Genomic DNA, 115,343 nt, shown 5'->3' with positions numbered 1-115,343 from the left:
AGTACGAATTGGCGGTCATTCTCAAGAAGACCGGCTGGACCGTGGATCGCCTGCGCGACGCCGTGGAGCATCTGGTGGTTACCGAGGGCGAAAAGGGGAGCACGATCCACTCGCGAGTGGGTGAAACGCGCATTCCAACGGCAAGGCCGGACACAATCGTCGAACCGACCGGAGCGGGCGATGCCTATCGCGGCGGTTTCCTCGCGGCGCTGAGCGCCGACCTGCCTCACGAGATTGCCGGCAGAGTGGGCGCGCTATGCAGCACCTACGTGCTGGAGCAGTTGGGAACGGCGAATCACCGGTTCGACATGGACCAGTTTTCCGAACGCTACGAAAGCAACTTCGGACACGAGCCGGGCCTGGATCGTCTGCGGGAGCGGGTGACGGCGACGGCCGCCAGCTGAGTCTGCGGATCGGGTGACTACTCCTGGTCCCGCGCGCGCAATTGCGCCGCGGCGGCGGGCATCCAGCGCTCCTTGATGACCTCCTCAGAGACGTCGAGCTCCCGAGCCAGACGGCGGACCTCGGACCGGCGCAGATTGGCCAGCTTCTCCGGAGCATCGTAGCCCAGACGCTGCAGACGGACTCTGCGGCCCATCGACAATTCGGACAACCAGTCCATCTTGCGGGCCTCGGAGGCATCGATGATGTCGGAAACCGGTGTGAATCCGGCGGTCGATGGGGTTGCTGCGCGGGCGGGATCGCCGGGCGGGTGTTCGCCGGCCTGGGCTGCCGGTTGAGCCTGCGGGGATGGCGCAGTCGTCTCCTGGGGCGGGGGGCCAGCGGGTTGGGGCATTGCCACCGGCTGCTCGGACTGCGGAGCCGCGGGCTGCGGCTGTGGAGCCACCGGCTGCGACGGCGTGACCACGTGTTGCTGCTGGGGAGCCAACGATTGCGACTGCGGAGTCGCGGGCTGCGACTGCGGAGCCACCGGCTGCTGCGCAGGCACCGCCGGCTGAGGCGGCGGCTGAGACGGCGACCCGGAATCACCGAAAAGCGGGGGCTCCGAGGCAAATCGTTCGTCGGGCGACATGTGGCGCTGCACCGGCATCTGCTGGGGAGCAGGTGGTGTTGCCTGGGTCGGCGGGCCCGAAGCGGATTGGTGGCCGAGCGGCGCTGCGGCGGGCTGCTGGGCAGCGACCTCGGGTGCCGCCCGCGGCACATAGGCCGGCGGCTGTCCAAAAGCAGGCCGGGGCTGAGGCATGGGAGCGTGACCTGCGCCCGAACGCGCCTGCCTCAACTCATCCTGGAGCTGACGGATGCGGGCTTCACCGTCGACACCCCGACGACGGGCGCGGCGCACGGCATAGAAGTAGCCGGCGACGGGACCCAGAAGGGTCACGACGACCAGAGCGATGACCATGATGACCATCCCGGTGTCCATAGCGTCGGGGTTCTTGATTGGTCGCCAGGGCGGGAACGGCCTCAGGGAGGTACCGTTCGGACCCGGCATTTTCTCCTGTCTCGGCAGAAAACCGGAAATCTTGAGTTGCCGCGTCTGTTAATCATCGTGTTGCTTGTGGCAGCGTCCGGGTGCTCGTCTGAGGCCGGCACCGTGCGGCTGGATCTGGAAACCACCGATCCGGCTGAGATGCTGGTGTTCCTGATGGGGCCGCTCGGCAATTCAGACTCCCTGAGGAGCGCAGTGGAGGGGGAGACCCTGAATCTGGAGGCGCTCGGCACGCGCCCGTCGGCGCTGCTGGCTGCGTCGGCTGAAGACGGCGTGATCACGCGCCAGGAACTGGTCGATGCGGTCACTGCCGACTACTACCGAGCGGCGGGCGTGCCCGAGACCCGTGCAGACCTGCTGGCCTTGCTTGACACCACATCGTCTCTGCAGCACGAGGTCTCGGGCTCCATGACACGGTTTCGGCGCCGCATGCACATCGCCCGTAACGCGGTTCGGGAAGCCCTCGAACGAAGACTCGTGGACGGGCAGCCGATGACATATTCACCCGGCACGGTGGTCATCGGAGAGCACCTGGATGAGGGGCAGATCCCGGAGACTACCGCCATGATTCGGCGCGACGACGGCTTCTGGACGTTCGTCGCCTACGATGCGGACGGCAACCTCACGCGTTCGATCGAGGGCGATCCGGACCCGCTTCACGTGCCCGCAGACTGCTTCGGCTGCCACTACGGCACGCGCCCGTACGAGCCCGAGCGCAGCTTCCCGGCAGAGGCGAGACCCGGGCCGTATGGACCGCGGGCCGTGCATGTCGGTCCGGAGCTGCGGCGGGCAGACGTCACCACGCTGCTGAACGAGCACGCCCGTCGGGATGACGGTCTGCTTGGACTCTACGGCACGCTTTACCTCTCAGCGCTGAAGTCTGGCACGCTGGCACCTGCCGATTCGCTCGACCGCACGTTCGTTCAGGCTCTGCCGGGGTCGTAAATTCGCTGTCCTCCCCAGTTATCTCTGATCCCATGTCCAAGGGCGTCGTCCGACTAAAAAATGCCGTCTTCTACGCCCATCACGGGGTGATGCAGGAAGAGCATCGCGTGGGTGGCCGCTACGAGGTGGATGTGGCCATGGAGCTCGACTTCTCGGAAGCCGCAGAGACCGACGCGCTCGACAAAACCGTTGACTACGAGTTGGTGTATTCGGTTGTGCGACAGGTGGTTACGGAAAACAAGTTTTATCTCATCGAACGCCTCGCGTATCTGATTGCGCATCAGGTGATGGCAGACTCGGCGCTGCTCTCGGCCGTCGAAGTGACGGTCAGGAAAGCGAACCCGCCGGTCGGCGGACCGTGCGATTGCGCGGAAGCGGTTTACCGATGTGATTCTCGGCCGATATAGAGAGGGCACCGCGACTGACCGGGTCCCCTGAACTCGGGGCAGTCCCCCCAATTCTACTGCCGAAAATCCGATGACCGAATCAGAAAACACTGCCAAAGACGTACGCCCTGGCCTGGAGCTAAGCGTCAAGAGGGCCGAGGAGCTGCTCAAGGGAGTCATGATCCCGCCGCAGCCGACCATCCTCGTCAACGTATTGAACGAGCGTTCCAAGCCCGATCCTGACCTGGAGCGCATCGGCGACATTATTTCCGCCGACGTGGCCCTGGCCGCCTCCATGCTGAAGGTTGTGAACTCACCCTTCTTCGGCCTGCGCCGCAAGATTGGATCCATCCACCACGCCGTTCGCCTGCTCGGCATCGGCAACGTGGTCAACATTGCGTCCGGACTGATGCTGAAAGCGGCATTTGCTGATCAGCGCGGTCCGTTCATGGACACCTTCTGGAAGCATTCCGCGCGCCACGGTGTCGTCGCAACGATGATCGCCCGCGAAACGCGCGTTTCGACTGCCGAAGATTCCTACGCCGCCGGCCTGTTCGCCGATTGTGGCGTGCCCGTGCTGCGTCGCCGCTTCGCCAACTACAGCGAACTGTACGCCCAGGCTCAGATCGTGGACGAGTTCACCTGGACCGAGTACGAGGAAGAAGAGCTCGGTACCAATCACGCCGTAGTCGGCTACATGATGGCCCATGGCTGGATGCTGCCAGATGTTCTGGCTCAGGGCATCCTCCAGCACCACGACCCGGTCGACCAGTTTCATGGCGCCGGATTCGACGCGGAGCCGGCCGTGCAGCTGCAGGCAGTCCTGCACACCACGCTCCACGTCTGCCGCGCAATCGACGGCCTGCCGGTGAGCAAGGAGTGGGAGGCGTTCGGAGACCGCATTCTTGCGTTCCTGGGCGTCGACGACACCTTCGTGACCCGCATGGTGGAAGAAGTTCAGGCCCTTCCGCCAGAGGCCATGTCGCACCTCTAGATCGGTCTCGGACCATCCGGAAAAGGCGTCTCTCTGCAGGGGGACGCCTTTTTCTGTCTCAGGATTTTCCGGGCGATGGGGTCCGTGCCCGCAACCGAACGGCCGACGCGGGTCCGGTCAGAAGGCGAAGCCCGATCCGATCACCACGTGGCGCTGCTCTTCGGAGAATCCGACCCGGGCTCGGAACGTCAGCGCGTCGAACAGCGACATCCAGGCACCCAGGCCGGCAGCCCGGTGCCACACCCTGGAAGATTCGCCGTCGGTCCAGACCCGTCCGTGATCCACGAATCCCAGCACCCCCCACTGTCCGTTCGCGAGGTATCCGGCAAAGCGCTTCACCCGCGCCCGGGCCTCCAGATTGTGGTACAGGGAGGTGCGACCCGCAAAGCGAGTGCTTGAGAATCCCCGCAGATTGTCCTCACCGCCCAGGGTTGCTGCGTCCCAGAAGGGGAACGTTCCGGTGACATGCTCGGCCCCCGCGCGCGTCGCGAAGGTGAACGGGGTGTCGTCTGAGCGGGAGAAATAGGTCGAGGCCTGGGTCCAAAGCCGCCCGTAGCTGCGAGACTCGTTGCTCAGTCCCTCGTGCCAGGTCGCCGAGGTGCGCCAGTGCAGCCCGCGGCGGGGGAGTACACGGCTGTCCCGGGAGTCGAACACGATCTGCGCCTCAAGGCCCGCGTGTAGTTGGTCGCGGAAGCTGGAAGGCGAAATCCCGGCTTGTGAAATAAATCGTCCCGGGTCGGAGCTGACGCGCAGGTTCTGTGCGAACGGCCTGATCCAGAGGTAGGACGTCGGTGAGAGGGCTCTGCGCAATCCAGGCTGGATGCGCCCCTCTGTGATGCGGGCCTGATAGAATTCGCGGTTGGGGCGATTGTTGACCGTTTCGTTGCCCAACCCGAAGAAGTTGCGGAAGCTTCCGGGTGAGTGGATCTCAACGTCCATCGTCAGATCCCAGGCACCCCAGAGCTTCAGCATCTCCGCGTCGTACAGAATCTGGAATGCCTCAAAACGTGCGGCTGAGGCGGCGCGGATCCGGTGGCGGGCCGCAAAGGGTTCCTTGCGGAATCGGTGCCGCATGATGAGTGGTCCGCCTCCGACAAAGAGCCCATCGTCCTCATTGGCGCCGATCATGGCCACCGCGAGGACGGAATTGAAGCGGAAATCTGTGCGATCGTATCGGTTGACGGTCGGGTTGGTGCTGAGCCGGTTCCTGCTCATGCCCGGCTCCTCGATGACCATGCCCCCGATCGTATCGTAGATGTAGACGCTGTATGGGGTATTCGGGGAGCCGCGGAATTCGTCATCTCCGGTCCCTCCGATGAGGTGGAATCGAATGCCGCGGCCGACATCGTGGGCCTGGAAGCGGTCGTTGCCTCCCATGCCGTACAGCCGCACTTCCTGGGTTCGTCCGGGGTCGAACGTGCGCTGATAGAGCACCTTTCGCCTGGTGCCTTCTTTCGTGGTTTTGTACACCGTCAGCTCGGTCCCGCCGTTTTCGGTCGGCGCCAGGACGAACTCTTCGTGCTTGTCGGACATCACCACGTCGACGGTGCGGTCCAGGAATCCCGTGTAGGTGCGAACCGCTCTGGTGAGTCGGGCGCGCCGTTCGCGCATGATGCGATGGAACTCCTCGCCGTGCAGCGTCTGAATACTCTCCGGCCACTGCGCAATGGCGGCGTCAAACACGGAGTCCGTCAACGCCGCGGTGACAGAGTCTGCGATTGCGGTCCAATCCTCCGGCGTGAGCTCAGAGGTCAGTCGACGATCCTGGGGAAGGCCCTGCCGATTCAGGCCCGCCATAAACCCGTACCTGGGGGCGAATTCCTGGAATTTGGGCTCTATCCATCGGGTTTGCACCAGATTCGGAAACAGGCCGTTCATGCGGTTGAACGCCCAGTCTCTGTCCCGCGGTATGGGTCGAAACCACTTGCCGTTGTCGTCCGGCGGATCGAATTCGGCCCACCTGAACTGGTCCTCATGGCGGTCCCAATCGGCCATGAACATGTCCAATACCCGGGTGCGGGCGAAGAACCGCGCATCGACCCGGTGGTCATTGTCCTCGAGCAGTTCGCTGTACATCTTAGCGGCGCCGACCACCTCTTCCGGAGCTCCGAAGTGGGGCGCATGGGACATGTCGTCGTCCGGGCGTTCCTCCAGCATCATCATGCGGCCGCCAACCACCTCGGTGTAGGGCGCCAGCGCCGGATCGTCGGGCACGAAATAGACCCGGGGCTTGGCGTGGTAGACTCCCGTGGCTTCGGCGAGGGGAGGCACCAGGAGTGCTCCGTAGGGGTGTAGAATCGCCACCTGATCCAGCACGATGTCGCGGGCCACGGTGTCCTGCAACTCAAGCGGCAGGGTCTTGGTGGGATCCTTGGCCAGCGATCGAAGCGCATACTCGTTGCCCGATGCGTCCTCCAATCGGATGGACAGCGTTTGCTGCCCGCCCCCTCGTTGGGTCGGCCGGAGGCCCAGTTCGCGCACGTTGAGTACGGGCACGGTCACGGGCGTGGTCCATGCGTCTCGGTGGGCCTGGCCGAGGAATGCCTTGCGCAGTGGCCCTGCTTCCAGTTCCGGGGCCGCAGCGCCGGAGTAGGATGTTTCAAACGGTGAGACCGGCTCTTCTTCAGTGCGCGGAAGCGCTGTGTCCGTTGGCCGGGGCGGATGGATTACAGCGTCGTAGATGGTGTCCTCGACCGTGTGCGCAATCAGCCTGGAGGAGCCGTCGTTGTAGTAGACCAGCTCGAAGAAGCCGGGGATGGAGCTGGTGAACTCGGCTCCTCGGCCTTTGCCGACATACTTCGGGCGGGTGGAAGACCCGGATACGATGTAGTCAATGGTGCCGACCGGGAAGTGCTGCAGGGAGTGGTCGTGGCCGGATGCGTAGACAAGGTGCTCCTCATGGCGCTCGAAAATGCGCATCAGAGCCTGCCGGTAGGATCGGTAGCGCGGATGCGAGAGGTCCTGTTTGCCACCCGATATGGAGACTGCCAGGGGATACGCACTGCCGATGAGAGGCAACGGCACCCAGGCGTTTTCCCACAGGTCGGTGAGGGGGAAGATGTGCTTTGTCAGCGGAAAGCGGCCCCCGTGCGGGCCGTTGCTGCGCATCGGGTGGTGTCCAACGATGATCAGCCGGTTGTCGTCGCGCCGCCGCAGCAGGTCCGAGAGATTGGCGAGGAAGTCCCCTTCCTCCCGCGTCTCATAGTGCTCGCCCTCGCCGAAGGCCTTCTGGCCCGTGCGCAGCCACCACTCCGTGTCGATGGCGATCAAATCAAGGCCTTCGGCCAGCTCAACCAGGGAAGGACCGGGCAGACCGCCATCGGGCAAAAACGTGTTTCCCTGGTCCAGATACGCCTCGGTGTAGCGCTCCTGGTTCAGCACATTGGCCAGCCCGTTCGGCCCGGAATGATCCCAGTCGTGGTTGCCCGGCACCAGGACTACGCGTCCACCCGTTCCTTTGACTGCATCGAGCTGCTGACGAAGTCGGGCCTCGGCGAGCTGAAATCCCGCGTCCGCTGAGTCCGGCAAGCCCCGCTGGTAGATGTTGTCGCCAAGGAAAACGACCGTGCCGAGTGAGTCCGCGTCAAGCAGCTTTTCCCGCAGCATGGTCAACAGCGGCTCATCAAGGTCGGGGTCGAACCCGCCGCTGTCCCCAATCAGGAAGACTCGCTGGACGATGGACGCCTGCTGTGCGGATGCCTGCAGAAGCGGCACCATCGCGAAAAAGAGAATTAGCAGACGGGCAGAAAAAGTCAAAACGGAAAGTCCGGAAATACTCCAATGACGGCGCGTCCTCCGCGAGCCTCTGTGGCTACGTAGAGCGTGCCGTCTGCCGCCTGCGCCAGAGCCTCAGGCTGCGGAAATACATCCGGGTCAAGTGCCCATGACGCAATCGGCTCGATTTCTGGCAAGGCGTACGCGTGTAGTGTTCGTGACGAAGCCGACAATACCAGCAGATGGTCACCGGCTGCGTTAAACAGCAGTCCCGAAGGTTTGAATAAACCGCGCCGCATCGGTTCATCCGAGCCGAAAACGGTCGGCGGAGGCATTCTCAGTGCGAGCCGAGGTTCTGCCTCGTCGGCGGCATAGAACGGGGAGGCCCAAATGGCGCGCACCCTGCCGACGCCGCGGCCGGGAGACTCCTTGCACGACAACCACAGCTCTCCCGTGGCGGGATGTACCGCCAGTCCCTCGGCGTCACAAGAACCATGCAGGTCGATCCGTTGCCGACGCGCATCGATGTCGCCGTCGGCGTTCGGAATGGCGGTAACCCAAACCCGGGGGTCGGATCGCAGCACGTAGACGCTGTCGCCCGAGACGTCCAGGCCTTCGAAGTCCCCATCGCCCGCAAACTCGGCCCGGAACAGCACCTCACCGTCTTCCGGGTTCACGCCGAAGAGGTCACCCTCCTCATCCTGAACCGCCAGGAGCAGATCCGGGCCCGCAACGGCCAGCCCCGATACCTCGTTGAGGATGCGGGGAAGCGTGATCGTGCGTGCGGGCTGCAGGTATTCGGGAGTCGGTGCTGGTTGCGGCAGCTGGCATGCCGGCGCAAGCAGGACCGGCAGAAGAAAGGCCCCGAACAGGGTGGGCGAGAGGGCGCGGCGCACTACCTTGTGATGCAATTCTGAATCCCGGCGAATGGCAAATCAGGAAACCGTGGCGGCGGCCAGCGAAGAAAAGGAGCGTCCCGCGTGGAAGGACGAAGCGGAGCGGCTGCCGAAGAAGTTGACACGGGGCGTGGAGACCATGTTCCGCACCTCGTACCGGGTGCACATGGATCTGAGTGCGCTGGCCGATACAAAGGCCAACATCATGATCTCGATCAACGGCATCATCATTTCCATCATAATCGCCTCGCTGTCACCCAAGATCGACAGTAATCCCTGGTTGTTGCTTCCGACGTCGATTCTGCTGGTAGCTTGCCTTATTTCGATTGTGTACGCGGTTCTGGCGGCGAGGCCCCGCGTGACGTCGAATCTCGTGTCGCTGGAGGACGTGCGCGCCAATCGCGCCAACATTCTGTTTTTTGGGCACTTTGTGCACATGCCGCAGCAGGATTACCTGACGGGCATGATGGAGCTGCTGAACCGCCCCGACGTGCTGTACAGCCAGATGATGCGGGACATCTACAATCTCGGTAAAGTGCTGACGCGAAAGTTTGAGCTGCTGCGGATCTCTTACACCGTGTTCATGGTGGGCCTCTCAGTGGGCATCGTCATGTTCATCGTTGTGTACATCTGGATTGTGTTTGCCCTGAATGCCGGACTGACATGAAAACCATTGTTCTTGTTCGACACGCCAAGTCTGACTGGAATGCGGACTACGGAGAAGACCATGACCGACCGCTGGCACCGCGAGGGATCAGAGCGGCGAAGCGACTCGGCAAGCTGCTGGCAGCGACCGGTGGTGTGCCCGATCTGATTCTCAGTTCAACCGCCGTGCGCGCCCGGACCACCATAGAGTTGGCGCGGGACGCGGGGGAGTGGGATGTCCAAATCCGGTTGCATCGCGAACTCTACGGTGCTGGTCCCGGCACTATCCTGAATCTGGCCGGTGGATTGCCCGATGCGGTTGACACCGTGATGTTTGCAGGGCACGAGCCCGGGTGGTCCCAGGCCGTGTCTGCGTTTATCGGCGGGGGCGACATCCGCATGCCGACCGCGTGCATGGCGCGTATCGAGTTCGCCGCCGAGCAGTGGGACCGCGTTCGCGTCGGGCACGGGCTCTTGACGGCGTTGATGCCTCCGAAGGCGCTGGACTGACGGGGGGCGCGGCGCGGCGCTTGGCGGATTTGGCCGCGGGCGCGGATTGCTGGGTTGTTCGCGCGGGTTGCCGAGCGCGGGGTCGCCGCTCGCCGGGCGTGTAGCCGGAGTCGTCTCGTGCGCGTGGCCGGAGTCGCCGTCTCGTGCGCGTGGCCGCCGCCGCCGTCCCGTGCGCGTGGCCGGAGTCGCCTCGTGCGCGTGGCCGCCGCCGTCCCGTGCGCGTAGCCGCCGCCGCCGTCCCGTGCGCGTGGCCGCCGCCGCCGTCCCGTGCGCGTGGTCCGGAGGCAAGTCAGCGCGGCCGCGACGTGGAATGAGGGGTGAGGATTCCGCTCAGGGCTGAGGCGCCTCAGCGCGGCCGCCACATGGAATGCGGGGTGAGGATTCCACTCAAGGCTGCTTCGAAGCAGTGGCCAAGTGGAATATGGCGCCCCATTCGACTTGGGGTCCCGTCGCGGTCTAACTAACGTGGAATCGGGGGCCGAAAGTCCACGTTTGCGGCAATTCGTGCCCTGCCGCGCCGTCGAAAGTTCGCCGCCGAACCCGCGCCGCCGCCACCCGCCGCCGCGCCGCCCACCGCCGAACCCGCGCCGCCGAACCCGCGCCGCCGCCACCCGCTGCCGCGCCGCGCGCCGCCGAGCCCGCGCCGCCGAACCTCAGCGCCGAATCCGCGCCGCATCGCCGCGCCGCCGAGCCGCACCGCCGAAACTTCGCCGCCGAACCCGCGCCGCTCGCCGCCGCCCCGCGCCGCAGCATCGCCGAACCGCATCGCCGAAACCACGCCACCGAACCACGCCGGCGGAATCGCCCCAACCAGCCTCAGTCCCGCGTCAGCGCCACAGTCGCAGGCAGCACCTCCACCAGGAAGTCGTCCGACGGCTGAGTCCGTGCTACCGTCACGCGCATGGCGCGCAGGCCGTGCACGCCCTGCAGCGGCTCCAGCTCCAGCATCTCAACGCCGGGCTCAAGGTAGCCTGCACCCTGGAGATACTCGAGGTAACGGAGATACTCGCGCTGCTCGCTGGCAAGCGAATATGCGATGGCAATTTTGCCCGCCTGGGTCAGGCGTTCGCCCGTGCCCCGAATTTCCGCTTTGTCGATGCGCTTTTTGACGATCTCGTAGCGAATGTTGTAGGCGCCGTCAACGTCGAACTTCTTCTCGTCGGGGCGAAAACGGATGGAAAGCGGGTTGGACTGCACCAGAATCAGGTGCGCGACCTCGAGTGCGAGCGGTAGATCCGGCTTCAGCTGCTCCATCTCCCACACACAACCGGCCATGGTCATGAGCTGCCAAAGTCGAAGGTTGCGCAGGTCCAGATCGTCGAACTGGCCGTCCTCTCGCAGGGCAGCGCCAGCGTAGATATTGTAGTCGATGCCGTCGGTGCGGTACTTCTCGAAGTAGTGCGTGGTCAGGCCCTGCGCCACCTCCTCGCGGGCATCCAGGAACCGTGACAGCCTGTCATTGATCAGCGTCAGTGCCACCTCAAAGTCGCGCCGCTTGCGATACACCATGCCCAGTTCGGGGTCGATGCTGTCGCGGTACTCCTCGACGCGTTTGGCTACGGTCGGTCCGAGCTGCGCCAGGGCATCGAAGAGCGGCTCCACCTCCTCACGAAGGAGTCGCATAGGCTCACTTTCCTCGCCCGCAAGCATCTCTCCTCGAAGCTCATCAATCTGACGCCCTAGACGGAAACCGAGCTCGTCCAGTGCAGGCTGCGCCTTGATGGAGGAGGCCTCGATGATTACCGCCAATGCCAGCCCCAACTGCTCGGTCAGGTCGTCCTGAATTGCGTCGGCGCGCAGCGTGGAAGAGTGCCGGATGTCGGACAGTCCGTACAGCGGATACACGTCTTCAAACACAATGGGGCCGATGGGCACCGGAGTGCGCGCGTCCATCTGCTCCAGCGCCGCCCGGCGGAAGCGCCACTCAACGATGGGGTGAATGGCGGTGTAATTCCGTTTGATAAAGGACTGAATGCGGTTCTCGCGTTCCTCGAGCGTGCGGTTCAGTGCAGTCGCGAGCAGTGGTGTCACATCCGCCAGCCGCATTGCGCTGCGCGGGGTGAGATTCTCCGCCTCCCGGGAGACCAGTTCCAGCAGTCCGACGACCCGGTTGCTTTCCCGCAGGGGAAACACAGCCAGGCTCCGGAAGCCCATCTGCTGCACATGCCACTCGAGGCCGGTCATGGCCTCGCTGTGATCGAGATCCTGCACAAAAACCGGCTCTCCGTACTCGATGGCTCGCGCGTAGGCCGAGACGTGAGTCTTGGAGCATTCCGGGAGCGCGTTCTCGGAAAGCACCAGGCTCCGGCCGACCACCCGGCTGTTGCCGAGGTCAGCAACACACTGGCTCTCGAGGGCCAGGATGCCAAGTTCCAGATCCGGCTTGCCGAGAAGTGAGCGGATATGGCCCTGAAGCACGTCTAGCCCCGCATCGGCCGTAAAATCCCGATGATCAAGCAAGTCGTTCTTGATCAGCGACAGAATCTGCTGGTTGGTCACCTCAATGGCGCGCACCAGGCCAAAGCCGGAGAACACAAACCGCTCCGGAGGCAGATGCTCGCGCCAGAGCTTGAGGTTGGTGGGATCATGCAGCAGCTCCCGGATGGTCTCCTCCTTGAGGCGCGGCTTGCCGCCCTTGACGCTGACCTGCACAAACCGGGGGTCAATTTCGATCTGGAAGAAGCGCTCCAGTCCGTTTTCGGGCTGTCGCCGGCCCACCACGAACGGCAAATTGAAGTCTGATCCGGCACCATACAGGCGCTCCAGGATGAGGTGGTACGCCTTCATCGTGCGTGCCTCCGTCATCTCCGTCTGCGTCATCGGGCAGGCGGGATTCGTCTCAGGGCTGAAAAACGCCAGGAGATCCAGCTCATCCCAGGCAGGCGTTGTGTAGAACGGCGCCAGCTCGAACGGCACGATCGCAGCAGCGATATGCCGGTCGATCGTGGCCCACGGAAACACGGCGCTCATGAGCTTGTGAACGAGGTCGGACGGCCCGTCCAGCTCTTCCACTGTCAGTTCCTTGCGCCCGACAACCGGGTGCGCCTTGACCTCCTTCATCAGCGTGCGGATGAAGGAGTCCGCAGACTTGTCGCCCTCTCCGGCCATCGACTTCCAGAAGTCGATGAGCGGCCCAAGGCTCAATTTCTGCGTGAATGGGAAGGTTGTATCCATTATTGTGGCGGCGCCGCGAATGCTAACGGTGCGTCGCAATCTCTTTGTGCGCGTTAACGTCCGGTCATTACAGGAGTTGCGCCAATTTCTCTCTTCCTCGCTCTCGCATGCACATTCTGCTGCTGAACGCCACTGATCAGGAGCGCCTTGAGATCGCGGATGCGGTAGATGCCGGATGCGTGGTTACGGGCCCCGAAACCGCATCGGAGGCGAGGTGGCCCATCGGCGTATTGTTCTTTCGCGATGGGCAGGATGCCCTGGATCAGGTCGCGAAGGCGCGTCAGCAGGTGGGTTCTCATACCATGCTTGTCGGCGTCGGGCGGTCTGAGGTGCCCGCACGTCGCCTCATCGACACGGGCCTGGATGACATTGCGACCTCCACGCAGGCTTTTGCCGGCCGATGCCCCTTCTTCGCGACCCGGCTGACCCAGCGGGTACAGCGGCACCTTCGCCTGGAGTCCATCCTGGACAACACCGTGGACGGCATTCTGGTGATCGACGAGCGCGGACAGGTGCAGTCAGTAAACAAAGCTGTCACTGGAATCTTCGGCTACGCGTCGGAGGAGATCGTCGGACGAAACGTGTCCATGCTGATGCCGGAGCCGGACCGCAGCCGCCACGACCAGTATCTCTCCAGGTATCTGTCAACGGGTGAGGCCCGGATTATCGGAATCGGCCGGGAGGTGGTCGGCCGGAGAAAAGACGGCAGTTTGTTTCCGCTGGATCTGGCGGTTTCCGAGGCGCGCATCGACGGCAAGAGCATCTTCACCGGCGTAGTGCGCGATATTTCGGAGCGACGCCGGCTGGAGAATGAGGTGCTCAAGGTCAGCGAGGAGGAGAGACGGCGCATCGGGCATGATCTGCACGATGGGCTGGGCCAGATGCTCACGGGCATCGGTCTGATCGCCAGAAACATCGCCCGGAATCTGGCTTCGGACGGGCACAACGCGTCCGTAGACGTTCAGGAAATAGCTGACCTGGTGCGCGAAGCAGACGAACAGGCCCGAGCTCTTGCGCAGGGCCTCGTTCCGGTTGAACTGGACCGCAACGGGCTCTCTGCCGCTCTGGATCGACTTGCGTCCCAGGCCCGCCTCCTGTTCGGAGGCACGTGCGAATACACTCGGGAAGGCGATGTGCCCGTGCCGGATGCAACGGACGCGGTCAACGTCTACCGCATCGCGCAGGAGGCCGTGTCGAATGCCTTCAAGCACGGTCTCGCGGAGCACGTCACCGTGCGCCTTTCGGCATCGCACGGCATGCTGCACCTGCGGGTGCAGGACGACGGCGTGGGATTCCAGGAATCGGCGGCAGACAAGGGAGGCATGGGTGTGCGCATCATGCACTACCGGGCCGGTGTGCTCGGCGGCCAGTTGTCGATCCGATCACTTGACGAAGGCGGCACACTGGTATCTTGTGACATTCCGTTTGCTGAATCCGTGCAGGCATGACCCGCATCCTCATCGTCGATGACCATCCGCTGATGCGCAAGGGCCTGGCCATGTCCCTGGAGGCCGAGGGTGACCTGCGCGTCGTGGCTCAGTGCGCAGACGCCCAGGCAGCCCTGGACGCGCTCGGGGAGCAGGAAGTAGATCTTTGTGTGGTGGACGTCTCTCTCCCCGGAATGTCGGGCCTTGAGCTGATCAAACACATCCAGGCTGCAAAACCCGGCCTGCCGATCCTCGTGGCCTCCCGGCACGACGAGGCGCTGTATGCCGAGCGCGCAATCCGTGCCGGGGCCCGCGGCTACGTGATGAAGCTGGAGGCGGCCGATGTCATCGTCAAAGCGGTGCGGCGTGTGCTGCGCGGCGGCATCTACGTGTCTGAGGAGATCAACGACCGCTTGCTGATGGGCATGGCGCAGGGTCACGACCCGCTCGCCAAGTCGCCCCTCGAGGTGCTCAGCGATCGTGAGCTGGAGGTTTTCGAGATGACCGGAAAAGGACACGCCACCCGGGACATCGCCGAAAAACTGCACCTCTCGGTCAAGACCGTCGAGTCCTATCGGGCCCGGATCAAGAACAAGCTGAATCTGCGCAACGCCGCCGAGTTCATGCAGCACGCCGTGAACTGGGTGGAGGGGGAAGGCGCCGGGTAGCCCCGTCCCGCCGCCGTTGGGCACAGGGCGCCGGGTAGCCCCGCTCCGCCTCCGCCGGGCACCGCAGCTGCCGGGTAGCCCCGCTCCGCCGCCTCCGGGCACCGCTGCCGGGTAGCCCCGCCCCGCCGCCGCCGGAAGCCCTGTAGGGGATTTCCCCGCACCATCCCGTTCGCCGCCCCCACATTCTACCGGGGCCCACCCCTCTCCGAGACCCTCGTCCGGGGTCGATACCATCATGTAGAACACCAGATCCGCCAGCAGGCGGGGAGTCGTTCACATGATCCGCATCAAAAACATTCTTGCTGCGCAGGATTTCTCGGATTGCTCCAGGCATGCCCTGGAGGCCGCCATTCGGATGGCAGCAGCGACCGGAGCCAAGCTCCACGTGGTTTACGTGCAATTGCTGCACGACGAGCCCTTCACGCCAACCCTGGCCAAGGAGCACCAGGATCGCATCCGGGATGCAGTCCGCAGCTCGGTTGCCGACCGCTTCAAGCAGGTAGGCGATATCGATCTCGAGTACGACACCTTGCGGGATGTGTCCGCCGCACCCGCCCTGGTGCGATACGCGGAGGCGAATGACATCGATTTGATGGTAGTCGGCACCCACGGCAGACGTGGCCTGCGTCGACTGATGTTGGGCTCGGTGGCCGAGGAAGCTGTACGCACGGCTCCATGCCCCGTACTGACCGTGCACCAGCGGGATACGGTCGATGTGCTCACGCCAGGCCCGAACGCCGAGATTCTGTTGCCGCTGGACTTCTCGTCCCGCTCGCTCGAGGTCATTCCGACGGCCCGGCAGCTGGCCGCAGCAACGGGAGCGCGGCTGCGCGTCATGCATGTGGTCGAGGAGGTCGTGCACCCGGCGTTTTACAACGCGGGCGCCTACTCCATCTACGACCTGCAGCCCGATGTGGAAGAGCGCGCGCTCGAGCACCTGCGCAAGGCCTACTCGAAAGCACACGGACCGGCGGTGCCCGTGGTATTCGAGGTGCGGGTCGGACATCCGGCCGCAGAAATCGTGGAGAGTGCCCACGAAAACGGCGACGGCATGATCGTGATGGCCACCCACGGCCTGACTGGCCTCGGTCACGTATTGATGGGCAGCGAGGCCGAACGCGTGGTGCGCACGGCGACGTGCCCGGTCCTGACAATCCGCACGATGCCGCTCCCGGAAATCGCCTCGTTAACCAGCCACGAACTCGCGGAGGTGTAAGGTGAACACCGCATCCTACAAGACGGAGCCGCCGCCGCGTCGCTCGATGGACCGGCGCGAACCTCGTGCACGGTCCGAGCGGACACCGTCTGAGCACACCCAACGTGGACCCGCGGCTCTGCCGCGGGTGCGCGGTCGGCGCAAGATTACCCGCAGCGACAAGGTCAACCTGAGCAAGAACTACCGCATCACGTTCCAACTGGCACTGATTGCGGCGATCCTGGTCACGATTGGCCTGATTCGGGCACCCATCGGCCAGGAGACGGAAGCGCTGGACTATACGCTCGCCCAGCAGGAAGTCGTGCAGATGGAAGAAATCCAGCAGACACAGCAGGTCGAGCGTCCTCCTCCACCGCCACGTCCGCCGGTACCGGTTGAAGTGCCGAACGATGTGATTCTGGATGATGAGGTCCTCGATATGGACGTCAGCCTGGATCTGGACGCGCCGGCCCTGGTCCTGCCTCCGCCTCCTGCGCCGCCAGCAGCGGAAGTCGCCGAAGAGGTCGAACCCGAGATCTTCGTCGTCGTGGAGGAGATGCCGCAGATCATCGGTGGCGCCGCCAAAGTCTACGAGCACCTTGAATACCCGGACATTGCCCGTCAGGCCAGCGTGGAGGGGCTTTCCATCATCCAGTTTGTCGTGGAGCCCGACGGCACGCCGAGCAACCTGACGGTGGCCCGCTCCGCCTCGGAAGTCCTGGACAAGGCTGCGATGGAAGCCGTGGCGCAACTGCGCTTTGTGCCCGGCAAACAACGAGGCAAGCCCGTGCGGGTCAGTATGGCAATTCCAATTCGATTCCGACTTGAGAGTCGGGGCACTGAACGGCCGGACTGATGAACAGACATGATCCGTGGAAGACGCGCGAGGAAGACTTCTGGACGCTGCACGATCCGGAGGCGCGTGGCCGCTTTCTGCTGAACTACGCCGTGATGGCGCCCTCGACCCTGAACACGCAGCCCTGGTTGTTTACGGTCAACGGGGACACCATCCAGATCTTTGCTGATCGACGCCGCGGGCTCTCCGTCGCTGATCCGGATGATCGGCAGCTCGTGATTTCCTGCGGCGCTGCGCTGTACCACCTCAAGCTGGCGATGCGGCGATTCGGTCGGCAGCCCGCCGTCCAGACATTTCCAGACCTGAGTCGGCCCGACCTTCTGGCGGTGGTCAGAGCGGGCCTGCCTGAAGACCCCGCCCAGGCCATCGTTCGGGAATTCGAAGCCATGAAACACCGGCATGCGCAGGGGTCGGCGCTCGCTGCGCACATTCCGGCGCAGGGTACACTGCTAAACACGCTGAGCCGCCTGGACAACCCGCATGTTCAGCCCATTCTGATTGACGACGGCATGCAGCGACAGCGGCTGGCTGAAGTGGTGTACGATGCGCGGCGCGCCAGGGAGAAGGACCGGAGGTATCAGCGGGAGCGCGCAGCATGGCAGCATCCAGACAGAAAACACAGTCGCGACGGCCTTCCGGTGGGTCGGCAGCACTACCTGCGCGAGACAGGACCGGAGCCTCAGTTTGTGCGGGAATTCGCCGACGGCGGCCCGGCTGTGTTCGTGCTCGCGTCGCGATCCGACTCCCACGCCTCATGGTTGGAGACGGGGCAGGTTCTTGCGCAGCTGCTCCTGGCAGCAGCGGGAGAGGGGTTGGCCGCGACCTTCCACAACGAACCCCTGGAGCTGGGGCGCTATCGCAAGCGCGTCAACGCTCTCATCAAGGATGGGCTCAAGGCTCAGGTAGTGCTTCGCGTCGGGCTGCCGGAATCGAGGGTGATCACCCTGCGCAGACCGGTGAACGAGGTCCTGTTGAACGTCTACTGAGCAGGCGAGGCCGCGAATCCGGCCACGTAGAGCTTGAGGAAGTCATACAGGAGGTGATCCACCTCGGTGGTTTCCCGAAGGCTGTCCACTGCTTCCTGAAAGGCCTCCTCGGACGGCAGGTCTTCCAGATAATGCTCGCGATACGCCAGCAGCCGTTCGCGCTCGCGTTTGGCGTCCAGTTCACTGTGGAACTGCGTGCCGTACACGGGGAGATGCGCCAGTCTGAACGCCTGATTCGGCTGTGAGGCGTTGTCGGCCAGTTCGATGGCGCCGGGCGGCAGCTTCGTGACACGGTCATGGTGACCCATGTTGGCCAGGAACGACTCCGGAAAGCCCCGAAACAGCGGGTCCTTTCTGCCGGCTTCGGTCAGCGTGATGTGGTGGCACCCCATCTCCGCCTTGCTGCCGTCGTGTTCGACTCGTCCGCCCATCGCCCGAGCAATCATCTGGTGACCCCAGCAGGATCCAAACGTGGGCATGCCGCGCTCGGCGGCCGCACGAATCAGGTTCAGGGCGTGCTCCATCCAGGGGTATTCGTTGCACGCAGAAAACGCGCCCGCCCCTCCGATCATGAAGGCCTGTACGTCATCAAGCAGGCCCGGGTGGAGGTTGTCGCGCACCACATTGACGGAAATGAGCTGCTCCGGGCGGATACGACAGCGCTCCACGAAGCATTCCTGCTCCTGGAGTTCCATCTCCGGCTCGGCACGGGCCTGAAGCAGGAGGATGCGTGAGTTGGACTGGGTGACGGACATGGACGCGCAAACCTGCTACGAAACAAGCAGATCCGAGAATTTGGATGCAAGAAGTCTGTACAGACTACGAAGCGGGAGGCCGACCACATTGTAGTAGTCGCCGTCGATGCGCTCAACGAAGAGGGAACCGGCGTCGTCCTGAATGCCGTAGGCACCGGCCTTGTCCATCGGAGACCCGCCGTCCACATAGCGGGCGATCTCGGCATCGCTCAGTTCGCCGAAGGTTACGGCCGTGCGCGTGTAGTCGGCCGACTCCCTGTCCTCAAACGACGCGGCGATGCCCGTATAGACGGCATGCGTGCAGCCCGACAGGCGCCGCAACATGGCCCGGGCCTCGGCAGGATCGCTTGGCTTGCCCAGGACCTCATCGCCCAGAACCACTACGGTGTCGGCACCGATCACCAGGCTTTCAGGGTGCGAAGAGGCCACTTCACGCACCTTGTCCAGCGCCAGCCGCGCCACCATGGAGGAAGGAGACTCCCCGGGCAGGATGTGCTCCGGAGCACCGCTGGGAATCACGGTCAACGGCACGCCTAGTCGCTCCAGCAGCGCCTTCCGGCGCGGGCTGCCGGAAGCCAGGATCACGGGGACGTGGAAGCGGAGAAACATGGGCGGTTGACTGAGGTCCGGGGGGCGGTCTAGATTCGTGTTTCGCTAACGGCCGGTGCCGATGATCCCGATCACGGTTTGTAATCACAAGGGCGGGACAGGAAAGACTACCTCAACCATGATGCTGGCGGCGGCGCTGGGCATGAGTGGGCACCGCGTCTTGGTGGTGGATCTGGATCCTCAGGGGTTTCTGACTCGCATGATGGGGGTGCCTGAGCCGCTTCCTGAGCGGTCTTCGTGCATCATGTTTCAGGAGAGTGCCGAGCTGGATGAGTCTTCAGTCGTCGAGACGGGCAGTTTCAGTCTGCTCCCGGCCTCTACGCGTCTTTCGACCGACCTGCGGCGGCTGACCCGTTCCATCGACGTGCTGTGGGCGCGGGAGTTTGTGCAGGGGCTGGATGACTGGGACTACGTCATCTTCGATACCGCGGCAGCCCTGACGGTGTTCACGCTCAACGCGTTGGCAGCCTCCCGGTACGTGTTGGTGCCGGTGCTGCCCGAGTATCAGCCCGTGGTGGGTGCCGAGCAGACGTACCAGACCGCTGTGACGGTAGGGCGCAAACTCAATCCCGACCTGGAAAGCACGCTGTTCTTGCTCACCATGGTCGACGCGCGAAAGCGAAATCACGCCGCCTACGAGGCCTATCTCCGTGAGAAGTACGGGGAGGCCGTGCTTCAGGCGCGCGTGCGCACCAGCGCCTCGCTGTCCACAACCCGCCACGACGGCCAGACGGCGTTCGACTTTGACCCGCGGGGCCGGGGGGCGATGGACTACGCGGCCGTCGTCGACGAACTGAGCGGTCGCATGGCACCAGCGACGCTCGAGGAAGCGGTAGCTCCTTGAAGCGGCCCTGGATGCATGCCGTAGCGGCGGCAATTCTGAGCGCAGGACTGGTGGTCGGTTTCACAACGCCGCTGAGCGGCGGGCTTGCCCTTGCAGATCTGGCTGATCCAGTTGACGGCATTTGGGCGCTTGCGCGCAGCGCGGAAAGTCTGCCGGACGGCACCCTGGATCTTCCGGACCTGGAGCGATCCGTGGAGGTAGCCTGGGACGAGCGCGGCGTACCCCACATCTTCGCGGAGTCAAATGCGGACGCGATCCGGGCGTTCGGTTACGTGGTCGCGCATGACCGGCTGTTCCAGATGGACTTCCTGCGGCGGGTAACGGCCGGTCGGCTGGCTGAGGTGCTGGGACCCGATCTGGTGGACACCGACCGCTTCCTGCGGGATACCGGTATGGCACGCGCCGTTGCCGAGAACGTGGACGCCATGCGCGCTGAAGACCGGATTGACCTGCAGGCGGCCACCTGGTTCTCGCAGGGCGTGAACACATACCTGGACCAGCTGGACGATGCGCTCCTGCCACTGGAATTCCGCCTCCTCGGGTATCGACCGGAGGCGTGGCGCCCTGAGGACGCGTTTCTCGTGGGCTGGAATCTGATGTTTGACCTCACCTATCAGCGGGAGGGAGCCCTGAATGCGGAGCGCCTGCGCGAGGCGCTGCCCCCGGGAGCGTTCGATCAGCTGTTTCGCGAGGACGAACCGCTTTCCGTGCCAATCATCCGTGATGAGGACCGGCACTGGACGCCGCGCTTCGCGGCGGCAGACATGCCCGGTAGCGGCTTGGCCGCGGTGCCCGGGCCGGCGCCTGCTGAGACTCAACGGGACGGGGTGTCGGGGATTCCCGCACTGGAGGGCTACCTGGACGGCAAAGGGTCCAACAACTGGGCGGTCTTTGGGGAGCGAAGTGCAACCGGAGCGCCGATCGTAGCCGGCGACATGCACCTCGGCCTGAACCTGCCGGCCATCTGGTACGAGGTCCACCTGGTCACTCCGGAGATGGATACGTACGGCGTGACCGTGCCGGGTGTGCCCATTCCCATCGAGGCCTTCAACAAGCACGTCGGATGGGCATTTACGAACACCGGCTCGGATCAGATTGACCATCTCCGGCTGGACCTCAATGAGGAGGGGACTCACTATCGGTATGAAGGGGACTGGCGTGCCCTGGAGATGGTCACCGACACCATCCGTGTGCATGGCGCAGAGCCCATCGCCCATACCACCAGGTGGAGTCATTGGGGACCGCTTTCCACGGCGGGCGATGCGGTCATTGCAACGAAATGGACGGGGCACTCGCGCATCCGCACGTTCGAAGCCATCTGGCGCATGAACCATGCGCGCACCTATCAGGAGTTCGAGGATGCGCTGCGGGTGTGGGACGTACCCATGCAGAACATCCTGGTCGGAACGCGGGATACGGTGGCAATCCGCAGCACGGGCTACCTGCCGATTCGCGCAGACTGGTCGGGATACGGGGTGCGCGATGGCGGCTCAGCCGCTTCGGAGTGGATTGGTCGCGTGCCGTTTGACGAGTTGCCTCATGCCATCAATCCGGATCGGGGTTTTCTGACGTCCACCAACCAGCGTCCGGCTCCGCTGGATTATCCGCATTACCTGGGGCGCAACTGGCAGCCGGTATTCCGGTCCCGACGGATCAATCAGCTACTGTCCTCGCGGGACACCCATGATGTGGGGGAGGTCGGCTCCTATCAGGCGGACGTCCATGCGGCCCAGATGGATCTCTACCGTCCACTGCTGGCCGATTTGGCCGGGTTGTCTCCCGAAGCGGCCGCGTTGCGGGACGTGCTGGTGGCCTGGGACGGCGACACGCATGTCGACCTGCGCGAGCCGGTGCTGTTCAGCGTATGGGATGGGCTGCTGCATCGACTGGCCTGGGACGAGGAGCCCTTCCGTATTCAGCGCCCACGCCGTGCACGGTTGTATGAGTTGCTGGCGCAGCAGCCGAACTCGCCCTGGCTGGATGTGGTGGAAACGGACGAAGTGGAGGACGCCGCCGGACTGTTGCGAGCGTCCCTGCAGGCCGCAGCTGATTCAATGGATCTGACCGGTCCGACATGGGGAGAGGTGCACGGCCTCCTGGTACGCCACATTACCGGCTCCGCGGCGCTGCGTCCGCTCTGGCGCGGCCCACTCCCGTATCCCGGTTTCTCCGAAACGCTCTCGCCCGGGGCTGGTCGGCGAGTTACCCATTCCGCCTCGTGGCGGGTCGTCCTGGATTTCCAGGGGCCGCGCATTGTCGCCACGGGCATTTACCCGGGCGGTCAAAGCGGAAACCCCTTCAGCGACCGCTATGATGGCTTCCTGCAGGATTTTGTAGAGTTTCGGCGGTATGATCTGCACACCCCTGAGGCGCCGGACGACCTCGACACCCCCCTCGCTCGTTTGACCATCAATCCCTGACCCATGGCCGATTCGCAGAATCAGCAGTTTTCCAGCCGGCTGGGCCTTCTGCTCAGTGTGCTCGGTATCGCCGTAGGAACCGGCAACATCTGGCGCTTCCCGCGAATCGCCGCCCAGAACGCCGGGGACGATGGGGCAGGGGCCTTCCTGCTGGTCTGGCTGCTGTTTCTGTTCGTCTGGAGTGTGCCGCTCATCATCGCAGAGTATGCGCTCGGCAAGAAAGGGCGCATGGGCGTGATCGGTGCGTTCACCCGCATGGCCGGGGAGAAGTACACCTGGATGGGTGGTTATGTAGGATTCGTAGCGACAGCCATCATGTTCTACTATAGCGTAGTAGCTGGGTGGTGCATCTATTACTTCATTCAGACGCTGACCGCGCCGCTGCCGCTGAGTGCGGAGTCGGCGTCCATGGTCTGGGACAACTTCCAGGGTGGACTTGGGCCCGTTGGCTTTCACGCCATTGCGATGGGCGTTGGCGCGATTGTCGTCCTCAAGGGCGTCAGCGCCATTGAGCGCGCCAACCGGTTTCTGATTCCCGCGCTGCTGGCCATCGTGCTGGTGGCCGTGGTGCGCACACTCACACTTGAGGGGGCCTGGGACGGCGTCAGATTCCTCTTCACGCCGTCATGGGATACGCTGTCCAACCCGCGCCTGTGGCTGGAGGCTCTGACGCAGAATGCCTGGGATACCGGGGCCGGCTGGGGACTGATTCTGAGCTACGCGGTGTACATGCAGGCGCGACACGGGGCGGTCAAGAACGCGTTCATCACGGGTGTGGGAAACAACATGGTCTCCCTGCTCTCGGCGATCGTGATCTTTGGCACCGTGTTCGCGATCCTCGGTCGCGAGATGCAGCAGGGGGAGATCCTGACGGTCATGCAGACCAGTGGCCCAGCCTCGACCGGCCTGACCTTTCAGTGGATGCCCCAGCTCTTCGCGCAGATGGGCTTCGGGCGGGTACTGGCCAGCCTGTTCTTCCTGGGCCTGTCGTTCGCGGCGTTTTCGAGCCTGATTTCGATGATCGAGCTCGCCACACGCATCGTGGTCGACGCTGGTGTGGCCCGCAAACAGGCGGTCGGCGGCATCTGCATCATCGGGTTCGTGATGGGCATTCCCAGCGCGATCAACCTCAACATCTTCGCGAATCAGGACTTTGTGTGGGGCGTTGGGCTGATGCTATGCGGCGCGTTTGTGGCGTTTGCCGTCATCCGCTACGGTCTGCCGCGCTTCCGCACGGAAATCGTGGACTCCGTCGAAGGAGACTGGAAAGCCGGCCCCATCTGGGACTTCATCATCGGCAAGGTGGTGCCGACGCTCGCCATCGTGCTGCTGGTGTGGTGGTTCTACCTTTCGGCCAGGGTTTATGCCCCGGATACCTGGTACGACCCGTTCGATCCGTTCTCCGTCATGACCATCGTGGTGCAGTGGGCGCTCGTCATCGGGGTATTCGTGGCGCTGAACAAGTGGCTGGCTCGGCGCACGCTGGCCAACGTGCCGCCTGACGCATGAGCGACCCGAAAATCGGCGTCCTGTTCGTCTGCCTGGGTAACATCTGTCGCTCGCCGCTCGCGGAGGGCGTATTCCAGCATCACGTGCGGGAAGCGGGGCTCGAGGAGCAGTTCCGGATCGACTCGGCGGGTACGGGAAGCTGGCATGTCGGCGAGCCTGCGGACCGGCGCATGCGTCAGACGGCCAAGGGCCACGGCGTACTCCTGACCAGCCGGGGCCGCCAGTTCGAGTATGACGATTTCCAGGAGTGGGACCACATTCTGGTGATGGATCGCAGCAATTTGCACGATGTGCTCTTTCTGGACCGCAAGGACCGATTCGGGGACAAGGTGCGCCTCTTCCGCGAATTCGACCCCGAGCCGGAAGACCATCAGGTGCCGGATCCCTACTACGGCGGCCCGGAAGGCTTTGAGCGCGTCTACCAGATTGTCGACCGGACCTGCGCTGCCCTCCTGAAGTCCCTGAGGGCGCACTACGACCTCTAGTGGGCTGGCGTGAGGCCGTTGAAGGCGCCCTGGGAGTGACCGTGCTTCGGGCGGAGCCGGTGGGCGGCGGCTGCATTGCGCACGCGTCCCGAGTCGAGACCTCTGGCGGGGCGGTATTCGTGAAGCGGGGCACGGGCGATGTGGCGCGGGCATTGATTGCGGAGGCTGCCGGGCTTCGCGAACTGAGCGCCGCCGGGACCTCCCTGGTCGTGCCGGAGCCGCTTGCGCTTATCGAGGCACCTGAAGCTGTGCTTGTCCTGCCGTGGATCGAGACTGGCCGGCCGGACGCGGCAGCCTGGAATCGTTTCGGTATCGGAATGGCCGAATTGCACAGCCACGCGGTGCAGCGGTTTGGCCTGAAGGAAGACAACTACATCGGGGCCTCGGAACAGGAAAACGGCTGGATGGCCGATTGGCCGGAGTTCTTTCTGAAGCGGCGCATACTGCCCCAGGTAGCATTGGCCCGATCAATCGGGCGATGGCCGGCGCGGCTTGACGGAGCGCTGGAGAGAGCTGTAGACCGCATCGCCCGCATACTGCCCGATCTGGCGCGCGGTCGCCTTCTGCATGGGGACCTCTGGTCCGGCAATGTCATGTTCAGTCAGCACGGAAGGCCGGTTCTGATCGATCCAGCGGTCTACTTCGGCGATCCCGAGGCGGATGTGGCGATGACCCGGCTTTTTGGCGGGTTCGACGCCAGGTGGCTTGCGGCCTACGACGACGCAGCGGGCGGACCGCCCCCGAATCGGGAAGAGCGGCACCTCGCATATAACCTGTACCACCTGCTGAATCACCTGAACCTGTTTGGCGGTGGGTATCAGGGGTCGGTGGAGGCCTCGCTTCGGGAGATAGGAGGGCGGTAACCTTTCGCGGCTTTTGCGGGCCGAATAGGTTCAAAAGGCCCCCGAAATGGAACCTTTTGCGGCTTTTGCGGGCCCAATAGGTTCAAAAGGCCCCGAAATGGAACCTTTTGCAGCATCTTCGGGCCCAATAGGTTGAACAAGGCCCCGGTATTCAACTTCCGACGATTCCTCGGGCGGTCTATTTCGTCGACGGCTCAATGTGGAGCGCAGTGGGCGTGAAGGACGTTTGCATGCTGGCAGATGCGCCCCCTAGTCGTCCGAACTCACTTCAGTCAGCCTGGCAGGCGTTCCGGCCAGGCTGATGGCGTTGAAGAGCAGCTTGAAAGTGCCGTGCGGCTGTCCGCGCCTAATCACCTCCGGGCCAAACAGATACAGCGTGCCGTCGCCGACCTGCGCCTGCGCCATCGTCACGCCGCCCATAAGGTAGTGCTGGCCCCAGGCCCAGCCACTGCGTAGCGGTTCCCGTGAGTCGAACCAGGCAAGCGGCGTGACCGCATCGCTCGGAGAAAAGACCGGGCTGTTGTTGAAGTGCACATCCAGCTCCGAGGGCAGGCCCCAGGCTACGGGCTGCGAATTGTCCAGCTGCACGCGCACAATCGAGCCGGGCACGAAGTAGGACTCGCGCTCCAGCGCCACGCCCTCGTGGTCCACGAGGTAGTTTTCCAGGCCGAGTTCGAGGTGGCCCTGCAGCCCCGTGGAATGGCCGATGGTGACGATGCTGCCGCCGGCTTCGAGGAAGGCCCGCAGCGCGGGCACGGTATTGTCCGGCGTAATCATGCCCAGACGGTCGTGGTATTCCTCCGGAATGCCGGTGCCGTCCGTGTAGCCGAATGATCGGCCGCCCGGAGCCGGGATGGCCCCGTTGACGAACACCAGGACGTCGAAATCCTCAGCCAGATTGCCGGCGTCGAGCTGTTTCGGGAAGACGACCTCGAAATCGAACTCGAACTGCTCCAGAATCCACCGGGCCCACCCACTGGGCATGGAGCCGCCATAGCGGTCCCAGAGGCCTACTCGTGCCCGGCGCATCGCCACGGCATCAGCCGGTCGACGCGCGGCCGCGCTGAACGCTATACCAAGCTCGGCGGCCAACTCCTGCAGTTCCGCGCGGGAAGCGCCCGTCACATGGAAGTCGCCACCTGACGACGGCAGACGGAAGACGTCATGCCCGGCATCCAGTAGCCGGTTCATGGCCACAAACGAGTCGTTGTTCTCGGCGGGGAACGTGTAACCTCGTGCACGTCCGGAGGCGACCGACCCGGTTCCGGCTTCGGCGAAACCCTCGACGCGGGCAAAGGGCCCATCGAATCCGTCCAGGACCCGATCCACATGTACGCCCATCTGGTACGCCACCGTCCAACCGGTATTGTCGTACGGGGAGATCGGTGGCCCCCCCGGATAGGCGAAATCGTTCGGGTGACGCTGGGGCTCGAACATGTCCAGCACGAACGGCCGGAATGCCTGCCCGGTCATCACGACAAAAGAGCCGGCATCGTAGGCCTTGCCGTCCACCTCGAAGTCCATGGTGGCGCGGTGCACGGCCACGCCATTCTTGATCAGCGTGTTGACAAACTTGGTCGCGGTCGGGAAGTCCGGCTGGTCCAGGGGAATGATGTAGCCCCGAGGGTCGCGCGACTCCGGATCGCGGAAAGCAGACTCAAAAATGTCGTCTGAAAGGCGCCCCGAGGGGTTTGAGCCCGCATCGCGCGCTGCCTGGCTAGCCGCGGCAATGATGCTCGGGTCGGTGCGCCACGTATCGGTCTGCCCCTTGGCGATGTTGTCCCGCCCCATGACATAGATGTTGTACAGCAGGTCGACGCGGTTGCGCGACGCGTAGTTCAGCACGGCGTAGTTGGCCGTCACCGAGTAGTCCACCGATTGCCGGAAGTGCCACACCTGCGGCTCAATCGGCATCGGGATGTCGTTCTTGGGCAGCTGCCGGCGCAGGATGAGCGGAATGCGCATCGGTGTCGGGTGGCCGATGGTCTCCGTCAGCAGCCCGATCTGGTTGTGGAAGTAGGGGGTCGTGCGCAGTCCACCGTTCCACCACGTCGAATAGCTGGCGCCCGAGCGCATGGTGGTGCCGCCCATGCCCTCGCGCACGAACCGGCTGTGCATGGCCGTGCCCACCGCCTCGATGCTCAGCGGGATGAGCGGGTGGTAGTTGTAGTTGAAGGGGTCCCGGAACGGCGGCGCGAACATCACCGTGCCGGCCGGGCCGGTCTGGTGGTGGTTGTACACGATCTGCGGAAACCACTCCCGGTACAGGATCCGGTTCATGTTGATGGATTCCGCCTGCGTCGACATGTAGAAGTCGCGGTTGTTGTCGTGTCCCACATACTTCTGATACAGGCGAGGCACCCGGCTGGAGGACCGCCGCTCCGGGTCCTCTTCGCGCATGTACCAATCGGCCAGCAGATCATGGCCGTCCGGGTTGGCGTGCACGGCCAGAATCACGACATCATTCAGAATGCGCAGTGTTTCATCATCATTGCGCGTGATGAGCTGGTAGACCGTTTCCATGAGCTGCTGGGCACCCAGGAGTTCGCTTGCATGAAGTCCGCCGTCGATCCAGACGACGGCTTTGCCCGCTTCGGCCATGAAGCGCGCCGACTCGTCCGTCAGCTCCTCGGCCAGCGCGAGTTGTCGGGCGATGTCCTGGTAGCCATCCAGATTGCGGTGATTCTCCGGACTTGTCACGATCGCCATGACCTGGGGCCGGCCCTCCTCCGTGGTGCCGATATCCTGCACGGTCATGCGATCCGAGGCCGCCGCCAGTTTCTGCCACCAGGCATACATCTGCTGGTAGTTCGCCAGACTGTAGTCGGCGCCCAATCGGAAGCCGAACTCGTCTTCGGGGCTGGTGATCTCCTGGGCCTGTGCAGGAGCGAGGAAGAGGAGCAGTGCGAGCAGACAGAGGAGGCGAGTCATCAGCGTCGATTTACCGGCTACGGGAGCCCGGTATATACGCAGGTGCTCAGGCCCCCACCAAGTCCAGCAGGGTGTCCGGACGGGTGAAGTCTTCCAGGAGCAGGTCGGGGCCTGCTTCGACCAGGGACTGCCGCGATACGTAGCCGGTACACACGCCTACCGTCACGGCTCCAACGGCTTTTCCGCAGGCGACGTCGTGTGCCGTGTCGCCAATGACGACGAGTTCCCCGAACGTCACGTCCCGTCCGAGGCTTCGCGCAGCTCGATCCCGGGCAAAGCGGGGAAGCTCGTTACGGTCCTCGTGGTCGCTGCCGAATGCGCCGAAGCCGAAACGGCCGTGCAGATCCGCCGCACGCAGCTTGGCCCAGCCAGTACGCTCCACGTTGCCGGTCAGAAGGCCGAGACTCAGGTGGTCATGGCCGCCCAGACGATCCAGCAGGGCGCGTACCCCAGGCAACACCTCGACATCCTGCGGTCGGATGGCAGCCTCAAACCGGGCCGCATAGTCCTCCAGCACACGATCCATGACATGGTCAGGCTCCGCGATACCCGCCATCCCAAGTAGTTCGCGCGCCAGCGAGCGATCGGTGCGCCCGGCAAACCGCACTCCTTCGGTAGAGAGTTCCGCGCCGCATTGTGCCTGCATCGCGCTCTCGAAGTGCACGCGACCCAGCTTGGGCGCCATGAGCAGCGTGCCGTCGATGTCGAACAGCAGGACCATCAATCCATGGTGTAGGGCGAATCGGCCATGTCTTCGTACCGGATCTCGTCCACCGGGTGATTCTTGCCATCCCCGGCATACAGTCGATCCGGGCAATTCAGGATCAAGGCAGGCTGGTCCGACAGGCACCGGTACGCGTGCACCACACCCGGAGGGATGCGGACCGTACACATGAACTCCCGCCCGGCCTCAAACACCTGGCGCACACCGTACGAGTCGGAGCCCTCCCGGCTGTCCCAGAGGTAGACACGAAAGCGACCGTCAAAGAAGGCAAAGAGGTCCGCCTGGTGCTCGTGGGCATGTGGTCCACGCGCTACTCCAGGCAGGGTCTCCGAGATGTACGCCATGACCGGAACGTGCCCGTCCACGGCCTCATCCGTGCGGAAAATTTCACTCAGCCACCCGCGATCGTCGGAAAACGGGCGCAGTGGTGCGACCGGACAGTCCGCAATGATGCCGTCGGTCCAGGTCATGCGTCGAGCTCGGGGTAGGTCAGACCGTCCGCCAGACGGTTGGCCTCATGCCATCCCTCGAGGGTACCCGCATCCCCCCACCAGCCCCGTAGCACGCCGTGGGTCAGGGTGCCCGCGGAGGCGTAGTGGTTCGTCACATCCGACACCTCATATTCGCCGCGGCGGCTGGGATGCAGTCCCCGAATGACGTCGAAGACCTCCGAATCGTACATGTAAATGCCGGTGACGGAGTAGTGGGAAGGTGGATCGCTCGGTTTTTCGATCACCTCGACAATGCGTCCGCTCTCAATGCGCGGCACGCCATACCGCTCGGGGTCATGCACCTCCTTCAGGAGCACGCGCGCGCCGCCGCCCTGGGCCTCGAAGGCAGCCACATCGTCCGTGATGTCGTCTTCGAGCACGTTGTCGCCGAGGAAGACCACCAGCGGCCCTCCTCCGACAAAATTCTCGCACAGCGCCATGGCCTGGGCAATGCCGCCTGGCTCGTCCTGAACCCGAAACGTGAGGTCCAGGCCGAGCTCCCTGCCGGACCCGAGCAGGTTCACCACATCGCCCATGTGCTCCGGGCTGGTCACCACGGCAATCTGCGTGACCCCCGCCCGCCGAAGTCGCATCAGCGGGTGGTAGATCATGGGGTACAGGCCCACCGGCAGAAGGTGCTTGTTGGTCACCTTGGTGAGCGGAAACAGGCGGCTTCCCGTGCCGCCAGCCAGAACCACACCTTTCATGCGTTCGAGGAAGTCTTGAGCCGCTCGCCGTACTGCTCGCGGTAATAGGCGTCGTAGTCGCGGTTGCGCACGCTGTCCATCCAGTCCTGGTTCTCGAGATACCAGCGCACGGTCTCGCGCAGCCCGGTCTTGAGATCTCTTGACGGCCTCCAGCCGAGGTCCCGCGCCAGGCGTGATCCGTCCAGCGCATACCGGAAATCGTGGCCCGGACGGTCGGTGACGAAGGTGATCAGTTCGCGTCCCGTGCCCTCGGGGCGGTCGAGTTCAGCATCCACCAGGTCCAGGAGGAGCGTCACGAGCTCCAGGTTGCTGCGCTCCTCATCGCCCCCGACCAGGTAGGTGCTCCCGGGCGCTGCACAGCGCAGGATCCGGTCGATGGCGTCACAGTGGTCCAGCACGTGCAGCCAGTCGCGCACGTTGTCGCCCTTGCCATAGATCGGCACGGGCTTCAGATCCACAGCGTTCTGAATCACCACCGGGATCAGCTTCTCCGGATACTGGAACGGCCCGTAGTTGTTTGACGCGTTCGAAATGACGATGGGCAGGTCGTAGGTCTCAAACCACGCGCGCACAAGGTGATCCGCGCCCGCCTTGGACGCTGAGTAGGGGGAGCGAGGCGCGTAGTTGGTGTCCTCGGTGAAAAGCCCCTCGGGGCCCAACGAGCCGAAGACCTCATCGGTCGAAATGTGGTGGAAGCGCACGTCTGAGCGCCCTTCCCACGCCCGGCGGGCCGTGTCGAGCAGCGTGGCTGTGCCCGTGACGTTGGTGCGCACAAATGCCAGCGGGTCCAGAATCGAGCGGTCCACATGGCTTTCGGCGGCGAAGTGGAGCACGGTATCAAACTCGTGCTCCCGGAACAGGGCCCGAACGAGTTCCAGATCGGCGATATCGCCGTGCACAAAGCGGTAGTTGTCACCCAGGTCTGCGAGGTTCTCGGGCCGTCCGGCATAGGTGACGGCATCCAGGTTGACCCAGCGCACATCGGGGTGCCTGGCACAGGCCTGCCTCAGATAGTTGCTGCCAATGAATCCCGCGCCGCCGGTGACGAGCACGGTGTTCGGGCGATGGACTTCCGGTCGGTTCAAGCGGCTGGAGGTTGCTTCGGGGCGCGTTGTAGGAGCCGAAAGCGGGGCGGTTCCGGCGGCCGCCTCAAGAATGCAGGTCCGTCCGGTGTTCAAGAAATCGCGTGGTACGGCCGATACCCAAACTCTGGCAACCCCCTTATTCCATGCGTGCGTTTCTCATGACCCTGCTCGTCGGAGCACTGAGCTGGGTCGCATCCGATTCCGAAAACTCGGCCACACTGGTAGCATCCGCGGCAGAAGTGGCCAGCCCCGTGGTGGAAGAGGTCGAGGGCTACCTCCTGGCCCAGCAGGTCCTGGAGGGCATTGACAAGGGCGACGGGAGGTCCCTGACGATTGCCGGCTGGTACCACACGAATCCGTCTGCCATCTATCCGGAGTCTTTTCTGGAGCATCTGGCGCGCGGCCTCGGCGAGCCCGATCCCTTCAGCGCTCGCGAGTTCTACCGTCTGGCGGAGAAAGCCGGGGATTTTGTAGGCAGTATTCGCTACTGGGAGCTCACCGGCGCTCCGGAGCAGGCCGAACTCGTTCGGCGTGCCAACGGTGGCAGTCGTGCCGCGGCCTGGAAACTGATGCAGCAGGCCGGTCCCGAGCCCTGCGCCCAGGCGCCCGTCATCGAGCAGCTGCTGGTCACGGCCAAGTCTGACTCCCAGATCCACGCATTCCTGCTGGATCAGGGCGGAGACCTCGAGACCTTCCAGCGCTGGCAGTCCGAAAACTGTTCGAACTGAGTCGTGTGACAGGGTGACGGCGGAGGGGAGTCGCTACTTTGCGGCCCCACCCACTGCCCATCGCCCGAATTGGCTACCCGCACGCTTTATCTGCTCGATGCGCTGGCGCTGGCGTACCGCGCGCATTTTGCCTTCATCAATCGGCCGTTGATCAACTCGAAGGGGCGCAATACGTCCGCCACGTACGGGTTCGTCAACACCATGCTGAAGCTCATCGAAGATCATGGGCTGGATCATGTAGCCGTGGTGTTTGACCTGGTGGGTGAGGGTGGCACGTTCCGCGACGAGATCTATGCGGATTACAAGGCGCACCGAGACCCGATCCCGGACGAGATTGTGGGCAATCTGGCTTCCATCAAGGAGGTCATGCGGGCGATGGACATTCCGGTGGTCGAGGAGGAGGGCGTCGAGGCGGACGATGTCATAGGCACGCTGGCGCGCAAGGCCGAGGCCGATGGGGAGAAAGTGGTCATCGTATCGGCCGACAAGGACTTCCAGCAGCTGCTGTCGGACCGCATTTCGATGTTCAGGCCCGCCTATCGGGGGGACGCGTTCGATCCCATCACGGAGACGAGCTTTCGGGAGAAGTTTGAGCTGGAGCCGATTCAGTTCATCGATGTGCTGGCGCTCATGGGAGACGCCAGCGACAATGTGCCCGGGGTGCCCGGAATCGGAGAGAAGACCGCCGTCAAGCTGGTCAAGGAGTACGGCACGGTAGAGTCGCTGCTCGAGCACGCGGACGACGTGTCGGGAAAGCGTGCCCGGGAGGGCCTGCAGCAGCATCGCGATGATGCTCTGCTGTCGAAGAAGCTGGTCACGATCCTCACCGATGTGCCGGTCACGGTCGACTGGAAAGATTTCAAGCGCGCGGATGCGGACCTGCAGCGCATCAAGCAGCTGTTCGCCGACCTTGAGTTCACCACGCTGACGGACCGCACGCTGCGCATGCTCGGACGCGGAAGTCATGTAGTGGCGCCGGCGGGACCAGGCATGCAGAGTGACCTGTTCTCGGCGGAGTCGGGGGGAGGCGAGGAGAGCTTTGACGCGGACGCGGTGTCCTACCGTCTCGTCAGGAATCTGAATCAGCTGGACGAGCTGGTTTCGGAGTTGCAGGGCGTGGCGCGATTGGCTGTGGATACGGAGACCACATCGCGCGATCCCATGCTTGCTTCGCTTGTGGGCATCTCCCTGTCCTGGGGAGAGGGGCAGGCCGCCTATGTGCCGACCCCGCTGCCGGACGACACCGCCACTTCTGTGGTGTTGGATCGCATGCGGCCGCTGCTGGAGAGCGATACGCCCATGGTGGGCCACAACCTGAAGTATGACGAGATCGTGTTTGCCAGGCATGGAGTCACGCTTGGTGGCGACCTCTTCGATACGATGGTGGCACATTACCTCGTGGCCCCCGAGGAATCGCATGGGCTGGATGCACTTGCCCTTCGATACTTCTCGTATCGCATGATGCCTATTTCCACCCTGATCGGGTCGGGAAAGACGCAGATCAGCATGCGGGATGTGCCCTCGGAGAAGGTGGCGCCCTATGCCTGCGAGGATGCGGACTTCGCGCTGCGGCTGGCCGATCATCTGGACGGGCTGCTTGGCGAGGACGGCCTCAACGACATCGCCCAGAAGATCGAATTTCCCCTCATGCGGGTGCTGGCTCGCATGGAGCGCACGGGCATTCGGCTGGATACCTCGGTCCTGGATCAGATCTCGGAGGGCCTGGGCGAGGACATCGCTGCGCTGGAGACCGCCATCTATGAGGCGGCGGGCCAGTCTTTCAACATCGGCTCCACGCAGCAGCTTGGCGAGATACTATTCGAGAAGCTGAATCTGCCGGTAGTCGGAAAGACCTCGACCGGCAAGCCGTCCACCCGGGAAAACGTGTTGCAGACCCTGGCGCTCGAGCATGAGTTGCCGGCTCTGATCCTGGACTGGCGCGAGCTGTCCAAGCTGAAGTCGACCTACGTTGACACCCTGGGTGCGCTGGTGCACCCCGAGACCGGACGCATACATACCAGTTTCAATCAGACGGTGGCGGCCACCGGGCGGCTTTCGAGCGCGGACCCCAACCTGCAAAACATTCCGGTGCGTACCGCGCGCGGGCGCGAGATCCGGAAGGCGTTTGTGCCCGAGGAGGGATGGACACTGCTGAGTGCCGACTACGCACAGATCGAGCTCCGCATTCTTGCGTCGCTGTCGGGCGATGAGGCCCTGCAGCAGGCATTCCGGGACGGGGAGGACATTCACACTGCCACGGCGGCGCGGGTATTCGGGTGCGATCCCGGAGACATTGACCCCGACCAGCGGCGCAAGGCGAAGGAGGTCAACTACGGCATCCCGTACGGGGTGTCGGCCTTCGGGCTGGCCCAGCGATTGCGTTGTTCACGCACGGAGGCGCAGGAACTGATCGACGGCTACTTCAAGAGCTTTCCGGGCGTGAGCCGGTTCCTGACCGAGCAGGTGGAGCGCGCCCGCGAGACCGGGTATTCGGAGACCATGCTGGGACGGCGCCGCTACGTGCCCAACGTGCACGCCCGCAACCGCGTGGTGCGATCGGCCGCAGAACGTGTCGCAGTGAATATGCCCATTCAGGGCTCTCAGGCGGACATGATCAAGATTGCCATGATCGCCGTGGACCGGCGCCTGCGGGAGGAAGGGCTGAAGACCCGCATGCTACTGCAGGTCCACGACGAACTGGTGCTTGAGGTACCGCCGGCCGAGGTGGGCACGGTGAAAGCGCTGGTTCGCAATGAGATGGAGCAGGCCTTGCCGCTCAAGGTGCCCGTGGAAGTGGGCATGGACACGGGAGACAACTGGCTGGACGCCCACTGACATGCACGAGATGTTCGACAAGACCGGCGAAAAGGCCGGCATAACTGCGTGGAAGCACCGGGGCAACGGCCTTGAAGTTCTGGTGCTTCCCGACCACACCGCACCCGTCGCGGCGTTCATGGTGACCTACCGCGTGGGCTCCCGGAACGAGTCTGCTGGACTGACTGGCGCTACCCACTACCTGGAGCACCTGATGTTCAAGGGCAGCAGCCGGTTCAACAAGGAGCTCGGCACGACGATTTTTCAGACCCTGCAGCGCGTCGGAGCGCAGGTCAACGCCACGACCTGGAACGACCGCACAAACTACTACGAGGTGCTGCCGAGCGACCGGCTGGATCTTGCCATGCAGGTGGAGGCGGATCGCATGCGCGGTGCGCTTCTGGACGAAGCGGACATCGAGAGCGAGCGAACGGTGATCCTCAACGAACTGGATCGAGGCGAGAACGAGCCGATCCGCAAGCTCTACCAGACCGTCTGGAGTGTCGCCTATGTGGCGCATCCGTACCACCATCCTACCATCGGCTGGCGGCACGACGTGGAAACCGTTTCGCCGGATGGACTGCGGGGGTTCTACAACACGTACTACTGGCCAGACAACGCGACAGTGTCCGTCATCGGCGACACTTCAGTGGAGGCCGCGCTGGAGGGCGTGCATCGGCATTTTGGAGGGATCAACAAGGCCCCCGAGCCGATGAGTCAGATCGCCACCCGGGAGCCGGAGCAGGTAGGCGAGCGCTCGGTGGAGGTGCGCATGCGCGGAGAGTTGGGGGCGACGATGCTTGCCTTCAAGAGCCCGCCCGGCACGACGACGGACGCGGATGCGCTCTCAATGCTGGGGGCGATTCTCTCCCGGGGCAAGGGCAGCCGGCTATACCGGAGTCTCGTCGATACGGGCACGGTGACCAGCATTTCCGCCGGTTCCAGCCGCTTCAGGGACCCCGGCCTGTTTTACGTGCTCGGCATGCTTGCTCCCGGCAAGACCCACGAGGAGGTGGAGGATACCATTCTCGACGTGCTGGCGAGCGTCGCCGAGTCCGGTGTCGAGGAATCGGAGATTTCTCGGGCGATGAGCAACGTGCGCGCTCAGGAGGCCTACCTGCGGGACGGGCCCTTCGCGGTCGCAGCCCAACTCAACGAAGCAATCGCGGCTGGGGACTGGACGCTGTATCCGGACCATCTGGCCCGCATGGAGGCGGTGACGGCGGCCGATGTGCAGCGGGTGGCGGCGCAGTACCTGGTGCGCATGCGCATGACCCGCGGTCGATTCGTGCCCTTGGCGGGGTAGGGCGCGGCGGCTGGGGGCGCGCTGGGGCGTTTGCGCCGCCGCCGGGGCGTTTTGCGGCCGTCGCGGGCCGCTGGACCGGCGTCAAACGTGGACTCAGGGTGCGGTTTTACACCTTGGGGCGGTTCGAGCGGCCGCAGACGTGGAGTCAGGGTGCGGTTTTACACCTTGGGGCGCCTCGGATGGGCGCAGTCGTGGACTCAGGGTGGGGTTTTACACTTCCGGCCGCTGGGCCTACCGGCAGGGCGCACTCCGGGCGATATCGTTCGGCCGACCACAAACGTGGACTCAGGGCGTGGTTTTACACCTTCCGGCCGGCACGTCGGCGCCCAACGTGGACTCAAGGCGCGTATTACACCTTCCGCCGGTTCAGCGGCCCCCGAACGTGTAATCCGACGGCAGCTTTACATGTGCGCCGCGCTCAGCGCCCCGCGCCGGCGACCCTGGTGCGGCTCCGGCGTCTCCGGTGCGCCGCGCCCAGCGCCCAGCGCGACTGCTCGCGCGCCGGCGCCCAGCGCCGAGCAAGCCCGCGCTCGAGCCGTGCCCGAGGCCAGCACCTCCCCACAAAAAGCAGCCCTCACGCGTCCAGGAGCGCCTCCAGCTCGTCGCGCATTTCCTCGAACGGAAACTCCCCGACCACGCGGTGCACGATCCGGCCTTCTTTGTTCAGGATGAACGAGGACGGCATCGCATAGACGCCGCCGAATTCGTCGGCGAGGGCCCCATCGTCCAGGACCATGGGGTAGGGCACCTCATAGCGTTCCACAAAGGGGCGAATCACTTCGAATCCCTCATCGTCCAGGGACACACCGACAATCTCAAAGGGCCGATCCTGCCATTCATTCGCGAGGTCCACGAAGGCAGGCGTCTCCCGGATGCAGGGGCCACACCAGGTGGCCCAGAAGTTGACGATCACCACCTGTCCCTTGCGGTCGGCCAGCCGGTACGTGGTGCCGTCCAGCGCGGGCCGCTCAAATTCCGGTGCGGGGCGCAGCTGCTCGGAAGCCACCACTGGTGCCTCCTCTTCGTAGGGCAGTTCGGTCGCCTCGCCTGGGGGCACATCGCCCCGGCCGCACGCCGTCAGGAGAATCAAAAGGACCGGGAGCAGTCTCATGCCGGGTTGAGGGCTTCTCGAATGGATTCGGCGAGCACACGGCCATGGGACGCATCCCAAATCGCCGCGTGATCGCGCACCAAGATAACCTGCGGACTCTCGTGGCGGATCCCCAGATCCCGGGCGATGCGGTTGCTGACCGGACGGGCCCGTTGCACCACGACCTCAAAGACGGAAACGTCCCCCGCCTCGGCCACTTCTTCAATCTCGCGACGGGCAAAGAAGGACACGCCGCAGTAGGCGCTGTGCTTGAAGAGCAGAACGGGCTGCGTCTCGGATTGCCGAAAGGCCTGGTCCAGGCTGTGGTCGCTATCGATGTTGGTGATCATCCAGACTAGAAAAGTGCGTAAATCGGCGCTCCGAGGCCACTGAAGCTGGACCCGGGCTCCAGCTCTATGGTTGCAGCCGCCTACAAACAGTTACAGCCGCTGATGAGCCAGGACCTGACGACCGGAGCCGAAGACATCACCTGGGATCTCACGGATCTCTATGCCGACTCGGATGCATTGACGGCATCGGTGAAGGAGGCCGCGACGCTCGCCGGTGATTTCGAGGAGCAGTACCGTGGCACGGTCGCAGAACTCGACGCTGCGGCACTGGCGGCTGCCATGTCGGACCTGGGGGCCATCCAGGACATGGTCGGCCGGGCCTACACTTACGCGTACCTTGCCTGGTCCACGGACACGGCCGACGAGAAGACGGGCGCCCAGCTCCAGGCGGTCCGCGAGGCGTACACGGGTATCGCCAAGCGCATCCTATTCTTTGACCTGGAATGGGCGGAGGTGGACGATGAGAAAGCCGGCTACCTGTTGGGCGATGACCAGCTCGGTGCCTATCGCCACTATCTGGAGGTGCTCCGGCTGACCAAGCCCTACCAGCTGTCGGAGCCGGAGGAGAAGATTCTGGTCGAGAAGTCCGTCACCGGCCGCAGTGCCTGGAACCGGTTCTTCGACGAGACGATGGGCGCAGTGCGGTTCGACTTCGATGGGGATAGCCTGACCCAGCAGGAGTTGATGGCAAAGCTCTACGCATCCGAACGAGACACCCGGCGGGCGGCGGCGCTCTCCTTCACCGAAGGTCTGAAGACGAATGCGCGCCCCCTGGCGTTCATTTTCAACACCATCCTGGCCGACAAGGCCTCCGACGACCGGCTTCGCGGCTACCCGCACTGGCTCAAGAGCAGGAATATCTCGAACGAGGTGCAGGATGAGGTTGTGGACAGTCTGATTGAGTCCGTGACGTCCCGATTTGACATCGTCGGCCGGTTTTATCGGCTCAAGGCCCGCCTGCTCGGCCTGGATGAGATGATGGACTATGACCGATACGCGCCGGTGGGCGAGGCGGACACGCGCTACGCGTGGGACGAGGCCCGATCCCTCGTGCTGGACGCCTATGGCGAATTCCACCCCGACATGGGGGCCATTGCGTCCGAGTTTTTCGACAAGCGCTGGATCGATGCGCGGCTCGCCCCGAACAAACGAAGCGGCGCCTTCAGTCACGGCGCGGTGCCGAGTGCGCATCCCTACGTGCTGGTCAACTACACCGGAAAAATCCGCGACGTGCAGACGCTGGCCCATGAACTGGGCCACGGCGTGCACCAATACCTGAGCCGAAAACAGGGGGTCTTCCACGCTGACACCCCCCTGACGACAGCCGAGACCGCATCAGTCTTCGGGGAGATGCTGGTCTTCCAGCGGCTCATGGCGGCCGAATCGGATCCGAAGAACCGGCTTGCCATGCTGGTCTCCAAGATCGACGATTCCATCGCCACCGTCTTCCGGCAAGTGGCGATGAACCGGTTCGAGGATGCCATACACACAGCGCGCCGTGAGCAGGGAGAACTCTCGGTCGATGGGCTCTCGGAGGCGTGGATCGGTACGCAAACGGCCATGTTCGACGGAGCCGTGACGCTGGGAGACCACTACCGCTACTGGTGGTCCTACATCCCGCATTTCCTGCACACGCCCGGGTATGTGTACGCCTATGCGTTCGGCGAACTGCTGGTCCTCGCGCTGTATGCGCGGTACCAGGAGGAGGGCGCCGGATTTCCGGAGAAGTACCTCACGCTGCTTTCGGACGGAGGCTCGGACTGGCCGCACGTCCTCGTGGGCAAGCTGGGCATCGACCTCACCGACCTCAGTTTCTGGAGTCGTGGTCTGGATGCAATCGATGCGCTGGTGAGTCAGGCCGAGGAGCTGGCTGCATAGAGCGGCCCCCGCGGCCCCGGCGCCGATCCAGCCGCCGCGGCCCCCGCAACCAACCTCCCTATCCTCCAGCCAGGACCCGCAACATCTCCGCGGCCCCGTACGCCGCGTAAATCCCCAGGATGTATCCGGCCGTGGCCATGAGCAACCCGACGGGTGCCATCGCCGGCAGGTACACACTGGCCACAACCGGCGCACTGGCCGCGCCGCCGATATTGGCCATGCTTCCCGTGGCGACGAAGAACAGCGGCGCACGGATGGCGCGTGCCATGATGATCAGGATGCCGATGTGGATCGAGATCCAGACCACCCCTGCCAGCAGGTAATACGGGGCATCCAACACCGCCATCAGGTCCGCCCGCGCCCCAATGGAGGTCAGAAGCAGGTAAAGCGCCAAAAACCCGAGCCGGGACGCGCCGACCTGCTCGAGGTCCCGCATTTTTGTGAACGACAGCACGAGGCCGAGGGTCACAATGATCAGGATGGCCCAGGTGGACGTGCCGATGTACTGGGTTTCCGGCATGACGTTTTCCGCCACCCAGATGCTGGCCACCACCAGGATGAAGCCGAGGCCGACGATTTTGGCCAGATCCGCCAGGTCGGACGGCCGGCGCGTCGTGTCGATCTCCGCCAGGCGCTTGTTCACGTCCTCGATCATGGTCATGTCGGCGTTGACCCACTTGTCGAACTTGTGCTGCATGGTGCTCAGGAAAATGAGCACCCCCATCCAACCGTAGCCTACGACCGTGTCGACCACAATGATGGGACCCAGCAGAGAGTCCGGAGCCCCGACATGGTTCTGGATGAAAAGCAGGTTGGCCGTGCCCCCAATCCAGCTGCCCGAAAGAGCTGCGAAGCCTTGCCAGGCATCTTCCGGGAGCAGGGATGCGAAGATGAGATAGGCCACCAGGGCCCCGAGCACGATTCCGAACGTGCCGGTTACCATCATCAGGAGCGCTTTCGGCCCCAGTTTCAGGATGGCCTTCACATCCACCGCAATCATCAGCAGGAAGAGCGCCAGCGGCAGCAAATAGCGCGACATCCAGGAGTACGTCTCGCTCGAGTCCGGCGTCACGCCTGCGGTGGTCAGAAACATGGGCACGAAATACGCCCAGATGACCGGCGGCAGATACTCAAAAAGCTTCTTCAGCCCCGGAAAGGTGCTGAGCCAGAAAATCAGCCCCAAAACGCCCGCAAGGACGGCAAACAGTGTCGTGGGTTCGGTGATCATGGGTGTCTAGGCGTCTTCTGGGTCTTCTTCCGCGTGCGGCAGCGTGACAGTAAATGTGGAGCCCACACCCTTCTCGCTGTCGACGTCAATCCGGCCTCCGATCAACCGGCACAACCGTTTGGTGATGGCCAGGCCGAGGCCGGACCCCTCATGGGAGCGGTCAAATCCGCTCGATTCCTGCGTGAACTCATCGAAGAGCTCCGGAAGGAACTCCTGGTTGATGCCCCGACCCGTATCAATCACATGGATCTGCACGAGCTCATCGTCAGACTCCACGCGCACCGTCACCGAGCCGCTGTCCGTGAACTTGATGGCGTTTCCGATGAGGTTGTTCAGGATGCGGCGCAGGATGGTCGGATCGGCGAAGACCGTATCGTCCGTACCCACGTGCTCCACGTGCACCGGGAGGTTCTTCTTCTGCGCCAGCGCCGCCAGCATGCCGACGGCTTCCCGTCCCACAGCCGAAGCCTCCACCAGCCTCGAGTGCGCCTGCACCGCATCGGCATCCAGACGGGTCAGGTCCAGCACGGAATTGATGGTGTCCAGCAGCCGGTTTCCGCCGGAAATGATGCTCTCGGCAAACTCTCGGAATTCGTGGTCGTCCAGGCCGTCGCGAATCAGCTGCGCGAACCCGATGATGCTGGCCAGCGGCATGCGCAGTTCGTGACTCATGTTCGCCAGGAAGGCCGTCTTCAGGTTCGCAACACGGAGCGCTTCCTCCTTGGACCGACGAAGGTTGTCCTCAAGCGCCATCTGCGCGGTGACGTCGCGGAAGGTGACGAGCGTCGCATCGCGCCCTTCCCAGGTAGACGCCTGAACCTGCACCTCCAGCTGAAGTGGTTCATGGTCATGCGAAAGAATTTCCACCATTCCGCTCCCGCGCGGCAGCTTGAAGCCCAATGGGGCACCGAGCATTTCGTAAAGCGGGCGGTGCAGAATGGCCTCGGCGGCCGGGTTCGCAAACAGCACTGTCTGACTGTCGTCCACGATGACGATGCCGTCCGAAATCCCCTCGACGATCGAGCGTAGCTGACCTTCCGCCTCCTGGAGCGATCGCAAGCTCGCGTATCGGCGTGAGGCGTAGTACAGAATGCGCTGGAGCGCGTGCGCGGTGTCGCCCTCGCGGTCCACGTAGTCCATGACGCCCTCGGGCAGGGCGCCGGCCAGTTCGCTGTCCTCCTCAGGATCCAGGGCGACCACAATGGGAAGCGCCAGAAGAAGCGGGGACAGGGCCAGAAGGCCGTGTTTGAGCCCCTGCGCAAGGCGGGCATCCAGCACCAGCACATCGAACGACTGGTCGCCGGCTAGCTGGGCGGCATCTCGAAGGCTGGTCGCCTGGCTAACGGCCAGCGGGGGTCGCTGGCATGCCGCGAGGCGCCCCATAAATCGCTCTGTGTCCTGAGCTTCCGGGGCTGCCAGGAGAATATGCAGGGTGTCCGAGCCCACTCAGTCCTGGGGGATCGGCACCACGGCGCGCGGCATATCACTCAGACTCTCGGCGCCGGAATCCGTGATGACCACATCGTCCTCAATGCGCACGCCGCCTTTGCCAGCCAGGTAGATCCCTGGCTCCACGGTAAAGGTCATGCCGGGCCGAAGCGTCTGATTGTTGTCGTCCCGGATGTACGGTTCCTCGTGCACCTCCAGACCGAGTCCGTGGCCGGTGCGGTGCATGAACTGCTCGCCGTACCCGGCGTCTGCGATGACGGTCCGGGTGGCTCGGTCGATGGCCCCCGCAGCGATACCGGGACCGGCTGCGCGCCGTCCCGCCGAATTCGCCGCGTGCACAAGCTGGCCTATCTTCCGCAGCTCTGGATCCACCTCGCCGAAGGTGAACGTGCGGGTCAGGTCGGAGAAGTAGCCGTGATGGTTGGCGCCCCAGTCAAACAGCGCCAGGTCGCCTTCCTGCAGCGGCCGCTCTGTGGGTACCGCGTGCGGATTGGCGGAGTTGGGACCGAACGCCACAATGGGCTGGAAGGGCAGCTCGCCCTCGCTGCCGTGGCGCAGCAGATTCTGGATGAGCTCGGAGGCCGCCTCACGTTCGGTGACGCCCGCCCGGAGCTTGGGCAGTGTGTCCTTCAGGGCATCCTGGGCGATGCGGGTCGCGGTGCGCATGAGCTCCAGCTCGACCTGGTCCTTGTGCATGCGCAACTGGGCCACGGCTTCCTCTCCCGATACGAAGTCGGCCTTTTCCGCCGCGGCGTTCAGGAATCCCATCTCGAGGAAACGCAGCCAGCGCGGCTCTACGCCGACGCGCGCCGAACCCAGCCCCTTGAGCGCCGCCGAGAACGCCGGCTGCCACGAATCCAGGCTCTCGCTGTAGGTGTGCAGGTCCAGATCAAACGCCGCCTTTTCAAACTTCAGCGACTCCAGTTCGGGCACCACCATCTGCGGCTTCTGGTCCGCGGTGAAAAGCGCGATGACCGGGCGTTCCGAGAGGTGGAAACTCAACCCCGTCAGATAGCCGAGGGTCGGGCCGGCGTTGATGGCCAGCGCGTGCAGGCCATGGGCAGAAAGCGCGGCCCGAAGCCGCTCGTGACGTCCCGCGATGGCCTTGGCCAGGGATTTGTCTGAACTCATAGTCTGGGAGGGGATTCAAGAGGCCGGAATATAGGCGGTCGGTGCCGGCCTGACCGCCCCGGAATGCCCCCTTCGACCCGACACCGTGAATCGGCTCCAGGACGCCAAATCACCCTATCTCCTCCAGCACCAACACAACCCTGTGGACTGGTTTCCATGGGGCGACGAGGCATTTGAGGAGGCGCGGCGGCGTGATGTGCCGATCTTCCTGTCGATCGGCTATGCGACCTGCCACTGGTGCCATGTGATGGAGCGGGAGTCGTTTGAGGACGATGAGGTGGCGGCGCTCATGAACCGTCATGTCGTGAGCATCAAGGTGGATCGCGAGGAGCGCCCCGATATCGACGACGTCTACATGACGGTCTGCCACTTGATGGGCAAACAGGGTGGCTGGCCGCTTACGATCCTCATGACGCCGGAGAAACGTCCGTTCTACGCGGCGACCTATCTGCCGAAGCAAACCCGATTCGGCCGCATGGGCATGATGGACCTGATTCCGAGGGTCTCTGCACTCTGGCGGGAGGACCGTGAGCGGATTGAGGCGTCGGCGGCCGACGTCGTCCAGGTGCTGGAGCGCCAGGCCGATCCCCAGACCGCCAGTGGCAGCGGCACAATCGAACCTGCCTGGCTGGACACCGCATTCCGCGAACTCACGTCACGCTATGATGCCACGCACGGCGGATTCGGTTCGGCGCCCAAGTTTCCGAGCCCGCACAACCTGACCTTCCTCTTTCGCTACGGACGCGAGCCGGGTGTGACTGCGGCACACCAGACGATTCTGAGCATGTGGCGTGGCGGTGTATTTGATCAGGTGGGCTTTGGATTCCATCGCTACAGCACCGACGTGGAGTGGCGGCTGCCGCACTTTGAGAAAATGCTGCACGACCAGGCCACCATGCTGCAGGCTTGCGTGGAAGGCTGGCTGGCAACGGGCGATGACCTGCTGCGCGAGGTCGGCCTTCAGACCGCCGAATACGTGCTCCGCGACCTGAGGCATCCCGATGGGGGCTTCTATTCCGCCGAAGACGCAGACTCCGAGGGCGAAGAGGGACGATTCTACGTCTGGTCGGAAGAAGAGCTCAAAGTCGTGCTGGGAACTGAGGCGGCGAAAACCGCAACAGCCTGGTTCGGCACGCGTCCGGAGGGCAACTTTCTGGAGGAGGCCACCCGCGAGCTGACCGGGACCAACGTATTGCACCCGGCCTCGCAGGATGACGAGCCGGTCGATCTGCCCAAGATCCGGGCCCGCCTCCTCGAGGCCCGCGACAGCCGTGTGCGCCCGCTCCGCGATGAGAAGGTCCTCATGGACTGGAATGGACTGATGATAGGCGCCATGGCCCGCGCTGGTCGCGTCTGGCAGTCCGAGCACCTGGTCGAGGCCGCCGCTGCGGCGCATACGTTCCTGAGGACAAACCTGCGCGAGCCCGGTGGGTGGCAGCACCGGTGGTTCGCCGGGCACGCCGGTGTGGCCGCCATGCTGGACGACTATGCGTTCACAGCCTGGGGGCTGCTGGAGCTGTTTCAGGCGACTTCCGATCCTCAGGCGCTGGATGATGCCGCGGAGCTGACCGAGGCCATGCTCGCGCACTGCTCGGCCGAAGGCGGAGGATTCTACCGGTCGTCTACGCAAGGGGAGGCACTCCTGGTCCGCAAGCAGGAGTGGTATGACGGGGCTATGCCCGCCGGAGTGAGCGCGGCTCTCGGCGTTCTGCTCGATCTGGGAAGGTTGCTTTCCCGGCCGATCTGGCTGGAACGGGCGGCCAACCTTATCGGCGCCGCTGCCCCCGTTCTGGGGGAGTCTCCTGGCGCGCTGACCGGATTTCTGGCCTTTGGCGCGTCACAGTGGCGCGTCGCCCGCGAAGTCGTTGTCGTGGCGCAGGATCAGGACGATGCGCTGGTTGCCGAAGCCCGGCGTTCCGGTGAACTCGCGTTCTGGTTGCCGGCATCGGGCGAGCGTCGGTCGCGTATCGAGCAGGTGGTGCCCGGCGTCGCAGGCATGGGGCTCGTGCAAGGCAAGGCGGCCGCGTACGTCTGTCGCGATTTCAGCTGTGACCGTCCCGTAACGACAAAAAAAGACCTCCGCGCCGCCCTGGGCGACACGGAGGTCTGAGAAATCGGGCGCTGATTCGGCCTAGCGGTTGCGCAGCGAGATGTCGCCGTGCGACGTGGCGATCTCGACGTTGACTCCGCCGCCATTGAGAGCCCCGTAGGCCGACTTCTTCTTGAGCTCGCCGTCGAAGTTGGCGGACATCGGCAGGTTCACTTTGGCAGCCCGCAGATCCAGGTCAGCGCGGAAGTCTGAGGGCACATGCAGGCTGACGTCTCCATGTGAGGTCCGGATGTCCATGCCGTCTGTGTTCTGCACGCGGATGCGCACGTCGCCGTGTGTGGTCCGGATTTCCGAGCGTCCGGTGAGCTCCTCAATTTGCACGTCGCTGTGCGTGGTGGTCGCGCTGAAGACATCGCTGGTCACGTCGCCGAGGTCGATGTCACCATGCGTGGTCCGGATTTCGAGCCGCTTCACCATCAGGTCGCCGGACTCGACATCGCCATGCGTGGTGCGGATCTCAGCCCGGTCTCCGTTCAGGGAGGCCAGATCCAGATCGCCATGGGTGGTCTTGATTTCGGCGTTGCCCCAGAGGCTTCCAGCGGACACATCACCGTGTGTGCTCTGAACATCCAGGTTGAAGTGGTCGGGAATCAGCGCGACCACATCGATTTTCATTTTCAGGTTCCAGTTCGTGCGGCGGGGCATCTCCGAGCGTACCACCACGCGGTCGCCATCCTTGTAGGTCTTCCAGTCCATGGCCTCGAAGCGTTCCATCGCACGATCCATGTTGCGAGAGGAGATGGTGACGACAATGCGGGCCTGGTCGGCCCCGGACCGCGTCTCGATCTCCACATCGGCGTGCTGCACGTCGATAAAGAGATCCTGCCCCTCGGACACGTTGAAGCGCTCATCGATCACGATCTCCCTGGACTGATCCGAGGCCGAGACCGCTTCATCAAAGTCAAAGTCGAAATCAAAGTCGAAGTCGAAGTCGAAGTCGAAATCCTGGGCGTCCACGTCGGCATCTGACGAGGCGCTTGCGATGGCATAGGCGCCATGATGCTCATCGCCTCCGAATGCCCGGGCAAACGCCTGATAGAGATTGACGGCGGCGAGGCCGGCCAGGACGATGAGGGCGATGCCGAGAATGCGGGTTTTCATGGGGAGATTCCTTCTGATTCCGTTTGGCGGTCTGACACACGAATCGTGCTGGAGGTTTGCTACGGTACGAAATCCATTAAGGTTACGCCCGTGCTAAAAATACAGCATGGCGATTTCGAGCGCGATTTGCCGTGATCTTGAAAGGGGCAGGGGCCCATCGCCCGTATCTTCCGCGACCCGTTTTTTCATACCAAAGGGCCCGATTTCGGCTCCCTCAAACGCCCCCGGTACCGCCATGAGCCTCACGGCAGAACAGATCCGCACCGACTTCCTGGAGTTCTTCAGGGAGAAAGGGCACGAAATAGTGCCCAGTGCCTCGATCGTGCCCGAGAACGACCCGACGCTCATGTTCACCAATGCGGGCATGAACCAGTTCAAGGATGTGTTCCTTGGCGAGGGGTCCCGGCCGTACCTGCGCGCCGCCGATTCGCAGAAGTGCCTGCGCGTGTCCGGCAAGCACAATGACCTCGAGGAGGTGGGGTACGACACGTATCACCACACGCTCTTCGAGATGCTCGGCAACTGGAGCTTCGGGGACTACTTCAAGAAAGAGGCGATCGGTTGGGCCTGGGAGCTGCTCACGGAAAAATGGGGATTGCCTGCGGACCGGCTGTATGCCACGGTCCATGCCGGCGATGCCAAACTGGGATTGGATCCGGACGATGAGGCCGCGGGCTTCTGGCGCTCGGAGACGGGCATCAACCACGAGCACATTTTGTACTGCGGTAGCGAGGACAACTTCTGGATGATGGGCGACACCGGGCCGTGTGGTCCGTGCTCCGAAATCCACGTCGACCTGCGCACGGACGCCGAGCGGGCGGAGACGCCGGGGCGGGACCTGGTCAACATGGATCATCCCATGGTGATGGAGATCTGGAATCTGGTCTTCATCCAGTACAACGCGCAGACCGACGGCAGCCTGAAGGCGCTGTCCGCCAAGCACGTGGACACCGGGATGGGCTTTGAGCGCATCGTATCTGTGTTGCAGCAGACGGCCGGCAGCACGTACGACACGGATCTCTTCCGTCCGATACTCGATCAGGTGGCCTCGCTGTCGCCGATCGGCGGGCTGACGTCCTATGAGGAGACCGGCGCGTCCGGCGAAGACGCGGACCGACTCCGCATTGCCATGCGGGTCATCGCGGACCACGTGCGCACGATTGCGTTTGCCATCGCCGATGGCGTCATGCCCGGCAATACCGGCCGCGGCTACGTCATTCGGCGCATTCTGCGGCGTGCGGTGCGCTATGGTTACCAGACGCTGGAGCTGCACGAGCCCTTCCTGTACAAGGTGGCCGGCACGGTCGTCGACATGATGGGCAAGCAGTTTCCCGAACTTGAGCAGAGCCGCGACTACCTGCAGCGGGTTACGAAGGCGGAGGAGGAGAGCTTCCTGGAGACGCTGGGCACCGGATTGGCGCTGTTTGAGCGGCTGTTGCCCTATCTGAAAGGACAGGCAGGCCCGGTTGCGCACGATTCGAAGGCCATGGATCTCCTGGGCAAGGCGTACGGGGGATCCGACGATGCCCTGCGCCGATTCCAGGGTGCGGCGGAGCGTGACGAGGTCCCCGGCGAGGTGGCCTTCCTCCTGCATGACACGTACGGATTCCCCATCGACCTCACGCAGCTCATGGCGCGCGAGGAGGGGCTGGCCGTGGACATGGCCGGGTACGATGCGGCCATGAAGCAGCAGAAGGACCGCGCCCGGGCAGCCGCTAACTTCAAGGTGGACCAGTCCGAAGCGGATGTCTGGACGGACATTTCCACGGGCGATGAGGCCTTTGTCGGCTACGACCATTCGCGTGTGGAGGGCGCCGCAGTGCGGTCGGTGCGCACGGTTGGTGAGGACCGGTTTGAGCTCGTGCTGGACCAGACCCCGTTTTACGCGGAGTCCGGTGGGCAGGTCGGTGATACCGGCACCCTCCAGGTGGGCGATGAGTACATTGCGGTGCTCGACACCGTGAAGCGGGCCGGCCGTGTGGTGCACGTGGTAGACCGGCTTCCGGCAGCGCCGGACGCGCCCGTGGTGGCTCAGGTGGATACCGCCCGGTTGGCGCGCACGAAGAAGCACCATTCGGTGACCCACCTGATGCACGCTGCGCTACGGGAAGTGCTCGGCCCGCACGTGCAACAGAAGGGATCGCTGGTCGCGCCGGACTACCTGCGGTTTGACTTCAGCCACTTCGAGCGGGTGACGCCGGAGGAGCTGCGGGCCGTGGAGCAGCGCGTCAACGAGGTGATCCAGCGCAACATCGGGCTGCGGGAAGAGCGCGCGGTGCCGTTTGATGAGGCCGTGGCGCGAGGCGCGATGGCGCTGTTTGGCGAGAAGTACGGCGACACCGTGAGGGTGATCACCTTCGATCCGGACTACTCAGTGGAGTTGTGCGGCGGCATTCATGTGGACGCGACCGGCGAAATTGGCCTCTTCCGCTTCCGGAGTGAGGGTTCGGTGGCCGCCGGCGTGCGTCGCGTCGAGGCTCTGGCCGGGGCCGATGCGCTCGGCTATCTGCACGGCGAACTGGATGAACTCGGGCGTGTGCGCGGGCAATTCAAATCGCTCCAGCGGCCTTCCGACGAGGAGGTAGCAGACCTCATTGATGCCAATAAGCGGCTGGAGAAGGAGCTGGATCTTGTGCGTCAGCAGGCGCTGGCCGGGCAGCTCGGGGCGTTCATCGACGGTGCCGTTTCGGCGGGCGATGCGCGAGTGGCGGTGGGATCGGTGGGCAATGCCGACATGAATGCGCTGCGCACCCTGGGTGAGGAGATGCGGTCACGCCTTGGTGACGGCGGCGTCGGCGTGCTTGGCTCGTCGGACGGTGAGAAGGCGTACCTCGTGGTCACGGTGGCGGATGATCTGGTCGGTCGCGGTCTGCAGGCCGGAAAGGTCGTCGGCACCCTGGCGAAGATCGTCGGCGGCGGTGGCGGCGGGCGGCCTCAGTTGGCTACTGCCGGTGGGCGTGATGCGTCCAAGCTGGGCGATGCGCTTGCGGCGGCCCCGGGCGTTGTTGGGGAGATGCTGGGGTAGGTGGGGCGCGGTTGGTGCGGCGGGGTTGGTGGTCGCGGCTCGGTGTTGCGGGCTTGGCTGCCGCGGCTCGGTGTGGCTCAGCCGGCCCGGATCGCCCCTCGCGGCGCCGGTGCGCGGCAAGGCCCGGGGGCGTCGCTGGCTCCGGCGCGGCGGGCTTGGCGCCGTGGACCTAGCGGTGTGGCTCAGCTGGCCCGGAGCGCCCGCGCGGCGCCTGTGCGTGCCAACTCCCGGCGCCGGCTAGCCGCGTGCGCGCGCTGGTTGTCCGCGACAGGCGGCTGGCCTAGTTTGCGGCGCTCGCCGAGCCCCTGAAATGATTCACCGTTGACGGCCGGGCCATTGCACTCTGTATTCGACCGTTTGCTTGCCGCGCGCGATCGCCATGGAGCAGGATTTGTGCTCCTGGTGGATCCGGACGACACCCCCGAGGAGCGCCTGCCCGAGGTGGCCGAACGCGCCGCCGCGGCCGGTGTCGATGCCTTCTTCCTGGGCGGCAGTCTCGTGCATTCGACCGAGCTGGATCGGTACGTGGCAACACTGAAACGCCACACTGAGCTGCCGGTGATCGGTTTTCCCGGCGCGATTACCCAGGTCGTGGGCAATCTGGATGCGCTACTCTATTTGATGGTCATCAGCGGGCGCAATCCGGACTATCTGATCGGTCGGCACGTGGTCGCCGCTCCGCTGATCCGGAAAATGCGGCTCGAGACCATATCGACCGGATATATGCTGGTTGAAAGTGGGGCGCTGACCACGGCGCAATACATGGTCGGCTCATTGCCGTTGCCTCGGGAGCGCACGGGCGTGGCCGTGGCGACGGCCATGGCCGGGGAGATGCTCGGCCTTCAAACGCTCTATCTGGATGCGGGCAGCGGTGCCGATCATCCCGTGCCGGATGCCATGGTGTCTGGGATTCGGGACGCGGTCCAGGTACCGATTATTGTCGGTGGTGGGATGCGCACACCCGAAGCGGTGGCTGCAAAGGTGGCTGCGGGCGCATCGTTCGTGGTAGTAGGAAACGCCTTTGAAGAGCGTGGCGATGAGGCGTTTATGCGGGAGATGGTTTCCGCAGCACACTCCGGGGTATCGGTATGAAACTGGGCGCGTTTTCGGTGAGCCTTGCCGTCAAGGACATCAAGGCCTCACGGGCGTTTTACGAGACGCTGGGCTTCGAGCACGTGCACGGTGAGGAAGCCCAGAACTGGCTGATCTTGCGCAACGGCGATACCGTGATCGGGCTCTTCCAGGGCATGTTTGAGAAGAACATCCTGACGTTCAATCCTGGCTGGACACAGCAGACGGAGACGCTCGAGGAGTTCGAGGACGTGCGGGCCATCAAAGAGCGGCTGCGCGCGGCCGGCCTGGAGATCCTGCAGGAGGGAGGCGATCCGGAGTCAGGGCCCGGGAGCTTCGTGGTGGTGGATCCCGACGGGAATCCGGTGCTGGTGGACCAGCACGTTTAGGGGAGGGTCGAGCGTGCTCGTTGGGTCGAATTGGCGGTTACGTGGAATGCGGGGGCCTCATTCCATGTATGAGGCCTCGCGAACGGGGCGTAAGTCGAAAACCGGGGGGCTATTGCACGTCGGGTTGCGGCGCGGCGGCCGCCAGGTGGAATAGCGGCCCCGGATTCCATGTGGGCGGCAAATCGCGCATGCCGGGCGCGCGGTGCCGCGGGGTCGAATTGGCGGTTACGTGGAATGCGGGGCCCCCATTCCATGTTTGCGGCCTCGCCGACGGGGCGTAAGTCGAAAACCGGGGGCCTATTGCACGTCGGGGTGCGCTGCGGCGGCCGCCAGGTGGAATAGCGGCCCCGGATTCCATGTGGGCGGCAAATCGCTCATGCCGGGCGCGCGCGCGTGCCGCGGGGTCGCTTTGGCGGTTTCGTGGAATGCGGGGCCCCCATTCCATGTTTGCGGCCTCGCGAACGGGGCGTAAGTCGAATACCGGGGGCCTATTGCACGTCGGGGTGCGCTGCGCCGGCCGCCTGGTGGAATAGCGGCCCCGGATTCCACATCGGCGGGCAAATCGCGCCCCCCGGGAGCGAGGCCAGCACGCAAAAAAGCCCAACAAGCGCGTGCTCGCTGGGCTTTCCTGGCGGAGAGGGAGGGATTCGAACCCTCGGTACGCATAGCGCACAACGGTTTTCGAGACCGCCCCGTTCGACCACTCCGGCACCTCTCCGGCGCGAATATCGGGCGCTGGGGTGAGTCGCCCAAAAGCGAGACGCGGGAATTACGGTGAAGCGGCGCGGGCTGTGAGGGCCGGGGCACCGAGCCGGCGCGCGCCGTCCCCGAAGTGCGCCGCAGCGCCGCCGCGCCCCCAGCGCCGCCCTACCAACTTTCTTCTCCACCCACTGTCGTCATCCTGACAGTAATTCCGTTTCTCAGAGTAGCGGGAGCATGCCAGGAGGCCGGAGACGGTGCCCGGCAGAGGGGTGACTCCTGCCACGGCCGCGCGGACGTCGTGACCCGGTGCCAGCCAATGGGGGCACGGCGTTCGCTGCGGTCGGCTATCTTCGACGCGCATCCGTCCGGCCGCACAACCGGAAGGTCCGAAGGCCGCCTGAAAACACATCGACCACTCCTGCATGCGTGCGACCCTGGCGCTCCTCTCTGCGCTGATCCTGGCCCCAATCACCGTTCCGCCGATGGCGGTGTCGGCACAGGTCATTCCGGTGTATTCCGTGGTCTACCGACCGCCCGGGGTCAACTACCTGGTCATGCGCTCGGCGCACTTCGACGTTATCTATCAGGAAGGCACCGAAGAGCAGGCCCGCGAAATGGCGGCCGTGCTCGAAGCGAGCATCCCCGATGTCTCCCGTCTGTTCCCGATCAAACCGGACTATCGCCTCTCGGTCGTACTGAACCGATACGGCGACCGCGGCAACGGTTTCGTCGCCACCGTACCCACGAAGTCCGAAATCGAGGGAGTTCCACTATTCGGCCGCAGTCTGTCCGTGCGACACGCGGACTGGCTGATGGCCGTTGCGCCGCACGAGCTCGTGCATGCAGCGCAAGGTGACTATAGCGCAGGGTTCGGGGTGAACAGCATCCTCAAACCCTTCGCACCCGACATCGCCCGGGCACTCAACATGTGGATCCCGCCGGGAATCGCCGAGGGCGCGGCCGTCTACGTGGAAAGTCGTCTTGAGCCGGGTGCCGGACGGTTGAATCATCCGTGGTTCGTGATGCAGTACCGCGCCGCGGCCGGCAAGGGCAAGCCCTGGACACTGGCCCAGATGCTTGAGAACCCGTGGTATACGCGGCCGACAGACCGATTCTATAAGGGGGGCGCCATTCTCATGGAGGCCCTCGCCGACTCCACGGGTGACATTCCCGCCCTCCGCCGGGCGACTGCGTTCCACAACCGATTCCCGTTCTTTGGCTACGGAGCAAGCTTCTGGTACGGCACCCGCACGTTCCCTCGCACCTTCGGCAAACGCCAGCGGCAGGAGGCCATCGCCCGGGAACGCGCGCGCCAGGAAGCGCTGGGTACGCTGACACAATCCCGCACCGTCGCCGGTGAGAAAGGCCTGGTAGTGCGGCGGCCCCGTTGGAGAGACGACAACACGGTCATCGCATACATGACTGCCTACAATCGTCGACGCGGGCAGGTGGCCATCGACATGAACACCGGGCGCATGACGCCGGTGGCCCACGAGGAGTTGAACGAGGAGCTGGAATTCAGCTTCAGTCCTGACGGGAAGTCGCTCATCGCCGGCCGATACATCAGCAACCGATTGGCCGGCCGGGCGGCGGACTCGGACATCTTCCGCATCGACCTCGAGACCGGCAACTCAGAGCGTCTGACCCGGGGCGCGGGCCTGATCGGGCCGACCGAACTTCCGGACGGGTCGTTTTGGGCCATTCAGCTGGATGGCGCGTTCAGCAACTGGGTGCACGGTAGCCCCGAATCGGGCTTTCAGCCTGTGCTGCCGCCGGCCCGCCGCCGGTTCGTGCAGATCGAGCCGAGCCCTGACCATGACCGCGCGGCGTTGATCGTGAACACGCTCGGGGTGCAGGGGCTCTATCTGAGCGATGCGGCCGAGCCCGCCCTCCGCCCCGCGGTGGTCTTTAACGGCGCCTCGGTGTACGATGTCACCTGGTCTCCGGACGCACGCTGGCTACTCTTTTCTGCTGATCCGACCGACGTCATCAACGTGTTCGCGCACGAAGTGGACACCGGACGCACGATCCGCCTGACCAACGTGGCCTATGGGGCCTTCGAGCCGACGCTGTCGCCCGACGGCAGCACGCTGGCATTCGTCGAGTTCCAGGATCAGCGGTTTGACCTGAAGACGATTCCGTTCGATCCCTCCGGCGCGCCGGAAGCGGAAGGCACTGACGCGGCGACCCCCGCGCCGGGCGGCTTTATCGACACGACAGGCGTCGCCGCATTAGCGGGCACGTACCGTGCCGTAGACCACATTCGCCCGCGCCTGCTCTATCCGACCGTCTACCTAGAAAACACACCGACCGCGCGGCCGGGTGCCGATCTCGGAACGGGCATCGGTTTGGCACTCCAGGGCGTGGACCCGCTCGCCAAGTTTGCCTACTGGGGCGAGGGCTTCCTGCAGGACAGCAAATTCTGGGGGGAGGTCGGCATCACCACGGGAGTCACAGCGATCCGCCCGGCCGCGCGGCTGTATCGCCGACCGGACCAGTTTGTCGCCCGCGTTGGCCAGGACACGCTGCGTGTGATCCGAGACGAGCGCGGCGCCGAGTTGAGCCTCAGCCTGCCGGTGACACTCAAGGACAACATCCATCGCAGCACGGCCAACTTCGCGCTGTTCCTGGACGCGCAGCAAAACCGGCTTCTCGGTGCGGACGATGCGCTCGTGCGCGACTGGACACGCAACATCGCTTTCACGCCTGTGGCCAGCTTTCAGTGGGGCCTTCAGGCGGGGCTTCGAGATCTGGTCTGGAGCCGCGGAGTCACGTTCGTTTCAGCCACCGAGTTCGAGTTCACCGAGGAGGCGTTTGGCGGCAACGCGACCGCCAGTTACAACGAGCTAGGCATCTATCTGCCGTTCCTGAGCCGCATCAACAACAGCATCAAGGTGGAACTGGCGTCCCTGTCGCAAACGCGCGGCTTCGTCTACAACACGGACTTCTTCATGCCGCGCGGGCACGAGGATGTGATCCCGGGACGCGGCACGTTTGTGCGGGCCACCCTGGAAACGGTGCAGCCATTCTGGTTTCCGGAAAATGGGTCGCTGATGATCCCATCGCTCGTGCGGGCCTTCTATATCTATGGATTCGCGGAGCGCTTCAATTCCACCGAGACGCTGGATCGCCACGTCAGCTCGGTCGGGGGTGGGGTGGGTGTGCAGTTCAATTTCCTGCATGTGCTGGAGTTCAATCTGCGTTGGGGCAAGGCGTATCGCACCGGGCAGGCCAGAGATCTGGGCTGGGTCACCGTTCGCCGCTGATTTTTTCCGATCCGTACGTAACTCACGGCGACTCGTGTCGTAGGTGGGAAAAAATTAGCACTCCCGACTTGACGGGCCTGAACCGTACTCGTAAGTTAGTGCTAACATTTTAGCAGTACAAGAGAGCTGACATGGGAGAAACGTTGCAAACGGACCTGAGCCGGCGCGAACGACAGATCATGGACGTTATCTATCGTCTCGGTGAGGCAACCGCGGCGGAGGTGATGGACAATCTGCCGGATCCGCCCAGCTACTCGGCGGTGCGAGCCCTGCTCCGCATTCTCGGAGAGAAGGGCCACGTGAAGCACGAAAAGGTCGGCCCACGCTACGTCTACCAACCCGTGGTCCCGGCTGACACCGCCAGCGAACACGCCCTGAAGCACGTGGTCGCCACTTTTTTTTCAGGCTCGGTATCCCAGGCGGTGGCGGCGCTACTGGAAGCATCAGACAGCCAGCTTTCTGACGAAGAACTGAAACGCCTGGAATCCCGCATCCAGGAAGCCCGCGAGGAGGGACGCTAAACATGTTGGACACCCTGTTTTCACCTACGCAGGCCGTTCCGCTGGTCGCCGCGCTCGCCGACCTCACCATCAAGGCAGCCCTGATTCTTGCGCTGGCCGGTATTGCGACCTCGCTGCTGCGCAAGCGTCCCGCATCCGTGCGCCACGCCATCTGGCTGGCTGCGGTGACGGGCATTCTTGCAATGCCGGTTCTGACCGCCATGCTCCCGAACTGGCACGTATTGCCCGCGGGGAGCACGTTCCACGCGGCGGCGATCGAGCAGCACAACGCCCATTACGATGCCGTTGTCGCACAAACGGAAGCGGCAAATCCCTGGACCACGGACACGGGCGATGGGCTCGCTGCCGAGTCCGAGGCGGGTGTGCCCCCGACCAACGGGTCCGCGACTACCCGAGGAGCCGCGAATCCGGAAGCCAGCGCAATCACACCCGGCGCCTCGGCGGCCCGCACTGAGGCCGCCGGCACCGTCGAATCCGCAGCGCCCGGCACTGAGGTCGCCGGCACCGCAGCCCCCAGCACGGAAGCCCCCAGCACCGCAGCCCCCAGCACGGAAGCCCCCGGCGCCGCCCAACTCGCCGAGGAGCCCGCCGCCCCCGCCATCCAGCCCGCCCGCAATGCGGTCCTGGCCGGCATGGCCGACATCTGGAGCACCCTGCGCAGCACACACTGGTCCGTGATCCTGCTGGGCATCTGGCTGCTCGGCGTTCTCGCCATCATGGGCCATCATTTCATCGGCGCGGTAGGCCTCTACATGGTCGCCCGCCGCGCGCGGCCCATCCGCGATCAGGAGTGGCTGGATCTGGCAGACGAAATCGGCGATCGCCTCTGGATCACGCGCGAAGTGCACCTGCTGAAATCCCACGTTACAACCATGCCCGTCACCTGGGGCGGCCGCAAACCGGTTGTGCTGCTGCCGAGCGATGCCGACACGTGGACCGACGAGCGCCGCCGCTACGTCCTGACCCACGAATTCGCCCACATCCGGCGCTGGGACTGCACCACGCAAGGTTTTGCGCAGCTGGCCTGCGCGCTGTACTGGTTCAATCCCCTGGTATGGGTCGCGTCCCGTCGCCTGCGGGTGGAGCGGGAGCGGGCCTGTGACGACCAGGTACTCATGGCTGGGGGCAAGGCCTCGAACTACGCCGAGCATCTGCTGGATATCGCAAGGTCTCTGCGCGCGACGATTGCGAACCCGCTCGGCGCGGTGGCCATGGCCCGGCCGTCACAGCTGGAAGGTCGTGTGCTGGCCATCCTGGATCCGGATCGCCGCCGCCGCGGCTTTACAAGGGCACACACCACCGCCGTCATGATCGCGGCTCTGGTTGTAGTGCTGCCGATTGCAGCCCTGGCGCCGCAGTCTTCCGCCACCGATTTCGCCACCACGCCTACGGAAACCGAGGCGCCGGCGTCCTGGGACAGTGCGGACGTCCAGGCACCTGAGGCCGCTCCCGAAAGCCCCGATCCGGCTCCGGAATCGGAGCTCGCAGAGAGGGCTCGCTCATTCTTGCCGGCCGTCGCGGATCGCAGACCGAACGTGGCGCTGCCGGACACCATCGACACCCGCAAGCGCAAGGTGGTCGATGCGTTCATGAAGGCGCTGGGCGACGAGGACGAGGAGATTCGTCGCCAAGCGGCCCATGTGCTGGGCGAAATCGGCGATGCCCGCGCGATCCCGGCCCTTCGCAAGGCCATGTCGGACGATCCTTCGAACGATGTGCGGCGCGCCGCCCTCTGGGCACTTGCCGAGATGGATGAGGACGACGTCATCCCGGTCCTGATCAACCAGGTCGGATCCGAGCGCGACCCGGAATCACGCCGTCAGATGGCCTACATGATCGGAGACAACGCCGATGACGGTGATCGCCGGGCCGGTCAGGCGCTCATGTCCCTTCTGGACGACAGCGACGCGGAGGTAAGAGCCACCGCCGCATGGGGACTGGCAGAAATCGAGTACACGCCCGCCCTGGACGCGCTGCTGGCGCTGGCCGAGGATCCGAACGATGACGTCCAGGAGCGCGCCATCTGGGCGATCGGCGAGATCGCCGAAGAGGCAGACTCGGGCCGGGCCGTGGAGGTACTGATTGGCGCGCTGGGCAGTCAGAATGCCAATGTGCGGGAGATGGCCGCGTGGTCGCTGGGCGAGAGCGAAAGCCCGCGTGCCACCGAAGCCCTCGCAGCCGCACTGAATGCGGAGCGCTCACCGGAAGTGAAGGCCAAGATCGCCTGGGCGCTGGGTGAGATCGAAGACGATCGCGCTGTGCCTGCACTGGCCGTTGCCATGCGGGACGCAAACACGGAGGTGCGAACGGCTGCTGCCTACGCACTTTCCGAGATCGACACGTCAGAGTCCCTGCGCGCCCTGGCGCTGGCCGTGGACGACGATGACGTCAAGGTGCGCCGACAGGCCATCTATGCGCTGAGCGAACTCGAAGATGTGGAGTCCATTCCGGTCCTGGAGCGCGCTGCCCGGGACGGCGACAGCCAGATTCGCAAGGCTGCCATCTATGCACTAGCGGAGCTTGAGGACGAACGTGCCATCCCGGCGCTGGTCGCTGCCCTGGACGACGGCAATGCCCAGATTCGTCGGCAGGCCATCTACGGGCTGGGCGAACTCGAATCCGACAACCCGCGCGTGATTGAAGGGCTGCAACTGGCCCTGGGAGACGAAAACGCGGAAACCCGGCGCGCTGCCATTCACGCGCTCGGCGAGATTGAAGACTCCGGGTCCGCCGATGCGCTCATCGATGCACTGAGTGATGGCAACGCGGATAACCGGCGGGCCGCCGCGTGGGCCATCGCCGAAATTCTGGAGGACGAGCCAAACGAGCGTGCTCTGAATGCCCTGGCAGAAATGCTGCGTGCAGACGGCAACGCCGAAAACCGAAAAGCTGCCGCCTACGCGCTCGGCGAGATCGGCAGCCCGGACGCGATCGATGCGCTACGTGCCGCGCTGGACGATGAGAACCGCGATGTGCGCCGTGCAGCCGCCCATGCGCTCAGCGACATCGACTGGGATGACGATGAGTGGGACAGCAACTGGGACGACGGCAACAAGGAAGAAGGCGACTGGGACAACCAGAACTGGGAAGAGGGTGACTGGGACAACGCGGGTGCATCGATCGACGTGCACGTCGATCCAGGCACCGTGCACATCACCGGCCTTGGCGCCGCCATCGGCGACATCGCCGAAACGGCGCTGTCCGCCGCCGGCTCGGCCCTGCGATCAATCGACTTCGAGAATGTGCTCTGGACCATCGAACACGAGTTGTCCTCGGTGGATGTCGACGCCTGGGTGGATCATGTGGAGTCGCAGATTCACCACCTGGACCACGAAATCGAATCGTCCGTGCGCTTTGCCATGATTGAGGCTCTGGAGGGTATCGCCAAGGCACGGCCGAACTCGGCCGATTCCCGCGCCGCCGTGCGCGCTCTGAAGCGCATGGACACGAAAGAGTCGCACAAGGCCGTCAAGCGCATCAAGGACTGCGACTGCCACTAAGTGCGGGTTACCGGGCCGGGGGCCCGGCAACGCGCAGCCGTCGCTCAAGCGAGAACGCGATCTCAAATCGCCCGACCGGCCTGTCCAGAGGACCGGCCGGGCGTTTGAGTTGATGCGCGACCTTCAGGGCCAGGCGATGACCACCCCGGTCGCGCTCGAGGAGCGCCCACACCCTGCGCCCGCCCCCCGCCAGGCGGGCTACAGGAAACTGGTGGGCAACTCCTGGCTCGTAGACTGCCAGTTGGGGGCTGCCGGATTGTGCCGAGAAATCCGTGATGCCGATGCGGATTCCTCGCCAGGCCGCGGTCAGTGCGAGGTACCATGACCTGGCGCCCTGTCGATCCTGCAGCACGATGGCCAGATGCGGCATCGCAAGCAGGAGACGAGCCTCCCGCACGGGGGTGCTGGTAGTCAGCCGGCCGGCAGGCCGCGCACGGCTTCGGCTTCTGACGACAAGCCTGCCTCTGAGCGACCCGCGACGTGCCTCTACACGGGACTCGGCGACGACGGCTGCCCGTGATCGAGCAGCATCCGCGCTCATCTGGACGTGTGGAACCCGGATCAGCATGGAAATCCCTGCTTCCGGCCCCGAGAACGCGCGCAGAGGGGAGGCGCTGTCGGGCAAATGACCCAGCCAGCGAACGGCAACGCGCGCCATCGGTCTGCCGCGCCGCTCTTGCAGCGTCGCCACGGCGATCACGCCGTCAGGGCTGACCGCAGCGGCGACGGGTCCGGCGCTCACGCCAATCTCAGCGAGGCCGGCAGATGTCGTGGTGAGCTGCATGGGTCCGGCATGGGCCACCAAGCCCGACCCGCTGCCGGTAATCCACCCCGAAACGCGCCGGGTGACCAGGGCCAGCCCGGTGTAGGCATTCCCCGCCGTGCCCGCATATCCGCGAACGCGCGCCATCCCAAGGGCCGATCCTCCTGCCGCCGGCGAGCCAAAACGCGGCGTGCCAGTGACCAATCCGCCTGGAGATCGCACCCTGAAATGCCCCGCCAGAATCGGACCTGCCTGCAGGTATCCGGAGGGCTGGTCCCGAAGCACCAATGCACCCCACTCGCCGGAGGCTGCAGTGCGCACCTTCCCGCCGCGACGAACGGAAACACTCCAGGCCGCGCTACCGCCGAACGTCTCCCATAGCGCTTCCGAGAAGTCCTCGGCACCGATCAGCGAGTCCGGCAGCGACTGCATCGCCAGAAAGAGAATCAGCGCCATGCTACCCCCACGGCCTGACTCCAGCCAAGCTCTACGTGCCGGTTCACCGCGATGGCGAGCAGAAGGGGACCGGTCTGCAGGAGCATGCCCAGGCCCAGCCGCTCCGGATTGATGCCCGTTGAGCCGAGCAGGGTGACGGCGGACACCCTGTAGAGCCACGCCACGCCGCCGTCGAGATGGCCGCGGTCCGTGGAGATGTCAGCGAGAAACGTCCAGGGCGGTACCTCATACACGCCGCCGAAGGCGAACCCGGACGGAGAGAGGACCACGCCAAACGGAGGGCGAACTACGCCGAGCTCCGGCCTCAGGGACGCCTGGGCTCTGAAGCCCGGCAGCCGGGCGTGTCGGACCCGAAGCCGCAGGCCGGCAACCCCGGGAAGGCGAGCCGCCACATCCAGTGTGGATTCGTGATAGCCTTCAAAGCCGAGTCGCGCGAGACCGAATCGCACGTATTTGCCCTCCAGAACGGCGGCAATCTCGGTCAACTCCGGGATGGCGTATGCGCGCGCGGAGGTGATCTGCATGCGGCCCGGGGCGCGCACCGCCGGATTGAGTGCGTAGGCCACGCCAACACCGGAGAGCGCCATGCGCAGCGGGACCTGCGCCGGCACGGGCGCGCTGCTCATCGCCAGAACAGAACAAGCGGCAAGGATTCGTGGACAGGTCATACCAGGAGAGGACCTGTGGCCGGAAACTGTAACGATGGGGGCCTGTAGGAGGCTGCGTCGAGCGAAAACACGACCGCATGCGATACCTCCCGGCGTTCCTGCTTCTGATTCTGTTGGCCGTTCCGGCCCAGGCGCAGGAGCTCAATTGTTCGGTGACCATCAACTACGCGAACCTGTCCGGGTCGGACTACACGTACCTGGACGAGCTCAGGGAGCGGGTCGCCGAGTACATGAATGACCGGCGATGGACGGAGGATCGGTACGAAGAGACCGAGCGCATCGAATGCACGATGCAGATCGTGATGATGGAGGCGGTGTCGCTGACGAGTTTCCGCGCGCGACTCATTGTGGCGACCAGGCGGCCGATCTACGGGACCGCGCAGCAGTCCACGGTGGTCCAGTTCTCCGATGAGGATTGGCGGTTTGATTACCCGCAGGGCACGCCGCTGGTGTGGGAGCCCGACCGCTTTCACCCTCTGACGAGCGTGCTGAACTTTTACGGGTACCTGATTCTGGGGTACGACTACGACACGTTCTCGGAGTACGGGGGCACGGCGCACTTCGAGCGCGCGCGGCGCATCGCGGAGATCGCGCAGTCGTCGGGAGCGCTCGGCTGGCAGTCGCTGGGGGGAGATCGGAGCAAGGGTGAGCTGATCTCGCAGATCATGGATCAGCGGTATCGGGACCTGAGAAAGGCCTATTTCGACTACCACTACCACGGGCTGGACCGGTTTGTCGCGACCACGGAGCGGTCCCGGGCGGCCATCCTGCAGGTGATTCAGGACCTGTCCGGGCTGTACACGGCGAGCAATCGCATCTATTTCCTGGATCAGTTCTTTGCGACCAAATACCAGGAGCTGGTGGCCGTATTCAAAGGGTCGCCTGTGGCGTCCCAGGCGTTTGATCTGCTGCAGCAGATGGATCCGGCCCACTTGTCGGATTACACGCAAATGATGCAATGAGCCGGGATCTTTGGCCCGCAGGCATGATTTGCGCGGGCGGAACCCCTTGATTCAGCCCGGCCCGCTGCCGATTACACCGGTATGCGTCGACTCCTCTTTCTGCTCATCCTCAGCCTCTGCGCGCTGCCTGTGGCGGCCCAGTGGTCATTTGGCCCGCAGATCGGTGGACTCGGGGTGGGCGGATCAGTCACCAAGAAGACCTTCTTCCGGTTTCTGAGTGTGTCCGGGGAGTTCGGGTTTGCGCCTGTCGGCACCACGAACGTGGACTTCGAGGGCAACCGGTACACGCTGGAGCCCACCGTTTCCGGGGGACTGGCGATGGCCTCTCTGCATCCCTTCAGGAGCAACTTTGCCCTGTCCGCCGGCTATTTGATCGGCGGGTATGAGGCCCTGGCCGCGACTCCGGAGGATGAAGGCGCCTACGTCATCGACGGGATGACCTACACCGCGGACCAGTATGGCAAGCTTTCCGGGCGGTTTGAGCTGTCCGGGCCCGTGCCGGCACTGATGGTCGGCTGGCGAGGCGCCGGGTTCAACTTCGGGGTTGGCGTGGCGCTGACGGAGCCGCTGGTGGAGTTGTCGGCAGATGGGCCGCGGGCCTCGGAGGCGGAATTTCAGGCGGCTCTGGAGCGGGAGCGGGTTGATTTGGAGGAGGCGCTGCAGCTGGAGCTGTTTGGGCTGCAGGGGGTGCCGCTGATTCGTCTTGGGTGGGAACTCGGACTTTAGTCGCACCGCGGGGTGTGGTAGGCCTGGTGGTTTGTGCTCCCGACTGGTTGGTGGGGGGCTTAGGGGGTTCCGGGCGGATTAGGCCGTCTTTGGCGATGGGCGGCTAGGCGATGGCGACTTCCTGGACCCTTTAGCGGGCTGTTTTTCGGGTGTCTTGGATTGAGATAGCTTCGGACATGCCTGGAAAATGAGGCGACGGAGAGGGGTGGGGATGCGACATCCGGGGTGGGGGCGCAGCGCCCTGCGGTCTCAGAATGGGGCTGAATCGATTGTTTTCGGCCATGGGCCTGATACAGGTCGGACACGACGTGGGAGGATTCGGACGAATTGAACCACAATCGCGCCGCCTGACCGAAATCCGCGGGAAGCGTCCGTTTTCCGTGTCTGGTTAGCGGTGCGGAGTGTCGCGAGTCCCGGCAACGGGTCAGTGGCAGCCGCCCGGCAATGTTGTATCAACAACAGCAGGTAAGCTGTCATGAACTCTGTTACTACAAACTCGCGCATGAGGACGCTGGTCAACACCGTAGTGGGGTTGGTCATTTTGGCGTTTGTGTCGGTGCTTCCGGCGTTTGCGCAGGAGGCGGGATTCAATCCCGTTACGGCCACGGTCACTGAGGGCAACTCCGTTACGCTCACGGTCGAACTCTACGACGCCGGGATTACGAATGCGGGCACAGCCAATTATGTGGTTCAAACGGTCGCCTGTACGGCGCCCGCGAACTCGGCGACCGCGGGCGACGATTTCGTGGTTTCCGCCGGGACAATCACGTTCCCTGCCGGCTCGGCAGCGGGAGCTACTCAGACGATTTCCGTTGCAACCGTCGAGGACTCGATTCGAGAGAACCCATCGCAGGCGAAAGCTTCAAGCGAGTGCTTTGAAGTGGAGATCACCGGAGTTGGCGGTGATCTCATGGGGACGAAAATAAACCGAAATGACGTCGAGGTAACCATCATCGACGATGAGGACAATCCGACTATCGCTCTCGCCGACGGCTCCGGCAACGAAAACGCCGGCGTTATCCCGATGGTGGTCACCCTCTCCAACGCCATCGACGAGGATTTGGCGTTTTACAACGACGGAGCAACGGGATACAATCTCGACTTCGTGGATGTGAGTGCGACGGAAGACACGGACTACAACGGTGACGGCGCGACTGACTATCTACTCGGCACCATCTCTGCCGGGGACCTGTCCGCCAGCCTGAATGTCGTCATCAACGACGACAACAAGTACGAGGGCGACGAGACAGCCAACGTCTCTCTTCCTGCGGACGCCCGCTACACCATCAGCGATGGCGTCGGCATTCTGACGATCGTCGACAACGAAGGCGTTCCTAAGGTTGCCATCAACGATGCGACCGCGATCGAAGGAAACAACCTCACCTTCACCCTAACCGCTGACATCGAGGCTGAGGACAACTACGATGTGGCTCTCAGCTATACGGACCTGACCGCGACGACCTCGTTGGACTACACACCGGACGTGTTGGTCACGATCGCCAACACGGGCAAGACCGGGACGGCTACGGTCGGAACCACAGGCGACACCGACGTCGAGGGCAATGAGAACTTCATCGTGACCGTCGTTGACGGCGCCGACTACGATCCGGACTCTGGCAACGAGAACGGTCTTGGCACGATCACCGACAACGACGGGACTGAACTGCAGGTCACCGTTGCAGTCGCAGATGAATCCATCGATCTGGATGGGACGCCGGCGACGACTGTCGTCATTACGGTGAAAAACAATGGCGTTCAAACTCCCGCTGGTGATGTTACGCTGAGCTACCCGGCCGGTGGTTTCTTGACTGGTGCAGCAACGCTGACAGGCGGTGGCTACTCGGGCTCGACGACTCCGGCTGATGACTGCGGTACAAATGCGACGATTCAGGACGGTTCTAAGTGTGACATCCTCGCCAGTGACCTGGAGGCCAACGAGTCTGTTACGCTGGAACTGGCGGTGACGGCGAGCGGGTCGGCCGGAGACGTTGTTGTGCTTACCGCCTCAGTCGCCGACTCGGACGACACGGACAACTCCAACGACTCCGACAGCGATTCCGCCACGCTGGTTGGCCTCGACTACGGTGACCGCAGCGGAGCAGCCTACGGCGGAACGGCTCCCACCCACCGTATCTCGAGCGATCTCAAGTTGGGCGCGACTGTTGCCGCGGAAGCCTCGAATGACGGCCTTGACACGGCTACCGACGATGACGGCGTCTCGCTGCCCGTCGGCAACCTCGTGAAACCGGCTGCCGGCACGTTGACCAACTACATCGCAGTTGACGTGCAGGGAGGATCAGGCTATCTCTCAATCATTCCGGAAATCGGCGACATCACCGCTGTGAACGACTATGCAGTGAGTGAAGGACTGAACTTTGTGCCACTCGACATCGCCTCTACTGCGGGCGGCAGTTCGACGCTTCGCTTCCGTCTCTGCGCGGCCATCGACGACTGCGACGACGGGACCGAGGCCGCACAGACTGGCGAGGTTGAGGACTGGGACTTCAGTATCGTGCTTGAGTCAGCTGTCACTGGATTCACCCTGCCTGCCGGAACGGTAGAGCCCGTCGTGTTGTCCGAAGACGCCGGTGGAGACCTTGTCCTTACCGATGGCAATGGCAACACCATGCTGGACCAGGACTACACCTCCGTAGGCTCCACGACCGATTTCACCATAACTGGCAACGACAATCCTAACACCCTTGTGGTGGACCTCGCCGACATCGACGATGACTTTGGCCTGGTCTTCAATGGCGGTGCCGGTGCCGATGCCATCGAGATCAACGACACCGACAACGGCTCGTGGGCATTCACACATGCGGCCACGAATGCCAGCGATGGTGCCATTGACCTGGAGAGCACGGCGGCGGTGACGATTGACATCGATTACACGCTGCTGGCTCCAGTGCTGGCGACGGTCACGATCACGACGGCAACGTTCACGTTCTCGGATGTAATCAATGACAACATCGTGATCCGCGACAACGGTTCGTCCGTGGACGGGATGTCGTTCATCGACTCCAACGGCTCGGAAGCCATTACCTTCACCACCCCGACCACGGCTTTGGTCGTGAATGCGGGCGGCGGTAACGACACGATTGACTACGACGGCCTGGATGAGACTAACACACCGTCTCCGACGCTGACCTTCAATGGCAACGCCGGACAGGACACGTTCGTAATCCTCCCGACCGCCAACACCAGCTCGCTTGGTGCGATGACGGTTGCCGGCGGCACCCCTGCGGTCTGCCCGGGTGACGTGCTCGACATCGACACCTCCGGTGGTGCGGTCATCAACAACCTGACCACGACGCCGGTGACCTTCACCAGCGCGCACAACAGCATCACCTACTCGGGCATCGAGGCCTTCGCCGACCAGTCCGCCGACGTGGCGATCTCCGCTACCTCGACGGCCGGCACCGACCTCAACGCCGGCGACATCACGACGATCACGCTGTCCGTGACGAACAACGGCACCGACACGGCCTCCTGTGTCATGGTGAACGACATTCTGCTCGACGGCGCCTTCACGCTGAACTCTGGCCCGACCTTCAGCGTCGGCTCATTCACCAGCCCGAAGTGGACCGTTGGCGCGCTTGCCTCTGGCGATACGGCTACGCTGACCTACACGGTCACGGTCGGCCAGACGTTCAACGGCGCGGCTTCGATCACGGTGAACTCTCCTGAGAGCGATCCGAACGAATCGAACAACTCGGTGTCCTTCAACATCGAGCCGGCCTTCGAATTCCCGACCAAAGCACAGGCCACGGCCGCCGCATGGTTCGGCACCGGTGCCAATGAGCACCTGGTGGTTGGTCTCGCCAACGGCTTCGCTGGCCTGAACAGCTCGGTCCTGTGCCGCGTGCCTCCGGCGACCGGTTTCCCGGCCAACCTGTGGCGCGAATGCGGTAACGGCCTGCCGTACCCGCTGTACGTCAACGACCTGTTCCTGGATGACCAGGGCACGCCGGCTGACTCAACGGACGACAAGCTGTACCTCGCGTCATGGGGCTCCGCCGGTCTCTACGTCTCCGAAGACGGTGGTGAGAACTTCACCGCTCTGGAGCCGGACCTCGGCGACCACGGCGCGACGGGTTGGACCAACGTGTATGCCATCGTAGAAGATGTGGATGGTTTCCTCTACATCTCGACCAACCACGGCTTCGTATACCGCTCCCTGAACAACGGCAGCACCTGGCAGAAGATCGGTGACCTCCCCGAGGTCGATGCCGACACCCCGTGGAGCCTGGCCACGCACCCGACCGAGAACGGCCGCCTCTATGCAGGCACCTTCGGCCGCGGCGTGTACACCTCGGATGACTACGGCTTTACGTGGTCCTTCCTGGGCGGCTCTGCAGTGAACCAGCTGCTGATCAACAACCAGGGTGGTCACATCTTCGACCTCGAGCTCACCCCGTCCTCGAACGCAACCAGCGGATTCCTCTTCGCCGCGACCGGCGGTGGCGTGTTCCGCATGGCACTGGACGGAGACGGCAATGCTGCAGGACTCTGGAGCCAGCTTGACACGGACGTGACCCTCACCAGCGGCACGGTGACTCCTGAGGCCCGCGCGCTCGCCTTCGATCGCGACGAAGACCTCTACGTCACCACCTGGGGCCATGGGGCCTTCTTCTCCTCCGGTCCGACGACCGCAACGAGCATGACGCAGATCGTCCTTCGTGGCGCCAACGTCTCCTTCGTGGCCGTCAACCCGGCTGGCGATCAGGTGATCTTCGGTACGGAGGCCCAGGGCGTGCTGATCATGCCTGTGGCGTCCTCGACCGACACCGAGCCCATCGCCGGTGAAGAGACCACGCTGCCGAGCGGATACGTTCTGAATCAGAACTACCCGAACCCCTTCAACCCGGTAACCACGATCTCCTTCGCACTGCCCGAGTCTGGCCAGGTCCGCCTGTCGGTCTACGATGTGCTGGGTCGCGAGGTCAAGGTTCTGGTCAACGGTACCGCCCAGGCCGGACAGCACGAAGTGCAGTTCGACGCCGCAGGCCTGCCGACCGGTACCTACATCTACCGGCTTGAGACGGACAAGGGAAGCTTCGCCAAGCAACTAGTCCTGATGAAGTAATGAGTAGCCCTGCGCGACCCCGAGTGACCCGGCCTGCTCCGCTACGCTAGGTCGTTCACTCGATCGCCGAAACCCCGGCCTCCCATGTGGAGGCCGGGGTTTTTTTGTCCGGTTTGTTTTCGGGCGATACGCGCCGCGACCCGCCGCAACGCCGCGCTCTCCAAGCGCTAATCAGACGCGTTTTGCTGGCCTCGGACGAATCGCACAACCAATCGGACGCGCATTCTGAATCAAATCGGAAGGTCCGTTCTCCGTCCATGCATGGGAGCGGACGTCGCGCAGGGCTAAACCGTGACAGCCGCCCCTCCTCGTTGTTTCAACATCAGCAGGTAAGCTGTCATGAACGGTGTTACAAAGGCCGCGCGTCTGCGCGTGGCTGACACATTTTCAAGCGCCGCGCGCTCACTCATTTTCCTTCTGGGCCTGATGTTCAGTGTGAGTGTCGCGTCGGCGCAAACGGTCGGGTTCTCAGTGTCAACTGACGGCCCTGCTGGCTCTGTCGGACGTCGTACGACGCTCAACGAAGGTGCCAGCAAGACCGCATATGTCGAACTATCTGGCGGCGGGACCCTTGGGGCCAACGCCACGGTCGATTACGTGGCGCAGGCGGGAACGTGTACAGCGACTCCGGTTGTCAACGACGCCACCCTGAACGCGGACTACCCGCTGATCTCCGGTCAGCTGACGTTCCCTAAGAATTCAGGTGCCGGTGTGAAGCGACCGATCTCGGTGCAGACCCTCGACGACGCCATCCGCGAGAACGCGACGAACGGCGGATATGAGTGCTTCGAGATCAAGCTATTCAACCCGGTAGGCTTCTCGCTGAATGCAAACGACGCACTGACGGTCTTCATTCTCGACGATGAAGCCAACCCCAGCGTCAGCATCTCGGATGCGAGCATACTGGAAGGTGGTTCGGCGGCCCTGACACTGAGCCTGTCCCACCTCTCGGACGAGGCCATCGTGTTTGACACCCAGACGACAGCAAACTTGGCGTTCCTGGTAGGAAACACGGAGAATGGAGCGGGTGCCGCGGAAGACGTCGATTTCTACGACGGAGACGCCACGGCAAACGCCATGACGTTTGCGAGCGCCGCTGAGTTTGGTTCGACGATCTCCGCTATGTCCGCTTCGTCTGTGCTCTACGTGCCAACTTGGCCAGATAACATCTACGAGGGTGACGAACTCTTCTCGGTTCAGTTGCTAGTGCCGGGCGGCGCCAACTACACGGTCTCCGATGCCATTGGCGCCGTGACGATCGAGGATGACGAAGACGTCCCAACCGTGATCATGGTGCAGGACGAAAGCGGCCTGGAAACTGCGGGGAGCTTCACCTTCAAGGCACGTCCGAGCCATCACTCGGAGCAGGCCTACAACGTCCAAATCGCGTATCTCGATGTAACGGCCCTGAAGAACCAGGACTACACACCCGGGCCTGCCAGCATCAACGTCGCGGGAGTGTCCTTCGGCAACCCGGCCATTGTAGACGAGATGATTCCGGTCTCCATCATAGACGACCAGATTCCGGAAGACGGCGAGATCTTCGTAGTACAGCTCCAGAACGGGACTGGCTACAATATCGATGACGAGACAGCTGCCGGCTACATCACCGACGACGATGGAGTCGACCTCACAATCGTGGCTACCAGCACGACCGGAACGGTCAACGACGCTTCTGTCGCGCTCATTGGTGGTGCTCCGGCCGTAGTGTACGAGTTCACAGTCACCAACAATGGTGCGGCGGCCGCAACAGACGTTGTCATCGACTATCAGCTAATTGGGCTATCCAAGACGACCCAGTCTGGTTGTGGTGGCTCAGTGAGCGCAGTCGTCGACGGTGCGTTCACTTGTGGCGGAGGGGGCGCTGTGACGATCGGTGCGGGCTCGTCCCGGGTGTACACTGTCACTACTTCAGTGACCGCTGCACACGGCGACCACGCGTCGATTGAGGCGCTCGTCCAGGACCAGGGTGCCGGCTCTGTCGAGACCAACCCTGGTGACAACGAAGATAGAGTCATCACCGCCGTCTACGGAGCTGACTTCGGCGACCGCATCGCCGCGGGATCGCACGTGATGTCGGATGACCTGACGCTCGGCGTGCTCCGTGATGCCGAAACCTCGGTGACGGGATCGCTCGCAGCGGACACTGATGACACGACCGGTGAAGCTGATGAGGATGGTGTTGGTTTCCCACTGCCAGGCGGTCTCATTCAGCGAGGGGGCGCTGGCGCCCCTGTCGAGAATCTCCTACCCGTCACCCTGTCCCACGACGGTTATTTGTCGGTATTCGCCGAGTACGATGATGGCTTGGCCGGAGTGGTGTGGACAACCGAGGTGGATGACCTGCCCGTGAGCTCAGGCCTCAACTGGGTCTCCATCGACGTGGATGAGCTTACCGGTGTTGCGACCCCGGGAACGCTCCTGACCCTGCGCTTCAGGGCGTGTACGGTCCAAGACGTCTGCGATTCGCCGACGACTGGCGCGGTTGCCGGTGGCGAGATGGAGGACTACAGCGTAACCACGCAGTTTAGAAGCGCTGCCAAGACCTTCCAGATGCCGGAAGGTGTGGTAGAGCCGGTGCGAGTTGAGTTCACCGCCACGGACATCCTTCTCGTTGATGGAAACGGAACCATCATCTTCACCAACGACTTGGTAGCCATCGGAACGGGTGCAACCACTGATTTCCTCATTGAGGGCAACAGCGGTCCCAACTCCTTCGTCGTTGACATTGAGATGATGCCCTCCGGGTTCGATTTGGATGTCGACGGCAAGCTTGGCGACGACGCACTTGTGTTGGTCGATGAGAGTGGGACGGTGCACACCACTGTCAACCATACGGCACTCAACGCCAGCGACGGCGATGTTGAGATTTCTGGCGGATACACCATCCGTTTCAGAGACTTCGCACCCGTTCAGGACAATCTCAGTGCGGCCAACCGCGAGTTTGAGTTCTCCGACCTGATCGACGACAACATCGTCATCCGTGACAACGGAGCAGACGCGGACGGCTTCACGTTCATCGACTCGAATGGGTCCGAGGAAATCACCTTCAAGAACCCGACTACGACCCTCAAGGTTTGGGCAGGGCTGGGATCAGACTCTTACGCCTTTGAAGGCGTGGATGAGACCGATGGCAACGGCAACCCGGCCTCGTTTGAAATCTCTCTCTATGGAGACGACGTGGCTGAGGGGATCACCGATGGTCCGGATCACTTCCTGATTGCTCCGCTAACAACGACGAGCTCGTTGACTTTCGGCGACATCGAAGGTGGCCTTCCCAGCACTTGTGTGGGCGATGTCCTGGATATCGATACCTCACTGGGAGCGGTGATCGACACGATTGACGAAGCTGGCAAGCAGATCAGCTTCAGCAGCTCGCATCAGCTGCTGACCTTCGACGAGATGGAGCACTTCGCCGACTACGTCGCGGACGTCAAGCTCTCGCTGATCCTGCCGCCGACCCCGTCGACCAACCCGGGCGATATCCTGCCGGTGGAACTGCTGGTCGAGAATCTTGGCCCGAACACGGCGGACTGCATCAAGATCAACGACACGCTGCTGGACGGCGCGCTGACGATCCTGGACGGCCCGACGTTTACACAGGGGTCCTTCAACTCACCGATGTGGCTGGTGGGCTCCCTGGCACCTGGTGCCACGGCGACTCTGAGCTACACGGTGGAGGTTGGCTACCAGTACAACGGTGAGGCCACGATCACCGCGCTCGCTCCCCAGGAAGACCCGAACCTGCACAACAACTCGGTGTCTCTCGACATCGAGCCGGCCTTCCCGTTCCCGGTGAAGGCGCAGGCTACGGCTGCCCTGTGGTACGACCACGACGGCGATCCGGACACGGACAAGCGCCTCATCGTCGGCCTGGCCAACGGCTTCGCGGGTCTCAACAGCGCCGTGCTGTGCCGCGTGCCGAACTTCGACGGTGTCTTCAGTGACGACTACCCGCTGTGGCGTGAGTGTGGCGCGGGCCTCCCGTACCCGCTCTACGTGACGGACCTCGCTCACGTCGAGACCACCGACCCCGACGATCGTGACCTGATCTACCTCACCGCATGGGGTTCTGACGGTCTCTACGTCTCGCGCGACGGTGGTGAGTCCTTCACGGCGGTCAACCCGGGCGTCAGCGATACGCACGTAGCTGGCTGGACGGCGGTCTATGCCTTCACCGAGGATGCGGACGGTTTCCTGTACATCTCGACCAACCACGGCTTCGTATACCGCAGCCTGAACGGTGGCGAGACCTGGCAGAAGATCGGCGATCTTCCGGAAGTCGATGCGGACACGCCCTGGAGCCTGGTGGCCCATCCGCGTGAGAGCGGTCGCCTCTATGCCGGCACCTTCGGTCGTGGCATCTACACCTCCGAGGACTACGGCTTCACCTGGGAATTCCTGGGCGGCCAGGCTGTCAATGACCTGCTCATCGCCAACCGAGGTGGCCATGCGTTCGACCTGGAGCTGGATCCGACGAATGACTTCATCTTCGTAGGCACCGGCAACGGCGTCTTCCGGATGTCGCTCGCCGGTGACGGATCGAGCACTGGCCTGTGGCAGTCGCTGGACATGGAGGTCACGCTGAACAACGGCGACGTGGTCACCCCCGAGGTGCGCGCTCTGGCCTTCGACATGAACGGTCACCTGTACGCCACCACCTGGGGCTTCGGCGCCTTCCGCAACCCGGCTCCGACCCTCACGCCGAGCGTCGACTTTGTCAAGATCGCCCTGCGTGGCCAGGAAGTGGCCTTTGTCGCCATCTCCGAAGACGGCCAGGACATCGCCTTCGGTTCGATGGAAGGTGGTATCGAGTTCGGAGAGCCGCTTGCGGCCTCGGCGACCTCCACCGAAGACGAGCCGGTCGATGCCGAGCTGCCAAGCGGCTACGTGCTCGAGCAGAACTACCCCAACCCCTTCAACCCGGTCACCACCATCGGCTTCGCGCTGCCGCAGTCCGGTCAGGTTCGCCTGGCGGTCTACGACGTGCTCGGTCGCGAAGTGGCCCTCCTGGTTGACGGTTCGGTCCAGGCCGGACAGCACTCCGTGCAGTTCGACGCCCAGGGCCTGACCACGGGAACGTACATCTACCGTCTGCAGACGGAGTCGGGCGCTTACGCTCGCCAGCTGGTACTTATGAAGTAGCCCTGCGCGACAAGCGCCCGGCCTGCTCCACTACGCTACCCGAAGCACCTGGCGCTTCGTGCACAGACCCCCGGTCTCCGAAAGGAGGCCGGGGGTCTTTCGATGGGAGGGGGCCACAGGGGCCGCACAGGGGCCGCAGAATCGCAATCGGACGAATCACAACACAGATCCGCCAGGGGGCGCAAAAACGCGCCTTTCCCACGCTTCTAGATGCGGATAGGTATCAAAATGAGACGGTGGCCTTTCCGTCTCGAAGGAAAGCTGGTTTTGTCTGGAAAAGTGAAGGTGGCACTCGCGTGCTGCGCGCTGACGGTAGCCTTGGCTGGCGCCACGCCGGCCGTCGCTCAGGATTTTTGCCCGGGTGCATCTGCTACGATCAATTCGGTGACGGAGGGCACTGATCTGCAGGTGCAAGTCGTGGTCAAGGAGTACAACGGGACAAGTTGTGCCTCAAGCACCATTGACCACACGGGGCCACATACGGTGTTTTATACCACCACGAATGGATCGGCGACAGGTGGCAGCGACTTCACCGTGACGACAGGCTCGATCATGGTGTCTGCGGGCGGGGGTTCGGCGCTTGTCAACATCCCCACCACGGCGGACATGCTCTACGAAGGGTCGGCGGAGACCCTCACTTTTGAAGTCACCTCGATTACCGGTCCCGGAAACAATCTGGGCACGCTACCGACCGTCGGCCTGACTATCAATGACGGTGATGCGGTGCCCACGGTCGAATTCTCTGCGGGCGCGCAGTCCAATGACGAGTCCGTTTCGCCGACAGTGACGGCAACGCTTTCGCACAAGACAGTTTTTGCGGTCACTGCGCCCTTTACCCTGTCAGGATCGGCGACGGAGGGTAGCGGCAAGGACTACGAGGCGTCGGCGGGACAATTCAGCATCGCGGCACAGGCGCTAAGCGCGTTCGTCACGCTTACGGTCAACGACGACGCCATCGACGAAGACCCGGAAGACATGATCTTGACGTTGGGCGCGCCTGCCAACGCCACGCTCGGCACAACGACCGTGCACACAGCGACCATCCAGGATAACGATGTGGAGCCGAACGCATCCTTTACGGCGGATGTGCAGTCCGGTGTCGAGGGGGCAGGAAATATGACGGTGACGGTGACTCTCGACCGACTTAGCGAGCGGGGGGTGGTGGTTCCGTACGCCCTGTCCGGATCGGCGAGCCAGGGGGCGCTTCCCAATGACTACACCATCAGTCCGGCGAACTTCACATTTGGGGCTACCTCAGCCTCAGAATCCGTGACCATCACCGTCAATGACGACGGCGCGGACGAGAACGACGAGACCGTCGTGCTGACCATGGGCGCGCCCACAAACGCGGGCACGACAGGCTTCACTACCCATACCGCGACGATTCAGGACGACGATGTGCCGCAGGTTTCATTCGACGCGGCAACTTCAAGCGGGGACGAGTCAAACAGTCCATCCCTCGACATTACAATATCCCCGACGCCGATAAACGACATCACCCTGAACTTCTCGTACGGTGGTACGGCTTCGGGCGGCGACTACGCGGCCAGTACGACCCTGATGGTGACAGCCGGAACAAGCTCTACCACCCTGCCAATTACCATCACGGGTGACAGCGAAGACGAGGCTGACGAGGCCATTGTCGTCACAATCGCGGCCGGCACCGGGTACGCGCCATCGGGTCAGACGACCCACGAATACACCATTCTAGACGACGACGCGGACCTCTCCATCTCCAAATCGGCCGGCGCCACCTTCAACGCAGATGACGGCACGCTGACGTACACGATCCAGGTCAACAACACCTCCACGACGACCGACGCGACCGGGGTCACCGTCACGGACGCAAAGCTCGGGTCAACCGACTACTCAGCAGTCGCCTCCGCCCAGTTCGTGGGCACCACGTGGTCCGGACTCAGCATTGCGAGCGGAGGAATGGTGACGGCAACGGTAGCCGCGACCCTGGGCGTAGAGCACACGGTCACAAACACGGCACTCATCACAGCGGCCGACCAGGCTGACGATGATGCCGGCAACAGCACCGTCACCATCACCGTCAATCAATACGACTACGGCGATGTCCCTGCGACCTATACGGCCGCCACAAGAAGCGCACGCCACGAAATCCTCTCGGGCGGGCCACGTCTGGGCCCAACTGTGGACTCAGATTCTGGCAACCAGGCCTCGGCGACGGCCAGCGGCGATGACGGAGACGCTGACGGAGACGACGAAGACGGCATCGCTGTGCCTCCCACGATCTATGCACTCGGTGCGACGGAACTGGTCACCGTCAATGTTGACGGGGCAGGGGGGTTCATCCACATGTGGATTGACTTCAACGCCGACGGGGAGTTTACGCAGGCCGCCGACTATATCGGAGTCACTGCTGCACCCGCAACCGGCGACTACGTCATCGCCGTCACTCCTCCGAGCGGGTCCGCCGGCGAAACGTTCGCGCGCGTCAGAGTCTGCTCGGTGACGACCTATTGCGACGATCCGGAAGAAGACGCGGCCGACGGCGAGGTGGAGGACTACCCCGTCAAAATCGTTGGCATGGACTACGGCGACGCGCCTTCGGCAAACGGGTATCGCACGAAAAAGCTGAACGATGGGGCCCGGCACGGTGTCGAAGCTCCGATCACGCACTACATGGGGGTCCAGCTCGACATCGACCTGGATGCACAGGACACGCCGGCGGACGCGACCGGTGACGACGTCGACGGAGCGGACGATGAGGACGGCGTGACCTTTCTGAGCAGCCTCATGATTCCGGCATCCGGATCGACGATAGCGACGGCCGATGTCCAGGTGGTCGGAAGCGGAGTGCTGTATGCCTGGATTGATTTGAATATCGACGGCACCTTCGACGATGCGAGCGAAGAGGTCATTACCGCTGCCCCGCTCAATACCGGCTTGACAACAGTTCAGTTCACGATCCCCAGTGGCACAGGTGTTGGTGCCAGCTTCGCTCGCTTCAGGTATTGCGACTCCGGGTGCGACAAACCATTCGGCTATGTCGCCAAGGGAGAAGTGGAGGATTACGCGGTGGACCTGGTCAACGCAGCCAGCACGCCGGACGTGACCGTGACCCTTCCGTCCGGGACGAATGTCACTGGCACGATCACGCTCTCGCTGACAGGCACCACGCTGACGCTGGGAGACGGAACGGTGACGTTGTTTGAGGCCCCAGCGATCTCGGGGATGAACAGTCTGACCATAGAGGGCCTGGACACGGACAATCTGCTGCTGGTGGATCTTGCCGGCGGCGTTCCGATCCCGACCGGAGGCGTTGTCTACAATGCAGGCGATGGCGACGACGAACTGCGCATCGACCTGCAAAACCAGGCGTTGACCAGTGGGACCATCACGTTCAATGGCGGTGATCCCACCACTGGCCCGGGGGACTTTCTGACCATTCAGAATTCCACCATGGGGGCCACGACGTACGATTTCCTCTCCATCCACACGGACGAGGATTCTGGCAACTTCCTCATCGATGATGACGACCCCGTGGTACCCGGAGCCTTTGATGACCTGAACATCATCTACGACGGCCTGGAGCCCATTTTCTTCACGGCCACGCCCGCCAAGGCCATTTTCCAGTTCAACGACGACGACAACACGATCAACCTGAACGGTTCCGGTGACGCGGGTGGTCTGGGCGATGGGTTCTCGTTCATCGACTGCGTGACCTGCGGCGAGGATGTAACCTTCACCACACCGACCGACTCCCTGATCGTGCGGCCAGGGGGCGGGGACGACACGATCACGTTCCCCAACCTCGACGTTGCTGGCGCGGTCATGCTCAACGTCCTGATCCAGGGAGAGTCCGGCAACGACCGGTTCATCGTGACCCCATCGCCCTTTTATGATCCGCATATCATGGGAGAGGACCCGGTGCTGCCGAGGTGCTACGGGGACATTCTGGACATCGTGACCGAAGGCGGCATCACGGACCATTCCCTGGTCTATGAGCGCGTTGGAACCGGCAAGTGGACGTTCACGGCGGCGTCCAACCAGGATGTGACGTTTGACTCCATCGAGTCGCAACTGGACGCCAGGACGGAAATTTCGGTGGGTGTCACGGCTTCTGCCAACGAGTTCTACCCGACGGACCCGATCACGCTGACGTACTCGGTCACGAACAACGGCATCGAGCACGCCACCTGCGTGATTCCCAAAATCACGATTCCGGATGCCGTGAGTCCGACGCAGCCGATCGTGCCCAGCCGCGGCATCTACTACGATGGCTCGCCGCCGACGCTCTCGCTGCCGACGCTGGATGCGCCCGAGAAATGGGTCATTCCGTGGCTGCAGTCCGGCGTGACCGCGACCATGGAGGTCACCGGCATCATGGATGCGCACATCCAGGATGTCTACTACGCGCTGCTGAAGGGGATCGTACCCCCGGATTCCACCGAAAACGCAGGCCTGGTAATTTCGGTCGACACCGTTGCGACGGACAACGCCGACAGCGTGCGGGTCTCTCTCCTGCCGACCTTCCCGTTCCCGGCCAAAGGCCATGGTGTCGCGGCCCTGCAGGTGAACCTGCCGAACGGGCTGGAGCGTGTGCTGGTGGGCCTTTCGCAAGGCAGTCCGGGCCTGAACACGGGTGTGCTGTGCCGCATTCCGGACCCGGACGGCGTGCTCTTCACCCAGGTTGGCGTGGGGAACCGCTGGCGTCCCTGCGGCACCGGCCTGCCGCATCCGGTCTACGTGACCGACCTGTTCCTGGACAGTCGGGGCACGCCCGCGGACTCGACGGACGATTGGGTCTGGGCCGCCACCTGGGGCTCGGAGGGCCTGTACTACTCCACAGACTTCGGAGAGACGTTCGCCAGCGCGGCCGCTGTCTTCCCGGGCGAAACGCCGGGATGGACGACCGTCTACGCCATCGAGGAGGATGCGAGCGGCATCATCTACTTGTCAGCCAATACGGGCACGGTCTACCGCTCGTTCGACCGAGGTGCGAGCTGGCAGAAGGTGACTTCGCTGCCGGGCGCCAGCGCCGATTTGCCCTGGAGCCTGACCGCACACCCAACAGAGCCGGGCGTGCTGTACGCGGGCGTCTTCGGGCGGGGCGTGTACCACACGGAAGACTATGGCTTCACCTGGGAGCCGCTCGGCAGAGTCGCCGTGAACGACTTGCTGATCGATGCGTCGGGTGGCCACGTGTTCGACCTGGAGTTCTCTCCGGACTCGAACGAGTATCTGTTTGCCGGCACGGGTCGGGGCGTCTACCGCATCACGCTCGATGCAGGCGGAACGGTCGTCAGTTTGTGGGACGAACTCGATGTCCGCGTGACCCTGGATAACGGCACCGTGGTCACCCCGGAGATTCGCACGCTGGCGTTTGACCCGGACGAGGAGGACGTGGACGATGACCTCCTGGTCGGCAGCTGGGGCTTTGGCGCATTCGAGCACACGGCGCCGATCACCGTACCAAGCCGCGACTTTGTTGAGTTTGCCCTGAAAGAGGGGTACGTCAGCATGCTTCTGCCGCTGCAAAACGGCGATATCCTGCTTGGCAACCGGGGCGGGGGCGTAGAGATGGTCCCATCGGCCGGATCAGTCACGTCTACCACCATTGAACCGGTCCGCGACCTGCCGACCGCATTTGCACTCGCGCAGAACTACCCGAACCCGTTCAATCCGTCGACTACGATCGGCTTCGATGTGCCGACCACCGGGCGGGTGCACCTGGCTGTATACGATGTGCTGGGCAGGGAAGTGGCCGTTCTGGTTTCCGACGTGGTGGAGGCCGGCCGGCACAGGGCCATGTTCGACGCCGGGCGTCTGACTAGTGGTACGTACCTCTATCGCCTGCAGACCGAGGCAGGCGCGTTCACCAGGCAGTTGGTGCTCATGAAATAAGCAGGCCGCCGATGCACTTGGGCACGTTCCCCGACGCACACGTCACCGGTCGTCGCCAGCGGCCGATACCTATCCATCCGACGAACGCGTCTGTGCCCTCAGCCCCCGATCGAAATGCCGGTCGGGGGCTTCTTTCTGGCACAAATCAGACTCCGGACCCCATCGCCAGAAAACAGACAACAGGCAGTAGATAAACGCAGCACAAATCGGACACGCCCCCCGAAATCGGTCACAGAGCCCGTTAATATATCCGTAACGCGACCTAACTCACGCCTATTAAGACACGCTACTACCCCGATGCAACAGCGTAAAAGTTGGATTGCCGATCTGTTCACGATCGCGCTCCTGATGGCGATGCTGGCCGCTCCTGCCTTTATGGCTGTGGAGCGCGCTCTATTCGCCCTCTAGGTCCCCCCCAGCTCGACTAGCCGCAAAAAGGATCGGCGTTTTCCCCCGGACGCCGCCCCGTAGTCAGCCGAACTGGGACCGCGCGAACGATTCCAGTGAGGCAATTCAGTTATGAGCCGCCGACATACTGAAGGGGATCTCCATTCCTCTACTGACCCGCCCGGATATCCACTTGTGGATGCCGTGCTTGCAGCCATCTGTGCCGTGTTCCTCGTGATCGCGCTGCTGCTCGCACCCACGGGCAAGAATGATGGAAACAGCTTATCAAAAGGAAAAGAAACGGCAGGAAGCGTCGAGACTGCGTCTCGGTGACCTGTTTGTGCTTGCGCTGACTGTGTTCGCGCTGGCCATTACAGCCTTCATCCGTTAGAAATCGGTCATCCGGCTGCAACACGCCGGACATATCTCTACGCCGATTCTCGCTTGTCGGACGTCCGATCGTGACGTGACCGACTTTCTGTGCATGTGAGCGGACGGGCCTCCCGAGGGCCCTGAACGGCTCCGTTATCCGTGTTCGGTAGATCGCGCGCCCTGCGTGGCCTGCCGTGCACCTAATCAACGGATAACCGTTCGCTGCCATGTACGCCGCAAACACCCCACGTGCCCCATACTCGGCTGGAAGCCCCTATCAGCGCTTCTCACCGGTCCCGGCACCTCGATCCCGCAAGAGCTCCGGCCCGAGCTGGATCGTCCCGGTCCTGTCCTTTCTCATCTCCGTCTTCCTGACGCTGCTCCTGACGGCCGACAGTGTGTTCGGTCAGTACTACCAGAAGCAGGCTGACGTCCAGGTGGAAATCGAGGCGGACAAGGAGCGGGTCAAGAAAGGTGAAACGGTCGAGTTCACGATCACTGCGACCAACCTGGGTCCCGATGCGGCTCCGACCGTGTGGGTCTGGTTCGACACCTACGACACCCAGCAGTGTTTCGAGGTGAAGAAGATCAACGGCACGGACGTCGATCCGCACTTCAAGCTGCCCATCAAATGGGGGGCGTCACTTGGCGCGCCGACCCATGTGAATCACGTCTATACCTACGACGACGTGGAGTTCACGGTCGAGGGCAAGGTCAAGTGTGAGCCCAAATTCTGGTTCAGCGGCAATGCGCGCATCACCGAGGTGATCGGTGCCATCGATCCGGATCTGTCCAACAACGGCCCTGCTGTGGCCGAGGTGCACAATACAAAGGCAGATCTGGAGCTTGAGGTATATCCGACTCGGGCGAAGTTGATGGTGGCGGGCCAGAACCAGCGTATTGACCTGGAAACCGGCATGTCGGTGCACAGCGGTGACCCGACCCGGGACCTCCGCTTCTCGCAAGTCAGCAGCCCGTTCAGGATTGTCACAGAATTGACCGCGGAGGGCGTCATCCTGGAGGACACGCCGTTTGAAGATGTGAGCTTCGCGGACATCGCCGGCCAGACCTTTGTCGCTACGCAGCTGCCTGGAATTGAGGCCGACGACACCGTGCTGATCCGCACACCAGACGGCAACGTATTCAAGTTGGGGAGCTTCTCCGAGAAGACCAACGCCGTCGGCTTCGAGATAGAACAGCTCTTCGAGGTCGAGCCCAAGGTGAAAGGAGACATCCGCTTCCGCGTCAAGCTCACCAACCTTGGCCCTGACGGTTCACACGACATCAAGGTGCTGATCAGCGAGTCTGATCCGCACGGGTGCTTCGAGCCGGTGGCCTCCATGAATCCCGCCTCCAGCGCGAGCATGGCCGTGCCGGTCAACCCCTTCGGGCCGATGGGCACCCATCTTTCCCTGCAGGATCACGCCGCCTACTACCCGTTCCCGGTGGAATGGAAGCTGAGCCTGGACGCTCCCGCCGGTCCGCACAAGGATATCTTCGACATGGAGTTCGTCGAAATCTCCGGTCGTGCCACCTGCGGCGACGATTTCGGCATCAAGGCTGAGGTCATCGACACCGGCTCTGCCGCCGATCACAGCCCGCAGGGCATCGTGGAAGGCAAGGTCGAGGGCGCGGGCAACGCCGATCTGCAGATCACCAAGGAGGTCGTCTCCTTTGACGCGGACAAAGACCGTGGCGTCGCCGAGTTCGTGATCCGGGTCAAGAACCTGGGTCCGGAGCCGGCCACCTGGGTGCGCGTCAAGGACATCTACAATCCAAACAAGATGACCTTCGACCGCGCGTACTGGAATCTGGACGATGAGCAGTTCGCCTTCACGCCGCCGACACAGGCAGATCCGAGTGGTCCTGATGTGCTCCCGGACGAGCACACAGCCGTCTGGAAGATCAACAAGATCCTGCGCGGCGAGACTCGCGAGCTCCGCATCAAGTTCTTCTGCGACATCAAGGATGACCTTGTAAACACGGCCATGTTGGCCCACGTGGACCAGTTCGATACCAACCCGGACAACGACATGTCCGTGGCCACGGTAGTGAAACTGGACTTCGGCGATGCGCCGGCGCCATACAAGACACTGCTTGAGGACAACGGAGCGCGCCACCGTCTGGTGCCGACGGGTCCGATGCTTGGTAACCAGGTGGATGTGGACAACGACGGCGCTCCCAGTGACGAGGCCCTCGGAGACGACGATCTGGACGGTACCGACGATGAGGACGGCATCCTGGCCCCCAGTCCGCTGACGCTGATTGCGGGTACCACCGAGCCGTTCTCGATCCGCTACGCCGCTCCCGTTGACTCGGCTCGGCTCAACATCTGGATCGACTTCAACGACGACGGCGACTGGGACGATTGGGGCGAGCACCCCATCCACAACGCAAGCCTGCCGCCGACCGGGACCACCAATGGCGTCCCGAATACCTCCGACGTCACGATCAACGTGCCGGTTCTGCCGACCTCCGTCAATACCAAGCAGACCTTCATGCGTCTTCGCATCTGTTCCAACAACATGATGTGCAACGCCTACATCGGCCTGGCTGACGACGGCGAGGTAGAAGACTATCAGGTCGAGATCCTGTCTCTGGATTTCGGCGATGCCGACACGGACGGGCAGACCGCCGGTCCGAACGCCGCGCGCCACCCGCTGACCGACCTGTTCCTTGGCGAGATGATCGACTCCGACCCGGACGGCCAGGAGTCCGCCGATGCTGACGGTGACGACACCGACGGTGACTTCGACGGCAACGGTGACGACGAAGACGGCATCACCTTCCTGATCCGGGATGCTCACGGCAAGGAGTCGCTCTACAGCAGCGCGCTGAATACGCTGGTGGCCAATGTGGCCGGCAACAAGGGCGGATACCTGAATGTGTTCGTCGACTATAACATCCAGGACAACAAGTTCGGGACCGGAGCCGAGCACGTGGTGGATGACCTCTGGGTCAACCCCGGAGACAATCTGGTCTCGTTCACGCTGCCGGAAATCCCCGGCACGCTGACCAGGAACGCGAATGTGCGCTTCCGCCTCTGCGCCAAGCCGGACGAATGCGACGTTCCGACCGGCAAGGCCAAGTCGGGCGGTGAGGTTGAGGACTACGTAGTCTGCCTCCTGGACGAGGGCACGGACCTGATCGTCAAGTCTGACGGCCAGCTCGGTTCGGTCACTCGAGACGGAGACAACATCGTGATCGCCAACAAGGACGGGGACATCCTTTTCCAGGATGCGATCGCGGACGTGGGTCGGGTCACCGTTATGGGCACCAAAGCCGACGACTACCTCTACGTGGATCCGGACGCGATTCCCGTCGGCACGCTCATGGCGATGCTCGGGGACGGACACGACACGGTCGAACTCGGCGAAAACAACGATCGCTGGGACCGCGTCAAGCATCTGTTCGATGGGCCCAATGACGGATCCATCGAGCTACGCAAGCGCGACGGCCAGACGGTGATCAACCGCACGCTGTTCTACAGTGGTCTGGACCCGATCATCGACAATATCCTCGCCACTGACCGCGTATTCGCGTTCAACGGCGGCGCAGAGGACATCATCATCAAGGATGACGACTACTTCGCGGACGGCTACTCCTTCATCGACTCGGACCAGGCCGAAGAGGTAAGCTTCTACGGCCCAAGGAATTCGATCGAGGTCATGGCCGGAACGGGTGAAGACACCATCGACTTCCAGGGCCTGGACAAGTCCCTGGGCGATGGGCAGGCGGGCAATCCGTTCCGCAACTTCGACTCCGTGCTCCTCGCCGGCAACGACGACGCCGACTACATCGTGGTCACCCCGGTCAAGCACGACCTCTTCGACCTGCGCGTCGAGGGTGATGCTCCGCTCATGTGCTACGGTGACGTGCTGGACATCCGGGACGACTGGAAAGGCACCATCGCCAGCCTCGGCGAGATGAACGGTGGCATGGGAACGGTCAAGTTCCACCCCTACACGCACTTCGGCGACATCGAGTACACGGGAATCGAGGCGCTGGCCGACTACCAGGCCGACCTATCCATCGTGACGATCGTTGATCCGGAGTGGAAGATGGTCTATCCGGGCGATGCGATCGAGGTCACGGTCAAGGTCACGAACCTGGGCCACGACAAGGCGCAGTGCGTGAGCGTTCCGGACATCCTGGATCCCAAGCTCTCGGTCTACGCCGGTGGCACGCCTTCGGTGGGCATGTTGGCAGACGTTGCGCCGCGCTGGTTCGACACCAAAGCGGGCGAGAACGACCCGGACCGCGACGACTGGGTGATCCGCAAGCTTCTGCCGGGTGAAATGGCTGAATTCACGGCCAAGGCCGTGGTCAACTCACAGATCGTGGGCGACCTCAACAAGCAGCACGTGACGGCCTTCACCACTGATCCGGAACTCTGGAACAACCACGCGGATCTCGCCCAGATCAAGCCGACCTTCCCGTTCCCGGCGAAGGCTCTGGCCCAGTCCGCCCTGTTCTACAAGACCAATCTGGGTCCGGTCGGTCCGAACATGCACCTGGGCTCTGACGTGCAGCTCGAGCGCATGATCGTGGGCCTGTTCCAGGGCACCCCGGGCATCGATGCCTCCGTGCTCTGCCGCATCCCGGATACGACGAATCCCATGACGGGTGAGCTCTACTACGAGGGCTATGACATCGTAGGGCTCGGCAACCGCTGGCGTCCGTGCGACGACGGCCTGCCGTACCCCCTGGTAGTCACCGACCTGCATCGTGATCCGGAGACGGACCGTATCTGGCTCTCGAGCTGGGGCTGGGCGGGTCTCTACTACAGCGACAACGGCGGCCTGACCTGGGAGAAAGCCCACGCCCAGCTGGGTGCAGGAAACGGCCCCTGGAGCAACGTCTATGCGATTACCCAGGATGTGGACGGTTTCCTCTACATCTCGGCCAACAACGGCAACCTGTTCCGCTCCCTGGACAAGGGTGAGACCTGGCAGCAGGTGGGCAGCCTTCCGGGTGTCTCTGCGGATACGCCGTGGAGCCTGGTAGCCCATCCCATGGCGCCTGGCACCATCTACGCCGGAACGTTTGGCTACGGGGTCTACGTGTCGGATGACTACGGATTCACCTGGCGGGAGCTGACAGGCAACAGCCTGCTGCTTGCCAACAAGGCCGGTCACATCTTCGACCTCGAGTTCGATCCGGACATGATGACCCTCTTCGCCGGCACCGGCAAGGGTGTCTATCGCCTGGATGACCCGAGCCCGACGAGCGTGGATATCTGGAAGTTCGTCAACTCGAACGTCGACAACCCGCACCACGACTGGAAGGGTCGTCCGGAGATCCGCGATCTGTCGTTCGACATGATGGGCAACCTGTACGCCGCCTCGTGGGGTCAGGGCGTGTTTGTCAACAACAACCCGACGGAGGCCTGGCCGCCGGACTTTGAGCAGTACCAGCTCAGGGAGCAGCAGGTCAGCTTCGTGGCGGTCTCGACTACGGGCCAGGTGTTCGCGAATTCGGCCAGTGAGGGCATCGTGAGCTTTGACATGGCGGCCTCGGGCACGTCCACGTCCACCGAAGATGCGCCCGGCACCGCCGCGGCCGAACTGCCGGAAGGGTTCGTGCTCGAGCAGAACTATCCGAACCCGTTCAATCCGGTAACGACCATCGGCTTTGCACTTCCGGAGTCGGGCACGGTCCGTCTGAGCGTCTTTGACGTGCTCGGCCGCGAGGTCAGCGTGCTGGTGGACGGACACATCAATGCCGGTCAGCATGAAGTCACCTTCGACGCGGCCGGTCTCCCGACCGGGACGTACGTCTACCGGCTGGATGCCGGAAGCTTCGCGACCACGCGCACGCTGGTCCTGATGAAGTAGGTACGGAGCGCCCCCGGAGTCCCTGCGACTTCGGGGGCGTTTTGGTTTCGCGGCCCGCCCAGTCGGTCGGGCATGGTCTTCTGATTGCACCCTGACGGTATGTACGCAGCTCCTGCCGCCCCCGGGGCGGACGAGTTCTCGGACGATCTTCTTGCATTCTGGCGCGTCGGCGCCGCGCTCCTGGCCGGTTTCGTGCTTTGGTTTGCGGCCTTCGGCAACACTGAACGGGCGGGTATGGCGCGCATGGCGGGGCTCACACAGGCCCCATCGCCCGGACCGGCGTTTGTGATGCCCCTGCCGTCCCCGCTGGAGCAGCACGCTTCTGCCCACACGGCGACTGCGGGGGACAGCCCCGACGACATCTACTGGCAGGACGGCTTCGCTTTTCCGTACGCCGGGGTCTCGGGCGATGTGCATGCTGTGGTGCCCGACGGTTCGGGTGGGTTCTACGCGGGTGGCGCGTTTGAATTCGCCGGGGGCACGCGGGTCGGCAACGTGGCCCGCTGGGACGCCGAGTCCCGCTCCTGGCACGCACTGGGCACCGGTACCAACTCGGTGGTTACCTCGCTGGCGCTGGACCCCTACGGCCGGCTGTATGCTGGCGGGGCCTTCACGGAGGTCGATGCGCTTCCGGCTGTTGGAATCGCCCGCTGGGATCCGGTATCCCAGTCATGGGCCGGCCTGGGAGCCTCACCCAATCAGGCCGTGGACGCACTCGCGACGCTGCCCGACGGCCGCATAGCAGCAGGAGGGGTGTTTACCCGCTTTGGGGCGCAGGAGGCGCGCGGCGTAGCGGTGTACGATCCGCTCGGAGACAGTTGGACGGGGCTGGGCGCCGGTCTCGAAGGCCATGTACGTGAACTGGCCGTGTCTCCCGCAGGTGTGCTGGTGGCATCCGGTCGCCTGGAAGCCCATGGACACATCGCCCGATGGGAGGGAGGTGCCTGGCAACCCTACGGAGACGGAGCCCCGGGCCCCGTGGAGGCCGTAGCGTTTGACGGGAGCCGCATGATCATCGGAGGCCGATTTGAATCCGGCCCCATCCCGAATGAGCGCATTCTTGGTTGGGATGAGGGATCGGGAACGTTTGAGACCGTCGCTGAGGGGCTGAATGCCAATGTGGACGATCTGGTCGTGCTTCCGGACGGCCGAATTGCCGTTTCCGGAGCCTTTTCGCGGGCCGGCGCAATCGATGCGCGCGGTCTAGCACTCTTCGACGGGGACTGGCTGGAAGGCCCTCAGGCCAATTCGCGGGTGCGCACCCTGGCCCAGCTGAGCGCTGGTGGACTGGTGGCGGGCGGCGCCTTCACAGAGGTCTCCCAATCGCACGCAGACGGTCTGGTAGCCTGGACGCCCGGGGTGGAGGCGGGCGCCTTCCTGGAATCGGACGGCGGAAACGGAACTGACGGCGCCATCTTTGACCTGCTCGCCGCCCCGGAGGGCGTTTATGCGGGCGGGGTGTTTCTGCGGGTCGCAGGCGAGAACGCATCCGCTGTGGCCCGATGGAATCCGGAATCGCAAGACTGGGAGCACCTGGGCGATGGGCTCGACAACCTGGTCAAGGCCCTCGCCCGAACGCCGAACGGTGACGTATTCGCGGGTGGTTACTTCACCGCCTCCGGGCAGACCCCGCTGCGTTTCGTCGCGAGATGGGACGGCACGGACTGGCGTCCTCTGGGGGCCGGCGTGAACGGCGCGGTCGAGGACCTGGCCGTGGATGGTGCCGGTCGCCTTGTGGTAGGTGGCTACTTCTCCCAGGCCGGGCAGGAGCTCGCGCCGGGAGTCGCCATCTGGGATCCGGCTACTGAGTCCTGGTCTTCCGTGGGCACTACCATGAATGCGGGCGTGGACGCAGTGGCAATCGGACTGGACGGCACCATTTACGCAGGTGGCAGCTTTACTACCGCGGACGGAGTCGGCGCGGCCGGCATCGCCCGATGGAAGCCAGGAGCGACCTCCTGGGAGCCGCTCGGACTGGGCAAGAACAGCATCGTTCGCGCCCTTGTCGTCGCCGAGGATGGGGATCTCTATGCGGGTGGGATATTTACCCGCGCCGGTACCGTCGCCGCGGACTACGCGGCGCGCTGGGATATTGATCAGGAGATGTGGCACCCGCTGAGCACGGGACTGAACTCGGCTGTTCGTTCGCTGGCCCGCGGTCCGGCAGGCACGGTGCTGGCAGGCGGCGTGTTTACGCACGCCGAGGGCCGGGAGGCGCCGCACGTCGCCGTTTGGGACCCCGCGGATCGAAGCTGGAGCGCGCTGGGCTCCGGAACGAACGCGTCGGTCCGCGGAATGGCACTCGCCGAAAGCGGAGAGATTTATCTGGGGGGATTCTTCACCCGAGCCGGAGGTGTGACTTCCTCACACTTTGCGGTCTTCGATCGCGGCAGTACCGGTACCGCGTCGGAGGATCCAGCGGAGACCCCATCGCACGTGACGCTGCATCAGAACTACCCGAATCCGTTCAATCCAGTGACCACAATCCGGTTCGAAACCGCGATTTCGGGCGATGCCCGCCTTGCGGTGTATGACCTGCTGGGCAGGGAGGTAAGCCTGCTGATGGACGGACCGATTGAGGCCGGAAGGCATGCGGTCACCTTCGACGCCCGGGCCCTGCCATCCGGAGCGTACATGTACCGATTGAGCACCGCGGATGGCACCGTGAGCCGCACAATGACGCTGATGAAGTAGGCGTCACAAGCACATATCGGACACGGGAATGGACACGATTGCGACACCGCGAGCGCAAATCGGACATTTCCGTGCGTAATACCAACTCGGAGGAGGTAGTCTGCGCAGGCGGCCTGCCATGGCGCATTTGTGCTACTCCGCCGATGTATACACCCCCTTAGCGCCCGGATCTGCTCTCAGGAGCGAGTGAAGGCCCGGCCCCCAAGCCAGGCATCCACCCACCAAGCTCATCATCCTGAGAAAGCCATGAAAGGCTGGGCTACTACTTTAGCTTCTCGTGTCACGTCGGCGCTGCTTCCACTGCTGGCGATTCTAGTTCTTCTGCCGACGACGGCCTCCGCGCAGGACCTGTTCGTCTCCAAGTCGGGAGACAATTCGGACGGCCTGACCTGGGCCAAGGCGTTTACGACGCTGGAGGCAGCCATCGCGGCTGCAAGCTCGGGCAACACCATCTGGGTGGCTGCCGGCACGTATACGACGACGACGACGCACGACATCGACAACAAGGATCTCACCATCTACGGTGGATTTGTCGGTGGGGAGGCCGCCCTGTCCGAGCGAGACGTCAACGCCAATCATGCTGTGCTGAAGACGTCCAGCACGTCTTCGCCGGTGGTCACCATTCAGGGGGCGTCTACGGTCATTCTGGATGGTCTGACCGTACGCGATGCGGCCCGGTCGACGGGCACCACCGGAGGCGGACTCCGCATGCTTCCGGACAACGGGGAAACGGTCACGCTGCGAAGCATGCTGTTCCGCAACAACACGGTGTCGACCGCCTCAGGCCTCGGCGGCGCTGTGTACGTGCAGAGCGGCATCCTGGTGGTCGACAAGAGTCGTTTCCAGGACAACTCGGCCTCTTCCGGTGGGGGCATCTATATCGCCGATGGCGCCAGCGTGGGTAATGCCAGCGTCACGAACAGCATCTTCGACACGAACGCCGCGAGCGCAGGCGACGGCGGCGGAATCAATTTCGTGGATGCGACCGCTTCCATCACCGTCGTTCACTCCACGTTCTACGCGAACACCGCCACCGGCTCCGGCGGCGGCCTGTTCGAGAACGTGGCCGGGTCCAGCACACTCAACAACTCGGTGTTCAACGGCAACACCGCCGGCGCGGCAGGCACGGAATCATTCGATGTGGATTCCGGTGACTACAACCTGTACCCGGCCTCCACGGCCACGGGAACGGGCGGCAACGACATCACAGCATCGGATCCGGAGTTCACGAATGCATCCGGCGATGACTTCACGCTGAAGGCGGAGTCGTTGGCGATCAATACCGGCAACAGCTCCACCACGGAGGACATCAACGGCAATACGCGCGATGCTGCAGAGGATCGCGGGGCTCACGAGGCGACCTTTACGTACGACTTCGGTGACCTGCCGTCTGCTGCCTATAACGAAGAGACGTTGCTGGTCAACGATGGTGCCCGTCACCAGGCCACCGGCGTGTTCCTCGGTGCCCTTCGCGACACGGAGACGGACGGACAGTCCAGCGCCTCTGCGGACGGAGACGACTCGGCCGGCTCGGACGATGAGGACGGTGTGGTGTTCTCGTCGTTCACCAATGGACAGACCGGAAGCATCCAGCTCTTCCTCTCGGGAGGCACCAACGCCTTCGCAAACATCTGGATTGACTGGAACGGCGACGGCGATTTTGATGACGTCGGGACAGATCTGCGCGATGTGGACAACCCCATTGTTGCAGGCCACAACGTGATTCCAATCGCTGTGACCGGCGCAAACGCGTCCTCCTACAACGTGCGCGTTCGGGTGACGTCTTCCTCGGGCACCAGCGAAAGCTCCGGCTACAAGGGCTATATGGCCGACGGTGAGGTCGAGGACTATCAGGTGGCCGTCGTGGCCGCTCCAGCCAACGTGGTCGTCGCTATGGGCGGCGGTGGTGGTGACATCACTTTCGTGGGGTCAACGCTGACGGTAGAGGACGCCAACGGCGTGACCATCTACTCCGGCGTAGCTGGTACGACCTCCACCACGGTCTCCGGGTCGAGCAACAACGACGTGTTCACGTTCGATGGGGACATCAACTCCAACCTGACGATCGCCATTGACGGCGGATCCGGGGGCACGGACTCGATTGTCCTGTCGCCGACTCCGACGCTGACGTCGATTGCGCAGACGTATACCAACGAGACGGACGGCTCGATCGTGATGACCGATGGTGGCGACATTCACACCATCACCTACACGAACTTCGACCCGATCACGGACAACTCCACGGCGCCGACCAAGACGTTTACGTTCGCCACGAGTGGCACTGTAACGTTGAACGCTTCGGGCGATGGGGCTACCAACAACAACTATTCCTGGATCGACTGTGACGGTTGTGGCGAAGCGACAAGCTTCCGGAATCCGACCGGCGGGGCTCCGAATACCCTGACCATCACGACGGCCAGCGGTGGCGACACGGTTAATCTGGGTCTCCTGGATACCTCGGGCGGCGCGCTGCCGACAGTAAACGTGACTGTAAACGGTGGCGATGGCGCCGACCTGTTCACAGTGACTCCGGCGACCGGTAGCACGGGCTACGCCATCACGGTCAACGGCGGTGATCCCACGGGGACGTGTCCCGCGGACGGACTCCTGGTAGACAGTGCCGCAGGTGCAACCGTGTCAACCCTCGGCACGCCGCCGGCGTCAACGATCGACTTCTCGTCGACGCACCAGGACATTACCTACACGGGAATCGAGCAGGTGGGCACCCCCAGCGTGGATGTCACACTGAACCGTTCAGCGCTGTATGCCACGGACGTGCTCTCCAGCAACAATACGCTGGAGATAACCGTCACCAACGACGGCTCGACGGCCGCAAACTGCGTGACGGTGACCCTCGATCCGACGCTGGCGACCTACGTAAGCTCTGCGAGCACAAGCGGCCCGGGATCGTTTATCGATCCGACTTGGAACGTCGGTACGCTTGCAGCCGGCGCATCGGCGACGCTTACCGTCAGTGACGGCTTTGTGACCACCAACGTGGATCGCACGGTGACCTTCACCGCGAGCACGTTGCCGAACACCACCGACGACGACGATTCCGCCTCGCTGGAAGTCACGATGGGCTTCCTCTTCCCGGCAGGCACGCAGATCAATTCTGCGATCTATGTGTCGCAGACGCTCACCGTGGGTGGTACGACGTATCAGCCGTTCAATCAGCTGCTCGCCGGCATCTACCAGGGTGCTCCCGGCAAGGACGGCGCGGTATGGTGCAAGGTGCCGACCCTGATCGACACCGATAACAACGAAGCCACAACGGCGGACAACATCTGGCCGCCTTCGCCACTGACTTCGGCGGCTCTGCCGGACCTCTGGCGTCCATGCGCCACCGGTCTACCGTTCCCGCTGGTACCCAACGGTCTGTTTGAGACCTCGGGCGGCCGGGTGTGGTTGGCCGCATGGGGCTACGCAGGCCTCTACTACTCCGACGACAACGGACAGAGCTGGACGGCCTCCTGGCCGGCTCTCGGGCCGGGCGATGCTTCCAACAGCGCCTACTGGGTCAATGTGTACTCCATCACGGAGGACGCCGCCGGCATCCTGTACATCTCCGCGAACAACGGCAAGGTGTACCGGTCGCTCAACAGCGGGGGCCTCTGGCAGGACCTGGGCACGTTGCCGATGGGCTCCACGGATACAGCGTGGTCGCTTGAGGCGCATCCCAGTACCTCCGGTTTGATCTACGCAGGTCTCTTCGGCAAGGGCGTCTACTATTCGGACGACTTCGGCATAAGCTGGCAGGTACTCGGATCGACCGCCGAAAACGGTGTGCTGACCGGCGCCACAGCGGATGCGACCGACAATCCGAATGCACGTAAGGGCGGCCACGTGTTCGACCTGGCGTTCAGTCCCGACAACGACTGTTCCGCCGGTGCTCCCACGCAGTGCTTCATTTTCGTGGGCACGGGTTCGGGACTGTTCCGTGGAACGGCAAACACCGCCACGACGGACCCGGCCTGGAAGTTCATGGGACCGGTCATCTCCACGGACAGTGGTGTGACCTGCACCCCCTCGAGCACGAACTCCGCGTGCCTGACGCCGCAGGTCAAGGCGATCGCGTTCAACGAGAGTGCAAGTGACGCGGACGACGACATCTTCCTCGGTCTCTGGGGCTTCGGTGCCTACACCGACGATGATCCAAGCCGTGCGCTGGCCGCTGCCGACGACGACTTCGCCGAGTTCAGCCTGCGCGCCGATGAGGTGCTCTTCCTGGCTGCGGCTGACGGCATCATCACGGTGGGCTCTGCCGATGGCACGATCTCTACCGGACCGGCGATCCCGGCATCGTCCACCGACACGGAGGACGCGGCTGAGTTGCCGACAGAGTGGGCGCTCGAGCAGAACTATCCGAACCCGTTCAACCCGGTGACGACCATCGCGTTTGCCATGCCGGAGTCTGCCGATGTACGCCTGGCCGTGTACGATCTGCTCGGCAGGGAAGTGGCCCTGCTGGTGCATGGCGTGGTCGAAGCCGGTCGGCACGAAGTACGGTTCGATGCGGGCGGATTGCCCTCCGGCACTTACCTGTATCGCCTGGACTCGCCGGCGATCAGCCAGAGCCGAATCCTGACCCTCGTCAAATAGGGCGCCATAGCCCTCTGGCCTTCCGTTATGCACCGCTAACCACCCACCGCTAAGGAAGGCCCGCCACGCCCACGTGGCCAGACCCCGACTTGCTTCATCCGGCAGGTCGGGGTCTGCTGTTTTCGAGGGCCCGATTTCCGGCACAAATGCGAAAAAACGGACATTGATGGCCGCAAATCGGACATTTTGACCCGTTCTCATAAGCGGGGGATCGGCGCCGATGTACATCGCCGCCCCCGCTTTCTGCGCCCCGGTCCGAAGGCCCGCCACCCACCGCCAAATCCTTCCGGCCAATGAGGGCACTCATTTGCTCGCTCGTTCTGAGCGCGTTCTTTCTGCCGTACGCGGCGCTCGGTCAGACTATCCTTGTGGACGCCGGGGTAGTTACGGACGGGTCCTCGCAGGCTATCGGATCGGAGGACGTCGACGACCTTGTGACCCCTACGCAGCGCACCTTCGCCGTGACCAACGGCGGCGCTGGTACGCTCAACATCGCCTCGATCACGTCAAATGGAGCGGAGTTCACGGTGACCGCCGTCTTGCCGTCGGGTCCACCTTACGACAACAACGCCGGCAGCTTCACTGTGGTGTTTGACCCGACTGCGGTAGGCGCACGGTCAGCCACCATCACGATCGTGTCCGGGAATGCGGGCAATACACCCTTCTCGTTCACGGTTACCGGCACGGGAACGGAAGCAGATCTGTCGCTGACCAAGTCGATCACGGCAAACCCCAGCCCAACCCCGGCCTCTCCGACGGTCACGTTCCAGATCGACGTGCTGAACCAGAACAACGGGGCACAATCTGCGGCGTCTACGGGCTTCACACTCACCGATACGGTGCCCGCCGGATACGATCCGGCGACCACGACATTTGGTGCCTGTGTGGGGTTCGTGACTGGGGGCGCGGGCTCGGCCTCGCTGACCATGACCCACCCTGGGCTCATTGTGGGGGCGTCGGCAAGCTGCACATTTACCGCTGAAGTAAAGGACGACCCCTTTTCGGACAGCAACAGCTATCAGAACTCGGTATCCGTCACATCGGCCAGCCAGCACGATTCGGATCCCGCGGACAACACGGCAACCGCGACGGCGACTCCCGTCGAAGCCGACCTCCGTCTGTCCATTGAAGCGGTGAGCTACAATCCCGACACGGGCGCTCTGGACATGACCGTTCGGGTATCGAACGATGGGCCCAGTGCCGCATCTGGCGTGACCGTAAGCATTCCGGAGCTGGACGCGACACCGTTCGGTGGTACTGCGCCAGTGCTCACCCCATCCGCGGGAAGTCACAGCACCGGCACGCAGATCTGGACGGTGGGTGCCGTCGCGAGCTCTGGCTCCGAGACCCTGCAGTTCACCTCGACGCTCGGTGATCAACACACCTTCACGCTCATTGCGGATGTGGCTGCCTCAGCGCAGTTTGACGGGGACTCCACGCCGGGGAACGGCAATACTGGTGAGGATGACTATGCCTCGCACACGGTCAACCAGTACGACTACGGGGACCTCGTCGGATATGGAGACCCCCGCCACGAGATCATCAGCGGCGCTGCAACCTTCAGCGGGTCTGTCGACTCGGAGTCGGGCACCCAGGCGCCCAACGCCACCGGAGACGACACGAATGGCATCGACGACGAAGGGATCATTCTGCCCACCTACCTGGGAGCTGGCGTCCCCGGCGTGATCGCCGTCAGTGCAAGCGGCGGCGCCTTTGTGAGCGCCTGGATCGACTTTGACAGCGACGGCAACTTTACGGATGCCGGGGAGGATTTCTTCTCCGGACCTGTGGGCGGCGGATCGACGAATCTATCCGTCACGCCGCCGACCACTTCGGCAGGCACCCGCAATGCCCGCTTCCGGATTTGTTCGGTGCAGACGGATTGCGACGACCCGACTGAGAACGCTCCGAATGGTGAGGTGGAGGACCACGTCGTCACGATTATAGGCGTGGACTTCGGAGACGCCCCGGACACCGGAGTCGGGACGGGAGCCGGCAACTATGAAACGGACATCTCCAATGATGGTCCGCGCCACATGACCGGAACGCCAGTCTATCTGGGTGCGGTGGCGCCGGACGCCGATCCCGATGCGAGGGACGACGCGACGGCAAACGGGGACGATGCGGTCGGGGACGACGAGGACGGGGTAGTCTTTCCCCACACCCTGGTGTCGGACGCCACGGGCACGACGGCCTCCTTCACGGCGACCAATGTCGGCGCCGGTTATCTCAGCGTCTGGGTTGACTGGGACGCGAACGGCGTCTTCGGCAACAACGCCAATGAGATTCTGACCAACAACACGGTGGTCGCCGCCACAGGATCGGCCATGTACCCGTTTTCGATTCCGGCGTCACAGGCCACCGGCTCCTATTTCGCGCGAGCCCGTTTTTGCAGCACCAGCATGGCATGCAACTCCCCCACCGGTTTTGCGAGCGATGGGGAAGTGGAGGACTACCAGGTGTCCGTGCTGTCGGCCACCAATGCGGATGTCACGTTTACCGCTCCGGACGATGGATTCCCCGGTAACCCGACCTTCGAAATCAGCGGTGGCAACCTGCGCCTGGTCGTGGGCGGCACGACCTTGTTCGAGGTCACCGGCACGCCACTGAACTCGTTCACGTTTACCGGCAACGCCAGCAACAACGACCTCACCGTCAACATGGCCGGGGGAGACCCCATCCCGAGCGGAGGTCTGACCTTCAACGGCGGCGCGGGAGACGATCACCTGATTGTCGATCTCGCCTCCGCCGCAGGACCAAACTCCACCATCACGTTCGTCGGTGGCAGCAATGTCAGCACCAATCCGGGTGATCAGATCACCTTCACCGACACGGTGGCTCCGACCCACGTGACTTCGAACGTGCACACGAGCGCGTCCGCTGGTACCGCGTCGGTCGACGAGCTGGATGTGGTCTATTCCGAGCTTGAGCCGGTCACTTTCGCCCTGAGCGCGACGGTCGCGACCTTCACGTATACCGGTGGTGCGGAAACCATCACCCTCGACAACGGAGGCTCCAATGACGGCTCTTCACGACTCACCTCGACGTTGGGCGAAACCAACCACTTTGTCAACCCGAGCGAACGCCTGATCATCAATGCGGGCACCGGCAACGACGTGGTAGTCGTGGGTGAACTGGATACAGGCGGTGGCCCGGTATACCCGACAGCAGGCGTCAATCCCGGCATCTACGTGAACGGCGACCTCGCCGGGGACCGCATTACCGTGGATCCCAGCATCAACTACGAGATCTACGCCGACGGGGGCGACCCGGCAAGCTGTAGCGACCCGGACATCCTTGATATCAGCCTGGATGCTACCAACAATGAGAGTTTTTCGACCCCGGTAACCGGCCTGAAGGTCTCGCCGCTTCCCATCACCGGCACCACGCCGCCCCTGTCCGTCTACCAGGAGGACTTTGAGGTCTTTGCCTTTGTCACCGCCGAACTGGCCATCACCCAGTTCACCGTGGAGGACGAACTCTCATACCCCGGAGAGGCGGTACGAGTCACCGTGCATCTGACCAACAACGGCCCGGATACGGGACAGTGTGCATCGGTCAATCTGACCTCGCTGACAAGCGTGCTCGAGGTCGATGCCAACAGCAGTTCCAACATGACGGGGCCGGTGGAGTCCGAAGGCACGCTCAACCGCAGTACCATGCTGTGGACCATGGACGAGATTCAGGCGGACGCCACTGAAACGCTCGTCTTCTACGGCGTGGTCAACACGTCGCTGGCAGACACGACTGCCTTCACCATCTCAGCAGTCGGCGAGAACACGGATCCGCTGGCCTCCAACAACATCGCGGTAGACACGCTGATCGTGGGGCAGACGTTTGTGATTCCCGCAAAGCTGCATGCCCAGTCCGCCGAGTGGGTCACGCCCGATTCGGGACTGGAGCGCATGCTGCTCGGCCTGTACCAGGGATCGCCCGGTCTCACGTCTGCCGTGCTGTGCCGAACGCCTGCCCCCGACGGTGACCTGTTCACCCAGCAGGGCCTGGGTGATACCTACCACGAGTGTGGTGAGGGCCTGCCCCACCCGCTGTATGTCGCGGACCTCTGGTTGGACGATGACGGCACCAACGAGGGTCGTGTGTGGCTCGCCGCCTGGGGCTCCGGAGGGCTCTACTACTCTGACGATGAGGGCGAAACCTGGACGGCGGCCGAGCCCAATCTGCCAGGCACCACCAACAGTTGGCTGCTGGTGTACTCTATCTCCGAGGACGTCAACGACGGCACGATGTATCTATCGGCCAACAATGGCCTTGTCTTCCGCACCTTTGACGGAGGGGCCAACTGGCAGCAGGTCTCCTCACTTCCGCGGGGTTCGGCGGAGACCGCCTGGACGTTGGTCGCTCACCCCAGCAATGCCGGAGAGTTGTATGCCGGCACGGCCGGGCGCGGGGTCTTCCGGTCCGTTGATTTCGGCTACAGCTGGGATCAGACGTCCGCGACGGAAATGGCCGCAAAGGATGCCCTCCACATTTTCGACCTGGAGTTCGGCACCAACGGGTCCCTGTATGCGGGCACTTCGCGAGGCATTTGGGTAACGAGCAACTCCGGCACCAGCTGGGCAGAACTTGATGCCAACCAGGGCTCGCTGACCCCGACGGGCGTCGCCCCGGAGATCCGCAAGCTGGCCTTTGGCGGCGATATCGCCAACGACGGCCAACCGGACCTGTATGGTACTGCGTGGGGCTACGGCGTTGTGGTCAACCAGACCCCCTTCACTGGAGGAGCGGGCACGCTGGGCCTGTTTGCCTTGCGCTCCACGCTGGTGACGCTGCTGGCGCCGACGCCCGACGGAGAACTCCTTCTGGGAGACCAGGGAGGCGTCGTGGAGCAGCACGACCCGAGCGCGCTCAACGTCAGCCTCTCGGTTGCAAATGAGCCACCTTCAGAACTTCCGACGACGGCACAACTGGACCAGAATCATCCAAACCCGTTCAATCCGGCGACATCGATCAGATTTGCGGTCCCGAATGCGGACCAGGTTCGGCTGGAGCTGTTGGATGTACTGGGGCGCCACGTGGCAACCCTGGTGGACGGCAACCTGCAAGCAGGCTGGCACGAGGTCCGGCTGGATGCGAGTGCGCTTGCCAGCGGGTCCTACCTGTACCGACTCCATACCGGGGCAGCGGTCGTCACCAAGACCATGACGCTGCTCAAGTGAGAGTATTTCTCCTGGCTGTGGCGGCGGTCCTGGTGAATCCCGTCAGCGCTCAGCCCGCCCGCTGGATCGACACGGCAGACGACCCGGTTCTGCATCGTTCCCTGACACTGGACAGTCCGGTCGCGACCCTCGCGCCGACAGCGGGCGAGTGGATGTCGGGATTCGCCTTTCCGTACCACGGGGTCTCGAACGTCGTGACGGCCGTGGCTTCCGATGGCCGAGACGTGTTCGTGGCCGGCAACTTCACCATGGCCGGCGGCATCCAGGCCCGCCACATCGTGCGATGGGACCTGCAGTCGGGTACCTGGCACCCCATGGGCGATGGACTCAACGGCCCGCCGGAGGATCTGCTGGTGGCTTCAGACGGCATGCTGTACGCCGCCGGCTCGTTCACCCGGGCCGATGGGCGCACGGCCACGGCGCTGGCGCGCTGGGATCCCGCGACCGAGGCATGGTCTGCCGTCGGAGGGGGGCTGAACAACGTCGCGTCCTCCATCATCGAAGACGGCCACGGTGGCCTGATCGTGGGGGGCTTCTTCTCCAGGGCTGGTGGCACGGAAGCCCGTGGTATCGCCCGACTCGACCTGGCCACCGGCACCTGGATGCCGTTTGGCGACGGACTGGACAACCTGGTCATAGACCTCGCGATCTCGCCCTCCGGTGAGTTGTACGCCACCGGAGACTTCACGCGCTCGGGCTCCGCACTCATGCCCGGGATCGCGAAATGGAATCCCGGTGCAGATCGTTGGGAGTCCCTCGGCGTCGGGCTTTCCAGCATGGGGCGGGCGCTTGCATTTGACGGTAGCGGCCGCCTCTGGGTCGGAGGGCTCTTTCAGGGGGCAGGCGGGGAGTATGCTCCCTATCTGGCCATCTGGCACCCGGAGTCCGGATCCTGGCAGGCACCGGAAAGCGCTCCGAATGGGCGCGTCGATGTGCTCTTCACGCGTCCGGACGGGCTCATTGCGGTCGGAGGAAACTTCCAGACAGCGGGTTCAAGCGCCGCCAACGGCATCGTGCTGCTGGATCCTGACAGCCGCACGTGGCAACCCCTGCTTGAGGGCGCGAACAGCACCGTTATGGCCGTTGAGAGCCTGTCAGACGGCCGGTTGGTGGTCGGTGGGGCTTTCACTTCGGCCGGCCGCTTGCCTGCAGATGCCGTGGCCATCTGGGAAGGAGACGCAGGCTGGCATCACCTGAAGCCTGTCCGGGACGGCAACGGACTGGACGGGCCGGTCTCGGCCATGGTCTCTGACCGAAAGGGCGGATTCTGGGTCGCCGGTCAGTTCCACCGAGCCGCCGGTGAGACACTGCGCTTCCTCGGGCACTGGGATCCCGTTCGTGCAACCTGGACCCGGATGGATGCCGAGCCGAATGCGCCCGTGGAGGCATTGGCAGTCGACACCCAGGGCCGGCTGATCGCTGGCGGCAGCTTCACCAGAGTCGGCGCGACGCCCATCGCTTTTGTGGCACGGTTTGATCCAGCCGATGGGACCTGGTCACCACTGGGCGCGGGCCTGCACGGTGTCGTGCGCGCGCTCGCCGTCGGAAAAGACGGCGAGGTCTACGCAGGCGGGCATTTCAAGCAGGAGGGCAGTGTGGGCTTCAATCACATCGCCCGTTGGGATCCAGCCTCCGACAGCTGGCAGTCCATGAGCGGTGGCACCAATCGACCTGTGGTGGCTCTTGCCATGGGTCCCGATGGCAGCATCTATGCCGGCGGCGATTTCTCGACGGCCGGGCACCAGGCGGCCAGGGGCATAGCGCGCTGGCACGCCGGCCAGGAGGTGTGGTACACCCTGGGATCCGGGCTCAATTCCACGGTTCGTGCCATCGCGGTCGGCCCGGATGGACGCGTCTATGCGGGCGGACTGTTCTCCCGCGCGGGTGGGCAGCGGGCCGATTTTGTCGCGGCGTGGTCCCCCGATGATTTTGCCTGGACCGCCCTTGGTTCAGGCCTGAACAACCAAAGCCGAGCCCTTGCCGTGCTCCCGGATGGTCGACTCGTAGTCGGCGGCAGTTTTTCCAAGGCGGGGGGACGCGAAGCGCGTCGGGTCGCACTCTGGGATCCCTCCAACCAGGCCTGGCTGGCCGCCGGGCCGGGAGTCGACAACACGGTGACCACGGTCGCGGCTCTGGAGGAAGGTTTCCTGGTCGGAGGATACTTCAACGAGGCCGGCGCCGAGGTTTCCAACTTTCTGGCCCATTGGACCGAGGCGTCAGGCGTGCAGACCGAGCAGCCGGACGAGGGTCCGGGGCTGGACCTGTGGCCGAATCCCGCGTCCGATCGCATTCACGTGCGTCCACCCCCTTCTGAACGGGTACAGCGCATCGAACTCTTCGATGTGAGCGGCCGGCGCGTGCCGTTGCGCTTTTCTGCAGGCACGGCGGATGTATCGTCGTTGCCTCCCGGACTGTATTTCGTGCGCATGCGCACGGACAAGACCACACACTCCCGTCCACTGATCGTGGATTAGGGAGCGATGCCGATGACAGGAAGGGGCCTCCTCGCAATTGTGAGGGGGCCTTTTCCGTATTCGATGGTCCTGTCGCGCTCCACCGGCGTTGACCATGCTTTAACTCTAATCGGACATGGGTGCGCAATTCGTATCACAAATCGGACATTCGGGCAGAAAAGTGCGCAAACAACCCATTTCCGGGCGTTTCTAATTGCCGTACATCGGCACTCGCTCCTTTTGGATCGAGGGCGCGGCCCGGGCAGTCACAAGCTGTCCGGGCCATCTTTTTTTGTCACCTTTTGGCGATCTCGAACCGCAACGTGGCGGGCGCGCGGGGTTGGGAGCTCCCGGCTCCGGCGTGAGCAAATCCGGACCAGCGCTCCTGGAGGCGCGAGGGTCGATGGACGAGGGGAATGCTGGCCGTCGCCGTTGAGTCCCCGGGCCAGCCGTCCACCTGAAGTGCGTATTCCGCGGTTCGCGGGCCTCGCCTCAATGTGAGTGTGCCCCAGGTGCTGTCCGGAAGGAACCCAAGCGGCACCGTGAGCGGGCCGAGGGAGTCGGGGATGCTCACCTCGCGCGAAGAAGAGATGCCGCCGTACCCGTCCCGGTAGGCATAGGCCGAAATCTGCAGGCCACGGACTCCGTCACGCGTGGTTACCGTGCCTACGAAGCGGTCCGAGTCCTCGTGTGTGATCGACAGCGTCTGCTCAGATCCATACAGCCGGACGCGGTTGGAACGAGGGGTCAGGTCGGAGAGGCCGATGATCTTGATGGACATCCCGTCCGGCACGTCAGCCAGGTGGAAGCGGACGCGGAAATCCCAAGCGGGTCGCCGTGTCGGCGTACCCCAGAATCGCACTCTGCGCCGGAGAGGGCCCGCCCAGATGTCACCTTCATCGATGGTAAACGCGCGAACCGGGCCAAACGGGCCATCAGGCTCATCGGCAGGAGTAGCCACCCAGCCCGCGACCACGAGAAGAACCGCCGCGAGTCCCGCGCCGGCTATCCCGATGCGGCTCACCGGTTCGCGACTACAGCCAGCAGGGTTCCGTCCGGGCTGACAGCCAGCCGGCTGGTGCCATCGAGGTCCAGGTCAGCCACCAGGCTCCAGTCCACGCTCTCTCCCGGCTTGTATCGATACAACTCGCCCTCCACGGCCATGACCAGTGCACCGTCAGGCGTCCAGGCGTAATCCTGCCCGCCCTCGAGCGGTACCGCGATTGCTGAGTTCTCGCCGGTGTTCCAGTCCCACCGCAGAATCTCGCGACTGTCGTCTTCCTGAACCTGGATATAGCTGGAGGCCTGCTGGCCGGGCACACGATGCAGCGAACGACCTACGCGCGTTGCGACGACCGTCGTGTCGCCCGTGCCCTCGGTGACCAACTGCAGGGTGGCCGGACTGCCCAGGCGGAAGAACAGTACCCGGTCATTGCCCACCCAGGTGAAATAGCCGATGCGATCGATGTCGGCCACCAGCGCAGGCTCCCCGTCTCCGGAGAGTGCATGTCGCCACAGGGTTTGCAGGCCTGTGGAGTCGAGCCGGACCACCGAAAACCACGACGGTTCGTCGGGTAGTACCGTCGGCGAGTACTCGCCCGGCGGCGTATCCGTCAGTTGGGTGAGCGAACCATCTGACACGTCGTAGGCCCAGGAATCCATATTCCCGGTGCGGTCCGAGGTAAAGAGCACCATGCCTCCGTCGGACGTGAAGCTGGGCTGATTGTCATAGCCGTCCCGGTCCGTGATCCGGGCGATGGGCTGTGCGCCATCTCCAGACAGACTGAACAGGTGGATGTCGGAGCCCGTGGGCGCCGCGGTGGTCGCCGCCGGCTCGGTCTCCGGTTCGGGCGTGGAGCAGGCGGCCAGGAGCAGCAGTAGGGGAAGAAGTCGTTTCATGGGATCAAGATAGGTGCGGGCCGGGGAGGTTCGATCGAGGAGACGCAGCAGGCCGCTCACCGCAAAAATTTGCCGCCTGGACAAATCCGGCTCAAGCCGCGTGGCCCGACGGCCGATACGACCGAACAAGCCACCCCCCATGGCAGAGGAGCATCCACCCATATCAGCCCACGAAGTCCGTAAGGCGGTTGCGCGAGAAGCGCTGCGCACCATGCGCGTCGGCGGGCTTGCGATAGCGGGCCTTTATCTCATTTCCGGGACCACGCAGGCATTCGCGTTTCCGCCGGAGATGGGCATTCCCATGGCAATCCTCGCTTTTGTGATCGCCGCGATCACGGCGGGCATGCGCTACCTGTCGCGTTTGGAGCGCTTCAACGAAGCGGGGCATACCCTGTGGGGGATCGTCGCAGCCATGGCCGTCGTGAATGCCATGGTGCTCATGACGCTCCAGGCAGATCCCATGGGCACCACCAGCCTGATGCTGGTGACCACCGGGGTTGGATTTGTACTGCTTTCGACGCGCTGGGTGATCATCCTCGTGAGTGTCATGGTGGCCTTCTGGTGCTGGTTTGTATGGCAGGCACCCGCGGACCCACTATGGTCGGCCTATGGTGTCGCCTTGCTCAAAACAGTGCTTCTTGCCGGCGTGGTGCACGTGATCCGTCGCGATTCCGTTTTTCGCCTCCAGGAAATGCATCTGCGCGACGAGCAACAGGCGGAGGCGCTACGGAGGGCAAGGGATCACGCCGAGTCGGCTGCCCGCACCAAGGCAGAATTCCTTGCCAACATGAGCCACGAAATCCGCACGCCCATGAACGGGGTGATCGGCCTGACCAGCGTGCTGGCCGACACCGAGTTGGACGATGAGCAGCTGGATCTGGTGGAGACGATCGGAGAGTCCGGGGAGACGCTGCTTACCCTGCTCAACGACATTCTCGATCTGTCCAAGCTTGAGGCCGGGCGCGTCGAGCTCGACCCGCATCCGTTCTCTCCTGAGAAGTGCCTGCGCCATGCATGTGACCTGTTTCGGGTGAACGCCAGGCGCAAGGGTCTGGACCTGTCATTGCGTATCCATCAATCGCTTCCTACGACTGCTGTCGCGGATGCCACACGTTTGGGTCAGATCGTCTGCAATCTGCTCTCCAACGCGGTCAAATTCACTGCTTCGGGCCGGGTGACAGTGTCCGCCAGTGCGGAATGCGGGGCGCTGATCATCGAGGTCGCCGACACAGGGATCGGCATGCCCTCCGAGGTGCAGGAGCGCATTTTCGACACCTTCACTCAGGCGGATTCGTCCACCACGCGGCTTCACGGCGGCACCGGTCTCGGGCTTGCCATTACCCGCCAGTTAGCCATGCTCATGGACGGCGAGGTTCGGCTGGAAAGCGCTCCCGGTCGCGGGTCCACGTTCACGGTCTGTATCCCGTACACGACCGCGGCGCAGCGCGCGGCCTGATCTGTGCGAAAGGGGGGACTCGAACCCCCACGTCCTCTCGGACACTAGATCCTAAGTCTAGCGCGTCTACCAATTCCGCCACTTTCGCAGGGCGGCGAATATAGCAGAAACTGCCTCGACCCCGGCGTGCCGCGTAACGATCTCAACGGGTATTGAAAAACCGCGGGTCGTGTGAGGCACCCCGCAGGCTGCGGAACCGTGCGCAGACCCGTCCGGTTTGCGAGGGCTCATCGAAAGCCGCTATATGAGACGACGCGTGTTCGTCCTCGCCGTCCTGTTGGGCCTGGGGACATCGGCGGGGTACGCCCAAGAGACCTGGATGGACTATTCCCCTTCCAGGGATGCGGTTCAGGAAGCCCTGAACCCGGATGTGTTCAACAATCTTGTCACAGCCCAGTCGGCCCTGGTCCGCGTGGCCGGGTGCGACGGAGTCTTCATGTCGGGGCAGGGCCTGGTGCTCTCCACGCGTTCGTGTCTGGCTGAGTACCTGCCGGCGGGAGCGCACTATGGGGAGCCGCGGCCGCTGGATGTGCCCGTGGACAGTGTGTTCGATGCCGTGCACCTGGTCTTCGCGCCGGAGGATGAGGTTGCCGGCTTTGGGGGCAGGCTCCTCTATCCTTCATACCGGTTCGACATGGTGCTTCTCCGCTTGATGAAGGCCGATGAGCCCATCGCAAGTCCCGTTCATTTTTCCATTGGGGGCGCGACGGCGGGACCTGAGAACCGCGTTCTGGAGATTTCTTCTGGCAGTGTGTCCCTGGGCGAGGTTTCCGGATTCCAGTTCAACGGTTCGTTGGCGATGTCGCACACCCTGCTGTTCGGCATGCTGGACCGGTATCACGGAAATGGTGGCCGGGAACCCTGGTCGCTGCCGGCGCAGTGGGCGGATGCCGGGCAAATGGTGGACCTGACCACGCCCATCAACCTTGCTGCGACCACAAAGGGTCGGGCGGGGGCGGCACTTGTAAACGAGTCGCTTGAATTTGTTGGGTTTGTGCTAGGGCATGGCGAAGGTGCGGAGTCGCGATCCATTGCGCTCGATGTGCGGGGAATCGAAGCGGCGCTTTCCGGTCTGTATCCGACCGAGGGGCTGTGGGATGAATTGAAAGGAGGGGAGTTGTAATGCGTTGGATCCCTCTCTTCTTAATGGCGGTCCTGGTAGCCTGCGCGCCGCCCCGGGAGATAGTCCCGGTCACCTCGGTACCCGTGCGTTCCGACACGACCGCGCGGCCTGCCGTCACGCCGCCCACGCAGGCGGCACTGCTGCCGTACGCGGACGTGCCCACCGGCCGTTTCGACGGAGGCAAGATGTGGACGTTCGACAATCCGCCGGTTGCGTACTTCCAGGAGGAGTACGGCCTCACCGTGGATTCACTCTGGCTCGCGCGAGCCCGCGGCGCGTCGTTGCGCTTCGGCACGGGCTGTTCGGCCAGTTTTGTGTCGGCGATGGGGCTCATCATGACCAACCACCACTGCGCACGGGAAAGCATCACCGAGGTGGAAGAAGAGGGGGAGGGATTGCTCGACGCCGGGTTTCTCGCTACCTCCCGGGCCGAGGAGCGGGCCGTGGAGGATCTGTACGTGGACCGGCTCATGGCGATAGATGATGTCACCGCTGAGGTGTACGCGCTCGACCGCGCAGACATGCCGCCTTCGGCCCGCGCCGCAGAACGGGATCGCCAGGCCGAAGCGCTTGGATCACGCCTGACGGCAGAGGCAAAGGCCACCGACTCGACTCGCGTCGTCGAGGTCGTTCCGTTGTACAACGGTGGGCGCTACGCGGCGTACACGTATGAACGACTGGACGATGTGCGCCTTGTCATGGCGCCGGAGCTGCAGGTCGGCTTCTTCGGCGGCGACTGGGACAATTTCACCTACCCGCGCTACAATCTGGATGTGGCCTTCTTCCGCGCCTATGACAAGGCCGGACGGCCCATCAGGCCATCACACTATTTCCGATGGTCGGATGACGGTGCCGCGGAAGGAGACCCGGTGTTCGTTGTGGGGAGCGGTGGATCCACAAGTCGCCTGGCCACCGTCAGCCAGCTGGAATACCTCCGGGATCACGAATTGCCGGCCACGCTGACGCTCCTGGACAAACGCGCCCGGATCCTGCGTGAGTATGTGGACGCGAATCCGGAAGAGGCGGACGCCTACGACCTGCGAAATGCCTACTTCTCGCTGCAGAACACACGCAAGTCGCTTCAGGGACAGCTGGACGGTCTCCAGTCCGACTGGTTGATTCCGCGCAAGGGCGCTGCCGAGCTGGCGCTCCAGCAGAAAATCTTGCAGTCTGACTCGCTGTCCGCAGAGTACCGGAGCGTGTTCGGCGAACTGGCCGCGGTGCAGCTCTCCAAAGAGGCCTCTCTGGAGACCGCCCAGGCATTTGCGTTCTTCCTCAATCCGTCGCTGAGCTCCCGAATACTGGCTCGCGCCATGTACGGGTATGTGCTGACCCTCATTCGGCAGCGCGGAGCACCGCCGCAGCAGCGAGCCGAGATTCGTGAAGAGGCGCTGGAAATCGAGAGTTTCCCACCCGAATTGGAGAAGCAACTGATCGCCCTGCGGATCTCCGAACTGCGCGACGCGCTGGGCCCCCAGGATGCGTCCGTCCGTCGCCTGCTCGGCGACAGCACGCCGGAAGAGGTGGCGGCCTTATTGGTGGACAGCACGGCGCTCAAGGACTCCAGTTCGTTCCGCGTGCTTCTGGACAAGAACTACCTCACCAGCGGCGATGCGTCAGTAGAGGCGATTGAAGTCATCGCACCACTCTACTTCACCCAGAACCAGCAGCTGGAGAGCTTCGAGGAGCGCGAGCAGGCGCTCAACTCGCGGCTCGGGCGCGCCCGGTTCGCCGTCTATGGCCACGAAGTGCCGCCGGACGCGACGTTTTCACCCAGGCTTTCCGACGGCCGCGTCCTGGCCTACGAAGTGGACGGCTACGCCATACCACCCTTCACCACCTACTTCGGACTGTACGAGCGCTTCTATGCCTCTTCGGGACAGTCGGAGTGGACGCTTCCTGAGCGCTGGATCGATGCGCCCGCGACCTTTGACCGCAGCACGCCGCTCAATCTGGTATCGACGAACGACATCACGGGGGGCAACTCTGGTTCGCCTCTGCTTAACGCGGACCTGGAGATTGTAGGGTTGATCTTCGACTCAAACATGCAGGCGCTGCCCAACGAGTTCATCTACACAGATGGCCAGGCGCGGTCCGTCTCGGTGGACTCGCGCGGGATTCTGGCGGCGCTGGTTGAGGTCTATGGGGCGCACGATTTGGCGGGAGAACTGCTTCGTGGCATGGATCGGCCGGCCGAGGAAGCGGGCGGGCGCTAAGGGACCGGAAGCGAGATCGAGACCATTCTGCCGCCTATCGCGGCCGGACTCAGCCCAGGAGCTCCGCGATCGCCGGAGTCACGCCCGTCAGGTCCGTCACCGACGCAAACGATGGCGCACCCGGCCCAAGCACCGCAAGGGGCACCGGGTGGCGGGTGTGGGTCTTGACGGACAGGTCCTCCAGGTTTCCATGGTCGCTGGTCAGGACAATCGTCAGGCCTTCCCCGCGCTGCTCGACAAGGGCCTGCAGCAAGCCATCCAGCGGCGACAGGATGCGCGCTGCCAGCTCCCGATCCTGAGCGTGACCGGCCTTGTCCGTGTGGAATACCTCGAACAGGGTGAACGCGTGCGTTTCTGCCAATCCCAAGAGCCGATTCGCTGCCTCGGCCGGTGAAACCTCGGTGACAGCGAGTCCCAGATGTCTGGCCAGGCCGCGGCCCGTCACGTCTGCGGCGATCCCGCGACCGGCTTCCAGATCCTCTATCGTGCGAATCTGAACGCCGGCATCCAGGCATGCGCGGGTCGTTACCGGCCATCGTTTCATACGCTCGACCCACGCAAAGAATCGCGGGGGGTAGGCGTTGGCGAATGCGCATCGCTCAGGACCAACCCGTTGAAAGATGCTGGACTCCCGCAGCGCCTTTCGGGTCGCGGAGTGCGGGTAGGGGCCATAGTGCCGCCCCGCCAATTGGGCACAGTTGATGCCCGTGAACAGTGTGGCCTGCCCGGTGCCTGACTGTGGGAGTCCTTCCAGGCCTAGATTGGCATCGATAGCACGGAAGAGGCGGTGGGGCTCGTTGACGCTGGACCCGGAGACCCAGCGAAGACCGCCCGATAGTGCTTCAAACCCGGGGAGATCCGCGCAGAACGGATTGCTCTCCGGCTTGCACGGGCCCAGGCCGATGCCGTCGACAAATAGCATGAGTACCCGACTCATGGAAGCGCTAAACTTGGCTCATGGAAGTGACGGCGGGGACTACGGACCAGAGAGCGATTCGCGGTGTGCTGGAGCGCATTCGGGAGCGACTCATCGGCCCCCGCCCGGCTCCGCAATGCAACGCGCTGGTGCTTTCGGGTGGAGGCGCGAGGGCCTCGTATCAGGCGGGCGTACTTCGATTCATTGCCGACCAGTACCCGGACGTCTCCTTTCCGATCCTGACCGGAGTGTCGGCGGGAGCCATCAATGCGGCTGCCGTGGCGAATGACGAGACCTCCTTCAACGCAGCCACCTCCAAGCTGGTACACTGCTGGTCGAACATTCGCTCCGACGATGTTTTTGAGGCCCCCTCGTCGCTCTCCTATCTGTGGCGCACGCTGCGTGGAGGGCCCGAGGAGAACCTCGGTGAGATTGTGCCCCGAAACGGCATCGTCGATACAGCGCCTCTCAGGCAGTATCTCTGCCGCATATTGAACTCCCCGGACGGCAGGCTGGAGGGGGTGGCAGAGAACCTCACCAGGGAGCGGCTGCGCGCACTGGCGCTGATTACCACCAATTACGCCACCGGGCAGACGGTGTCGTGGATTCAGGGCCACCAAACCCATGGCTGGGAACGACCGAACCGCGTGGGCCTCTCAGAGCAGCTGACCGTGGATCACATCATGGCGTCCACGGCACTGCCGTTCCTGTTTCCGGCCATTCCACTGGGGCCGGCCTGGTATGGCGATGGGGGGATTCGGCTGTCCGAGCCACTGAGTCCGGCGATTCACCTGGGCGCCGACCGCATCATCGCTGTGTCCACGCGATATGATCGGACACGCCGAGAGGCCGACATGCCGTCCACGTACGGGTACCCGCCTGCAGCCCAGATATTCGGCATTCTGCTGAACGCGATCTTCCTTGACCGCATCGACCAGGACGCGGCCATTCTGTTGCGCTACAACCGGTTACTGGACATGATTCCCCGCCGCGACTGGGGCGACATGAAAAAAATCAGGCTGGTGCTGGTGCGACCCTCCCGAGACCTTGGTCGTCTGTCGGGAGAGTATCAGGCCGACCTGTCCGGAATTCTGAACCTGTTCGCGCGCGGACTCGGCTCACGCGACACGAAGAGCCCCGATTGGCTGTCGATGATCCTGTTCGACCCATCGTATACCGAGCGCCTGATTGACATAGGCTATGCGGACGCGAAGGCCCGAAAGGACGACTTCGACCGGTTCTTCAGCGACGAAGAGCCCGACTAGCGCGCCGGTTTCTGAAACTCGGCCAAAAAGGGAAACAGCGTGCTCGCGCTCATTTCCGAAAGGCGCCTGCCGTCGACGAATACGGGTATCTCGTAGAACTCTGCGTGCTCGAGGATGGCGTGGCAGAGTTCGGTGTAATCCGGAAAGCTGACCGGCACTTCGAGCTTGAGATCGCTGACGGAGGTCACCGCCAGACCGGCTTTACCGACATCCACGCAGCGTGCGTCAACCCAGTCGATCCGGATGCGTCGCCGACGATAGTCGTACCCGACAACCTCGCGATCGCTGAACTTGACGCACCACACCTGGGCTCGCAGGGTACTCCACTGGCGCAGGAGGGCGGAGCCTGCCCAACCCCAGAGACCGATGAGCACGACAGCGATCGGAAGTAGGCTGACGGCACCCGTGACGACCGCAAATACGCCGATGCCGGTCAGCACTCCGAGACATGCCGCGCCTGCGGCGTGACGCCTTGCGGCAACGCGTGTCACCACATTGACACGCTCATCGTCAAATACCTGGTACCAGCGGCTCATAGGCTCCCGTTTCCAGTGCAACGAATCACGCTGCAAAAAGGATACAGTTTTGGCCAACCGAACCGGAAAAAAGATAGGCCCTCCGGCAAAAACCGGAGAGCCTGTTGTAGCGGGGGCAGGACTCGAACCTGCGACCTTCGGGTTATGAGCCCGATGAGCTACCAGCTGCTCCACCCCGCGATCGAGCAAAGAATATAGCCTCTCAGGAGCGGCATTTCCAAAGCCGCTCGTAACATTCACGTCACTTACATGCGGGGTGGCGGCAGCCGGCTGATCTTGCGCCAGCCGGGTCACCCACAACCGGATCACCATGAGACTGGAACAGGATTTGGAGCAGCCACAGGCAGAACGAATACGGTCCCGCATGCTGCGTTCCCTCTGTCTTGTGTTCTCCATGGCCGGCCTGCTGAGTTGCAGCCCTGATCCGGGTCCGCGCCAGATCGCGATCACCCTGGATGATGCCCCCATCGTCAAGCCGTTGAGCTATCCGGGGGAATGGGAACGGCAGCAGGCGGTTGACAGCCTCATTTCGGTACTCGACAAGCATGCCGCTGCGGCAACCGTGTTTGCCATAGCCGGAGATCTGGAGACACCGGAGGCCAGGGCGCTGCTGGCCCGGTGGACGGAAGCCGGTATTTCGGTAGCCAATCACTCCGTAACCCATCGTTCGTTCAATGAGCTGAGTCTGGAGGAAGGTGCTCGGGAAATCGCGCAGGCGCAGGCCGTGCTTTCCCGGTCCGTCGATCCGGCACATGTGGTGCGCTATTTCCGCTTCCCGTACCTGGAGCGGGGGCGCAGTCTGGATGAGCGCGACCAATGGATGGCCGTGCTGGACTCACTGGCGCTCAAGGTCGCACCCGTTACGGTCACCAATGACGACTGGCGGTTCGACAATGACTATGCGGACGCGGAGCTGGCCGAAGACTGGGACCGGCGTTTCCAGGTGGGGCAGGCCTACGTCGAACACATCAAGGAGTCGGTGCGACACTGGGACGGACTCGCGCAGGAGATGTACGGGCGGAACGTGCCTCATGTATTGCTGCTGCACGCGAATCGGGTCAATCGCGACTACCTGGACACCATCCTCGGCTGGCTGTCGGCAGAGGGATTCGAATTCGTCACCCTTGCCGAGGCGTACGAGGATCCGATGTACCGCGAGGAGACCACCTGGCTGGGTTCGAGCGGCGTCTCACTGCTGGAGCAGATCAAGCAGACCCGCATGGCGGAGGGGAGCTACACGGCGCGGTAGCTGCCGGCCGAGCGCTCGCGGCCTGCCACGTGTGGGCAAAGCGGCGCGGGGGCGCGGGGCGTGTGCCGCTGGGTGTGTGGGGCTCACCGCGGGCGCGGGGGCGTGCCGCAGGGCGCCGCGGCAATTTCAAGCAAACTCTGTGCGCCTCAACTACGGCGGTGACAGAGGCCAGAATCCGGGGCCGTATACTGCGCTTCTGCGCAACGATCCCCTGGGAAATGGCCCATCTCCATCCGTTCAAGGCGGTGCGTCCGACGGCTGAAGCCGCCTCCGACGTAGCCTCGGTCCCCTACGACGTCATCAACGGCGAGGAGGCCCGGGAACTGGCCAAAGGCAACGCCCGCAGTTTTCTGCACGTGATTCGCCCGGAAATCGACCTGCCGGAAGGCACGGACGAGCACGCGGACGAGGTCTACGCCCGGGGAGCGGCCAACCTCAAGGCGTTTGCGAGCGCAGACTACACGGTCGAAGACCCTCAGCCCAGCCTGTACCTGTATCGGCTCATCATGAAGGGGCGCAGCCAGACCGGCATCTTTGGCTGTGTGAGTGTGGCGGACTACGACAATGACGTCATTCTGAAGCACGAGCTCACCCGGCCGAAGAAGGAGGATGACCGCACGCGGCACATCGTCGAGCAGAGCGCGCACGCAGAGCCGGTCATGCTGACCTTCAAGGATGACGATGCCGTCGCCGGCTTGATGTCCGATTGTGCCCGGCAGGACCCGGTGTACGACTTCGTGGCCCCGGACGGCGTGCAGCACACGATCTGGCGCTTCTCCAACCCTGATGCGGTGGTATCCGCCTTTCAGGGGATCGACAATCTGTATGTCGCTGACGGCCATCATCGCTGCAAGGCGGCCAGTCGAGCCGCTGCCGAACTGGGGGCCGGGCCGAGCGATGAGGCCTCCTATTTCCCGGCCGTGCTGTTCCCCATGGCAGAGATGCACATCATGGCGTACAACCGCATCGTACGTACTCTGCCCGTTCCTCCGGCCCAGTTTTTGGCGCAGCTCGAGGTTCGGTTTGGCCTCAGGCCCGATGCGAGTCCTACTCCGATGCGGCGTGGCGACATCGCCCTCTACGTCGACGGGGCCTGGTTTGGCATGACCCTTCCGCACACCGAGGGCACCTCTGCCAGCGACCGCCTGGATGTGGGCCGACTGACTGAGCATATCCTGGAGCCGATGCTCGGCATTACCGATCCTCGCCGGGACCCCAACATTGACTTTGTGGGCGGCATCCGCGGCACACAGGAGCTGGAACGACTCGTGGATTCGGGTCGGGCAGCGCTTGGTATTTCCATGTACCCCACCAGCATAGAAGAACTGGTTGACGTATCGGATGCAGGCCTTCTGATGCCTCCCAAGTCAACCTGGTTTGAGCCGAAACTGCGCTCCGGACTGCTGGTGCATCGCTTCTGACAGCCATGACCATTCTCGTTGCCGACAAGCTCTCGCAGACCGGACTGGACCGTCTCGCCGCGGCCGGCCACGAGGTGATATCCCGGCCGGAGTTGACGGGCGATGCGCTCCAGGCAGCCCTTGAGCAGCACAACCCTTCGGTCCTTGTAGTGCGCTCCACCAAGGTGCCGGATTACGTGTTGGCCGCCGGTGCTGATCTGCAGCTTGTGGTGCGTGCCGGAGCCGGCTACGATACCATCGACGTCGCCGGAGCCTCTGCCCGCGGCGTGTTCGTGGCCAACTGCCCCGGCAAGAACGCCGTGGCGGTTGCGGAACTGACCATGGGGCTGATTCTGTCGCTGGACCGCCGGATTCCGGACAACGTGTCCGATGCGCGGGCGGGCGTTTGGAACAAGGCGGCCTACGCCAAGGCGGCCGGACTGAAGGGTCGGGTACTGGCGCTGATCGGGATGGGCAACATCGGGCGGGCCGTGGCGCGCCGCGCTGCGTCGTTTGGAATGCCTGTTCGCGCCTGGAGCCGGTCCATGACGCCGCAGAAGGCGGACAAATGGGGTGTTACGTGGTGCGAGTCACCTGCCGACGCGGTCGAAGGCGCGGACATCGTGTCGCTGCATGTGGCGGCTACTGATGCCACCCGGGGGCTCGCATCCCGGGAGCTGTTCGAGGCCATGAAGCCGGGCGCCATGTTCATCAACACGACCCGCAGCAGCGTCGTGGATGAGGATGCCTTGGTCTGGGCGCTTGAGGAGAAAGGCGTGCGAGCCGGATTGGATGTCTTCGCGGAAGAGCCCGCCGCCAAAACAGGCGAGTTCGAAAGCCGGATAGCCAGCCACCCGTCCGTGTACATCACGCACCACATCGGTGCCTCTACGGCGCAGGCGCAGGAGGCGATCGCCGACGAGGCCGTTCGGGTGGTGCTTCAGTTCGCAGAGACGGGCGAGGTTCCGAACTGCGTCAACATGGCTCAGCGCTCGGATGCCACGCACCAGTTGACCGTGCGCCACCTGGACCAGGTCGGCGTGCTCGCCTCCGTGCTCGACCAGATGCGGTACGCCGACTGGAACGTGCAGGAGATGGAGAACCTGCTGTTTCAGGGCGGAGAGGCCGCCTGTGCCCACATTCGCTTTCACGGCAAGCCCAATCCCGAAGTGCTGGAGCGCATCGCCCGGCATCCGGACGTGCTGGCCATTTCCATCGTAGAACTCTGAGTATGCGCGCTCACAACTTTTCGGCAGGCCCTGCGGCGCTGCCGTTGTCGGTCATTGAAGAAGCCAGGGCCGAACTGCCCGTCTACAAGGATGCCGGCGCATCCATCATGGAAATCAGCCATCGATCGCCGGAGTACACGGCCGTGGCGGCGTCTGCCCGCGAGCGGCTGTCCAGTCTGCTGGGCATCGGCGATGAGTGGCACATTCTGTTCCTCCACGGGGGCGCCTCCACGCAGTTCTATCAGGTGCCGTTGAACTTCCTGTCGGAGGGCGGCACCGCCGACTACGTAGACACCGGAGCCTGGTCGGCCAAGGCCATCAAGGAGTCGCAGCGTGTGGGCACCACGCATGTTGCCGGGACTTCGAAGGCGGACAACTACACCTGGATTCCGTCTCCCGCAACCTGGGATCGCACCGAGGGCGCGTCCTACCTGCACTTCACGTCCAACAACACCATCCACGGTACCGAGCTGCACGTGGACCCGGCCTCGGATGTGCCGTTGGTGTGCGATGCGTCCAGTGACTTTCTCAGCCGTCCGTATGACCTGTCCAACTACGGCTTGATCTACGCCGGAGCGCAGAAGAACCTCGGACCGGCGGGTGTTACGCTGGTGCTGGTGAAGGACTCGTTCCTGCAGCGCCGTAATTCGGATGTGCCCACCATCCTCGACTACGGAACGCACACAGCCAAGCTGTTCCACACGCCGACCGTCTTCGCGGTGTACATGGTGGAGAAGGTGCTGGCCTGGATCCAGGAGAACGGTGGCCTGGAAGGCATGCGCCGGCGCAATCAGGAAAAGGCGGATCTACTTTACGGGCGTCTGGACCGCACGGAGTTTTACCGGGGCACTGCCCGGGACGACGCTCGCTCATTCATGAACGTGACCTTCCGGTTGCCGTCGGAGGAACTGGAATCCCGCTTTGTGGCAGAGGCCAAGGGCGAGGGGCTGGTCGGCCTGAAAGGACACCGCAGCGTCGGCGGGATCCGCGCGTCCACCTACAACGCGATCGGGATCGAGTCCGTGAAGGCGCTGGTGGACTTTATGGACCGGTTCGAGGCTTCGAACGGCTGAGCGGAGGTGCGGGGGCCTGTGGGGCCGCTGGGCCGGGCGGGCCTCTGGGGCGGACCTGGCGGCTGGGGCGCTGGGCGGCGGTTGGGGCGGACCTGGCGGCTGGGGCGGGCCGGATGTCGCGCTCGACGGCCGACCGCACCCACCGATTTACCGCCAAGGTGGAATAGGGACCCGGGATTCAACTTGGCCCCCGTTTGAAATCCGCGCAACGCGGAATCGGACCCCGATTTTCCGCTTGGCCCCCAAAAATCTCGGGGTAGATTCTCGTCTAGTTGAAACTAGATATAGCAAGGGGTTCCTTCCCGGGTGAGTTACGACGTCACCAGAAAGGAACCCCCTACATGAAGAAGTCCCACGATACGACGCCTTCGGAACGCAGTCCACAGGTCCCCACGCGATTGAGCGAAGTGCTCCATGAGGGCGTGGAGGTTAAGCTGCACTTGGTCCAGCACTACGCGGAGTTGGCGTTACTGCTGGTGCGCGAGATTCTCGAGGACAACGTGACCTCGCTCTGCGGTCCCCGTTACAGCCGTCATCCTGCCGAGAGCACGTTGCGGCGCTGGGGTACCAATCCCGGTTCGATCCAGATCCAAGACGAGCGGGTGCCGATCCGGGTGCCCCGCGTCCGCGACGTTGCCACCGGCCACGAGGAGCCGCTTGAGACGTATCAGCAGATGAAGGCGGCGCTGGATGTGGATGCGAAGCTGGAAGAGGCGATCGTGCTCGGCCTGGCTCAGCGGGACTATGGGCAGGTTGCCGGTGCGTTTGTAGAGCCCTCCCACATGGGTGGCACAGACGGCGGCCTCAAACGGCTGAAGGCCCATCGCCAACAGGCCCGCACACAATCCGGC

At 63.6% G+C, this 115,343-nt stretch carries 69 protein-coding genes and 3 tRNA genes (1 of these 72 running past the window's edge); 46 read left to right on the top strand and 26 right to left on the bottom strand.

Annotated elements, in window-relative coordinates; all coding sequences use genetic code 11:
• Positions 1–404: the end of a carbohydrate kinase family protein gene (locus tag JJ896_08885; GenBank protein MBO6779753.1), read on the top strand. Its footprint begins 580 nt before the window's first position; the window shows 404 of its 984 coding nt (coding positions 581–984); its start codon lies beyond the left edge, outside the window; the stop codon is at positions 402–404.
• A gap of 17 nt (positions 405–421) precedes the next feature.
• On the opposite strand, the gene JJ896_08880 is transcribed toward JJ896_08885, so the two are convergent.
• Positions 422–1,384, bottom strand: coding sequence for a hypothetical protein (locus tag JJ896_08880; GenBank protein MBO6779752.1), 963 nt, complete (start codon positions 1,382–1,384; stop codon positions 422–424).
• A gap of 105 nt (positions 1,385–1,489) precedes the next feature.
• Between JJ896_08880 and JJ896_08875 the strand changes: the two genes are divergently transcribed.
• The 3 genes from JJ896_08875 to JJ896_08865 all read left to right on the top strand — a co-directional run bounded on the left by JJ896_08875 (position 1,490) and on the right by JJ896_08865 (position 3,775).
• Positions 1,490–2,395, top strand: coding sequence for a hypothetical protein (locus JJ896_08875; GenBank protein MBO6779751.1), 906 nt, complete (start codon positions 1,490–1,492; stop codon positions 2,393–2,395).
• Between the two features lie 32 nt (positions 2,396–2,427).
• The gene (folB, locus tag JJ896_08870) at positions 2,428–2,802 is read left to right on the top strand and encodes a dihydroneopterin aldolase (protein MBO6779750.1); all 375 of its coding nucleotides are present in this window, start codon (positions 2,428–2,430) and stop codon (positions 2,800–2,802) included.
• Positions 2,803–2,872: 70 nt separating this feature from the next.
• Positions 2,873–3,775: an HDOD domain-containing protein gene (locus tag JJ896_08865; GenBank protein MBO6779749.1), complete on the top strand. Its 903-nt coding sequence runs from the start codon at positions 2,873–2,875 to the stop codon at positions 3,773–3,775.
• A 117-nt stretch (positions 3,776–3,892) separates the two neighbouring features.
• Here the strand turns inward: JJ896_08865 and JJ896_08860 are convergent, their stop codons facing one another.
• Together JJ896_08860 and JJ896_08855 are read right to left on the bottom strand one after the other, a co-directional pair.
• On the bottom strand, positions 3,893–7,492 hold the full coding sequence (locus JJ896_08860; GenBank protein ID MBO6779748.1) for a BamA/TamA family outer membrane protein: 3,600 nt from the start codon (positions 7,490–7,492) through the stop codon (positions 3,893–3,895).
• Between the two features lie 35 nt (positions 7,493–7,527).
• A complete protein-coding gene (locus tag JJ896_08855) occupies positions 7,528–8,400 on the bottom strand; it encodes an SdiA-regulated domain-containing protein (protein ID MBO6779747.1) in 873 nt (290 codons plus the stop codon).
• 16 nt (positions 8,401–8,416) lie between these two features.
• On the opposite strand from JJ896_08855, the gene JJ896_08850 reads away from it, so the two are divergent.
• Positions 8,417–9,052, top strand: coding sequence for a hypothetical protein (locus tag JJ896_08850; GenBank protein ID MBO6779746.1), 636 nt, complete (start codon positions 8,417–8,419; stop codon positions 9,050–9,052).
• Positions 9,049–9,540: a histidine phosphatase family protein gene (locus tag JJ896_08845; protein MBO6779745.1), complete on the top strand. Its 492-nt coding sequence runs from the start codon at positions 9,049–9,051 to the stop codon at positions 9,538–9,540. Before JJ896_08850 ends, JJ896_08845 begins: the two co-directional genes overlap by 4 nt.
• 816 nt (positions 9,541–10,356) lie before the next feature.
• On the opposite strand, the gene JJ896_08840 is transcribed toward JJ896_08845, so the two are convergent.
• Positions 10,357–12,714 carry a GAF domain-containing protein gene (locus JJ896_08840; protein MBO6779744.1) on the bottom strand — a complete coding sequence of 786 codons (2,358 nt, stop codon included), beginning with the start codon at positions 12,712–12,714 and terminating at the stop codon, positions 10,357–10,359.
• Between the two features lie 107 nt (positions 12,715–12,821).
• Here JJ896_08840 and JJ896_08835 point away from each other — a divergent pair, with 107 nt between their 5' ends.
• The 5 genes from JJ896_08835 (at position 12,822) to JJ896_08815 (ending at position 17,846) form a co-directional block, all read left to right on the top strand.
• Positions 12,822–14,162, top strand: a complete 1,341-nt coding sequence (locus tag JJ896_08835; GenBank protein MBO6779743.1) for a PAS domain S-box protein — start codon at positions 12,822–12,824, stop codon at positions 14,160–14,162.
• Positions 14,159–14,809: a response regulator transcription factor gene (locus tag JJ896_08830; GenBank protein ID MBO6779742.1), complete on the top strand. Its 651-nt coding sequence runs from the start codon at positions 14,159–14,161 to the stop codon at positions 14,807–14,809. The genes JJ896_08835 and JJ896_08830 overlap by 4 nt, the downstream gene beginning before the upstream one ends.
• A gap of 277 nt (positions 14,810–15,086) precedes the next feature.
• Positions 15,087–16,025, top strand: a complete 939-nt coding sequence (locus tag JJ896_08825) for a universal stress protein (GenBank protein MBO6779741.1) — start codon at positions 15,087–15,089, stop codon at positions 16,023–16,025.
• A 1-nt stretch (position 16,026) separates the two neighbouring features.
• Positions 16,027–16,860, top strand: a complete 834-nt coding sequence (locus JJ896_08820) for an energy transducer TonB (protein MBO6779740.1) — start codon at positions 16,027–16,029, stop codon at positions 16,858–16,860.
• On the top strand, positions 16,860–17,846 hold the full coding sequence (locus tag JJ896_08815; GenBank protein ID MBO6779739.1) for a hypothetical protein: 987 nt from the start codon (positions 16,860–16,862) through the stop codon (positions 17,844–17,846). Before JJ896_08820 ends, JJ896_08815 begins: the two co-directional genes overlap by 1 nt.
• Here JJ896_08815 and JJ896_08810 read toward each other — a convergent pair.
• Entirely contained in the window at positions 17,840–18,601 is a 762-nt protein-coding gene (locus tag JJ896_08810; protein ID MBO6779738.1) for a type 1 glutamine amidotransferase, read from the bottom strand. The two genes, JJ896_08815 and JJ896_08810, sit on opposite strands and share 7 nt — an antisense overlap.
• 15 nt (positions 18,602–18,616) lie before the next feature.
• Positions 18,617–19,210 carry a septum formation protein Maf gene (gene maf / locus JJ896_08805; GenBank protein MBO6779737.1) on the bottom strand — a complete coding sequence of 198 codons (594 nt, stop codon included), beginning with the start codon at positions 19,208–19,210 and terminating at the stop codon, positions 18,617–18,619.
• A 61-nt stretch (positions 19,211–19,271) separates the two neighbouring features.
• On the opposite strand from maf, the gene JJ896_08800 reads away from it, so the two are divergent.
• The 5 genes from JJ896_08800 to JJ896_08780 are packed head-to-tail and all read left to right on the top strand — an operon-like array spanning position 19,272 to position 25,331.
• Positions 19,272–20,054: a ParA family protein gene (locus JJ896_08800; GenBank protein ID MBO6779736.1), complete on the top strand. Its 783-nt coding sequence runs from the start codon at positions 19,272–19,274 to the stop codon at positions 20,052–20,054.
• Entirely contained in the window at positions 20,051–22,474 is a 2,424-nt protein-coding gene (locus tag JJ896_08795) for a penicillin acylase family protein (protein MBO6779735.1), read from the top strand. Before JJ896_08800 ends, JJ896_08795 begins: the two co-directional genes overlap by 4 nt.
• Positions 22,475–22,477: 3 nt before the next feature.
• On the top strand, positions 22,478–23,983 hold the full coding sequence (locus JJ896_08790) for a sodium-dependent transporter (GenBank protein MBO6779734.1): 1,506 nt from the start codon (positions 22,478–22,480) through the stop codon (positions 23,981–23,983).
• On the top strand, positions 23,980–24,468 hold the full coding sequence (locus tag JJ896_08785) for a low molecular weight phosphotyrosine protein phosphatase (protein ID MBO6779733.1): 489 nt from the start codon (positions 23,980–23,982) through the stop codon (positions 24,466–24,468). The genes JJ896_08790 and JJ896_08785 overlap by 4 nt, the downstream gene beginning before the upstream one ends.
• Complete coding sequence (locus JJ896_08780) at positions 24,468–25,331, top strand: fructosamine kinase family protein (protein ID MBO6779732.1); 864 nt, start codon at positions 24,468–24,470, stop codon at positions 25,329–25,331. Before JJ896_08785 ends, JJ896_08780 begins: the two co-directional genes overlap by 1 nt.
• Positions 25,332–25,580: 249 nt before the next feature.
• Here JJ896_08780 and JJ896_08775 read toward each other — a convergent pair whose 3' ends face one another.
• Genes JJ896_08775 through rfbB form a run of 5 tightly spaced genes read right to left on the bottom strand, consistent with a single transcriptional unit; the run spans position 25,581 to position 31,269 of the window.
• On the bottom strand, positions 25,581–28,262 hold the full coding sequence (locus JJ896_08775; protein MBO6779731.1) for a hypothetical protein: 2,682 nt from the start codon (positions 28,260–28,262) through the stop codon (positions 25,581–25,583).
• 46 nt (positions 28,263–28,308) lie between these two features.
• Positions 28,309–28,983, bottom strand: a complete 675-nt coding sequence (locus JJ896_08770; GenBank protein ID MBO6779730.1) for an HAD hydrolase-like protein — start codon at positions 28,981–28,983, stop codon at positions 28,309–28,311.
• A complete protein-coding gene (locus JJ896_08765; protein MBO6779729.1) occupies positions 28,983–29,456 on the bottom strand; it encodes a dTDP-4-dehydrorhamnose 3,5-epimerase family protein in 474 nt (157 codons plus the stop codon). Before JJ896_08765 ends, JJ896_08770 begins: the two co-directional genes overlap by 1 nt.
• Positions 29,453–30,184: an NTP transferase domain-containing protein gene (locus tag JJ896_08760; GenBank protein ID MBO6779728.1), complete on the bottom strand. Its 732-nt coding sequence runs from the start codon at positions 30,182–30,184 to the stop codon at positions 29,453–29,455. The genes JJ896_08765 and JJ896_08760 overlap by 4 nt, the downstream gene beginning before the upstream one ends.
• Positions 30,181–31,269, bottom strand: coding sequence for a dTDP-glucose 4,6-dehydratase (rfbB, locus tag JJ896_08755; protein MBO6779727.1), 1,089 nt, complete (start codon positions 31,267–31,269; stop codon positions 30,181–30,183). The genes JJ896_08760 and rfbB overlap by 4 nt, the downstream gene beginning before the upstream one ends.
• 143 nt (positions 31,270–31,412) lie before the next feature.
• Between rfbB and JJ896_08750 the strand changes: the two genes are divergently transcribed.
• The 3 genes from JJ896_08750 to JJ896_08740 all read left to right on the top strand — a co-directional run bounded on the left by JJ896_08750 (position 31,413) and on the right by JJ896_08740 (position 36,117).
• Positions 31,413–31,997: a hypothetical protein gene (locus JJ896_08750; protein ID MBO6779726.1), complete on the top strand. Its 585-nt coding sequence runs from the start codon at positions 31,413–31,415 to the stop codon at positions 31,995–31,997.
• 69 nt (positions 31,998–32,066) lie between these two features.
• Positions 32,067–34,832 carry a DNA polymerase I gene (gene polA, locus JJ896_08745; GenBank protein ID MBO6779725.1) on the top strand — a complete coding sequence of 922 codons (2,766 nt, stop codon included), beginning with the start codon at positions 32,067–32,069 and terminating at the stop codon, positions 34,830–34,832.
• 1 nt (position 34,833) lies between these two features.
• A complete protein-coding gene (locus tag JJ896_08740) occupies positions 34,834–36,117 on the top strand; it encodes an insulinase family protein (GenBank protein MBO6779724.1) in 1,284 nt (427 codons plus the stop codon).
• A gap of 574 nt (positions 36,118–36,691) precedes the next feature.
• Here JJ896_08740 and JJ896_08735 read toward each other — a convergent pair.
• Both JJ896_08735 and ytxJ read right to left on the bottom strand, forming a co-directional pair.
• On the bottom strand, positions 36,692–37,228 hold the full coding sequence (locus JJ896_08735; protein MBO6779723.1) for a TlpA family protein disulfide reductase: 537 nt from the start codon (positions 37,226–37,228) through the stop codon (positions 36,692–36,694).
• Positions 37,225–37,557: a bacillithiol system redox-active protein YtxJ gene (ytxJ, locus tag JJ896_08730; GenBank protein MBO6779722.1), complete on the bottom strand. Its 333-nt coding sequence runs from the start codon at positions 37,555–37,557 to the stop codon at positions 37,225–37,227. The genes JJ896_08735 and ytxJ overlap by 4 nt, the downstream gene beginning before the upstream one ends.
• Before the next feature lie 102 nt (positions 37,558–37,659).
• Between ytxJ and JJ896_08725 the strand changes: the two genes are divergently transcribed.
• On the top strand, positions 37,660–39,435 hold the full coding sequence (locus JJ896_08725; protein MBO6779721.1) for a M3 family oligoendopeptidase: 1,776 nt from the start codon (positions 37,660–37,662) through the stop codon (positions 39,433–39,435).
• Between the two features lie 58 nt (positions 39,436–39,493).
• Here JJ896_08725 and JJ896_08720 read toward each other — a convergent pair whose 3' ends face one another.
• From JJ896_08720 to JJ896_08710, 3 genes are read right to left on the bottom strand one after another with little or no spacing between them, the layout of a single operon-like run.
• A complete protein-coding gene (locus JJ896_08720) occupies positions 39,494–40,663 on the bottom strand; it encodes a DUF819 family protein (GenBank protein MBO6779720.1) in 1,170 nt (389 codons plus the stop codon).
• A 6-nt stretch (positions 40,664–40,669) separates the two neighbouring features.
• Positions 40,670–42,109: a HAMP domain-containing histidine kinase gene (locus tag JJ896_08715; GenBank protein MBO6779719.1), complete on the bottom strand. Its 1,440-nt coding sequence runs from the start codon at positions 42,107–42,109 to the stop codon at positions 40,670–40,672.
• Entirely contained in the window at positions 42,110–43,243 is a 1,134-nt protein-coding gene (locus JJ896_08710; GenBank protein MBO6779718.1) for an aminopeptidase P family protein, read from the bottom strand.
• Between the two features lie 85 nt (positions 43,244–43,328).
• On the opposite strand from JJ896_08710, the gene JJ896_08705 reads away from it, so the two are divergent.
• Positions 43,329–45,353: a thioredoxin domain-containing protein gene (locus tag JJ896_08705; protein MBO6779717.1), complete on the top strand. Its 2,025-nt coding sequence runs from the start codon at positions 43,329–43,331 to the stop codon at positions 45,351–45,353.
• A gap of 21 nt (positions 45,354–45,374) precedes the next feature.
• Here JJ896_08705 and JJ896_08700 read toward each other — a convergent pair whose 3' ends face one another.
• Positions 45,375–46,454: a DUF4097 family beta strand repeat protein gene (locus tag JJ896_08700; protein ID MBO6779716.1), complete on the bottom strand. Its 1,080-nt coding sequence runs from the start codon at positions 46,452–46,454 to the stop codon at positions 45,375–45,377.
• 235 nt (positions 46,455–46,689) lie between these two features.
• Here JJ896_08700 and alaS point away from each other — a divergent pair, with 235 nt between their 5' ends.
• From alaS to JJ896_08685, 3 genes are all read left to right on the top strand, one after another.
• Entirely contained in the window at positions 46,690–49,479 is a 2,790-nt protein-coding gene (alaS, locus tag JJ896_08695; GenBank protein ID MBO6779715.1) for an alanine--tRNA ligase, read from the top strand.
• Positions 49,480–49,836: 357 nt separating this feature from the next.
• Positions 49,837–50,571, top strand: coding sequence for a geranylgeranylglyceryl/heptaprenylglyceryl phosphate synthase (locus JJ896_08690; GenBank protein MBO6779714.1), 735 nt, complete (start codon positions 49,837–49,839; stop codon positions 50,569–50,571).
• Entirely contained in the window at positions 50,568–50,939 is a 372-nt protein-coding gene (locus JJ896_08685; protein ID MBO6779713.1) for a VOC family protein, read from the top strand. The genes JJ896_08690 and JJ896_08685 overlap by 4 nt, the downstream gene beginning before the upstream one ends.
• A 629-nt stretch (positions 50,940–51,568) precedes the next feature.
• Here JJ896_08685 and JJ896_08680 read toward each other — a convergent pair.
• Positions 51,569–51,657: transfer RNA gene (locus JJ896_08680), tRNA-Ser, on the bottom strand.
• Positions 51,658–52,063: 406 nt separating this feature from the next.
• On the opposite strand from JJ896_08680, the gene JJ896_08675 reads away from it, so the two are divergent.
• From JJ896_08675 to JJ896_08665, 3 genes are all read left to right on the top strand, one after another.
• Positions 52,064–54,907, top strand: a complete 2,844-nt coding sequence (locus JJ896_08675) for a PD40 domain-containing protein (protein MBO6779712.1) — start codon at positions 52,064–52,066, stop codon at positions 54,905–54,907.
• A gap of 131 nt (positions 54,908–55,038) precedes the next feature.
• The gene (locus tag JJ896_08670; protein ID MBO6779711.1) at positions 55,039–55,428 is read left to right on the top strand and encodes a BlaI/MecI/CopY family transcriptional regulator; all 390 of its coding nucleotides are present in this window, start codon (positions 55,039–55,041) and stop codon (positions 55,426–55,428) included.
• Between the two features lie 2 nt (positions 55,429–55,430).
• A complete protein-coding gene (locus JJ896_08665; protein MBO6779710.1) occupies positions 55,431–58,928 on the top strand; it encodes a HEAT repeat domain-containing protein in 3,498 nt (1,165 codons plus the stop codon).
• Positions 58,929–58,935: 7 nt separating this feature from the next.
• Here JJ896_08665 and JJ896_08660 read toward each other — a convergent pair whose 3' ends face one another.
• Complete coding sequence (locus tag JJ896_08660; GenBank protein ID MBO6779709.1) at positions 58,936–60,147, bottom strand: hypothetical protein; 1,212 nt, start codon at positions 60,145–60,147, stop codon at positions 58,936–58,938.
• Positions 60,138–60,773: a hypothetical protein gene (locus JJ896_08655; GenBank protein MBO6779708.1), complete on the bottom strand. Its 636-nt coding sequence runs from the start codon at positions 60,771–60,773 to the stop codon at positions 60,138–60,140. The genes JJ896_08660 and JJ896_08655 overlap by 10 nt, the downstream gene beginning before the upstream one ends.
• Positions 60,774–60,892: 119 nt before the next feature.
• On the opposite strand from JJ896_08655, the gene JJ896_08650 reads away from it, so the two are divergent.
• From JJ896_08650 to JJ896_08605, 10 genes are all read left to right on the top strand, one after another.
• Positions 60,893–61,777 (top strand): DUF4835 family protein, encoded by an 885-nt coding sequence (locus JJ896_08650; protein ID MBO6779707.1) that lies wholly within the window; start codon positions 60,893–60,895, stop codon positions 61,775–61,777.
• A gap of 81 nt (positions 61,778–61,858) precedes the next feature.
• Complete coding sequence (locus tag JJ896_08645) at positions 61,859–62,503, top strand: hypothetical protein (GenBank protein MBO6779706.1); 645 nt, start codon at positions 61,859–61,861, stop codon at positions 62,501–62,503.
• Positions 62,504–62,978: 475 nt separating this feature from the next.
• Positions 62,979–67,589: a T9SS type A sorting domain-containing protein gene (locus tag JJ896_08640; GenBank protein ID MBO6779705.1), complete on the top strand. Its 4,611-nt coding sequence runs from the start codon at positions 62,979–62,981 to the stop codon at positions 67,587–67,589.
• Between the two features lie 339 nt (positions 67,590–67,928).
• A complete protein-coding gene (locus JJ896_08635) occupies positions 67,929–72,734 on the top strand; it encodes a T9SS type A sorting domain-containing protein (GenBank protein MBO6779704.1) in 4,806 nt (1,601 codons plus the stop codon).
• A 228-nt stretch (positions 72,735–72,962) separates the two neighbouring features.
• Complete coding sequence (locus JJ896_08630; GenBank protein ID MBO6779703.1) at positions 72,963–78,608, top strand: T9SS type A sorting domain-containing protein; 5,646 nt, start codon at positions 72,963–72,965, stop codon at positions 78,606–78,608.
• A gap of 986 nt (positions 78,609–79,594) precedes the next feature.
• The gene (locus tag JJ896_08625) at positions 79,595–85,204 is read left to right on the top strand and encodes a T9SS type A sorting domain-containing protein (GenBank protein MBO6779702.1); all 5,610 of its coding nucleotides are present in this window, start codon (positions 79,595–79,597) and stop codon (positions 85,202–85,204) included.
• A gap of 99 nt (positions 85,205–85,303) precedes the next feature.
• Complete coding sequence (locus JJ896_08620) at positions 85,304–87,898, top strand: T9SS type A sorting domain-containing protein (protein ID MBO6779701.1); 2,595 nt, start codon at positions 85,304–85,306, stop codon at positions 87,896–87,898.
• A gap of 246 nt (positions 87,899–88,144) precedes the next feature.
• The gene (locus tag JJ896_08615; GenBank protein ID MBO6779700.1) at positions 88,145–92,500 is read left to right on the top strand and encodes a T9SS type A sorting domain-containing protein; all 4,356 of its coding nucleotides are present in this window, start codon (positions 88,145–88,147) and stop codon (positions 92,498–92,500) included.
• Between the two features lie 293 nt (positions 92,501–92,793).
• Positions 92,794–97,677: a T9SS type A sorting domain-containing protein gene (locus JJ896_08610; protein ID MBO6779699.1), complete on the top strand. Its 4,884-nt coding sequence runs from the start codon at positions 92,794–92,796 to the stop codon at positions 97,675–97,677.
• Positions 97,674–100,151, top strand: coding sequence for a T9SS type A sorting domain-containing protein (locus JJ896_08605; protein ID MBO6779698.1), 2,478 nt, complete (start codon positions 97,674–97,676; stop codon positions 100,149–100,151). The genes JJ896_08610 and JJ896_08605 overlap by 4 nt, the downstream gene beginning before the upstream one ends.
• A gap of 274 nt (positions 100,152–100,425) precedes the next feature.
• Here the strand turns inward: JJ896_08605 and JJ896_08600 are convergent, their stop codons facing one another.
• Positions 100,426–101,154, bottom strand: coding sequence for a hypothetical protein (locus JJ896_08600; GenBank protein MBO6779697.1), 729 nt, complete (start codon positions 101,152–101,154; stop codon positions 100,426–100,428).
• On the bottom strand, positions 101,151–102,029 hold the full coding sequence (locus JJ896_08595) for a PD40 domain-containing protein (protein MBO6779696.1): 879 nt from the start codon (positions 102,027–102,029) through the stop codon (positions 101,151–101,153). The genes JJ896_08600 and JJ896_08595 overlap by 4 nt, the downstream gene beginning before the upstream one ends.
• 139 nt (positions 102,030–102,168) lie before the next feature.
• Here JJ896_08595 and JJ896_08590 point away from each other — a divergent pair, with 139 nt between their 5' ends.
• Positions 102,169–103,485, top strand: coding sequence for a hypothetical protein (locus JJ896_08590; GenBank protein ID MBO6779695.1), 1,317 nt, complete (start codon positions 102,169–102,171; stop codon positions 103,483–103,485).
• 4 nt (positions 103,486–103,489) lie between these two features.
• On the opposite strand, the gene JJ896_08585 is transcribed toward JJ896_08590, so the two are convergent.
• Positions 103,490–103,573: transfer RNA gene (locus tag JJ896_08585), tRNA-Leu, on the bottom strand.
• A gap of 156 nt (positions 103,574–103,729) precedes the next feature.
• Between JJ896_08585 and JJ896_08580 the strand changes: the two genes are divergently transcribed.
• Both JJ896_08580 and JJ896_08575 read left to right on the top strand, forming a co-directional pair.
• Positions 103,730–104,608 carry a S46 family peptidase gene (locus JJ896_08580; GenBank protein ID MBO6779694.1) on the top strand — a complete coding sequence of 293 codons (879 nt, stop codon included), beginning with the start codon at positions 103,730–103,732 and terminating at the stop codon, positions 104,606–104,608.
• A gap of 83 nt (positions 104,609–104,691) precedes the next feature.
• Positions 104,692–106,824: a S46 family peptidase gene (locus JJ896_08575; protein MBO6779693.1), complete on the top strand. Its 2,133-nt coding sequence runs from the start codon at positions 104,692–104,694 to the stop codon at positions 106,822–106,824.
• Positions 106,825–106,873: 49 nt separating this feature from the next.
• On the opposite strand, the gene JJ896_08570 is transcribed toward JJ896_08575, so the two are convergent.
• Positions 106,874–107,761: a hypothetical protein gene (locus JJ896_08570; GenBank protein MBO6779692.1), complete on the bottom strand. Its 888-nt coding sequence runs from the start codon at positions 107,759–107,761 to the stop codon at positions 106,874–106,876.
• Positions 107,762–107,781: 20 nt separating this feature from the next.
• Between JJ896_08570 and JJ896_08565 the strand changes: the two genes are divergently transcribed.
• The gene (locus JJ896_08565; GenBank protein ID MBO6779691.1) at positions 107,782–109,005 is read left to right on the top strand and encodes a patatin-like phospholipase family protein; all 1,224 of its coding nucleotides are present in this window, start codon (positions 107,782–107,784) and stop codon (positions 109,003–109,005) included.
• On the opposite strand, the gene JJ896_08560 is transcribed toward JJ896_08565, so the two are convergent.
• Both JJ896_08560 and JJ896_08555 read right to left on the bottom strand, forming a co-directional pair.
• Positions 109,002–109,541: a hypothetical protein gene (locus tag JJ896_08560; protein MBO6779690.1), complete on the bottom strand. Its 540-nt coding sequence runs from the start codon at positions 109,539–109,541 to the stop codon at positions 109,002–109,004. The two genes, JJ896_08565 and JJ896_08560, sit on opposite strands and share 4 nt — an antisense overlap.
• A gap of 107 nt (positions 109,542–109,648) precedes the next feature.
• Positions 109,649–109,721 (bottom strand) — tRNA-Met (locus tag JJ896_08555).
• Between the two features lie 130 nt (positions 109,722–109,851).
• Between JJ896_08555 and JJ896_08550 the strand changes: the two genes are divergently transcribed.
• From JJ896_08550 to JJ896_08530, 5 genes are all read left to right on the top strand, one after another.
• Entirely contained in the window at positions 109,852–110,790 is a 939-nt protein-coding gene (locus JJ896_08550) for a polysaccharide deacetylase family protein (GenBank protein ID MBO6779689.1), read from the top strand.
• A gap of 218 nt (positions 110,791–111,008) precedes the next feature.
• Positions 111,009–112,211: a DUF1015 domain-containing protein gene (locus tag JJ896_08545; GenBank protein MBO6779688.1), complete on the top strand. Its 1,203-nt coding sequence runs from the start codon at positions 111,009–111,011 to the stop codon at positions 112,209–112,211.
• Between the two features lie 5 nt (positions 112,212–112,216).
• Positions 112,217–113,419, top strand: coding sequence for an NAD(P)-binding domain-containing protein (locus JJ896_08540; GenBank protein ID MBO6779687.1), 1,203 nt, complete (start codon positions 112,217–112,219; stop codon positions 113,417–113,419).
• 2 nt (positions 113,420–113,421) lie between these two features.
• Positions 113,422–114,492 carry a 3-phosphoserine/phosphohydroxythreonine transaminase gene (gene serC / locus JJ896_08535; protein MBO6779686.1) on the top strand — a complete coding sequence of 357 codons (1,071 nt, stop codon included), beginning with the start codon at positions 113,422–113,424 and terminating at the stop codon, positions 114,490–114,492.
• A 341-nt stretch (positions 114,493–114,833) separates the two neighbouring features.
• A partial coding sequence (locus JJ896_08530) for a hypothetical protein (GenBank protein ID MBO6779685.1) occupies positions 114,834–115,343 on the top strand: 510 nt, incomplete at its 3' end.

It is taken from the genome of Rhodothermales bacterium (assembly GCA_017643395.1).
Classification (GTDB): Bacteria; Bacteroidota; Rhodothermia; order Rhodothermales; family UBA10348; genus JABDJZ01.
Note: the sequence above shows the minus strand (reverse complement) of the source record. Positions and strands in the feature narration are given on the sequence as shown.

Bases quoted from the DNA above. Each gene is read 5' to 3' on its own strand.
- JJ896_08655 (MBO6779708.1), bottom strand. From the start codon at position 60,773: ATGAGCAGCGCGCCCGTGCCGGCGCAGGTCCCGCTGCGCATGGCGCTC.
- JJ896_08800 (MBO6779736.1), top strand. From the start codon at position 19,272: ATGATCCCGATCACGGTTTGTAATCACAAGGGCGGGACAGGAAAGACT.
- folB (MBO6779750.1), top strand. From the start codon at position 2,428: ATGTCCAAGGGCGTCGTCCGACTAAAAAATGCCGTCTTCTACGCCCAT.
- JJ896_08590 (MBO6779695.1), top strand. From the start codon at position 102,169: ATGGCAGAGGAGCATCCACCCATATCAGCCCACGAAGTCCGTAAGGCG.
- JJ896_08540 (MBO6779687.1), top strand. From the start codon at position 112,217: ATGACCATTCTCGTTGCCGACAAGCTCTCGCAGACCGGACTGGACCGT.
- JJ896_08640 (MBO6779705.1), top strand. From the start codon at position 62,979: ATGAACTCTGTTACTACAAACTCGCGCATGAGGACGCTGGTCAACACC.
- JJ896_08765 (MBO6779729.1), bottom strand. From the start codon at position 29,456: ATGACCTGGACCGACGGCATCATTGCGGACTGTCCGGTCGCACCACTG.
- maf (MBO6779737.1), bottom strand. From the start codon at position 19,210: ATGTTTCTCCGCTTCCACGTCCCCGTGATCCTGGCTTCCGGCAGCCCG.
- JJ896_08700 (MBO6779716.1), bottom strand. From the start codon at position 46,454: ATGAAAACCCGCATTCTCGGCATCGCCCTCATCGTCCTGGCCGGCCTC.
- JJ896_08815 (MBO6779739.1), top strand. From the start codon at position 16,860: ATGAACAGACATGATCCGTGGAAGACGCGCGAGGAAGACTTCTGGACG.
- JJ896_08660 (MBO6779709.1), bottom strand. From the start codon at position 60,147: ATGGCGCTGATTCTCTTTCTGGCGATGCAGTCGCTGCCGGACTCGCTG.
- JJ896_08850 (MBO6779746.1), top strand. From the start codon at position 8,417: ATGGCAAATCAGGAAACCGTGGCGGCGGCCAGCGAAGAAAAGGAGCGT.
- JJ896_08625 (MBO6779702.1), top strand. From the start codon at position 79,595: ATGTACGCCGCAAACACCCCACGTGCCCCATACTCGGCTGGAAGCCCC.
- JJ896_08685 (MBO6779713.1), top strand. From the start codon at position 50,568: ATGAAACTGGGCGCGTTTTCGGTGAGCCTTGCCGTCAAGGACATCAAG.
- JJ896_08630 (MBO6779703.1), top strand. From the start codon at position 72,963: ATGAGACGGTGGCCTTTCCGTCTCGAAGGAAAGCTGGTTTTGTCTGGA.
- JJ896_08710 (MBO6779718.1), bottom strand. From the start codon at position 43,243: ATGAGTTCAGACAAATCCCTGGCCAAGGCCATCGCGGGACGTCACGAG.
- JJ896_08615 (MBO6779700.1), top strand. From the start codon at position 88,145: ATGAAAGGCTGGGCTACTACTTTAGCTTCTCGTGTCACGTCGGCGCTG.
- serC (MBO6779686.1), top strand. From the start codon at position 113,422: ATGCGCGCTCACAACTTTTCGGCAGGCCCTGCGGCGCTGCCGTTGTCG.
- JJ896_08550 (MBO6779689.1), top strand. From the start codon at position 109,852: ATGAGACTGGAACAGGATTTGGAGCAGCCACAGGCAGAACGAATACGG.
- JJ896_08635 (MBO6779704.1), top strand. From the start codon at position 67,929: ATGAACGGTGTTACAAAGGCCGCGCGTCTGCGCGTGGCTGACACATTT.
- JJ896_08750 (MBO6779726.1), top strand. From the start codon at position 31,413: ATGCGTGCGTTTCTCATGACCCTGCTCGTCGGAGCACTGAGCTGGGTC.
- JJ896_08720 (MBO6779720.1), bottom strand. From the start codon at position 40,663: ATGATCACCGAACCCACGACACTGTTTGCCGTCCTTGCGGGCGTTTTG.
- JJ896_08560 (MBO6779690.1), bottom strand. From the start codon at position 109,541: ATGAGCCGCTGGTACCAGGTATTTGACGATGAGCGTGTCAATGTGGTG.
- JJ896_08740 (MBO6779724.1), top strand. From the start codon at position 34,834: ATGCACGAGATGTTCGACAAGACCGGCGAAAAGGCCGGCATAACTGCG.
- JJ896_08675 (MBO6779712.1), top strand. From the start codon at position 52,064: ATGCGTGCGACCCTGGCGCTCCTCTCTGCGCTGATCCTGGCCCCAATC.
- JJ896_08670 (MBO6779711.1), top strand. From the start codon at position 55,039: ATGGGAGAAACGTTGCAAACGGACCTGAGCCGGCGCGAACGACAGATC.
- JJ896_08565 (MBO6779691.1), top strand. From the start codon at position 107,782: ATGGAAGTGACGGCGGGGACTACGGACCAGAGAGCGATTCGCGGTGTG.
- JJ896_08760 (MBO6779728.1), bottom strand. From the start codon at position 30,184: ATGAAAGGTGTGGTTCTGGCTGGCGGCACGGGAAGCCGCCTGTTTCCG.
- JJ896_08620 (MBO6779701.1), top strand. From the start codon at position 85,304: ATGTACGCAGCTCCTGCCGCCCCCGGGGCGGACGAGTTCTCGGACGAT.
- JJ896_08845 (MBO6779745.1), top strand. From the start codon at position 9,049: ATGAAAACCATTGTTCTTGTTCGACACGCCAAGTCTGACTGGAATGCG.
- ytxJ (MBO6779722.1), bottom strand. From the start codon at position 37,557: ATGATCACCAACATCGATAGCGACCACAGCCTGGACCAGGCCTTTCGG.
- JJ896_08785 (MBO6779733.1), top strand. From the start codon at position 23,980: ATGAGCGACCCGAAAATCGGCGTCCTGTTCGTCTGCCTGGGTAACATC.
- JJ896_08860 (MBO6779748.1), bottom strand. From the start codon at position 7,492: ATGGTGCCGCTTCTGCAGGCATCCGCACAGCAGGCGTCCATCGTCCAG.
- JJ896_08645 (MBO6779706.1), top strand. From the start codon at position 61,859: ATGCGTCGACTCCTCTTTCTGCTCATCCTCAGCCTCTGCGCGCTGCCT.
- JJ896_08835 (MBO6779743.1), top strand. From the start codon at position 12,822: ATGCACATTCTGCTGCTGAACGCCACTGATCAGGAGCGCCTTGAGATC.
- JJ896_08775 (MBO6779731.1), bottom strand. From the start codon at position 28,262: ATGACTCGCCTCCTCTGTCTGCTCGCACTGCTCCTCTTCCTCGCTCCT.
- JJ896_08610 (MBO6779699.1), top strand. From the start codon at position 92,794: ATGAGGGCACTCATTTGCTCGCTCGTTCTGAGCGCGTTCTTTCTGCCG.
- JJ896_08770 (MBO6779730.1), bottom strand. From the start codon at position 28,983: ATGGTCCTGCTGTTCGACATCGACGGCACGCTGCTCATGGCGCCCAAG.
- JJ896_08840 (MBO6779744.1), bottom strand. From the start codon at position 12,714: ATGGATACAACCTTCCCATTCACGCAGAAATTGAGCCTTGGGCCGCTC.
- JJ896_08665 (MBO6779710.1), top strand. From the start codon at position 55,431: ATGTTGGACACCCTGTTTTCACCTACGCAGGCCGTTCCGCTGGTCGCC.
- JJ896_08830 (MBO6779742.1), top strand. From the start codon at position 14,159: ATGACCCGCATCCTCATCGTCGATGACCATCCGCTGATGCGCAAGGGC.
- JJ896_08880 (MBO6779752.1), bottom strand. From the start codon at position 1,384: ATGGACACCGGGATGGTCATCATGGTCATCGCTCTGGTCGTCGTGACC.
- JJ896_08790 (MBO6779734.1), top strand. From the start codon at position 22,478: ATGGCCGATTCGCAGAATCAGCAGTTTTCCAGCCGGCTGGGCCTTCTG.
- JJ896_08810 (MBO6779738.1), bottom strand. From the start codon at position 18,601: ATGTCCGTCACCCAGTCCAACTCACGCATCCTCCTGCTTCAGGCCCGT.
- JJ896_08735 (MBO6779723.1), bottom strand. From the start codon at position 37,228: ATGAGACTGCTCCCGGTCCTTTTGATTCTCCTGACGGCGTGCGGCCGG.
- JJ896_08595 (MBO6779696.1), bottom strand. From the start codon at position 102,029: ATGAAACGACTTCTTCCCCTACTGCTGCTCCTGGCCGCCTGCTCCACG.
- JJ896_08865 (MBO6779749.1), top strand. From the start codon at position 2,873: ATGACCGAATCAGAAAACACTGCCAAAGACGTACGCCCTGGCCTGGAG.
- JJ896_08545 (MBO6779688.1), top strand. From the start codon at position 111,009: ATGGCCCATCTCCATCCGTTCAAGGCGGTGCGTCCGACGGCTGAAGCC.
- JJ896_08650 (MBO6779707.1), top strand. From the start codon at position 60,893: ATGCGATACCTCCCGGCGTTCCTGCTTCTGATTCTGTTGGCCGTTCCG.
- JJ896_08580 (MBO6779694.1), top strand. From the start codon at position 103,730: ATGAGACGACGCGTGTTCGTCCTCGCCGTCCTGTTGGGCCTGGGGACA.
- JJ896_08825 (MBO6779741.1), top strand. From the start codon at position 15,087: ATGATCCGCATCAAAAACATTCTTGCTGCGCAGGATTTCTCGGATTGC.
- JJ896_08725 (MBO6779721.1), top strand. From the start codon at position 37,660: ATGAGCCAGGACCTGACGACCGGAGCCGAAGACATCACCTGGGATCTC.
- JJ896_08570 (MBO6779692.1), bottom strand. From the start codon at position 107,761: ATGAGTCGGGTACTCATGCTATTTGTCGACGGCATCGGCCTGGGCCCG.
- alaS (MBO6779715.1), top strand. From the start codon at position 46,690: ATGAGCCTCACGGCAGAACAGATCCGCACCGACTTCCTGGAGTTCTTC.